This window comes from Flavicella marina (assembly GCF_009193215.1).
Classification (GTDB): Bacteria; Bacteroidota; Bacteroidia; order Flavobacteriales; family Flavobacteriaceae; genus Flavicella; species Flavicella marina.
In genome coordinates this window covers 115,343-230,685 of the sequence record NZ_VYVA01000002.1, presented here as the reverse complement: position 1 = coordinate 230,685, position 115,343 = coordinate 115,343, and the positions used below count along the sequence as shown (strand labels likewise).

Sequence of the window (115,343 nt, the reverse complement as noted above, 5' to 3'; positions counted from 1 at the left end):
CTATTATGCCCTGTATATAGTTTGGTTTCCATTGGTAGCGCTAACTTAATCACGTCACCTCTTCTCCATTTTCTTTGAATCGTAACATAAGAACCCCTTTTTGAACTTACTGGAATTTCTTCATTATTTACAAATAACTTGGTGTTTGTTGCCCAATCAGGAATTCTTACCAAAATATCGAATGGAGCTTTTTTACAGGATTCGATTTTGATATTTACACTACCTTCCCATGGATAAGCTGTAGTTTGTGATAATTTTAATTTTGAACCATCTAGTAAACGTGTATTTAAGGTGTTACCTCCATATAAATTAATGGCAACTCCGTTTGGAGATAAATTATAAGCCCAGTTAGATAATTTTGCAATAGTTCTTACCAAGTTTGGTGGACAACAAAAACAAGGGATATATGGTACCCTGGTTTTATAATCTGTACCTCCTAAATGTTGCCCTTCACTTCTTCTAAGCGGATTAGTATAAAAATAATTTTTCCCCTGAATATCAATTCCAGACAAGGCACTGTTAAACATTACTGTTTCAATAATGTCAGCATATTTAGATTCTCCTTTGATACTGAGCATTCTATAATTGAACATGGCATTACACAAATTAGCACATGTCTCATTATATGAATAAGAATTGTGCATTTGATAATCTAATGTAAATGCTTCATGCACAAAATCTCTATGGGACGAACCACCATCATGTGCCTGACCACAAGCTCCTGTAATAAACATTTTTTTTTCAACTATGTTTTCCCAAATATGATCTAATGAATTTATCAAAGCTTTTTCTCCAGTTTCTGCATAAATATCAGCAGCTCCAGTGTACATATACAAACCAAGTACAGCATGTCCCACTGCCTCAGTTTCTTTTCTAAATGGAGTGCGTTCTTGCGTCATGTCCCCAATCATATTAAAACGAACTGTCGGATGTGGTTTTACTTTAGATCTACCTCTCATATCGATAAACAATTGAGCTAATTCAAGGTAATTCTTATTACCAGTAGTTCTATACAATTCTACCAATCCTGTAATTTGTACTTGATTGAAACCAAAACGTGCCAACTGTTCTGGTTCAGGACTAAAAACTTTGTATAAGTTATCAGCATTTTTTACCGCAATGTCTAAAAACTTAGTCTTTCCTGTAATTCTATAATAGATACTTGCTGCAATGTATAAATGTCCACTATTATACATTTCATGAAATCTTCTTTCTGTATAAGGTTTCAAATCTTTTTTGATAGAAATTTCACTATGTAAATAACCCGATTCTTCTTGTGCTTTCCCAATAATCTCTATATAGGAATCTAACCGTTTCAAGATGTCCTTATCACGATTGTTTGCATAAATATACATGGCGGCTTCCATCCATTTATAAAAATCACCATCATGCCAATGCATACCTTGAAATTTTCCTTCTTTTAAACCTGCAGCTATTTTAAAGTTATTTAAAGCATGACCGATATCACCTGTTAAAATACTTTCCATATGAGGTACCATAACTTCTTCTGCAGATTTATATTTATCTGCCCAAAAACCATCAGTCCATTGACAATCACCGATTTCAATGCTCTTAAAAGTTACACTAGGACTGTTGCTGTTATTAACAATTCCTTTATTCGAATCCAACTTTTGCGCTGTTGCACAAATAACACCTAAGACAAATGTTGTTATTGTTAAAAAATACGTTTGTGATTTCATGTAATACCTTGATTTAGTTTAAAATAAAAATAACTCAAATCAAATAAACTCCAACATATCTAGGTATTACAATTACTTAACCAAACAACTAACGTTCATAATCAAACCTCCTAATTAGCTTTAAATAAACTCATTAGATATCTCATCAGAAAAAAAACAACATCTAGACTAGACTACAATTAAGCGTCTAAAAATTTACCAAAAGATACAAACACCGTACGGAAGGTAACTTTTTAATAAGGTTAGAAGTGTATTTTATAGTTGAGAAAAACTATTTTGTAATATCAGACTTCACATGCAAATCAAGTTGTGGAAAAGGAATTGACACCTTATTTTCATTAAATAATTTTTCAATAGAAATTCTGATATCACTTTTTATCCTTTCTATTTCAAAGATATTTACACTGGCGAAAAGTAAGGTAAAATCTAAAGATGAATTACCAAAATTAGACAAACGAACATCTACAGTACCATCATCAACAACTTCTTTATGATTACGTGCAGCTTGTTTCATCAAATCCATCACTAGAGCGACATTACTACCATAGGCAACTCCAACATGAATCTTAAAAGTAGTTTTTCTAGATTGATTACTCCAATTGATTACTTTACTTGTTGTTATGGTAGAATTTGGAATTAAAATAACAATGTCCATACGTGTTTTTGCTACAGAAGTTCTCAAGCCTATTTCTTGAATGACAACTACTTCACCATCTATATCTAAAATATCACCTACTTTTACCGATTTTTCAAAAAGAAGAATTACACCCGACAAAATATCGTTGAAGGTTTGTTGCAATCCGAGTCCGATACCCACTAGCAACGCAGCAGAACCAGCCAACAGTACACTAATTTTGATTCCAATAATTTCAAGCATAAAAATGATTGAAACTACCCACAAAAAATATTTAATTATTTGAAAAAGTGCGAACGAATTTCCTTTATCTAAATGATGTACTCTTGCTTCACGCTCTAGTGCTTTCTTTATCAACCATAGCAATACTTTCGTGGCCACAAACAATAGTACTACACTCACCACTTCAAATACGGTAAGTGTATGATCTTGATATGAAAACAATTTTATATTTAATATTTCATCAATCCTTTCCATTGTAAACAATATATATTCTTACTTCAAATATAAACTCTTATTTACAAACAGAAAGCACTTCTAAAAAGAATTGTTTCAACGAAAACTAGCAACCAGGCACCAAAATTTCAACCATTTATTGAACAACAAAGCGCCAAACTTGACCCGTTGACTGTGCTCCAGTGGCATCTTTCACATCAATTCTCCAGTAATAGGTACCTGCGGTTAAGCTAGTGTCAAAATAGTCATTGGTAATATTCATTGCCTCATTTAGAAGCATATTTTCAGAAGAACCTATGTAAACATCATAAGTTAAAAGATCGTTTTCATCCAAATCCTCTCCTTGCCATTGCAATCTTATAACCCCTGACGAAACATACTCATTCTGTGATGGTTCTAACATATTTGCAGCAAAAGGAACATGATTCTCAATTCCTTCTGTTTCTGAGTAAAAACTATGAACATTGCTAAAGTCACTTGAAGCACCTGAAGCATCCGTAGCTCGAACTCTCCAATAATATATTGCGTTACTAGTTACTGTTATCATTTTTTCAGATTCCTCAACCACCGCTTCCATTTCTACCTGCGAGAAAGATGCTGAATTAGAAACCTGAACTACATAGTTAAGATTATCACCATCAGCATCTACCGATGGATTCCAATCCAATGTTAAATTCAAATCTGTACAAGCTTGATTATTCACGGGAAACACTAGTTCAGGAACTGTAGGTGCGTCGTTTGAATCTTCTGTAGCACAACTATAAAACAACATAGTTAAGCCGATAATATATATATAATTTTTCATGATTTATTCTTTAATAATTTTTAACTGAACAGACTCCTCTAACTGCAACTGTACATAATAAACTCCTTTTGCTAAACCGTCGATATGTAAAGCTATACGTTCGTTATCTACAGAAACTTTCTCCGAAACAACAAGAGCACCATAGGCTGTATAAATATGTACCTGTACTTGATCTTTAAAATTTGGAATGTGAATAAACAACTCATCCTTCACAGGATTTGGATAGGTCTTAATATCAGCGTATAAATCAATTTTTTCTTCATATACCCCTTCACAATCAGCATCGGTTTTCACTGATACAATATCCCCTTGATTAGCAGGTATGGTGAACGTATCTAAATCTGTTTTCAAAATCATAGCATCGTTCACAAATACTTCGTATGGTGCTGTTCCTTTTTGCATCGTAATGGTCGTATAATTCTTTGAAGTGACACTTTTTGCTGCTACAGAAACACCAGCTTCAATGGCTACATTAAAACACTGAGTATGATTCATTCCAATAGTTTCAATACAGATTTCATAATCACCAGGCGCCAAATCTTCAAGCATTAATTTATTATCTTCAAAATCGTATTGAACTGAATTCAAACTAGCCTTATAATTAAAGTTTTCATTTGCAGATATTTCAATCACTCCATTTCCTTTTCCTACACAACCTTCTCCAATAGTTTTAATCGTAAAATTATTTGATGGAATCTCATAATCAGTAGGACAACCATTGGCATCTACTGTTGTGTTTTCCGGTGTACCAGGACATAAATCGCTGATATCAACCACACCATCACCGTCACTATCTAAACCACCTCCTGTATCTTCACAATCTTGACCAACTTCATATGTTAAATAATCCGTCACCGCTAAACCTCCTGCAAAAGCAAACTTACATGCATAATTCAAAACTGTTCCATTGCTAACATTGCTAATCGTTTTGGAGAATTTTTTCCCAGAAACCAAATCCATTTGAGTTTCAACAAAAGGACTTTTTTGCCATAAAAAGGCTATCACACCATCTTTATCATCTAACAATTCAAATGTAATCTTAACATCGTTTCCAATGGTCTCAAATGTATAATTATACCCAACACCAAAACTTCCTTCAATTGCACCTGATTTCTGTCCTTCACAATCCGTATTTGTATCTACAGATGTGGTCGCTGAAATAACAATGGGAGCATTGGACGCTATATTCCCAGCCAAATCAGCGGCAGAAACATTAAAAGTATAAGCTGTATTAGGATTCAACGCCGTGATCGTAATCGCTTCTGTTTTACCAGACTCAGCAGATACAACAACTTCTTTATTTCCGTAGTTTACTGTATACACAACTACTCCCGAATCATCATTTGCAAATGCATCTAAAACTACTGAACTACCAGTAACACTTGCTGAGCTAGCGGTAAAGTTAGTTGGAGCCGTTGTATCGTTGCCACCATTTCCGCTGCAATCAGTACCCACAACATAGCTTAGATATTTTGTTACTGCCTGTCCTCCATTAAAAGCAAACTTACATGCATAACTAATGGTTTCACCATTGCTTACTCCTGCTATTGTTTTAGAATAAACTCCATCCCCTAAATAATCCATTTCCGATTCTTCAAACGGACTTTCTTTCCATAGATAAGCAGCAGCTCCTAGCTTATCTGAATCTAACAACTCGAAGAAAATTGTTACGGTTTCCCCAACTGATTCGAATGTTGCCTTATAACCTACTGAAAAACTACCTTGTTGACTTTCAGAGGAAGTTTCTTCACAAAATTTAACAGCTTCAACCGCTATAACCACTGCTTCTGAAACACCTTCCAAACCATCTTGATCAAACGCTTTTGCCGTAATCGTATGACTCCCAACACTAGCCTCTTGAAAAACGAACTCGAATGGAGCTGTTAAATCCTCACCTAATTTTAATTCGCCATCATAAAATTCAACTTTAACAACCTCACCTTCTAGATCACTAGCCAATGTATTAATTTCTATGTTTTGTCCTTGTTTAAAGGTAGCTCCCGCTTCTGGAGATGTAATTGTTACAGTTGGGTTGGTATTCCCGGTTGCAGATACAATCACCAACACTTCACTAGTTGCTGCATTCACTCCTTTATTTACCTTTAACCTGAATTTATATACTCCATCAACTAAATTGTTAATGGTAGGAGACATATTAGTTTGATCTGAGAAACTTACTACAGTTGGTCCATATATTTGTTCCCACAAATAACTTGCTCCCTCTGAAACTGGACTACTAGCAGATCCATCTAAAGTAGCAGAATTTGCTGGTAATACAACCACTACATTTTCACCTGCATTTGCATAAGGAGCAGCATAATTTAAATCGCCCGTTCTTGAAAATGTCAACTTTCCAAGATTAAATTCTCCTTGATCAAAGTTCAACCTCAGTACTTGTTTACCTTTATATAACGGAATAGCATTTACCGTTTTACTAGTAAAAGTAGACCAATTGCTATTGCTTGTCGAATTCAAATTAATATCAGAACTGATTTTTGTTCCGTTCACCTCTAAATGGAATGGACCACCACCGTTGGCATTACCTGATGCATATCTCAAACTTAAATCGTAAAATCCTGAACTTTCAACATCTATTGTATACTCAACCCACTCTCCTGATGAAATCCAACCTATCGTAGCTCCTTCTCCATTCACAGATGCCACGTCAACCGATTCATCCAATCTAAAATCCCCTTCATTTACAGTAGAAACATCAACATAAGAGATGCCACTTGCATTTCCACCTTCAAAACTATCATAATGTCCTGCTTCAAAACTACCTGGAATCGAAAATGGGGTACCGCTATATGGTTGCTGCTCTCCTACAATTACTTCAACAGTATTCGATACATTAAAATTGGCTCCATCATAAATTTTAGAGTACATTCCATGTTTCCCTAAACTCAAATTCGTAGCCTCTATTTCATAAGGAGCGCTGATATCTTCTCCTATCAATTTACCATTATCGTAAAACTCAACTTTAGAAACATTTCCTGCTCCTACTTCAACCGTTAATGCAACACTTCCATTTGCATAAGCACTATCAAAGCTTGAAGCAAGGGTACCTGTAATTTGGACATCTTTGTTCGTTCCCATAGAATTTGGAGCCACCGTCAACTGAAATCCATCAGAAAACGAAACCACTAACTCTTGATTGGAATAATTGTGAGCTACATAGGTTTTGGTACCATTTTTTTCAAAAACAGCTGCGATTGGATAATTTGCTTTTATTTCATTTTTCAACTGCCCCATAGCATTCATGCTATGAATCCAATGATAAGTTTGTGCATCTGAAACACCGAACTTCATCACTCTATCTGGGTAAGAGTCATACAGTTCAATTGCTCTCTCTGGATCTAAAAACGATAGATATTTCCATATGGTATCGTGCCATAAATTTGGATTTGTATCATTGGTACTCAAAATACCTGTATTCGCTTGAAGTTCATCCCAAATTTTCTGTAAATAATCTTGATTTTGACCCAAATACAAAGATCCTCCATGCATTGGATATAACTCTATTCCATAGGATGCAGTAATATCTGAAGTCCAAAAAGTTCCATTGTCATATGAATTACCCCATACCCTAGAAACCAATCCGTACAATTGATCGTCCTTAAAATTACGTTCGTCCATATCAAACCAATACTCTTCAATAGCAGTTTGTTCTGTGGTATACAAATAAACCCCCAAATCTCTAATCTCATCATTCCCAGTGATAGTCCCCCAGTGAATTAATGAAGAATTGAATTGCATGCTCTCTGAGGTTGATTCTTGATCGTTTCCTTGTGGAAAAGAGGCAAAACCATTGGCCCAACAATGGCCTGCATAAGGACTGAAATTTCTTAAAAAAGGAAATTTATCATCATTTCTATCTGAACTTGCGGCATCTCTCACCAAAATATTTATGAACTCACCCCATTCATCAGCCCAACCAGGTTCAAATTGCTCCATAAATGCCGCAGCATGAATAAAATAACCCCAATGGAAATGATGATCATTAATATTTGAATCTTGACCATGCCCAGCAGGATATCCCAGCATTGCAGACCACGTTTCGTTATAATAAAATAGAAACGCTACTTCTCCAGATTGATAGGTCAACCAATCTTCTAACCTTTCTTTTATGGTTGCAATCATTTTGTCACGTGCTTCTATATCACCCGTTTGATCTGCAATCCTTGCGGTTTGAATCAATCGATTCATCACCTGTCCCTCATTGTAAGAGTCTGTCCAAGTGGCCAATGCATCGTTTTCAATTTGACTGATTTTCTCAGACAATTCAGAAGGACTAAAACTTTCACTATAATTTGATAAATACGGTAATGTAGGTAGAATTCCACTGTAGTCGTTTGATACTGTAAAATTGTTACCACTCATAGACTTGATTTCTCCTCTTACCGATTCATAACTATATTCTTCTGGTGTGTTTGACCCAACTGCCAAATTATTCCATTGATGTGGTAACAAACCTAACAACATGTTTGTATCCGTTCCTTCTTTCACATCTGTAGTTACACTAAAATCGGTCATCACCGTACCCTCTGAAGGATTATAATCCCAATTGACTTCGGTTTTAACAGGAAATACATAGGCATATTTTTTATATTCATTCGCTATAGTCGAAAGATTTGTTGCGTTTTGAGGTAGCATTGCGGCCGACCAGTAATTTTTTCCATTTAGTGTAGAAGTATATACGTTTCCTGAAACAGTCCATTGACTTCCTACAGGTGCATATATAGCAAAGTCAGCCCCATGACTAGCATTTTCAACTAAGAGCATTTCATTTGAAACCGTTGTCGTACCTGAAACCACTTGAATTCTAACTTCAGAGCTAGCATCCTTTTCAAAATACAAAAAAGGCATTGCGATACCTGCAGTGGTTTTCATGTTTCTTGAACCATCCGTCCAATCTAAGGTTACTGTCCAATCAGAATAATCTGAAACTGTTGTCTTAGAAGTATTTAAATTAGTAAGACCAATAGTTATTGGAGCAGAATCACCAATAACCCCCCAAGGAATATAAGTCACCACGAGTCCAGCATCAATAGTTTTCAAGGTCATTGGATAGGTAAATAAATTTGAAGCGTGATTCTCCTTAATAACACTAGACCACCAATCATTTGTTGGAACTGGTTTTCCTACGACAGAACCGCTTAATTGTGGAGCACCACTAGGATAACCATTTCTCCCCGCCTCATCAACGCCTGGAAAATTTTTAGTGTAACTCGCGCTTCCTACTCCAACAGTTTGAGCTGATGAAAAATTATAAGTACAACTTATAAATAATAGAAATATGAAACACGTATACTTTAATTTAGAATACTTCATAATCATGTTTAAGTTTAGTTTAATTGGTTGTAACCAAAATTACTAAAACCTCAAACCAGCAACTATTATTATGCCACTACACAATACATACAGAACGTGGACAATTTCCGTTTAATAAAAAAACAAACCTCTTAACACCTACAAAATAAGGGATAACAATGATTACACTCAATAAAAAAAACTTAAAATAAACTTTACAATTACCACCATGTAGAGGTTATGTATAGTTTTAACCTCATAATTTTACGAATTAAAAATTAATTAATATAAATCATGTCGAACAGAGTAAACAAATGTTAATCTTAATAGTAATTATTCGTACCTAATTTAAATTATTTGGTCAATCCATTCCGTTCATGAATAAATGTCCAGATGATAGTTTTTTTTCTACAAAATTGAATTTCCATTCTCTATTCTACTTCAAAAAGTATAGACTTCTGAATTCCGTTTTTTCGATAAGTTTGTGGTTCATTTGCAGAAAGAGGATACGCATCGTCCCATGAATAAATCGTAATTGTAGTTTTTCCTTTTGTGGTTGCAGTGAGTTCACCAAACTTATTTATTGATGCTATTTCAGGGTTACTTGATTCCCAAACAATATTTTTACGCGTTGCAGTACCTGGATAAATAATAGAACTCAATTGCACCTTTGCTCCTACTTTGCACTTTTTTACACCAGTAATATCTAGTTTTGTAACTGGATTAAATTTGTATGAATTTATTACTTTTCCCAATTGATCGAATGCTTCGCTTTGTTCTTTATCGAGTAGATTCAAATCAAGTCCACTGTGTAGTTCTAAACCAAACCTTCGATACACCACATAATCCCCTTCTTTTTCTAAAGGATCTTTTCTTAAATCAAAGAAACGTCCGTTCGGAAATTCATCTGTAGCATCGTATCTTTTAAAGTTTTTATCAAAAGCATAAATCAACAATTCTTTTTTGTTGGTATACGGTTGATTGTTATTGTACCATGTGTATATAGTTTCTCTGGCATCGGCTTTCTTCCCTAAAACTTGTGGCCAAAAACTGATTCCATCCAAACTATTGCTATTTGGAATTTGAACATCAGCAGCTTGTGCTATGGTTGGAAAAATATCGGTTACATCAACCAATCCTTCATAAGTTCTAATCGAATTTTTGTTTGCAGGAATTTTACCTGGTTGGTTTAAAATTAATGGTACATGCAAACCATTATCTGTTGTTCCTCCCTTTCTACCTGGATACACCGTACCGTCAGGGAGCACATGAGAGAAACTTTCTTTCGTACCATTATCGCCCATTACAATAATCAAGGTATTTTCTCGAAGTCCTAATGCATCTAATTTTGCTACAACATTACCGATGAGTTTATCCATATAGGCATGCATGTCAGGAAAAAATTTATGGTCGTCACCTGTATGTCCATTTCTGTTGTGATTTGCCTCATCAAAATTATCAAAAATAGCATTCGGTTTGGTGTCAGGTGTAGGCTTGTGATCGTCATGTACCAACAACATCGGGTAATATAAAAAGAAAGGTTTGTCTTGATTCTTTTCTAGAAAACGCAATGCATTTCTGTTACAAATATCAGGTCCATACCAGCGCCTTCCGGTAATAGGATCTAAATCTTTTCTTCCTTGATAATTTTTTATGACACCGTTTTCGACCAAAAATGGATTTATAAAACGTTGTCCTTCTGTAACAACATCGTAACACGTATAGTCATCCCATCCAAACTCAGAAATATAGTCTTTCCCATGAATTTCTTTTGTTCCTCTGGTTTGTTTCCATTTCCCAAACATTCCGGTCACATAACCTTCTTTCTGAAAGACATCACCAAAAGTAACATCAGAAGCATGCTGCGATTTACAGCGTAAAAAATTTCTATTATTATATTTACCTGACATCAATGCAATACGAGTAGCTTCACACAATGGATACGCAAAGGCATTGGTACACATCAATCCTTCGGATGCCAATTTATCTATCTCAGGTGTTGCTATTTTTTGATTTTCAAATGCTCCTTTGTAAGAACTCATTCTATCAGCACCATAGGCAGTAACACCATACATACTAAGATCGTCTATCAATATAAGAACTACATTTTGTTTCGGTTTTTCATGAGTTGTGTTTTTCTGACAAAAACCCAAAAACACGAACAAAATCAAACACACATACACTCCTTTTTTTACTGACATAATGATTATTTAAGTTTCAAAAGGTAAAATTAACCACCCAAGTTACGAATCATAAAAACACATGTCTTTTTTTCTATCACATTTTCATCTATTTTTTGTGATTATCCCTAAAGTACCGCATCCCTAATGAAATACTAGTATTATATTTGTACTCTATCAATTTTATATTTATGCAGCGAAAAGAATTATTGCACAGTACCCTAAAAGAATACTTCGGATATGAAAAATTCAGACCGCTACAAGAAAAAATTATTTCATCTATTTTAGATGGAAATGACAATCTGGTAATCATGCCTACCGGTGGGGGTAAATCAGTTTGCTTTCAATTACCAGCACTAATCTTTGAAGGGGTAACTCTAGTTATATCACCGCTAATCGCTTTGATGAAAGACCAAGTTGATGGTATGAATGCCAACGGAATTCCGGCTGCCTACCTCAACAGCAGTCAATCCGACGAAGAAAATCAACAAATCATTGAAAATCTTAAATCTGGAAGTATAAAATTATTGTACCTCGCTCCAGAGAGCTTGGCACTATTTGAAATGATTCATCAAGTTGCAAAAATTGATTTGATAGCTATCGATGAAGCACATTGCATTTCATCTTGGGGACATGATTTTCGACCAGCTTATACCCAACTTAACTTTTTAAAAAAACGGCTCCCAAATACACCGGTTGTTGCCTTAACAGCGACTGCAGATAAAGCGACAAGAGAGGATATTATTCAACAACTTGGCTTGATAAATGCTGATAGGCATATTGCTTCATTCGATAGACCCAATATTTCTTTAGAGGTAAGAAGTGCACAAGACAGAATTACACAAATTGTAAAATTTATAAAAGAGCGACCTACAAGTTCGGGAATCATATATTGTTTGAGCAGAAAAGCTACTGAGCAGGTTGCTGCACGTTTGAGTAAAAACGGTTTCAAAGCCGAAGCGTATCATGCTGGTTTAAAACACGAAGAGCGAGCGAGAATACAAGAAGACTTTATCTACGACAAAAGTCAAATTATATGTGCTACCATTGCATTTGGAATGGGTATTGATAAATCAAATGTTCGTTGGGTAATACATTACAACCTACCGAAAAATATGGAAGGATATTACCAAGAAATCGGACGTGCAGGAAGAGATGGTGTTACTTCAGAAACCCTTTTGTTTTATAGCTATGCTGATGTAATTCAATTGCAAAAATTCGCTCAAAACTCAGGAAACAAAGAGGTACAGCTTTCGAAGTTAGAACGTATGCAACAATATACAGAAGCGCTTAGTTGTAGGCGAAAAATATTATTGAGCTATTTTGGTGAGTTTGTTGAGAAAGATTGTGGAAATTGTGATGTTTGCAACAATCCACCTGAATTTTTTGATGGCACCGTCATTGCTCAAAAAATTCTATCCGGAATTTTTAGACTTAAAGAAATTGAACCTATTGGTACCTTGGTTGATTTTTTAAGAGGCTCTCAAAATGCCGCTATTTACGAGAAAGGATACCAAACATTAAAAACCTATGGAGTAGCCAAAGAAATAGCATGGAGAGACCTGCAACAATACATCATTCAATTAATTAATTTGGGCTATTGTGAAATTGCCTTTCACGAAAACAACGCCTTAAAATTTAGTGAACTTGCCAAAAAAGTACTTTTTGAAAACGAAAAAGTGCGACTCACTAAAGTTGCACCAATTGCAAGTTCTAAAAAAGAAAAAGTAACGAAAGCTAAAAAATCAACTACGGATTTATTTGAAAGACTTCGTTCTCTTAGATTAAAAATTGCACAAGAACAAAATATACCTGCGTACCTCGTATTCAATGATGCGTCTTTAAAAGAAATGGAAAGGGTTCGACCTATGACTGATGAGGATTTTCTAGCAATTGATGGTGTTGGACGCAAAAAATTTGAAGATTTTGGTTATGACTTTATCAAAGAAATCATCGCTTTTCAAAAAGAGAAAACATTGACCAAAACTAAAAAAGTAAAAAAAACAAAAGGAGATAGTATTCTAGAAACTCTAAAGCTTTACCAGCAAGGACTTTCTACGGAAGAAATTTCGATACAAAGACGTTTGAATATCACAACCATACAGTCTCATATTCTCAAATTATACAAAGAAAAACACCCAATATCTTTAAGGGATTTTGTAAACGATAAAGAACTAACACTCATACAACAAGCAAAAGATGAGCTGAATGCACCTAAAAGTTTGCGTCCTTATTTTGATTACTTTGAAGAAGAGCTCTCGTATGACACTATCAAATTCGGACTAGCCATTTTAGAGGATGCATAAATTATTTGTCTCTAAGAGCATCTAAGTCAGCATAAATTTTTTCGTAAAACGGTAGAATTTCTTCAATTGAAAATTTTCTCGAATGCTCCCATGCATTTGTCTTGAATAATTTCAGGCGCTCACTATCTTCTAATATATAAACCGCATTTTTCGCCATATCTTCAACATCACCTACATCACTCAAAAACCCAGTATACCCATTTACATTTACTTCGGGCAAACCACCTGAATTACTAGAAATAACAGGACTTTTAGCTGCCATTGCCTCTAATGCAGCCAATCCAAAACTTTCCGTTTCTGAAGGAAGCAAAAACAAATCTGTATAACATAGAATTTTTTCCAACTCAACACTGTTTCCTAAAAAGAGTACGTTTTCATAAATACCCAATTCTTTCGCTTTTAATCTTGCAGCATGTAAATCAGGACCATCACCTACTAAAAGTAATTTTGAAGGTATTTTCTTCTGAACTCTATAAAATATCTCAATCACATCAGAAGTACGCTTCACTGGTCTAAAATTACTAATGTGCGTCAAAATTCTTTCGTTCTCAGCAGCGATAGAAATTCGCTGACATTCTTCGTGCAAAATATCTGGATATTTTTCTAATTCAATGAAATTATAGATCACTTGAATTTCTTTTTTGATATCAAATAATTCCAATGTTTGATCTTTCAAACTATTTGAAACTGTCGTTACAGCATCAGAACTATTGATACTAAACTCAACCGATTTTTTATAACTTGGGTGACTACCTACCAAGGTAATATCCGTACCATGCAAAGTAGTTACTACTTTGATATCGATCCCTTGCTCTTTCAACATTTGCTTTGCCATAAATGCAGCATAGGCATGTGGTATCGCATAGTGAACATGTAAGATGTCTAATTTAAATTTAGAAACAACCTCCACCATTTTAGCCGACAAAGCCAACTCATAGGGTTGGTATTCAAAGAGAGGGTATTCTTTTATTTGTACCTGATGAAAATGCAAACCACTAGAAATAAAATCCAATCTAACAGGTTGGTTGTATGTAATAAAATGTACTTCGTGATTTTTATGAGCTAAGGCCATCCCTAATTCAGTAGCTACTACTCCACTCCCACCAAAAGTAGGATAACAAACAATTCCGATTTTCATGAACGCTGATTCTGTATTTGTTCTATTGGTACGTAATCTGCAGGATTACTTACATATTTAAACTAAAATATTATTGATTCTTTTCGTTGAGAATCTTTCTTATTCCAGCTATTTCTTTTAATTTTTCTCGTGCCTCAGATACGGGAGATCCAAAATAAGTTTTACCCCCTTCTAATCCTTTAGATACTCCTGTTTGTGCTAATACAACTGCTTTTTCACCTATAGTAATTCCAGAAGTAACTCCTACTTGCCCCCATAATGTAACCTCATCTTCTACAATCACGCAACCAGCAATTCCTGTTTGAGAAGCGATCAAACACTTTTTACCAATAACTGTATCGTGTCCAATATGTACTTGGTTGTCAATTTTTGTTCCTTCTTTTACCAAAGTATCTCCTGTAACACCTCTATCCAAAGTACACAGTGCTCCTAAATCTACATTATCCTCTAAGACTACACGCCCACCTGAAATCAATTTATCAAAACCTGTATGTCTATTTTTATAATAAAACGCATCTCCACCTAACACAGTACCACTATGAATCGTAACATTATCTCCAACAATACAATTGTCATAAATAGCGACATTAGGATGAATCAAACAGTTTTTACCAATAGAAACATTGTTCCCAACAAATACATTTGGTTGAATGACTGTTCCTTCTCCTATGGATGCATTCGGACTTATACTTGCCGTACTAGCTATAAATGGATTGAAATGCACTGTCAGCTTGTTAAAATCTCTAAACGGATCATTAGAAATCAGTAAAGCTTTTCCTTCAGGACAAGCTACTTCTTTATTGATCAAAACTATCGTTGCTGCAGATGCTAGTGCCTTATCGTAATACTTTGGATGATCTACAAAAACGATATCTCCGGGTGTCACTACATGAATTTCATTCATACCCAATACAGGAAAATCTTCAGCACCAACATAATTACAGTTAATAATTGTCGCAATATCTTTTAACTTTTGTTCTTGTTTAAACTTCATCAGATTCTTGATTTAATAAAAAAGGAACCTTACACAACACTTTTGGTTATTTGTAAGATTCCTTATATGGAATGGTTGTAAGTTACAAATTACTGTAATTACTCTTTGATACGCTCTTGGTACGTACCTTTAGCCGTTTCAATTTTCACTTTATCTCCTTCATTGATAAACAAAGGTACATTGATCGTAGCTCCTGTTTCTACAGTTGCAGGCTTTGTAGCATTTGTTGCCGTATTTCCTTTTACACCTGGTTCTGTGTAAGTAACTTCTAAAATTACACTAGCTGGCATTTCTACTGCTAAAGGCATTTCATCTTCAGCTCTAACAACCACAGTAACAACTTCACCTTCTTTCATCAAATCTGGCGCATCTAAAATTGCCTTTTCTAAAGTAATTTGGTTGTAATCCAATGTATTCATGAAATTGTACATTTCACCTTCTGCATACAAATATTGATATTTTCTTGTTTCAACACGAACTTCATCAATTTTATGCCCTGCCGAAAAAGTATTATCAATTACCTTTCCAGTAGTTAAACTCTTTAACTTTGTTCTTACAAATGCAGGTCCTTTACCTGGTTTTACATGTTGAAATTCAACAATTTTAAAAGTATCACTGTTGTAATTGATACACAATCCGTTTCTAATATCTGATGTAGATGCCATTATATTTTTTTTAATCTAGTTAGTAAAATATCCTTTCATAATTCCTCTCTGAGAAGATTGGATAAATTTAATTATATCGTCTCTTTCACTTGAAGCTTCCATTTCTGCTTCAATAATTCTTATTGCCTGACTGTTGTTGTATTTGCTTTGGAATAAGATTCTGTAAATATTTTGAATTTCTCTAATTTTTTCAGTTGAAAAACCTCTTCTTCTCAACCCAACAGAGTTAATTCCAACATATGATAATGGCTCTCTAGCTGCCTTTACATATGGAGGAACATCTTTACGCACCAACGATCCACCTGTAACAAATGCATGATCTCCAATCGAACAAAATTGATGAATTGCAGTCATACCGGCTAAAATTACATTGCTACCAATATTCGCATGCCCTGCTAAGGTACTTCCATTTGAAAAAATACAATTATCACCAACGATACAATCATGAGCAACATGACAATAAGCCATAATCAAACAATTGTCACCAATTACAGTTTTCATCCTGTCTGCTGTTCCACGGTTTATAGTAACACATTCTCTAATCGTTACATTATTACCAATTATAGTCGCTGTTTCTTCACCATCGTATTTCAAATCTTGAGGTATTGCTGAAATAACAGCCCCAGGAAAAATTCTACAGTTTTCACCAATCACTGCTCCTTCCATAATAGTAACATTTGAACCGATCCAAGTTCCTGATCCAATGGTTACATTATTATGAATGGTTGTAAATGGTTCAATCACTACATTTCTAGCAATTTTAGCTTGTGGATGAACGTATGCTAACGGTTGATTCATATTATTTCTTTTTTGCGATTTGTGCCATTAATTCAGCTTCTACTACCAATTTATTATTGGCATATCCGAAAGCTTGCATATGACAAATTCCTCTACGAATTGGAGACATCAATTCTGCTTTAAAAATCAAGGTGTCTCCTGGCAATACTTTTTGTTTGAATTTTACGTTATCCATCTTCATGAAATACGTTAAATAGTTTTCTGGATCTGGTACGGTGCTCAACACCAAAATACCACCACATTGCGCCATTGCTTCAATCTGTAATACTCCTGGCATTACCGGTGCATCAGGGAAATGACCGACAAAAAACGGCTCATTCATTGATACATTTTTAGATCCTACTACATGTGTATCTGTTAACTCAAGAATTTTATCAATCAACAAAAACGGAGGTCTATGTGGTAAAATTTCCATAATTCTATTGATATCCATCAACGGTGGTTGATTCAAATCGAATTGTGGAACTTTATTTCTTTTTTCTTTCTTTATGATTCCAGCTAATTTTTTCGCAAACTTTGTATTGATTGAATGTCCTGGTTTGTTTGCAATAACCTTCCCTCTAATTGGAGTTCCTACAAGCGCTAAATCACCAATTACATCTAATAATTTGTGTTTCGCTGCTTCATTTGCCCAGTGCAACGTTAAATTATCTAAAATACCATTTGGAGTTACAGAGATAGAATCTTTTCCGAATGCCTTTTTCAATTTAGACATTGTATCTCCTGATATCTCTTTATCTACATATACAATCGCATTGTTTAAATCACCTCCTTTGATAAGGTTGTTGTCTAACAACATCTCTAATTCATGTAGAAAACTAAATGTTCTTGCTGCAGAAATTTCATCTTTAAAATTTTTGATACTCTCTAAAGAAGCATTTTGAGTTCCTAAAATTTGCGTACCAAAATCAACCATAGTAGTTACCTGGTATTCGTTTGAAGGAATTACCATAATCTCACTACCCGTTTCTTCATCACGGTAACTGATAATTTCTTTAACGATATACTCTTCTACTTCTTCAGTTTGTTCTTTGATACCTGCTTTTTCAATAGCTTCAACAAAGTGCTTTGATGATCCATCCATAATAGGAGGTTCAGCCGCATCTAACTCAATAATCAAATTCGTTACACCCAATCCTACTGCAGCTGCTAAAACATGCTCAGAAGTATTGATGCTCACACCATTTTTCTCTAAATTGGTTCCTCTTTGTGTATCTGTTACATATTCTGCTTTAGGTTCGATTACCGGTTGTCCCTCTAAATCAACTCTTACAAAAGCATACCCATGATTCTCTGGTGCTGGCTTAAATGTTAGCGTAACTTCTTTTCCTGTATGTAAACCTATTCCTTTTAGGGTTACTTCCTTTTCAATTGTTTTTTGATTACGTTGCATTTTATTCTCCTTTTAATGCTTTAATTTCTTTTTCTAATTCGCTTATTTTGGCTACGTATGAAGGTAAATTCCTAACGATTGCCGAAGACTTATTCCATTTATTAATATTATAGGCCGGAAAACCAATAACAATATCTTTATCTTTTACATTTTTTCTAACTCCAGAAAAACCTGAAACCACCACATCATCTCCAATTTTGATATGCCCGGCAAAACCAGCTTGTCCACCAATCATATTCCTTTTCCCTATTTTGGTAGAGCCTGAAATTCCTGTTTGGGCAGCAATCACAGTATTTTCATCAATTTTACAATTATGTGCCACTTGAATCAAATTATCTAACTTTACTCCTTTTCGAATAATGGTAGATCCTAAGGTTGCTCTATCAATTGTTGTATTGGCTCCAATATCAACATTGTCTTCAATAATTACATTTCCTATTTGTGGAATTGCTGTATAAACTTTATTCTCATCTGGTGCAAAACCAAATCCATCAGCACCAATAATAGCACCTGCGTGAATTTTAACATTGCTTCCGATAATACAATCAGAATAAACTTTTACCCCTGAAAACAAGGTTGTTCCATCAGCAATCGTAACATTATCACCAATATAACAATGCGGATAAATTTTTACATCGTCACCAATTTTCACATTGTTTCCGATATATGCAAACGCTCCAAGGTATAAATTAATTCCGGTTTCAGCAGATTCACTTATAAAATGAGGTGTTTCTTTACCTGTTTTGTTTTGTTTCACTTCGTTGTAAAACGTTAAGAGTTTGGTAAAAGCAGCATACGCATCATCAACTTTAATTAACGTTGCACTTATATCTTGAGTAGGTTCAAAGCTTTTATTTACGATAGCAATAGAAGCTTGTGTTGTGTATATATATGAGGTGTATTTCTCGTTTGATAAGAAAGTTAACGAACCTTCAGTACCTTCTTCGATCTTGGCTAGTTTAGATACTTCAGTGTTTGGGTCTCCCACAATATCACCTTCTAATATCTCGGCTATTTGATTTGCTGTAAATTTCATTATCTGCAAAAGTATAAAATTAATATGGTTCTTGCTAGTGCTATTTTTTCGGGTAACAAATAAAATATTTGATAACCGGCTTAGTAAGAGCCTGAATATTTAACTGGTCAGAAGCCTTTGTTAAATCTTGTATTTCACCATTTTTAAAATATATATTTATTTTACTTTTCGAAGAATCATATGCTTGGTTTTGAACACAATCCGTAAAAACAAAATAACTCAACTCCTCGTCTGAAAAATTGAAATCTCTCTTTTTAATCGAAAAAATTTCTTTGAAATATTCTTCTGTGATAGGTTCATTACTCAATTCAATTTTCAACAAATTTCTATTGATAATCATCTTTGACAACATAGATAACACCCGATCGTCATGACTAATCCAATCTTTAATTGCAGAAAGAATATCATAATCATCTAACTTGGCAAAAGTTTTTAATGTCTCAACGGTAAAATTATTTTCTGAAATTTCGTTTTCTAAAAAGTATCTAAACGCTTTACTTCCATGAAGTTTTACACCCTTTTTTGAAAGTTCATTTGCACGACGTAATAAGTTCACCAACATTTTCTCTGCAACAACCCCCGTTTTATGTAAATATACTTGCCAATACATCAACCTACGACCTACGATAAATTTTTCTGCAGAATAAATACCTTTTTCTTCCAAAACCAACTCGTCGTTTACAACATATAGCATGGCTATCAGTCGTTCTGAGTTGATATTTCCCTCTGCAACCCCGCTGTAAAAACTATCTCTTTTTAAATAATCCAATCGATCCATATCTAGTTGGCTTGAAATCAATTGGTGCATAAATTTTCGTGGATACTTTCCTTCAAAAATTTCGATAGCCAAAGAAAGCTTCCCTTTAAATTCTTTGTTCAATTCTTTCATATAAAACAAAGAAATTTCTTCATGACTAATACCGGTTACGATACTGTGTTCTAACGCATGAGAAAAAGGTCCATGACCAATATCGTGTAATAGAATAGCGATATACAAGGCTGTAGCTTCATCGTCAGAAATTTCAACACCTTTTGTACGCAAAGTTTGTACTGCATTTTGCATTAAAAACATACATCCTATGGCATGATGAAACCTAGTATGATGGGCTCCAGGATAAACCAAATAAGACAAACCCACTTGTGATATTCGTCTTAACCTCTGAAAATAAGAGTGTTCTATTAAATCAAAAATTAATGCATTTGGAATAGCAATAAATCCGTAAATTGGGTCGTTTAAAATTTTAAGTTTGTTCGTAAGTTTTGGGCTCAAATGATCAATTTTTATTTAGAATTCAACAAAGATAATTAAATTATGATTTTATTAAGGTTAAGAGAGTTCAAACAAATTATTTTTACACTTTACGTTTAAAAGACATTATGAAAAACATACATATTCTTTGGGTTGATGATGAAATTGAATTATTAAAGCCACATATTTTATTTCTTGAAGGAAAAAATTACACAGTATCAAAATGTACTAATGGTGTCGATGCCATTGAATTGATTTCTGAAAACAATTACGATATTGTTTTTTTAGATGAAAACATGCCAGGATTAACTGGATTAGAGACCTTGACAGAAATAAAAAATTCTAAACCCAATTTACCGGTAATTATGATTACCAAAAGTGAAGAGGAATATATTATGGAAGATGCCATTGGCTCAAAAATTGCAGATTATTTGATCAAACCTGTAAATCCGAACCAAATTTTATTGAGTTTAAAAAAGAATTTAGACCATTCTAGATTAGTCTCACAAAAAACAACTTCTAATTACCAGCAAGAATTTAGAAAAATTGCAATGGACTTGGCTATGGTAAATTCTTACGAAGAATGGGTAGACTTGTATCAAAAATTATTACACTGGGAGTTAGAACTTGAAAACATTGACGATTCAGGTATGTTAGGCATACTTGAAAGTCAAAAACAAGAGGCCAACAGTTTGTTTTTTAAATTCATCAAAAAAAATTACGAAGATCTATTGACAGGCAGTGATCGCCCATCTTTTTCACATACCTTATTTAAAGAGGTAGTTTTCCCTGAACTAAGTAAAGAACAGAGCACATTACTTATCGTAATAGACAATCTAAGATACGACCAATGGAAAGCTATCGAACCGCACATCAATCCTTTCTATAAAAAAACCAAAGAAACACCTTATTTCAGTATTCTGCCGACAGCAACTCAGTATGCTAGAAATGCTTTTTTCTCTGGCTTGACTCCTCTCGACATGGAAAAACAGTTTCCTGATTATTGGAAAAATGATGAAGATGAAGGCGGAAAGAATCTTCATGAGAAAGATTTTTTAGCGGCACAAATGAGACGTTTGAATCCTGATTTGAGTTTCGATTATACAAAAATCACCACCTTAAAGGGGGCTAAAGAATTGGACACAAACTTCAACAGTCTTAAGAACTTTGATGTTGCAGCTGTAGTATACAATTTTGTAGACATGCTTTCGCATTCAAAAACAGAAATGGAAGTAATTAAAGAACTTACAGGTGATGAAAAGGCATATCGTTCTCTTACCTTGAGTTGGTTTAAAAACTCTCCAATCTTTTCTACCATACAAAAAGCTCAAAAAGCAGGAATGAAATTGATCATCACTACTGATCACGGAACCATCAATAGCAAAACACCTACGAAAGTAATTGGTACTAAAAACATCAGTTCAAACCTTCGTTACAAAACAGGTAAAAGTTTGACCTACGAAGAAAAAGATGTGTATGCTGTTAAAAACCCCAAAGCTATATTTCTCCCTGAACAACATATGAATAGTTCTTTCGTATTTGCCAAAGAAGACTTGTTTTTTGCTTACCCAAATAATTACAATCACTTTGTAAAATACTATAAAAACACGTATCAACATGGAGGCGTCTCATTGGAAGAAATGATCATTCCATGTGCTATATTTGAACCAAAATAATAATTCTTTTTATTGCACTTATGGAAATTCAATATTCTTTAGAGAACTTAGATAAAACAGCGCAAGCAATCCTAAAAAATGCACAACATAAAACATTTCTCTTTTATGGTGAAATGGGTATGGGTAAAACAACGTTGATCAAAGAACTAGCAAAACAACTGGGTGTTGAAGATGATGTAAGCTCGCCTACTTTTTCCATTGTTAATGAATACAAAGCGAAAAACAACTTTGTTTATCATTTCGATTTTTACAGAATAAATGACGAAGAAGAAGCTTATGATATGGGATTAGAAGAATACTTTTATCGCGATGCTTGGGTTTTTATAGAATGGCCATCAATCTTAGAAAATTTAGTACCTTTAGAAAGTGTAAAACTTACACTTACGAAAAACGATGATAATTCAAGAACAATTAAACTCGAAAATTAGCCTTTAATCATCTTAGCCTAACACTACTATCCCGAAAGAAATGAGTCAACATTTTTCCCCTTTTAGCAAAGAACAATTGATTCCTCAAGAAGAAAAATTAGAAACAAAAAAACAAAAAGGAGATTTGTTTATTGGCTTACCCAAAGAAACTTATTATGAAGAGAAAAGAATCTGTTTGACACCAGATGCTGTGGCAGCAATGACCCAAAGTGGCCATAGGATTGTAGTAGAAACCGGTGCAGGTGAAGGTGCTAATTTCACCGATCAAAATTACTCTGAAGCCGGTGCCAAAATCGCCTACAACCCTGAAGAAGTATTTGGATGTAATATTATTTTAAAAATTGAACCTCCTACCCTACAAGAAATAAAATTGATCAAACCTCAAAGTGTTTTAGTCTCTGCTTTGCAGTTAAAAACTCAGTCTAAAAAATACTTTGAAGCCTTAGCATCGAAACGAATTACTGCCATTGCTTTTGATTTTATCAAAGACAACGAAGGAATGTACCCAGTTGTACAATCCCTAAGTGAGATTGCAGGTACTGCATCGGTATTAATTGCTGCTGAACTTATGAGTACTCAAAACAAAGGAAATGGTTTGCTACTTGGAAATATAGGAGGTGTTCCACCTGCCGAAGTAGTTGTATTAGGAGCGGGAACTGTGGGTGAATTTGCAGCGAAAGCAGCAATAGGACTCGGGGCTTCTGTAAAAGCTTTCGATAATTCGATTTCAAAATTACGATGTCTTCAAAAAAGTCTACAAAAACCTATATATACTTCTACCTTACAACCTAGAACTTTGCAAAAAGCTTTGATGCGTTGTGATGTATTAATTGGTGCTATAAGAGGTAAATCAAGAGCACCTGTTGTTATAACCGACGAAATGGTACAATTAATGAAACCTGGAGCCGTTATAGTTGATGTGAGTATTGATCGTGGAGGCTGTATTGAAACATCAGAAGTAACCACCCATAGCAAGCCTACTTTTGAAAAACATGGAATTATTCATTATTGTGTACCAAATATCCCATCTCGATACGCTAGAACTGCTACTGTATCGATAAGTAATATATTTACACCCTTTTTGTTACATATTGCGGAAGAAGGTGGTTTTGAAAATGCTTTTCGAAGAGAAAGAGTATTGCGATCTGGGATGTATTATTACCATGGTATTTTAACAAATAAAGCGGTGGCTGATTGGTTTGGATTGCCATTTAGTGACATCAACTTATTGATCTTATAAAAATCACTTTTCGAGTTTTAAATTTCATTAATAATAGTACTTTTGCCGATATAATATATAGGTATGAATATTTTAAGTCGTTTTAGTTATTTTTTCTTTGGTTTGACACTCGGAATCATCGCAGTAATTTTTTTAGCAAAAAAGAAAAACATACAATTTCCCTATGGTCCTGATGCAAGGACTTTAAAAAGTATTCGTGTAAAAAAAGAATATATTTTTTCCGACCAAGCGCAAGAAATGATTCAAAAATTTGATATCGATTCTATCAAACTTGCATACTTACTTACTGAAAGTGATGTGAATTTTTCTGAAAGTGATACCGATACCAAAAAACCTTGCCAGACCTATAAAATATATGGAGAACTTAAAGATTATGAGGTTGCGTTAACCATCAAAAGATGTGATTCATCTGCAATCTTTCAAGAAATATTAATCAACAACTAAAACAAAACATGAACTTAGCCGACCCTTTAAAATTTGAAACGACAATCAACGGAAAAGAAACCAAACTTTTTACATTGAAAAACAATCATGGATTGGTTGCTCAAATTACAAATTATGGTGGTCGTGTAGTTACACTGTTCACTCCAGATAAAAATGGTGAGTTTTCAGATGTTGTTTTAGGTTATGATTCAGTTGAAAATTATATCAACCCTGCTAGTGAAGTCTATTTTGGTGCTTTAATAGGTCGTTATGGAAATCGTATCGCCAAAGGGACTTTCGAGATTGATAATTTTTCTTTCAATGGAACTATCAATAACGGACCGAATCATTTGCACGGGGGACTCACTAGTTTTTCTCACGTTGTTTGGGAGGCAAACTTATTAAACGAACACACATTAAAACTTAGTTACTTATCACCGGATGGTGAAGAAGGATATCCTGGTAACCTAAAGGTAGATGTGATTTACACTTTAACAAACGACAATGCGTTGCAAATAGAATATTTTGCTGTTACCGATGCTCCAACCCACGTGAATTTAACAAATCACTCTTACTTCAACTTAAAAGGAGCTGGCAACGGAAAAATCAATGAGCACAAAATACAAATTGATGCAGACGCTTATATTCCTACTGACGAAACATCAATTCCTACAGGAGAAATAGCTGCTGTTGAAAAAACTCCTTTTGATTTTAGAATTGCGAAAACTATAGGTTTGCAATTGAATGACGACAATGCTCAACTAAAAATGGCTCGTGGATACGACCACACCATGGTGTTTAATAATGCTAACGCAAATTCGATTGCAGCAAAAGCTACAGAAGAAACCTCAGGAAGAACCTTAGAATTATACACTAATGAACCTGGAGCACAGTTTTATACAGGTAACTGGGTCGAAGGTTGTGGAACTGGTAAAGAAGGAAAAACCTATGGAAATCAGTCTGGGTTCTGCTTAGAAACCCAACATTTCCCGAACAGTCCTAATCAAGCAAATTTTCCATCTACAATATTAAATCCAGGAGATGAATATTATTCTTTTTGTGCTTACAAATTCGGAGTAAACAAATAAGATAGATATCATACATTCTAAGATAATTTAGGAGAATTTTTTACTTTATGACTTGGTTAATTTTGTGTTTACAAAACACAAACCTCAACCAATAATGCATAATTTATTAAAGAAAAATACAATTTTAAGTTTGTTCCTATCTTTCTATATAGGTACAACTATAGCTCAAAACTATCCTTTATCTGACCCAAGTAACACGGACGGCTGGATCTTAAATCAGTTATTATCAGATGAGTTCAACGGAGCAAGTCTAGACAAATCTAAATGGTGGATTTTAGGAGAAAATAATGACTATAGAAACAAATGGAAAGGTCGTTCACCGGCCCAATTTGCACCTCACAATGTAAAACTTGAAAATGGTGATTTGGTATTGTCATCGAAATGGGATCCTGATTTTGATTTTGCAAATGAATCTTCAGGAGGTATTCCATATGGTGGAGTCAACAAAAGTCAACCCATTACTCAAGCCTGTATTCTAAGTGAGCGATATTTTAAATATGGCTATATGGAAATTCGCTGTAAAGCAGCAGATGCACCGGTAACTTCTTCTTTTTGGACAACAGGTTACCATTCTGAAATAGACATGACAGAGAATTATGGTAAACGTCCGATCGGAAACCCAGAAAACAGACCAGAGAGCTTAGAAAGAAAGTACAGAACGAATATGATCAGTTGGGACCCAGATGCCGACCCAAATCATCAAAACTGGAAAGTAGAATCTACTCTAGATGTTCGAGTTGCAAGTGATTATTATGTCTACGGATTCGAATGGGACCCTGATTATATCAAAATATACTTTGAAGGAGAATTGTTGAGAACTGCTACTCGCGCAGAGTTAGAAGCAAACGATCAATGGAGACATCAATACCCGCAAGAAATATGGATTGATTCAGAAGTATTTTCTTGGTATGGAATGCCAACACTTGCCGATCTAACACCAGAAGGAGAATATAAAATTGACTATGTTCGAATTTGGCAAAAAGAATTGATTGGACCTGACTTTAACGCACTTGGTTTCGAGGGGCCTTTTTACTATCAAGGTAGAAGTAGAAACTGGAACACAAATCCGAATTATGGTTTTAGAATGAAAGATGAAAAACCTGCTTCAGGTAATTTTTCATTGCGATTTCAACAAGATGCTCCTTACAATACCAATGCCTATGCAGAAGCACCTTTTGGTTCATTAGATCTTCCATCAGGAAGTAATGAAATGAAAATAAAAGTTTGGATTGATCCTCAAACAACGATAAACAGGCTGTATTTTCAACTGAGAAATCCATCCACAACAATATTTTTTGACTTATCTGGAGTCGCAAAAGGTACTTGGGTAGAATTGACAAAAAGTTTTAGTCGTTCTCAGCCTTCTGATCAAAGTTTAGTTGACGGAGATCGGGTTGCTGTTCGAATGCGTGGCCAAGACATTACAAGTAATAGCGCATTAATTTATATTGATGATATTTCTTTTGCAAATGACAATTCTGCATCTGTAAAACGAAACGAAACCAAAGTAAAATTTGATGTTTATCCAAACCCTGCACAAAATACGGTTACAGTATCGTCTCAAAATGATGGGATAATCAATTTTTACAATTCGTTAGGAGTATTGGTTAAATCAATTCAAAAAAACACACGGGTTATCCAAATAGACACTTCGAGTTTACAAAAAGGGATTTATTTTGTTTCTGTATTTGAAAAAGATTCGTTTGCCACCAAAAAATTAATTATCAATTAGTTTTTTTACCTTTTGAAACCAACGTAATCCCTAAAATAATAACAACAGTTCCTACGATTTGGAAAAATGACAACTTTTCTCCCAAGAATATATAGGCTAATAAAATTGTAGATACAGGTCCAATACTTGCTACAATAGAGAAATTAGAACTACCTATTATTTTTATAGATTGAGATACTAAAAAAGAAGGAATGATGGTCGACAACACAGCCATCATTCCTCCTAAATAATATACTTCTTTTGGGTATGACAATAAATCTATGTCTTGAGTTGCTACATAATGAATACTTACACAAACAGTACTTACAATCATAGCATAGGCAGTAAAACAAACCACTCCAAATTTAGGTATCAACCATCCACTTCCTACCAAATACATTGCATAGGTTAAGGCGCTTAAAAAAATCAGTCCGACACCTTTATACAAATGACTACCGGACAAATCTAGTTCACCCGAAAAAGCTAACAAAACACCCAAATAAGTAACGATAATCGCTAAAATTTGAATTTTAGTAATCTTTGTTTTTAAAAATATTCTAGATATCAATAGTACCAATGTCGGATAGATGAATAATACAATTCGTTCTAAACTAGCCTTGATATAATTCAACCCTTGAAAATCAAAATAACTCGCTAGATAATAACCGACGAAACCAAAAAACAGCAACCATAGATAATCCATGCTTTTCAATTCGCTTTTATTTTTAGGCTTTACTATAAATGCGATAATTAAATAAACCGGTAAAGAAAAGAGCATTCGTAGAAGCAATAAACTAACAGAATCTATATCGTATACATATGCTAATTTTACCATAACGGCCTTAGCTGAAAACAACACAACGCCTAAAACGGCCAATATTACTCCTAAAAGTTTCGATTCTTTTGATATCATGCAACAAATATCTTACAAACATCGTAAGATAACGACAAGGTTTCTTCTCGATTACGATACTCAACATAATTGCATTTTTTATCAATTACTTCTTCGGTTACATATTTTATATGATGTATCTTTGAATCAGAACTGATTTCCTATGCGATTTAAGCTTAAAAACACCTTTATACAAGAACTTCCGGCTGACTCAATTGAAGAAAATTCAAGAAGACAGGTTTACAAAGCTTGTTATTCTTTTGTTTCTCCAAAAACGACAGAGAACCCTGAACTTATTCATACGAGCAAAGAAGTTTTAGACCTTCTCGGCATCTCAGAAAAAGAAGCTAAGAGTAAAGATTTTTTAAATATTTTCACAGGCAACCAACTCATTGAAAATGCCAAACCATATGCTATGTGTTATGGCGGACATCAGTTCGGAAATTGGGCCGGTCAATTAGGTGATGGTAGAGCTATCAATTTAGCCGAAATCGAAAACAAGGGAGATATTTGGGCCTTGCAGTTGAAAGGAGCCGGACCTACACCCTACTCTAGAACCGCAGATGGATTAGCTGTTTTACGATCTTCAATACGTGAATATCTATGCAGTGAAGCAATGCACCATTTAGGCGTACCAACGACTAGAGCATTGTCACTAGCACTCACTGGAGATAACGTCTTAAGAGATGTATTGTACAATGGAAATCCTGCATACGAAAAAGGTGCAATTGTTTGTAGAATATCCCCTTCATTTTTACGTTTTGGAAACTATGAAATTTTTGCGGCAAGAGAAGAAATTGCAACCCTGCAACAACTAGTAGATTATACGATATCTAACTTCTTTCCGGAACTAGGCAAACCATCAAAAAAAACCTACCTTAAGTTTTTTGAAATAGTTGCCGATAGAACACTTGACATGATCATACATTGGCAACGAGTTGGATTCGTTCATGGTGTGATGAATACAGATAATTTATCAATCTTAGGACTTACCATAGATTATGGCCCATATGGATGGTTGGAAGGTTATGATTACAATTGGACACCCAATACTACCGATAGACAACACAAGAGATATCGCTATGGGAACCAAGCAAATATTGGTCTTTGGAATTTGTTGAAATTAGCCAATGCATTGTACCCCCTTATTGAAGAAACAGCATCGTTGGAAGCAATATTGGAAAACTACAAAGTAACTTTTGAAAAGAAATATCATTTGATGATGAAATCAAAATTAGGATTGTTTATCGATTCTGAAAATGATAAAACACTTATTTCTGATTTAGAAAACAACCTGCATCTATCAGAAACTGACATGACACTATTTTTTAGAAGCTTAAGTGAAATTTCAAAAAATGACAGTCCAAAAGAAGCTATAAAGAAAATAAGCCATGCTTTTTACAAACCACAAGATATAACTGCCAGCATAGAAGAAAAATGGCTACGTTGGTTTCAAGCATATTCGTTAAGACTAAAAGAAGAACCACTTCAAGATACTGATAGATTGAAAAAAATGAACCTTTTCAACCCAAAATATGTGTTGAGAAATTACATGGCACAATTAGCTATTGATGCTGCAGACAAGGGAGATTACACTGTGCTAGAAGAATTGTTCGAATTATTAAAGCATCCATATTCTGAACAAAAACAATCGGAAAAATGGTTTGCAAAAAGACCAGAATGGGCAAGAAACAAGGTTGGTTGTTCTATGCTATCATGTAGTTCATAAAATTAAAACATAATAAATGCAAAAAGGAACTTTAAAAGAAGGAAATAAACATTGTGTGTTTATTGAATTGAAATCAATTACTAGCAATCCGATTGCTACATTTACTCAATTGGTAAAAAATACACAGGAAATTCACAATGTAGAGATTGTAATTGCTTTTAGCAAAGCAGCTTGGAATACAATCAATCCGGATTGGACCCCCGAAAAACTAAAAGATTTTGAAACCTTAACCGGTAAAAAAGGATACTCCATGCCTAGCACTCAAGCTGATATCATGCTTTGGGCCCACACCAATTCAAAAAGCGATTTATTTGACTTTACAGAATCCATCAAAAGTCTTTCTGAAGGTACCATGGAAGTTCTCATGAATCAAGAAGGTTTCATCTATAAAGACTCTAGAGATTTGACTGGTTTTGTCGATGGTACAGGAAATCCAAAAGAAGAAAAAATCATCGATGCTGCATGCATACCACAAGGAGAAAAAGGTAGTGGCGGTAGTTATGTTTTTACTCAAAAATGGAATCATAACTTAAAAAAATTCAATCAAGAAAGTATTCATACGCAAGAAAAAATTATTGGAAGAACAAAAGTTGACAGTATTGAATTAGAAGGTGATGCCATGCCTAAAGATTCACATGTTAGCAAAACAGATTTGAAAATTTCTGGAGAAGCCATGAAAATTTACAGAAGAAGCTACCCATTTGCAAATCAGCATGAAAATGGTTTGTACTTTTTAGCATTTGCCTGTGACCCTATTCGTATCGATGTTCAATTAGAAAGCATGTTGGGTAATTTAGAAAATGAAACGCCAGATAGATTAATGGAATTCTCTACACCTGTTTCAGGAGCCTATTATTTCGCACCTTCTTTTGAAGACTTAAACAAACTATTGTAATGAATCAAATTGTAGTATCACTAGCTGTACTGCTAGGAATGTTAGCCGTAATTTTTGGAGCTTTTGGAGCACATGCTTTGAAAAAAATCCTTAACACAGACCAACAAAAAAGTTTTGAAACTGGAGTAAAATATCAAATGTACCACGCAATTGTTCTTTTGTTATTAGGCAATTATTTTACATTCCAATCAAAAATAGAAAATGGCATTGTTCTTTGTTTTATAATAGGAACATTTTTGTTTTCATTTAGTATATATGGATTAGTCATATCTTCAGCGATAAACAAAAAATTAAAATTCTTGGGGCCCATAACTCCTCTTGGAGGATTGTTATTTGTAATTGGTTGGGGACTTTTATTTTATTACAACTTAGCAAACTAACATTCGTTAATCTATTGTGTATTAGTCTGTTTTACAACATATGATCAAAACATTTGTTGTAATGTCTATTATAGTCAATTAAAAACATATGTACTAATGAAATTGTAGGATGTTTTTTTTCTTGTGGGTAACTAAACACCAAATACCTCATGAAAAAACAAAACACCCTTTTCGCATTTATCCTCATGTTTGCAGGATTGTGCTATTTTAAAACTCAAGCTCAGCTAGACACAGCTTTTTTTCAAAAATTGCAAACCGAAAAAGTCACTTCTGACACTTCCGTTTCTTGGACACAATTTGGACCTGGAATGGCAGGTTATTGTGAAGAATTTTGGATTCATCCCACGGATGATAATTTCATGTACCAAAGTCCAGATATGTCAGACTCCTATTACACAGAAAACGGAGGAGATTCTTGGCTAACATTAAAAGATGAAGATGGAACAGGTCATGAAATGAAAAAAGTCAGAGATATCACTTTTTCTAGACAAAACCCGAACTTTGGATTTGCCCTTGATACAAGGGGTAATTTAATGAAAACAACCAACAAAGGTAGAGATTGGGTAAAAACGAATGCGAACATTAAAAGAAGACATTCCCAAATTGCAGTAGACCCAACTAACGATAACATTTGGTACATCGGTGCTGGTAGTTTTTGGGATGTAAAATCTTATCATAGGTCAAAAGCCAATCCACAAGGACACACTTACGAATTTGCCGAATATGGATATATATATAAGAGCACAGACAAAGGAGTTACTTGGACAAAAAAAACAAATGGTTTGCCTAGTACTCTCGACGTAGCTCGAATTATCATTGATCCAAGAAACACAAATAATATAATTATCGCCAGTAAATCTGGTATCTATCGAAGTACAAATAAAGGTGAATCTTGGGTGTCTAGTGCTAAAGGACTCCCAAACAACTTACCAAAAGACTTGACATCTTATTACAATGCCAACACCAATGAATTTATCTTATACACAATTGAACAACCCGATTACCAACCCAATGGAAACACAATCATTTCAAATGGAGGAATCTACAAAAGTACAGATGGAGGGGTAAATTGGACAAATATCAATGGTAATTTAGCACTCGATTTAACTGCAATTACGAACTACACAACTCGAGACAAATATCAAAAAACCGTAGCTTTCTGGTTAGGAAAAACCAAAACACAAATTGCAACACAATACCCTCAATACCCAGCAAGCATTATTCCTAACTACAATAGAATTGTTGTTAGTCCCCTTAACAAAAATGAAATTTACATCAGCAACAATGTAAAACACGACAAGTCTTTTGGTCCTGGAGATGTTTGGAAAACAGAAAACGGTGGAACTACTTGGTTCGCATGTACTCGAACTGGAACCTATTGGAAAGAAAAGAAAAATAGCAGTTATTGGAATACGAGAAACAATCCAAGTGGCATCAATACAAAATTTGCTCACTTACAGCCATACATGGATTCTCATGACGAAACTTGGGGGAATCGTTTCTTGGCAATTAATTCTAAAGGAGAAGTTTTTATCTGTTTGGAGCAACAAATTTTAAAATCTTCGGACAACGGAAGTACTTGGGAACAAATTGACGATATTGAAACTGCTCCAAACAGCAAAAATTGGATTGGTAGAGGAGCAAGCAATCTACCTGGTCGATTTATGCTTTTAGAAACGGGTATACCAGGTCGCAAATTTTTCTGTAGTGGAGAACATGGATTATGGGAATCTGCTCCTTTAGGCGACTATGCCGATATCAAACCAATGGCTGTAAAACAGATCGAAGGACAAGTAAATGAAAACGGAGCACGATCAATTGCTTCAGTTGCTGTTCACCCAACAAACCCAAACATTATTTACACGCTTCAATTCAGACAAGACCATAGAGGCTATTTCAGAAAATCCATAGATGGCGGTAAAACTTGGGTAAATGTTTCTGAAGCCTTGGTCTACAACAAATCTAATATCCATTTAGATCATCTATTTCAATATTCACTAACGATTGATTACAATAATGCCGACAATATCTATTTTACTGCAATCGCGAATCCGATTGCTGAAGTTGAAGCCTATAGGTTACCTGGTGATTTTACTGACACTGGGGTTTACAAAAGTTCTGATGGCGGTGTAACATGGAACATGCATAACAATGGTCTTCCTAATGATGCGAGTGTAAGAAGGATAAAAATGCATCCGAGTAATTCGAACACGCTATATGCTGCTCTAAATATAGGTAGAAATGGCGGTAACGGAGGTCTATACAAATCTACCAACAAAGCACAATCATGGTCTAAGATGGCTATACCCAATACCATAAAGGCCGTGAACAACGTTTTTATTGACCGAAATACCAATTATATATTTATTTCTTGTGGTGCTGAAAACAGCAAAATAAACGAAGGTGGTGTTTGGAGAAGTAAGGACAATGGAGATAATTGGGAGAAAATTTTCGATATGCCTTACATTTGGCAAACTGAAACTTCTCCAATTAATTCAAACATCATAGTGGTCAATGCAGCAATGCAAAACGAATACCAAGGCGCCGCCCCAATAAACCCGGGTGCATATTTGTCTAAAGATGGTGGTTCTACTTGGGTCAAGATTAATAATAATCTTGGTAGGCCGAACCATTTAACAGATATCAAACCTGATCCAGTTGATGAAAATGTATTGTGGTGTGCATCATTTGGTCAATCTTGGTACAAGGGAATAATAAGTCCGAAAAATGACATAGAAGAAACTGTAAGTTTTGATAATTTCAATCCGAAAATTATTCAAAAACAATCATTAGAGTTCAATGTAAATTATTCAGCAAATCAAGAAAGAGATGTTGTTGTGATTCTTACCTCACCTACTGGTCAATGGTTGGCAAATTCAAAAGTAACTGTTTCAAAAGGACAAGGAACTCAAAATGTAATTTTAAACTTGAGTGAACTTCCCGAAATTGCAGATAATTATAAAATAACTGCTGCCATAAGGACGGTAGGTGGGAATTTTGATTCAAACATCGCCATAGATCAAAGATTTGCAGACATCGTGCTTGAAGAATTACAAGAAGAAGATATTTCTTTCAACAACTTACCTGAAGGTATAACTCCAACAAGCTCTATACCTGTTGAAATTACATATTCTGTGCTTGAAGAAAGAGATCTTGTCGCAATTTTAACCTCTCCAACAGGACAATGGTTAGGAAATGGTAAATTAAGAGTACAGATAGGAAGCGACACAAAAACGGTAACAATCAACACTACTCAACCTACTTCAGTCGGTGCAAATTATAAGATTTCTATTGCAATTAGGCCCGTCGGAGCTACAACACCTGCAGAAGATATTAAAAACACAGAAAGCCTAATAAACATAGCTTTGGAAACCGTTAATTTTGGCAATCTAAATAATGAAATAGAACAATCAAAGAGTATCAACGTTCCCGTTGAATACGATGTATCTGAAGATAGAAATATTGTTGCTATTTTGAATTCTCCTACAGGTAAATGGCTAACCAATAAAAAAATATTTGTTGCAGCTGGTTCGAGAACAACTTCTATAGAGCTTTCTTTACTTGAATTACCACAAATAGATACAAATTATAAAGTAACTGTGGTAATAAGACCAATTGGAGGTAGTAACACTGAAAATCTCTACACAATTGATCGTTTCATAGACATTATAACTTCAACTTCTAATAAAACTCTAAGTTATTCAGCAACAGAAAACTCTAATGAAATCATCTTTTACCCCAATCCAACAAAAGATATCATTAAGATAAAAACTACCGAAAAAAATGCATCTTGGAAAATTTTCAACAGCCAGGGAATCTTAGTTCATTCTGGAAACAAAAACACGTTAGACCTGAGTCATCTAGCTAGTGGAAATTATATTATCAAGTATAATAATACTACGTATCGAATAAATAAATTATAAACTATTCTATATAAACAAAAAGGGTTCAAACACTTTCGTTTGAACCCTTCTTATCATTTCATGAATCAGATTAAACGTTAAATCTAAAATTCATAATATCACCATCTTGAACGATGTATTCTTTTCCTTCAACACTTAATTTACCAGCTTCTCTGATTTTAGCTTCCGTTCCATATGCTACATAATCGTCATATTTAATTACCTCTGCACGAATGAATCCTTTTTCGAAATCTGTATGAATTACACCTGCTGCTTGAGGTGCAGAATCACCGATATTAATTGTCCAAGCTCTTACCTCCTTTACCCCTACCGTAAAATAAGTTTGTAAGTTTAACAACTTATAAGCCGAGCGAATTAGTTTTGCCGATCCTGGTTCGTCTAAACCTATATCTTCTAAAAACACTTGACGCTCTTCGAAATCATCTAATTCATTAATATCTGCTTCAGTCCCTACAGCCAAAACAACAATTTCTGCAGCTTCATCTTTAACCGCTTCTTTCACTTTCTCAACATAATCATTACCAGAGACAGCCGAATTTTCATCAACGTTACATACATACATTACTGGCTTAGAAGTAATAAACTGCATCGGTTTAACAAACTCCAATTCTTTCTCTGTAAACTCTAAAGTTCTAACGGATTTACCTTCTAATAAGGTCTCTTGAATTTTCGACAAAACATCAAATTCTGCTTGTGCTTCTTTGTTCCCTGTCTTTGCATTACGTTTTACTCGCTCCAAACGCTTCTCAACCGTTTCTAAATCTTTCAACTGCAACTCAATGTCAATTGTTTCTTTATCCCTAACCGGATCTACAGAGGCATCTACATGTACGATATTGTCATTATCAAAACAACGCAACACATGGATAATCGCATCGGTTTCACGAATATTTCCTAAAAACTGATTTCCCAATCCTTCTCCTTTACTAGCTCCTTTTACCAATCCTGCAATGTCAACGATTTCAACTGTCGCAGGCACTACACGCTCAGGGTTTACCATCCCCTCTAACTTTGCTATTCTTGAATCAGGTACGTTTACAACACCAACGTTTGGCTCTATAGTACAAAATGGAAAATTTGCACTCTGTGCTTTCGCATTTGACAGACAATTAAACAATGTTGATTTCCCTACGTTTGGTAATCCTACAATTCCAGCTTTCATGCTTTATATCTTTTGAAAATTCGACTGCAAATATAGTATTTATTTAAAACAACATTCGGTAAAATGTTCGAATTTAAATCTCATATTTTATTTGATTCACCAATACAATCATTGTTATAACAACTAAAAACCTTTACTAAAATTAACAAATGTTAATTAGGTGCGATATTTTTGTAAAATGCTGTGCTGTTTAAAATATATAAAACGTCTTCTAAAAATATTCTTTGTCTTTTTAGGTACTCAAACCATAATTGGACAAAACAGGATTAATCTTGAATCAAAAAACCAAAATATAAATCAAACTGTAGCGTTTAATTCCTTTAATGATGAAAAACCTAATTTATCGAGAAACACTTATGTAAATCAACGTTTTGAAAAATCTCATTTATTTTCTAATCCTCAAGAATTAAAATTTACCTTAGAAAAAATAGGACATGAAATTCGATTCAAAAAAAGAGAGGGTCACATCCTACACTCGAAAACAAAAAAGGTGTTGAATCAGGTCGCTAGGTTACTCAGAGCTAACAACGACAAACAAATAACAATTCAAATTCACTCATACAACAAACCCAATCTAGAATTCAGCAAATTCTTAAGCCAAAGAAGAGCTGCAGGTATTTACGCCTATTTGATCCATTCGAAAGGTTTATCAAAAGATCAGATTCAGGTTATTGGTGTCGGTGCTTCTGCTACAAAATACAGCACGACAAATGCCATCGAAAACCGAAAAAATAATAGAATAGAATTTATTGTAAAATAAAAAAACTCTCTTAAAAAAGAGAGTTTTCAATATTTTATAAAGAAGTATAACTTATTCTTCTCCGTGCATAAAAGCTTTCTTCGCTAATAATTCCTCTTCTGTTTCAACGATATCTTCGTTAGGCACACAACAATCTACTGGACAAACAGCAGCACATTGAGGCTCGTCATGGAAACCTTTACATTCTGTACATTTGTCTGGTACGATAAAGTAAACTTCGTCATCTACCGCTTCTTGATCGTCATCTGCATTTGCTTTGTTACCATTAGGTAAAACGATGTCTCCAGATAGTTCTGTACCATCTGAATAACGCCAATCTTCAGCACCTTCATAAATTGCGTTGTTAGGACATTCTGGCTCACAAGCCCCGCAGTTAATACATTCGTCAGTTATTATAATTGCCATTGTAGTATAGTCTTAAAATTGTGAAATGCAAAAATAAAAAAAAGTTTCCTAAAACAACTCTGCTTTTATGATAAATGACAGCTTTTTTATTTTTGATTTTCTATTTAAAATTAATCTAAAAAGGACAGTAAAAACCGTCCTTTATAAATTATTATGAATTAGTTGTTTTCAAAAACACCTTTGTTTAAATCCTGTAAAGCTTGAATTTTATGTTCGGTATTTACTACCAAAGAAACATTGTAATTACTACCTCCATACGATATCATACGAATAGGTATATTTGTCAAACTACTAAAGATAGCTGCGCTGGCTCCTTTTTGCTGCTGAGAAAAATCACCTGCTAAACAAATGATGCTCAAATCAGTATCCACCTTTACACTTCCAATGTTTTCTAATTCTTTTGTAATTTCTTCTAAATAAGTATCATCATCGATAGTCAAAGAAACTGCAACCTCTGATGTAGTAATCATATCAATAGAGGTTTTATATTTTTCAAAGACTTCAAAAATATTTTTCAAGAAACCATACGCCATTAACATTCGGTATGATTTGATTCGAATCGCTGTAATTCCATCTTTTGCTGCAATTGCGCGTACTTTGTTAGGTACTGTACAGTTACGAATAATGGTACCTGCTGAATCTGGATTGAAAGTATCCTTCAATAGTACTGGTACATTTTTTTCTTTTGCAGGAATCACACTTTGAGGGTGTAAAATTTTTGCTCCAAAATACGCCAACTCAGCTGCTTCATCAAAAGAAATCTCTTTTAATGAAAAAGTATTGTCAACATAACGTGGGTCGTTATTATGCATCCCGTCAATATCTGTCCAGATTTGAATCTCTTCAGCTTCAATAGCTGCACCGATTAATGAAGCAGAATAATCACTTCCTCCCCTTTTTAAATTATCTATATCACCAACATGGCTCAAACAAATATACCCTTGCGTGATAAAAATATCTGTTGCTGCATTTGCTGCAATAATCTCACCTAAACTTTCTGTAATAAATTCTGAATCTGGTTCACCGGCAGCGTCAATTCTCATAAAATCAAAAGCAGACAATAAACTTGCAGCAGTATTTACCTCATTCAGATACATAGAAAACAAGTTTGTTGAAAGAATCTCTCCTTGAGCTACAATTATTTTTTCTATCGCAGCTATTACTTCTACTGAACCTTCATGCGCATACGACTTGATAAAATCGAAACGCTCTTCGATAAAAGCACTTGCAGTATTCTTAACAGTATCAGTTTCAAACAAACCTTCGATTACTGTTTTGTAACGATCAATCATCATATCAATGATGCTATTTGCCTCTTCAAAATTTGATGCACCGATAGCATCTGTAATTTGATGTAACACATTTGTAGTTTGAGACATAGCAGACAATACTACTATCTTTTGTCCTTCTATATTCGATACAATTTTTGCTACTTCTTTTATGCTTTCAGGACTTCCTACTGAAGTACCACCAAATTTTAAAACTTTCATCTTGCTTTTATTTTAATTTCTTTTAGAAACCACACCTATTCAGGTTCTAAAATATTGCGCAAAAATCCTGTAATTGTTAATTTACAGCAAAAATTTGTAATATATTTACACTTTATTACAAATTGTTTAAAATTAAACACGGTATGAAAACCATTCAAGAATCTGTCGAAAGCATTATCAGAAAAACTCCTTTTTATGAAGAAGCTTTAAATGATAAATTGATCAACGTATCTTCTTTAGCAAGAGCTATCCAAGAAGATGTAGAAAACGACCTTGGAAAAGAAGTGAAATCTGGCGCCATCATGATGGCTATCAATAGATTATCTCCTTCTAACTTGTTACGAATAAGGAAAAACATTAGAAAATTCACTTTTTCTTTGGGAGATTTTATTGTACGATCTAACCTCTGTAATTTCACTTATAAAAACACTCCTACTTTATTGAGATCTATCACCTCTCTTTTGACAAAAATTGGAGACGACAAAGATTATTTCTTCACAATATCACAAGGGATTTTCGAAACAAATATTGTTACGAGTAAAAACCTAGAAGAGCAGGTAAAAGAATTGTTCGCGAAAGAGATCATGATTTATGCTCATACTGAATTGGCCTCTATTACCATAAAACTACCTAAGACCAATGTTGAACAATCTGGTGTCTATTATTTTATTTTAAAGCAACTTGCTTGGGCAGGAATCTCGGTACAAGAAATTATTTCTACTACACACGAAATGACAATTGTTGTTAAAGAAGAAGATGTAAATAATACTTTTTCTATATTGATCGACATGAAAAAAAAATAAATTGATATGAAAAACATTTTCGATAAAGAGGTCACAGAAGAAATCATTGGTCGAATAGAAAAATTAAATAAAAATTCTCAACCGGTTTGGGGAAAAATGGATGTTTCTCAAATGTTTGCACATTGTTGTGTAACCTATGAGTTGATCTTTGAAAACACACAACCAAAACCGAATAAATTCAAAAAAATGATTCTAGGTTTGTTGATAAAAAATATCGTTGTCGGCACCAAACCATATAAGACAAACAGCAGAACCGCTCCGGAATTTCTAATTACAGAACAAAAAGATTTTGAGACAGAAAAAACAAGACTTATTTCATTCATAAGAAAAACTCAAGAACTAGGAGTTGATTATTTTGAACAAAAAGAATCTCATTCTTTCGGTAAGCTAACCTCAAAAGAATGGAATAATATGTTCTACAAACATCTCGATCACCACCTCCATCAGTTTTCTGTATAAACTAACTTGATTAAAAAGCATTCAAAATAATTTGAATGCTTTTTTTAACCATTTGTATTACAAAAAACGATTTATCTTATAGTTTCAGGTACAAATGAGATTTTTTCTTCCTACAATCTAGTTTTCGTCTAGTTGTAAAACTTTGTATTGGCATATTTTTTTAGAAAATTTGATTTTTAAATTATACACAATCAATAAAACTAATTCATGAAACTATTGAAAAACATTTTTATGTACTTATCGGTGCTATTTGTCATTTCTTGTGCTCAAAAAATCCCTAACGCTACAATTTCAAAAATAGCCCCGAAAGAGGATAAAGGATTCCCATTTGAAATTCAACATGAAAAACCAAATATCAAATTAAGTCATGCCTTAGAAAGAAATTACGATGCTTACCTAGGAATCCAACCCAAATACAACGAACTATATACCCAATTCAAATACACAGAAATAAAAGGTCTTGATTATAGCAATCACGATGGAACAATAACGCGTAGAGATCCATCAAAAGTAATTTTTGAAAACGGTAAATACTATGTTTGGTATACCCACCGTCAAACTCCAACTTCACCCAAAGGAGCAGCTAAAAGCAATGACACGATTCCTTCAAGTGATTGGGATTTATGTGATATTTGGTATGCTACTAGTAAAGATGGGTTTACCTGGGAAGAACAAGGTGTGGCTGTACCCAGACCACCAAAACCTAATGTAGGTTGGCGTTCAGTCGCTACTACAGATATTTTAAAATGGAAAGGAAAATATTACTTGTACTACCAAGGATTTATGGAAGCTAGTGGAAAACGCGGTGATGATTGTCCTGTAGCGGTTTCATATGCCGATTCTCCTGATGGTCCTTGGACTCCTTATAATAAAATTGTAATTCCAAACGGTGCACCAGGCCAATGGGATCAATTTTCCATTCATGATCCGTACCCCTTGGTATACAAAGGGAAAATATATTTATACTATAAATCTGATTACGGAGTAAAAGGTAATTTGATAAGAATGCAAGGTTTGGCAACTGCCGATAATCCCCTTGGACCTTTCACCAAATATGCACAAAACCCTGTGATCAACTCTGGACATGAGACTACGCTATTTCCATTCAAAGGGGGTATCGCAGCCTTGGTAATTAGAGATGGTAATGAGCACAATACAATTCAATACGCCGAAGACGGTATCAATTTCGATATTGCATCTATCACTGAATTGATGCCTACTGCAGGAGGACCTTTTATTCCTGATGCATTTACTGACACGAAAGACGGAAGAGGTATCACATGGGGAATTTCACATTTTACCGCTGTAAATGGTTGGAGTACCAACCATTCAATTCTAACAAGATTTGATTGTGACCTCAGTCAAGATCTCAACGACCCTGATATGAAGAAAAGTTATATGACTTATAAACCTGAACACTATTACAAACACGGTTTGAACGGGAAACAGAAAAAACGAATTGCAGTACAAAACGAAAAAACCGCTTCAAGCAATTAGTTCCCTAAAATAAGCTTAGCTTATTGCTTCGATGAAAAAAATAATTTTCAACATAGTATTACTGTTTGCTGTATCAAACACCTATTCATTTCATGCTTTTACAGAGAAAAAAGTATCTATACAAGTTGATAAATGGGAAGTTGTCGACATAAGGTTTTCGACTAATAAAACAGATGCTCCATTCGAAACCCATTTTTACGCACGTTTTACCAATCCTTCAGGAGAACAAATTAAAATTCCTGGGTTTTACAACGGAGGCGATCAATATATTATTCGCTTTTCTGGTAACATTTCAGGAAATTGGACTTACTCTACTTATTCAGATTCAGAAGAAATAAACAATCTGAAAGGAAGTGTTCTCGTTTCTAATACCCCTTATAAAAAAAGTCGAGGAGCCATTACAATTGATAAAATCAATCCTCAAAAATTCTCGTATGAGGATGGGACTCCCTATTTTTTAGTCGCTTATGAATTTGATTGGCTGTTTGCATTAGATTATGGTGAAAAAAATCAAAAAAACACGAATCAAATTTTAGACAAACTAGAAGAGAACAACTACAACCAAGTGGTGTTCAATGCATATGCATATGATATTCGTTGGGAAAAAGACAAGACGACCAAACCCGAACATGATTTTAGTAAACCTAAATTCTTTCCATTTCATGGAACCAATAAAATTCCGGATTATTCGTCTTTAAATGTTGATTTTTTTAAACACTTAGACAACGTTATTGCAAACCTGAATAACAGAAATATTGCGGCACATTTAATGATCTATGTTTGGAACAAAGAAGTCAATTGGCCAAAAATGTATTCTCTTGAAGACAATCGTTACTTTGACTATATCATAAAAAGATATCAAGCTTATCCGAATATCATATGGGATATTTCTAAAGAAGCACTCGCATATGGTCGATGTGACGAAAAATATGTAAAAGAAAGAATCAGCAGGTTAAAAAATCTCGATGTATACAATCGTTTGTTAACGGTACATGACTATGGTTTTTGTAAAAAAAATAGTGATTTAGTAGATTTTATCTCAATTCAAAATTGGAGTACAGAGTTGTATAATGTGATGCTACGATGTAAAAACAACTTTCCGAACAAACCTATTTTTAATATCGAGCATGGAGGCTATGAAAAAAGTCCATACAAAGTTTTCATCGGAAATTTTGACAATCCTAAAACATGCTTGAGAAGAAATTACATCTGTGCTTTTGCTGGTACTTATTCAACTCATTATTGGCAGGCAAACTCTTGGAGCACTGTCATTACTGATATAGATACTCTAGATGAAGAGGACAAACCAAAACTACATTACTACAAATATTTTAATGAATTCTTTTCTGCACATAATTTTAATGAATTGTCAGTATCAAATGCTGCTATGAGTTGGAACGTTTCTAACAAAAAAGGAAAATATATTGTTTTTCATCCTTCAGAAAACAACAGCATAACCATCCATATAAAAAAGCCAAGTTCTGGAAAAGTTTCTATTACTTGGTTTAATATCTACACCGGTACTTACAACAAAACTATACAACTTGAATGGAAACAGTGGCTATGGGCAACCGCCCCAACACCAAACCAAGACTGGATAGCCATCATCGAATAAAACTATACTATGAAATTACAAAAGATATCCTTACTAAAAATCTTAATGTTAACATTATTCTTCTCAAAAATAACAAGTGCACAAAAAATAGATTTCTCTTTTCAAGACTCGAATCTTTCGATTGAACAAAGAGCAAAAATTTTAGTCTCTCAAATGACTCTTGAAGAAAAACTAAGTCAATTATTAAATACTGCACCAGCCATTGAAAGATTAGAAGTCTCTAGTTATGATTGGTGGAATGAAGCTTCACATGGTGTTGCAAGAAACGGAAAGGCTACAATTTTCCCACAAGGAATTGCTATTGGAGCATCTTTTGACCCATCGCTGGCAAACCGAGTTGGAACCGCGATCTCTACTGAAGCAAGAGCAAAATATATAATTTCTCAAAAAATGGGAAATCATAGTAGGTATGCTGGTTTGACATTTTGGAGTCCGAACATCAATATTTTTAGAGATCCGCGTTGGGGTCGCGGTCAAGAAACCTATGGAGAAGATCCTTATTTAATGGCTAAAATGGGTATTTCATTCGTAAAAGGCCTTCAAGGTGAAGACCCTACTTATTTAAAAACAGCAGCCTGCGCTAAACATTTTGCAGTACACTCTGGACCCGAAGAATTACGGCACCATTTCAATGCAAACCCAAGTCAACAGGATCTTTATGAGACTTACCTACCTGTATTCCAAGCACTGGTAGAAGAAGTCAAAGTAGAAGGTGTTATGAGTGCTTACAACGCTGTTTATGGAGATGCTGCTTCAGGAAGTAAATTTTTACTGCAAAAAACGCTTAGAGAAGCATGGAATTTTGATGGGTACGTGGTTTCTGATTGTGGAGCCATCAATGACATCTACAAAGGGCACAAAACTGCCTCTACTAGAGAAGAAGCAGCTGCAATTGCTTTGATGGCGGGAGTGAATCTAAATTGCGGTGGTACATACAACTACCTTAAAAAAGCACTTGAAGAAGGATTAATAAAAGAAAAATTAGTCGATCAAAGATTGATACAACTTTTTAAGACGCGATTTAGACTTGGAATGTTTGATAAAAACGCAACGAACAACCCATATACAGCAATTGGGCCAGAGCACATACACTCAGAAAAGCACATACAATTGGCAAGAGAAGCTGCACAAAAATCAATCGTTCTGCTAAAAAACAAAAATAATATTTTACCACTCCCAAAGGACATTAAAGTTCCCTATGTAACCGGACCTTTTGCAAATTCTTCAGATGTATTAATGGGTAATTACTACGGTGTTAGTCCGAATTTAGTAACTGTCCTAGAAGGAATCGCTGATGCCGTGTCATTGGGTACTTCGTTAAATTACAGAAGCGGGGCATTGCCTTTTCAAAAAAATCTAAATCCTTTGAATTATGCACCTGTTGTTGTTGGAATGTCTGATGCAACCATCTGTGTGGCAGGTATATCTGCTGATATGGAAGGTGAAGAAGTCGACGCCATTGCTTCAAATAGCAAAGGAGACCGGGTAAATTTGAAATTACCACAAAACCAAATTGACTACATAAAAACGATGATCGAAAAGAAAAAGGACAAACCTTTGATATTAGTTATCGCAAGTGGTAGTGCAGTTTCGTTAGAAGGCATTGAAGAAGGGTGTGATGCCATACTACAAATGTGGTATCCAGGTGAACAAGGTGGTAATGCGGTGGCTGATATATTATTCGGAGACGTATCTCCCTCTGGACATTTACCGATAACCTTTCCAAAAAATGTAGCTCAACTACCTGCTTTTGATGACTATTCTATGAAAGAACGTACGTATAAATACATGACCCAAGAACCTATGTTTCCGTTTGGCTTCGGACTTACCTATTCTAAGATTGAATTTTCAGAACTAAAGCTCACATCAGATGTTTTAAGAAAAAAAGACAACCTGGAAGTTTCCGTTCTCATAAAAAACACTGGAAATTACGATATCGAAGAAGTAGTTCAATTGTACATCAGCCCAAATAAAAATGAAGAAAACCTACCCTTGACAAGTCTTAAAAGCTTTGAAAGAATTTCAATCAACAAAGGAGAATCAAAAAATATTTCTTTTACTTTAAAACCTGATGATTTAAAAGTAGTGAATGAAAAAGGTAAAAAAGTATGGAGAAAGGGGCTTTATACAATTACTGTTGGAAATTCTTCCCCTTCCGAATTAAGTATCAAATTAGGTGCATCGAAGCCCATCTCAAAAGAGATTCAACTTAAATAATAGCAAAAAAATAAAAAGCCAATGACTGACATTGGCTTTTTATATTTCATTCTTCTATTGAATATACTATTTTAAAAATAGGTTTACTCGCAATATTTTCGGGATCATCAGGTTTCGCTTTTCTAACCTTGATATGATTTTTCGTCTCACTCTCTAATAACTGTTTTCGTATTCCCTCAATTCTTTTTGTTTCATAAACATGAGCCAATGAATCGATTAATACTGGGCTCGTTAGTGATACACAAGCTCCTTCAACAAATGAAGAGTCTAACATTTTTTCTATAGTGGCATCAGATGCATCCTTTTGAGTTTTTTCAAGTAAGTACAATTTAAATTCTTTCTCGTCATCTAAATAATTTTTCTTTTTGTACTTTTTATTAAAATCATTTCCAATTTGCTGCACAGCGATATGTCTTTTTTCAATTTCAATATCATTCAAATACAACATATCTATCAACAATCCTTCTTTCTTTTTTTCAAGCTCTTGTAACTTATCCAATTGTTTTAAATGAGCATCACTCAAAGCGGTATCTAGATAAGAAAATTCAAAAGTTTCTAAATCTTTAGGATCACCTCCTACCAAACCTCCTAGAAATTTCACAGGCGATGCTACCGTTTTTACCAATAAATTTTTAAATGAATACCAAACAATCTTATTGATACTTACATTCGGATCATTTAAATCTCCATCAACCGGAACATCTAAGTTTACAACTCCATCTTTATCTTTTAATAAAAACAATGCAAATTTTAGCGGTAAATTATAGAGTCCTCCCCTTTTATCACCTAAGGTTGCATTATGTACAATCAACTTATTTTGACTATCTAATTCTCCATTATGGATCTTGGTATTTGTTTTGTAATACATATCTCCTTCTAAAACAGGAACCCCCATATAATCCATCGAATAAATATTCAAGTCGTTTAATTTAAAGCCAGAAATCACATATTTCAACTCTAATTCCATTGGATCCAACGGATTGAAGCTCACATCAACTTTCATAACCCCTCTCTTATTAAGCAACATTTGTGCTTGCATATCCACCCATTCCGTTTTGCTATCCATAGAATCTAAATCTACTTCAATACTCGTTAAATTGTACTGAAATGGTTGTGAGGTCGTGATATCATTGAACTGCAATTTACCATCAACAATCCTAAATGAATTTAATTTATAATACAACTCAGGTACGCTATCATTTGCAACACCTTCTGAACTATCAAGCTCAACTTCAGCTACTGCTACAGAATCTACCGGTTCATTAAGTCTAAAAAATGCATCAAAATTTGTAGTAGTTTGATACATATCGAAACGAACATATGGCTTAGTTAACTGCACAGAATCAATTAGGTAAGAATTCTTTAAAGGTTCTAGTTTCCCAAAGACACAACTAATCTCTTCTGCCTTTAAAATTGGTTTCTTCAACGTATCGTTCATCTGAAACTCGTTAAGCTTTACAAAACCATCAATCGCTAAAGTATCTAAATAGTTAGAATTCCCATTAAAATTAAGATTGGTTGTAAGCAAGCCATTTGCAGAATCTAACAATAAAAAATCTTGCAGGTATTTAGTATAAGCCGATAAATCTAAATCTACCAAACCTATATTTGCGTTGAAATCACCTTTTATAGGATCAAAGTTAGTGGAAGAATAAAAACGTCCTCCGTCTCTAAAATTGAACTCTAAATCAGCATTACTTGCATCTTTTTGATTCCATTCAATATTCGGAATCAGAAGATCTAATTCATCAAAAACAAATTCTTCTTCAATCACTTTGTCATTAAAAGATATTTGCGCATTCACAAATTCAATATTAGACAGGCTAAATTTCAAAACCTCCGTTGTGTCTATTTCTACTTCTTCTACCTCCGAAGAATCAACTGGAGTATTATAAAAAGCAATCAGGCTATCAAAATTAAATGACGAATCATTTTCTTTGATAACCTTCGTTTCTAAATTTTTAACGTAAAATTGTTGTAACGTTATTTTTGAAGTAAAATAATGAAAAGGTCTTGTGTTTAAAACAAGGGTATCAAAAGACACAAAACTGGTACTATCGTCTGATTCGTATAAATCAAAATTAAAAGCCTTCACTGTACCGGTAAAAAGATTGATGTCGATATCTTCAACCGAAACTTTTCGTCCAATCCATTCTTTACCATTTTTCTCTAGTAAGCTTTTCGAAACTACAGGTAACAACCACAAAATTAGCGTTATAAAAACTACAACAACGCCTAAAACAATTTTTAATTTTTTTTTCTTCAAGTTAGGTAGATTGAATTATCGAGAATCTTTTATTTTTTCCTAAAGTTTAGGAAGGTAAATATACAAAATTACTCTTCATTCTTCAACAACTCAATGTGCTTCATTAAACGTTTCGTTGCTAATTTTATCGTACCGTTATAAACCCCTCTTATTCTTCCTTTTTTATCTACCAATAAAAGGTTTTCTGTATGAATAAATTCACTTGGCTTTTCGGTTTTCACAAAGTCTTCATCTGAGAAATAAGCCGTTCGTGCCAATTCATAAATGACCTCTTTATCTCCAGTAACCAAATTCCATTGTTCTGAATTAATTTTATAATCAGTTGCGTACTTTTTTAACACAGGAACAGAGTCGATTTCTGGTGTTACAGAATGTGATAATAATTTTACTTCATCATCTCCTTTAAATTTCTCTTGAATTAAACGCATGTTTAAACTCAAATCTCTGCAGATACCTGTACAACTCGTAAAGAAAAAATTTGCCACATAAATTTTACCCAAATAATCATTCTTTGTAACCAATTCTCCATTCTGATTAAAAAATGAAAAGTCAGGTATTTGATGTATTTCTTTATATGCTTTTGTTCCTTTTTGAATCCATTCAGGTGTAAACTCAGCCGAATTGAAAAAAGGCAACGTTACGACCTTAGTAGTTTGTTCTGCTATTTTACGTTTTTTGTTGTCATTAGCGCACCCAACAATCAAAAGCAACAGAAATATGTTTATAATTTGTTTCATCATTTATTACATTGTTGATACTGCATCACATCTTTTTAATCCAATAAGCCCAAATCTCTCTCCATTAACGACAACATAATTGGCTCTTAAATTACCATTTGGCTTGTACATTTTCTGGCTACCTTCTTCTCTACCAAATTGATAATTAAATTGTTTAAAAACTTGACCGTTTTCAAACCATTCATTTGCGATTCCATGATGCTCACCATTATCATTAAACTCAAATTCATACTTTTTGTTGCTATTTGCCCACCAACCAACGTGCACTCCTACTTTTATTCCATTTTGGAAATTCCTTTCAGAGAACAATTGTCGGTTTGCATACCATTTTTTTTGAACACCATGTAATTTTCCATAGCGGTAATGAGTTTGACTCTTTAGGTGATGGTCAGAAAATCGAGCTTCTATAGTTCCTGAAAACGGACTACCTTCAAAGAACAAAATTCCTTGCTCCTGAGATAAACCAACATCATTTTCATCAATTACTACATTATTCTTGGTACACGACACTGCGAGTAAACATAAAAATAATATGTAATGGAAATGTTTCATTATCGAGAGATATTTCCTGGAGTTCCATAAAAACCATCTCCATTAATATAAGGAGCCGTTGCAGTAACATGATAGTGATAAATTCCGTTTGGAAATTCCTTTGTAGCACCATAATGTCCATGATAATCATCTAAATCATCTGTAGAGATAATTGCATCATTTTCTAGTGGTCCGTATACAGGAAATCCATCCGCTAATAACCCTAACAGCGCATCTTCACCAAAAGTTTCTGTAAGATACACAGGCTCTATATGATAATGGTATGCACCCGTTCCAGCTGGGTGACCTAAATATTGGTCGAACGAATCTATTTCATTATCTAAGGCTGAAAAACCGGCTGCATATTGATTGAAAAACACCACTCCATTTCTAGAAATCCCCATAGGTCCCATTGGAGTCGCTTCTTTGTTATCAGCCTCTTCAGGGTACAACGGAATCGTAATCGATATTTGTTGCTCTCCAATTCTATTTGGGTTCAATCGAAAATTAGAATTTGTACCTGAATAATCTGTATACATTTCTGTTTCCCAATCTGTACCTTCGTAATAAGGTGATTTATGGTTCGGTAAATTCGTAGTATTTATAATCACTGAAGTACTCGTTACCGTATAACTAATGGCTTCAACATTATCAAATATTGATAATATAGAAGAAATATCATAATTGGTATTTTCTGGTTCTTCAGAAGTTTCTTCTTCAGTTTCTTCAACTGTATCTTCTAACTCTTCTGTTGGAGTTTCATCTTCAATTTCTACTTGCGAAGTTGCATTGCAACTCAACAATATTAAAAACAAAAATAACATAGATACAATACTCGATGGTTTAGAAATAGCTTTCATTTGGTAATATTTTTAGGGTTCTTATTTTTAAAACAAGTTTGTTTTGAATTACCCTACCCGATTAACAAATTTTATTTGATTGACCATATTCTCGCAAATCAAAAGTATATTTGTTTCAAATTTAGAAATATCTTGTATGAAAATTGTTTTTGCCACACATAACATAAATAAAGCTAAAGAAGTAGCTGCATTACTACCTAATATTGAGTTGGTCACTTTAGAGGAAATCGCTTGTTTTGAAGAAATCGCTGAAACAGCAACAACACTTGAAGGTAATGCTGCAATCAAAGCAAATTATGTAACCGAAAAATACAAACTTAATTGTTTTGCAGATGATACAGGTTTAGAAGTGGATGCGTTAAATGGGTCACCTGGCGTTTATTCAGCAAGATATGCTGGTGAAGATGGTGATGCGGAAAAGAATATGGACAAGTTGCTCAATGCTTTGCGAGGTCAAGAAAATAGAAGTGCGCGTTTTAGAACGGTAATAGCATTAAATTTAGATGGTAAGCAATTTCAATTTGAAGGTGTTTGTGAAGGAGAAATACTCAAAGAGAAATCGGGTTCAAAAGGCTTTGGTTACGACCCTATTTTTAAACCTAAGGGTTATACTACATCTTTTGCAGAAATGAGTATGCATGAAAAAGGTAAAATTAGTCATCGAGGCTTGGCTGTTGCGAAACTTATCGCCTTTTTAAATACGCTCTAACTCTCTTGGCTACAAAAAAAACATACAAGTATTCAGCTGCGGTCTTACTATTTTTACTGCTTGCAACTTGGTTGATAAATATCAACTTGGGGTCTGTAAGCATTCCTTTCAAAGAAATTATTAATATAATAACAGGGACCACAGCAGAAAACGAAAACTGGAAATATATCATTCTCAACTATAGAATTCCTAAATCGATTACCGCAATATTAGTCGGATCAGGACTTGGAATTAGTGGATTGCTCATGCAAACGTTATTTAGAAACCCATTAGCAGGTCCGTTTGTTTTAGGAATAAGTTCTGGTGCAAGCTTAGGTGTGGCTATCTTAATTTTAGGATCTGGTTTTTTAGGAACCTATTTAGGGGGCTTTTTACTTTCTAATTGGAGTGTTACTGTCGCAGCTAGTTTGGGATCATTTATGGTTTTATCAGTAGTATTAATTGCCATAAAAAAGATTAGAAACACTATGTCAATACTCATAATCGGACTCATGTTTGGTAGTATCAGTGCTGCAATTATTAACGTTTTAAGTTACTTCAGTAGTGCAGAACTCCTACAGCAATTTATATTTTGGAGTTTTGGAAGCTTAGGAAATCTTACTTGGAACGAACTCATAATTTTTGCTTCGATAATTTCTATTAGCATCCTATTACTTCTAGGCAGTATCAAACCTCTAAACGGTTTATTACTTGGTGAAAACTATGCCATAAGTATGGGCATCAATTTAAAAAAAACAAGAAATTTAGTACTAATCGTAACGAGTTTAATGACAGGTGTTATCACAGCGTTTTCTGGACCTATTGCTTTTATTGGTTTGGCTGTACCGCATTTGACAAAATTATTATTCGACACATCGGATCACAAAATATTGATTCCGACTGTCGCACTTACTGGAGCAATCTTAATGCTTATTTGTGATACGATTGCACAGGTACCCAATAGTGAATACACACTGCCGATTAATGCAATTACTTCATTATTTGGTGCTCCAATTGTAATTTGGTTGCTGATTCGAAAACAAAAATTGACAATGTAATTTGAAAAATGAACATCGACATATCATACTAAAAACCGAAGATTTGGCTATTGGTTATTGCAATAAAAAAGGTACTCATTTTGTTGCAAAAAATTTAAATATCGCTCTAGAAAAAGGAAAACTAGTAACGCTATTGGGTAAAAATGGTATTGGTAAATCAACCCTGTTAAGAACCTTATCTAAAACCCAATACAAACTTGAGGGAGAAATCCGGATCAATAACAAAAAACTATATGACATAGACAACGTTTCGCTCTCAAGATCTATGAGTCTCGTATTGACTGAAAAAATACCTGAAAGTCAATTATCGGTCTACGAACTCGTTGCCTTAGGTCGACAGCCCTATACCAATTGGTTAGGAAGATTGTCCAAAGAAGATTTGATAAAGATAGAACAAGCCTTAAAATTGGTTAACATTTCTGATTTAGGAGACAGAAAAAACTACGAATTGAGTGACGGCCAGCTTCAAAAAGTAATGATTGCAAGAGCATTGGCTCAAGATACGGATATCATTATTTTAGACGAACCCACTGCCCACCTTGATTTACATCATAAAATTGAAGTTTTTAAAATACTACAGCGTTTAGTTCTTGAAACGCAAAAAACAATCATTATTTCAACACACGAAGTAAATTTAGCGCTGCAACTTGCAGATGAATTGTGGTTGATGACTCCAAATAAATTTGTGACTGGCACCATAGACACATTGATAGAAAATCAAGATTTACAAAATTTATTTCCTGAAGATCAAGTACGTTTCAATACTGATTCGAAACAATTTATTCTCAAAAAATAATTTTATTATATTTCAATATGAAAAATATAATTATTCCAATACTTATAGCTACATCGTTATTTACAGCCTGTACGAGTACCAAAAAAATAAAAGTTGAAGATACAGACACTGTTTTTGCAAACACTATAACTGTTGAAGAACTAAAAAAAGATTTGTATTATTTTGCTTCAGATGCTTTTGAAGGTCGCGAAACTGGTGAGCCTGGACAAAAAAAAGCTGCTGAATTTTTAAAAAGTGAATATCAAAAATTAGGTATTCAAAGTCCTTTAGCCGATGATAACTATTTTCAAAAAATTCCGAAATCATTTTTACCAGGAGGTGTAAAAGAAACCGAAAATGTTGTTGCATATATTGAAGGTTCTGAATACCCAAACGAAATAGTAGTACTTTCTGCGCATTACGATCATATAGGAACAAATGGTGTAGATATCTTTAACGGAGCAGACGATGACGCATCAGGAACGGTTGCTTTATTAGAAATCGCAGAGGCGTTTCAACAAGCGAAAAAAAATGGAACTCCACTAAAAAGAAGTATTTTGTTCTTACACCTTACTGCTGAAGAAAAAGGTTTATATGGATCTAAATGGTATGTTGAAAATCCTATTTTCCCAATAGAAAATCATATCGCAGATTTAAATATAGACATGATTGGTCGTATTGATTCAGCACATGAAAACAATGAAAATTACATTTATTTAATTGGCTCTGACAAATTGAGTAAAGAACTGCATTTCTTATCTGAAGAAGTCAATACCAAATACACGAATTTACAACTAGATTATACTTACAACGACGAAAACGACCCGAATCGATTTTATTATCGATCAGACCATTATAACTTTGCAAAAAACAACATTCCTATTATATTTTATTTCAACGGCGTGCATGAAGATTATCACAAAGCAACCGACACACCTGAAAAAATTAATTACGAATTATTACACAAACGAACACAATTGGTATTTTATACAGCCTGGGAGTTAGTCAATAGAGAAGAACGAATTAAAGTAGACTAAAAACCTTCATCTTAATAAAAAAAGCAAAAAATTGACCAATATTTTTTAGATATTAAGAAATATGTAAAAAAAACAAAAAAATATTTTTTTCTTTACAAAAGTTTTAAAATCAAACTTATTTATTATATTGCCCAAATAAAGAAATAATATCTATAAATAACTATGGAAATAATTGACAGAGCTTTAGAGTTTGAAGCCAATGAATCAACGTTCAAATCTAGAGACGAACGTATCAAAGCTTCGCATACTGCCAAAGAATTGGTATTAGGATTGAATGAGATCTATAAAGAAAATAAAGATCCTAAAATCATGGATATCATGAAAAGAATTACTGTAATCAAACAAAAATTTGAAAAAAGACTGAAAGGAAGATTAACCCCTTAATTCTTCTTTAACAACTCTTCTTTTAATACTTCTACAAAATAGGCAATCTCTTCTTTCGTATTAAATTTACTAAATGAGATTCGCATAGAAGTTTTCATGGCTTCATCAACAGTTAGCAATTTCTCTAATACATGTGAGCCGGTACTACTACCACTTTGACAAGCACTACCACCAGATATAGCAACACCTTTTAAATCTAAGGTAAACATAACAAAAGGCAAATCGTATGGCAGTCTCATATTCAATACCGTAACGGTATTATTTTCAATATTCTGAGAGTTTGCATTAAAAACTACATTTGGCAATTCTTTTTGAATCAATGCTACGCAATACTTTTTCAGAATGGCAATATTTCTAATATCTGAGCTTAAGTTTGAAAGGCTCATCTCAAGTGCTTTGTCCATACCTAATATAGAGTGAACAGGTTCAGTACCTGCTCTAGCTCCTTTTTCTTGCTCACCTCCAATTAACATCGGTTGTACACCAAAACCTTTTTTAAAATAGGCTAATCCTACTCCTTTTGGACCATGAAACTTATGTGCTCCTGCAGATATAAAATCAACTCCTAACTCTTGTAAATCAATATCAAAATGTCCAACGGCTTGAACCGCATCAGAATGAAATAGCGCTTTGTATTCTGAACAGATACCCGCCACTTTTTTCACATCTAATATTGTTCCTATTTCATTGTTTACAAACATCAAGCTTACAAGTGTTTTTTGATCTCCTTCAAGTTTCTTTCTAAGGTCAACAATATCAATAGTTCCATTAGTATCAAAATCTACATACACAACTTCAATAGAGAATTCTTGTTGTAATAATTTGACGGTTTTTAAGACTGCATGATGCTCTAAATACGAAGTAACAATCTTAGTTACACCTAAATTCAAAATCGCATTCCGCAAAATTAAATTGTTCGCTTCTGTACCTCCAGATGTAAAAATCAATTCGCTTGAACTCACATTGAGGTGTTTGGCAATATTTTTTCTCGAGTTCTCTATCAGAGATTTAGCGCTTCTACCGAATTGATGTGTAGAAGACGGGTTTCCAAAATTTTCTTTCATAGATTCCATCATAACATCTACCACCTCATCAAAAACTGGAGTTGTAGCTGCATTGTCTAAATAAACCTTTTTCATACGTCGAATCTTGAAAATAATTAATGATAAATCTACTCTGTATCACACAAAAATATACTAATTAAAATTAACAAAAAACACTTTTTTCATTCTCTTTAAAACCACTACATTTGTTACATATTTTATAGACAATGAAAAAACTTAGTTTTCTATTATTCCTTACATTTTTCTTAGCCTGTGATGATGGTGAGTTTAACGTTCCTTCATTTGATTTTGATGGTTTAACGATTAACAATTGTGGGAATTTAGTATTCTATAAAACTACAAGTAGCGCGACAGAATCTTTGATGATTCAATTGGATGTAGACAATACCGACGACATTTTCTTCAAGGTTCCTTTTGATGAGCAGCCTTTTCAAATTTCTGAATCAGGTGTCAATTCCATGTCGTATCGAATTTTCAATGATGCTTTGGGCAATGACTATTTTTGCCAAGACATCCCACCTACTACACCGGTAGTATCTGAAAGTTGGACTGGAGAAGGTACATTACTTATTACCAATACGATTGCCTTAGATGATAACGATGGTGTACCCTCAGAAATCGAAAAAGTAATTGACCCAGATACTGGTACATGGCTTGATACCGACAAAGATGGATACCCAGATTATATTGATATTGATGACGATGGAGACAACAAATTGACCATCAATGAAGATATTGATATTACCACCTTACCTATTTCGAATACAGGTGACCCTACTTTAATTGATACAGATGGTGATGGTACTCTAAATTATTTAGATACCGATGATGATAATGATAATGTATTATCTATCAATGAATCTGAGACTGGAGGGGATGCAAATAATAATGGAATCCCTGCTTATTTAGATGTAAACGATACAGATAGTATAGAAGCAGCTTCTCCGGTTACTAACAATTACACGCAAAGCTATTCAATGTTTTTCTTCTTTGAATCACTTATTTTATCTAGTGAATCTGGAAATACTATTACCTATCCCGATGGATATACCTATGGTACGAAAACAGGTTCATTTACTACAAGTGAACTCCCTACAGAATAAACACAAACTACCTGTTTTGTAAAAAATAAACTTCGGTAGCTCCCATTCCATATTTTTGATAAGATGCATCTGATATTTTTACAGGATATCTTTTCAACAAACGATACAGTTCGTCTTTCAAAACCCCTTCTCCAACTCCATGAATAAAAATAATTCGAGGTATTCTTTTGCGTTGGGCAAACTCAATTTTCATTTTTGCTGTGTCTAACTGAACAGTCAACATATCAAAGTTCTGCATACCTGCTGTTGATTTTACCAGGTGCTGTATATGCAGATCTACTTCCATAGGAGGAATCGTACCTTCTTTTTTACTTTTAATTACAGTTTTTTTCTTTCTTGAAGTGTCTTGAATCTTTGCTTTTAACAAGGGATTGTTGATATCAGAAAACTTACTCAACTCATTCTGATCTCTTAAAATTTTAACCAATTGATCCGGACGAAAACTTAACTCAAAGCCATCTTCGTCTTCAATTACAATTTGTTTGGTTGAAGCATTTATGACAACGCCTTTTATAGCAGCATCCAATACGGCTACTTTATCTCCTTTCTTAAAACTCATGAAAATCTCTTATACCTCTCGTGATTTATCGTAGGGAATTTGCGATAATAAATATTCTATAGAGGCTATTCTTGCCGAAGTTTTTCTATTCGCTTTGATAATTTTCCATGGTACAGCACCTTCAGAAGTATTCTCAAACATTTTCGCTTTGTAAACGGTATATTCATCCCATAATTCTTGAGCAGACTCGTCGACCGAAGTCATCTTCCATTGCTTAAGAGGATTCTTTTTGATATCTTCAAACCTCTTCGCTTGCTCTTTTTTATTAATAGACATATATATTTTAACCAAACGAATACCTGATTGGGTAATCATTTTTTCAAAATCATTTACTTGATTCATAAAAATATCATACTCTTCTTTCGTGCAAAATCCATTAACAGGTTCAACCACTGCACGGTTGTACCAACTTCGATCAAAAAACACGATTTCACCTGCCTTCGGAAACTTTTTGATATAGCGTTGGAAATACCATTGAGAACGTTCTTCTTCAGATGGTTTACGCAAAGCAACAATTCTAAAATGACGTGGATTAATTCTTTCGGTGATACGACGAATCGCCCCTCCTTTTCCTGCAGCATCTCTACCTTCAAAAATAACGATAACACGCTCATTTTTTTCAATTACCGAAGCTTGCATTTTGATCAATTGAACTTGAAGTTTTTTTAACTTTTTTTCATAATCATGAATACGCAAAGCACGTTCTATGCTAATTGCATCTTTCGCAAACAATCCTTTAATACCGATTTTGGTATTTAATTTATCTATAACAGATTTTCCTTCTGAATTTTGATTCATTCTAACAATTTATTTTTGAGACTATACCTGTTAATCTATTTGATGTGATGATCTAAAATAATGCATAATCACATTGGGGTCAGGAAACAAACTTGTCTGTGAAAAATCTTTCCCCTCATATTCGAATTTAGACAACACATAACGAATACACTCTAATCGAGCAACTTCTTTATTATTTGTCTTTACAATCACCCAAGGGCTATAACTAGTGTGGGTTTTACTATACATCTGTTCTTTAAAATGCGTATACCTGTCCCATAATTGTTGCCCCTTCTGGTCTACCGGACTGAATTTCCATCGTTTCAATGGATTTTTCATTCTTGAATTGAAACGTTTCTCTTGTTCATCTTTAGAAATTGACAACCAAAACTTAATGATAATCAAACCATCTTCATACAACATATGCTCAAATTCTGGAACTTGAGACATAAATTCATTGTATTGATCGTCATTACAGAACCCCATTACAGGTTCTACCACCGCTCTATTATACCAACTTCTATCGAAAAATACAATCTCTCCAGGGTTTGGTAGCTCACGAATATATCGCATAAAATACCACTGTCCTCTTTCTTTATCTGTAGGTTTGTTCAAAGCTACCAAACGCGAAGTTCTTGGACTTAAATGTTCCATAAATCTTCTAATAGCTCCTCCTTTACCTGCAGCATCTCTTCCTTCAAAAATTACAGCAACACGTTTGTTGTTTTTCGCAACCCATTGTTGAAATTTCACCAATTCTATTTGAAGTTTTTTTAACTCCTCTTCATATTGAATCGTATTCAGAATCACTTTATATTTTCCTTCTTTTGAAGCCAATAATTCCTTTAATTCATCTTTTGAATTTAGTTTTTCTATTTCTTCTAAGGTTAATCCTTCTTTTTTTTGCATATTTTTTTCTCTTAAGAGCAATTTAATTTGCTACCTCGCTTAAAAACTTAATTCGCATCAAGCGTAAATCTTCTTCTTCATAATCACCATCAAATTCATCCATGGCCTCTTGAATATCATCAGATTCTGCTTCCATAAAATATTCCATGATTTCTTCTTGCTGATCTTCATCCAAAATATCATCGATACAATAACTGATATCTAATTTTGTACCCGAATAAACAATGGTTTCTATCTCTTTGATCAACTCATCCATTTCTAGCCCTTTAGCCGTTGCGATGTCATCTAAAGACAATTTTCTATCTGTATTTTGAATGATGTAAAGTTTAAGGCCCGATTTTACCCCCGTACCTTTCACGATCAAATCATCAGGTCTGGTAATATCATTTTCTTTTACATAAGCTTCAATAAGTTCGACAAATGCTTTCCCGAATTTCTTTGCTTTACCATCACCAATACCATGTACATTCGACAATTCGTCTAAAGATATTGGATAGCGCAGTGCCATAGCTTCTAACGACGGATCTTGAAAAATCGCAAAAGGTGGAATTCCCATCTTTTTAGCGACCTTCTTTCGCAAATCTTTTAGTATCGCCATCAATTTTTGATCACTTACACCGGTAGCTTTTGAATTGATAACACCTTGCCCAACATTTTCAGTATGCCCGTATGTATGATCAGCTGTCATCATAAAGGACTTTGGATTGGCAATAAACTCATGTCCACTATCCGTCATTTTTAAAACACCATACTGCTCTATTTCTTTTCGCAATAAATTCACTACCAATGTTTGACGAATTAACGCCATCCAGTAGTCTGACTTGTGTTTTTTACCAATTCCGAAAAAAGGCCTTTCAGGAGTCTTATGCGAATTGAGCATCGCATTTTCCTTTCCTCTCAAGGTGGCAACGATATCTTTTGCTTTATATTTTTCTTTTGAATCTCTTACAACTGAAAGTAATATTTTCACCTCTTCGCCTGCCTCAACTTTTGGCTTAGGAGTTCTTGTATTATCATCCATATCAGCTCCAAGTCCATTGATTTCATCAAACTCTTCACCAAAATAGTGCAGTAAATATTTTCTTCGACTCATCGAAGTCTCAGCATACCCAACTACTTCTTGCAACAAAGCATGACCAATTTCTTGTTCTGCAATTGGCTTGCTCGACATAAATTTTTCTAACTTTTCAATGTCTTTGTAAGAATAATAAGCCAAACAATACCCTTCACCATCATCTCTTCCGGCACGACCTGTTTCTTGGTAATAACTCTCTAAACTTTTCGGGATATCATGGTGAATTACAAAACGCACATCAGGCTTGTCTATACCCATTCCAAACGCAATGGTTGCAACAATCACATCGACATCTTCCATCAAAAACATATCTTGATGTTTTGCACGAGTTTTAGCATCTAAACCAGCGTGGTATGGCATTGCTTTGATACCATTCACCTGTAATATTTGCGCTACCTCTTCAACCTTTTTCCTGCTCAAACAATAAATAACTCCCGACTTGCCCTCATAACCACGCACAAAACGAATCATATCACTATAGATATCCTTTGTTTTCGGTCGTACATCATAAAACAAATTCGGTCTATTAAAAGATGCTTTAAATCTGTTTGCATTGGTGATGCCCAAAGTTTTCAAAATATCCTCCTGAACTTTTTCAGTTGCCGTAGCAGTCAAACCAATCACTGGTACATTATCAATGTTTTTGATAATGTTACGTAAGTTTCTGTATTCTGGTCTAAAATCGTGTCCCCATTCTGAGATACAATGTGCTTCATCAATGGCTACAAAAGATATTTTTTGTGATTGTAAAAATGCTACATACTCTTCTTTTATCAAAGATTCAGGAGCAACATATAATAGCTTTGTAACACCTGAACTTATATCTTTTTTCACATTCGCGATTTCAGATTTGTTCAATGAAGAATTTAAGACATGAGCAATTCCATCATTCTCAGATATTCCTCTGATGGCATCCACTTGATTTTTCATTAATGCAATAAGTGGCGAAACCACAATTGCCGTTCCTTCTTTCATCAATGCCGGTAACTGGTAACATAACGACTTTCCTCCTCCAGTTGGCATAATTGCAAAGGTATTTTCACCTGCAACAATACTTCGAATAACATCTTCCTGTAAGCCTTTAAATTTCGAAAAACCAAAAAACTTTTTTAACGGTCCATGTAAATCAATTTCCTCTCTATTCATTACCTATCTTAATCTATTTTTAGATACATTTGCAAATAAAGGTATCACTTTTTTTTATTCTACAAAATTAAAACTTTTGAAAAACTCGAATACAATTATTGACAATGCTTTGCGCACAATTGACATTGAAAGTAAAGCGATAGCGAATTTAAAAAATTTAATCAATTCTGATTTTGAAAAAGCTGTAAATTTCATTTTTAACGCTAAAGGAAGAGTGATTATTACAGGGATTGGTAAAAGTGCAATTATCGCAAATAAAATTGTTGCTACCATGAATTCTACTGGTACTCCTGCTATATTTATGCATGCAGCAGATGCCATCCATGGAGACCTAGGAAACATACAAGAAGACGATGCTGTTATTTGTATTTCTAAGAGTGGTAACACACCTGAAATTAAGGTATTAGTTCCTCTGATTAAAAATTATGGCAATAAAATAATTGCCCTTACAGGAAACCCTGAATCTTTTTTAGGAACAAATGCTGATTTTGTTTTGAATTGTGAGGTTGAAAAAGAAGCATGTCCAAACAACTTAGCTCCTACCACTAGCACAACAGCGCAATTGGTTTTAGGTGATGCTGTAGCTATTTGTCTGCTTGAAATGAAAGATTTTTCAAGTAAAGATTTTGCGAAATACCACCCAGGAGGAGCACTTGGGAAAAAATTATATTTACGTGTCAATGATTTAATTTCTAATAACGAATTACCAAAGGTAACTTCTGATACGAGTGTGAAAGACGTTATCATTGAGATTTCTAAAAAACGTTTGGGAGCTACTGCTGTAATTGATGACAATGAATTGGTAGGTATGATAACTGATGGAGATATTCGTAGAATGCTTGAAAAAAATGCAGATATTTCAAAATTTACAGCTAAAGAAATCATGACTGCTAACCCTAAAACTATGGCAGCAGACGCCATGGCGATAGATGCTCTAAACACACTTGAAAGCTACGGAATTACACAAATACTTGTGCTTAATGAACAAAATGAATATGTAGGTATCATACATTTACATGATTTAATCAAAGAGGGTATTTTTTAAACCGTAACATCTCTTTTACATTATGAGTGAAGAAAAAAATCAAATGTCTTTTTTATCCCATCTTGAAGAATTAAGATGGCATTTAGTTCGATCAACAGCTTCTATTTTTATTTTCGGAATCGTACTTTTCGTTTTTAAAACTGAAGTTTACGATCATTTTTTGTTAGCACACTTAGACTCAAACTTTGTTACCTACCAATGGTTCTGTAACGCTTTCCAAACTATCGGTATAGACAGCGATTTTTGCGGTGTATCATTTCCTCAAAAGTTGCAAAGTTTATCCATGACCAACCAATTGATGAATGCTATATGGTCTTCATTGATTTTAGGTTTAATTATTTCATTTCCATATGTTTTATGGGAAATGTGGAAGTTTATTGCACCTGGGCTTCATGAAAGCGAGAGAAAAAAATCAAAAGGATTCTTATTCATTACTTCGGTTTTATTTTTTGCAGGAGTCTTGTTCAGTTTTTATGTAATTGTTCCGATGTCAGTTTATTTCTTTTACCATTTCGAAATCACAGATGCCATTCAAAATAACTTTACTTTGTCTTCATACATTTCGATGGTAACCAATACGATTTTAGGAGTCTCTGTTGTTTTTGAATTACCTGTTTTGATATTCTTTTTGACTAAATTAGGATTGATTACACCAGAATTTTTAAAAACCTATCGCAAACACGCTTTGGTTGTTGTACTTTTACTCTCAGCGATTATTACTCCGCCCGATATTGCGAGTCAGATAATTGTATCAATTCCTGTATTGATTTTATACGAAGTGAGTATTTTTGTATCACGATTTGTCGTAAAAAAACAGGAACAACAAGCATAATTAAACGCATGCATTTTCTATGAAACTAAGAGCTGAAAACATCCAAAAAATATACGGAAGCAGAAAGGTTGTAAAAGGAATTTCTTTAGAGGTAAATCAAGGAGAAATTATTGGTTTGTTGGGTCCTAATGGAGCTGGTAAAACCACTTCTTTTTACATGGTGGTTGGAATGATTCAACCGAATTCTGGAAAAGTATTTTTAGACGACTTAGAAGTCACCGAATTTCCTATGCACAAACGTGCACAACATGGTGTTGGTTACTTAGCACAAGAAGCTTCTGTTTTTAGAAAACTGTCTGTTGAAGACAACATTCGCTCTGTACTACAATTTACAGGGAGAACCAAAAAAGAAGAAAAAGAAAAACTAGAATCACTTATTGAAGAGTTTAGTTTGGGACATGTGAGAAAAAATCGGGGTGATTTACTTTCTGGAGGTGAAAGAAGACGTACCGAAATTGCTCGTTGTTTGGCCTCTGATCCTAAATTTATTCTTTTAGATGAGCCTTTTGCAGGAGTTGACCCTATAGCCGTAGAAGATATTCAAAGTATCGTTGCTCAGCTAAAAAACAGAAATATTGGTATTTTAATTACCGATCATGATGTACAAGCTACCTTGGCCATTACTGATAAAACCTATTTGATGTACGAAGGTGGTATTTTAAAAGAAGGTACCCCTCAAGAACTAGCAGATGACCCAACAGTTCGAAAAGTATATCTAGGAGAAAGTTTTATTTTAAAAGAAAATAAGTTCAAGTAATTCCACTGTACTCTTCGACTTTACCAATCCACTGTACCCTTCGACTAGCTCAGGGTACATTTTTTTTTAATAATTTGAATTTGATAATAGTTTAGACAAAGTTTGTCAAATTCTCTTGATGCTACCAACGAATAAAGACAGACCCCCAAGTAAATCCACTTCCAAAAGCAGCCAAAACAACCAAGTCTCCGTCTTTTATTCTACCCTTTTCCCATGCTTCACTCAACGCAATAACTACCGATGCGGCAGTTGTGTTTCCGTAATGCATGATATTGTTATATACTTGATCGTCTGTTAGTCTAAATTTCTTTTGGATGAATTGTGCAATCCTTAAGTTCGCTTGATGAGGAACTAACAAGTCAATATCACTAGCTGATAAATTATTTTTTTCTAAACCTTCAAGAATTGCTTCAGAGAATCGTGTAACTGCGTGTTTAAAAACAAACTGCCCATTCATATACGGATAATATGAAGTATCATTAGGGTCATTATTTTCTAGTATTTCTGGTACCCAACGAGCTGTGCTTGGTCCTTCTAAAACCAATTCTTTAGCATGTTTTCCTTCAGAATGCAAGTGAGAAGATAAAATACCTTTGCCTTTTTCTTCTGTTCTACTTAAAACGACAGCCCCTGCCCCATCTCCAAAAATCACAGATACATTTCTTCCTCTTGTGGTTTTGTCTAATCCACCAGAATGATTTTCAGATCCAATCACCAAAATATTCTTGTACATTCCTGTTTTTATAAATTGGTCGGCGACAGACATAGCATAAACAAAACCAGAACACTGGTTTCTTACATCTAATGCTCCAATCGTAGGCATTTCTAACATATCTTGAATTTCTACTCCACCTCCAGGGAAATACATATCAGGACTCAATGTAGCAAATACAATAAAATCTATATCATCTTTCGTTAAACCAGATCTCTCGATAGCTTTTCTAGCAGCCTTTGCCCCCATAACAGAGGTGGAATCATCTGTTCCTTCTTTGATCCATCTACGTTCTTTAATACCCGTTCTTTCTTGAATCCATTCATCATTGGTATCCATTAGTTTTGAAAGATCGTGATTGGTTACAATATTATCTGGGACATAAAATCCCAAACCCGTAATTTTAGAACTGTACATGATTTAACGTTTATTTGGTTAACACTATTAAATGTAAGAAATAAAACTTAGGGAATCAATGCAAGTTTACAAGAAATATTTACGACATAAAAAAAGTTTTAATCCCACTCAAGATACTTTGAGCAGCATATGCAGCTAAGATCAACCCCATTACCTTACTAATAACAATTATCCCTCCTTCTCCAATTCTTTTTTGAATCTTATTAGAAACCAACAGAACGAGACAAGTAAGTCCGACCACAAAAGCCAATTCGACAATAGTGATCAACTGCTGGGTAATTGAATAAATTTTATTATCAGTCATTAATACGACTGCCAAAATTGCACCAGGAGAGGCTATCGAAGGCAGCGCTACAGGAAATATTGTTACTTTTTTATAATCTGTAATCAAACTCATTTCTGATTCTGGTTTACTTTCTCCTAACACCATAGATATGGCGAATAAAAAAAGAATTACTCCACCAGAAATTTGAAAAGCCTCTAAGCTTATTTCCATTCCATCCAAAATTATTTGACCTACTACAATAAAGAAGAACAGCACAAAAAAAGCGATCAAAGAAGAATTTATCGCGATTTTCTTTCTTTGATTTGTGTCAAAATTCTTCGTTGCTTCCAAATAAACAGGTACTGAACCCATTGGGTCAATTACAGCAATCAACAACAATATAGCACTAAATATTTCTGCCAAAATTATTTAAAAATTTGTACCCCTTTTGTGGTAAATGAAACTCCTTGCTGCCCATATGTAGATATCATAACTGCTTCAAACAACGGCAAGTTTTTGGTATCTTTAACAGCCCAATCAAAAATAAAATTTGCACCAGAACCTCCTTCTTTATCGATTTGTTCTATAATTATTTCAACCGTTTCTAAAGGCTTGATTTCTATAGGTTTTTTAATATATCTTCTTATTTTTTTTCCTGAAGTATCATAGTAATCTGCATTTAAAATATAGATCGATTCGGATGGTGAAGTATTTCGTAAACTCGTAGTAATTGTCAAATACAAATTGTTATTACCGTGCATCTGATACACATGTGAATAGACAGGTAAATAGGTTGCTCCTTCTTCTAATTTCGACACATCTAAGTCTGAAACATATTTATTCTCAAAATTTGTTTTCTTTATTTCTATTGCTTCTTCTTTGTTTTCGCATGCACTGAATAACACAAAAAGCAACAAAAGTAGTCCTGAATTTTTCATATTAATTTTTCTTACCCATTTAAAATTACTTACTTATAAAACTACGATTTATTTAATCTGAAACCATAAAGTTTTTAGAATTAATTTCTTCTTTTTTCTGCTAAATACTTAAATTTAAAAAATGAAAACAAAATTTATAATTTTTACTGTCGTTTTGGTTGCGTTATTTTCTTGTGAAAAGAAATCTAAAAAAGACAAAATTAAAAACCAGCCAACAACTAAAACAGAGATTGCTACATACACTTACAATGAATTAAAGCCATTGTTAGAAAAAAACGACAACAAAACTTATGTGATAAATTTTTGGGCCACTTGGTGTGCACCGTGTGTAAAGGAGCTACCTGCATTTGAAAAATTAAACGAGAATTTCTCTTCTAAAAATGTTGAAGTTCTGTTGGTTAGTTTAGACTTTCCAAATCATATAGAAAGTAAACTAATTCCTTTTTTAAAGAAAAAAAAATTAAATTCAAATGTAATTGTATTAAATGATATCGATGAAGACACATGGATTAAAGCTATAGATGCGAATTGGACCGGTGCCATACCTGCAACGCTTATTTACAATAAAACCAAAAGAAAATTTTACGAACAATCTTTTGACTATCAAACACTAGAAAACGAACTCAAAACCTTTTTAAAACCATAAATTATGAAAAAAATTCATTCTGTAGCGCTCATTATTATTTTCGCATTAGTAACTGCATTTACTGTTAACTCTGCAAAGGGGTACTCTATAGGTGACAGTGTTGAAGACTTTTCTTTGGTCAATATTGATGATAAAATGGTTTCATTATCAGATTTTCACAATGCTAAAGGTTTTATTATTGTTTTTACATGTAACCATTGTCCATATTCTATTGCAAATGAAGATAGAATTATTGCCCTAGACAAAAAGTACAAACCGCTTGGCTACCCAGTAATAGCTATCAACCCAAACGATCCAGTCGCTTCACCTGAAGATAGCTTTGAAAAAATGAAAATTAGAGCACATGACAAAGGCTTTACTTTTCCCTATCTTTTTGATAAAAAACAGACGGCATACCCAAAATTCGGTGCTACCAAAACTCCTCATGTATTTATTGTATCAGCCAACGAAATGAAGGTTGAATATATCGGTGCGATAGATAATAGCTCTAGAGATGCAAGCAAGGTTACAGAAAAATATGTTGAAAACGCTGTGGATGCATTATTGACAAACAATGCAATAACTAAAAAAGAAACCAGAGCTATTGGTTGTTCTATAAAAAAACAATAAAGCAAATGAACATAGAACATATTGCTATTTGGACATTAGATTTGGAAAAAATGAAGAATTTTTACATCAAATTCTTTAAGCTCAAGTCAAATAAAAAGTACTATAATCCGAGGAAAAATTTCAGTTCCTACTTTTTGTCATTTGAAACAGGTGCTCGTTTAGAATTAATGCACCGTCCCGACATCTCTGAACTGATAGAAAAAACAGGTGCCACATTGGGACTGACTCATTTTGCGGTTTCAGTTGGTTCAAAAAAAAATGTTGATATGCTTACTGAATTAGCAAGAAAAGAAGGTGTTAAAATTATCGGAAACCCTAGAACAACTGGGGATGGATACTACGAAAGTATCATTTCTGACCCAGAAGGAAACTTAATTGAAATCACAGAATAAAACACAACAAGCATAAAACAACTTATCAAATAGCTTCATTATTTTTTAATACATCTAATCAAATAGGTCACTTTTTTCCATTTGATGTACTACACTTTTACAGTTTGCTAGTGTAAATTACACAGGATGCCATCATTGTTTCAATGAAAGACAAGAATGTCTTGAAAAATTATTCAATCACATTCAATTTAGCAAATTTCAAAATCAATTTTTTCAGTCCTTCTTTTTCGAATTTGATTTCGGCTTTTGCGTCTCCACCAGCCCCTTCTAATTTTACAACTTCTCCTTTCCCAAATCGTACATGTTCGACAATACTTCCTTGTTGAATTTTAGCATTTTGAGCAACCCCTCCTTTAGCAACTACTTTAGAAACTGGTTTCATGTTTTTCGGAACCACTAACGGTTTCTTTAAAGTATTGGGCTTTGCGGTACGAACACTTGTAGCTTTTCGTGGTACTGGTTTTCTAAAACGTATTCTATCTTTCGGAATATCATCTTCGAACAATGAACTATCCACAAAGTTATTTGTTCTAGGAGCTAACTTTTTCGGAGTTAAATATTCTAAATATTTTGAATCAATCTCTTCTAAAAAACGACTCGGTTCACTATCAATTAATTTTCCCCAACGATATCTTGTATTCGCAAAACTCAAATAGGCCTGATGCTCTGCTCTAGTAAGTGCCACATAAAACAATCTTCGCTCCTCTTCCAATTCACTTCTAGTGTTCATACTCATTGCTGATGGAAATAAATCTTCTTCCATACCAACCACATACACGTACGGATATTCTAGTCCTTTTGCCAAGTGAATTGTCATCAGAGAAACCATTGGTTCATCGTCTTCTTTGTCGCTGTCTAAATCCGTTTTAAGAGCAACATCTTCTAAGAAAACAGCCAAAGAATCTTCTTGTTCTTTTTCTTTCGCATCATCTATAAAATATTTAATTCCATTTAATAGCTCTTGCACGTTTTCAACCTTGCTAATTCCTTCAGGCGTACCATCTGCTTCTAAGTCTTTTACAATCTGAACTTGCTTCACCACTTGATCTGCAATTTCGAAAGCATTCACCTTTTGAGCATTGATAGTAAACGCTTGAATCATATTGGCAAAATTTTTCAATTTTGTCTTCGTACATGCATTTATTTTTAAATCTACTTTGTCGATGTGTTTTACAATTTCAAACAACGGCTTGTTGTAATGATTCGCAGCGATGGTTAACTTATCAATTGTAGTTGCCCCAATACCTCTAGCAGGGTAATTGATAATTCTTTTCAAAGCCTCTTCATCATTTGGATTGATCAGAATTCTTAAATACGACAGCACGTCTTTGATTTCTTTACGCTGGTAAAAAGAAGTACCTCCGTAAATTTTATAAGCTATTCTCTTTTTTCGCAAAGCGTCTTCCATCGCACGAGATTGTGCATTGGTTCTATACAAAATACAAAACTTGTCATTCGTCAATTGATGATTCATCTTATTTTCGAAAATAGAATTCGCAACCCATCGACCTTCTTCTCCATCAGAAATAGTGCGCATTACTTTCACCTTAGGTCCTTCTGGATTTGCGGTAAAGATTTCTTTATCGAGCTTTGTTTTATTTTTTTCAATCAAGCTATTCGCTGCTTCTACTATATTTCCCGAAGAACGATAGTTTTGCTCTAACTTAAAGGTTTTTACATCTTCGTAATGTTTCTGGAAATTCAATATATTATTGATGTTTGCACCACGGAAAGCATAGATACTTTGAGAATCATCACCTACCACACAAATATTTTGAAAACGATCTGCCAACGCTCGAACAATTAAGTATTGTGAATGGTTGGTATCTTGGTACTCATCAACCATCACGTAACGAAAACGATCTTGATATTTCGCCAACACATCAGGAAACCTAGATAATAATTCATTCGTACGTAACAATAAATCATCGAAATCCATAGCCCCAGATTTAAAACAACGCTCTACATAGGCTTTGTACAAATCTCCCATTTTCGGTCGACTTGCCATAATATCTGCTTCTTTTAGATCAGGGTTGTTGTGATAAGCCTTTACCGTAATCAAGCTGTTTTTAAATTGTGAAATACGTCCTAATACTTGTTTCGCTTTGTAACGATCTTTATCGAGTTGCATTTCTTTTATAATGGCCCCTAGTAGTTTTACAGAATCTTGAGTATCATATATCGTAAAATTTGAAGGATACCCTAGTTTATCAGCTTCAGAACGAAGAATTCTAGCAAAAACTGAGTGAAACGTACCCATCCACAAATTTTTCGCCTCACTTTGACCAACAACCGATGCGATACGTTCCTTCATTTCACGTGCAGCTTTGTTGGTAAATGTTAAATTCAAAATATTAAAAGCATCAACACCACTTTTCATCAAGTGTGCAATTCTATACGTAAGAACCCTAGTTTTACCCGAACCTGCACCTGCAATAATAATCATAGGTCCTTTGGTTTGTAAAACTGCTGCTTTTTGTGATGGATTCAATCCTTCTAAATAATCTGCCAAACTAATATCTTTAAAATGTTGTAAAAATATATTCTTCTACGAGTTTCAAAAATAAGGCTTCAATATTCTATAAGCAATAAAAGTTATCTACAAGTTTCTATCTATATTATCTGAATTTTTTGAAAATAATATACTAAACCCTTTACTTTTTTATGAAGTATCGTTAGTTTTGGAATTCTATAGAAAAATTTCATACATGAATTTGACAAATCTTCTTAGCAATCTTTTACCTTCAATAATTATTGCAGTATTGGCATACTATTTTTTCAAAACTCAAATGCAGAACGAACATTCTAAAAGGAAGCACAATACAATTTATAAAAATAAAAAATTGACTTTACCCATTAGATTGCAAGCGTACGAAAGAATTACATTATTTTTAGAACGTATCAATCCAAGTCAATTATTAATTAGAGTGAAACCAATAGGAAATCTTAAGGAAGATTACGCTTCATTACTTGTTAGCACAATCGAACAAGAATACGAACACAATTTAAGTCAGCAAATATATGTCTCAGAAGAAAGCTGGAGCATTGTAGTATCCGCTAAAAACACGATTTCAAAAATTATTTCTGACACAACAAAACAGACAGATATAACAAATGCACAAGAATTGCGTGAAGGTATTTTAACTGCTATCTTAAAAACCTCTCCACCAACAACAGTGGCTTTGTCTAATTTAAAAAATGAAGTTGCACTACTATTTTAAACTCAAATATCAATTAAACATCTACAATATGAAATTAATAATTTATTCAATTCTGAGCTTATTTAGCATCTCAATGGTACACGCCCAAGCAAAAAAACCAAACATAGTTCTTATCATATGCGATGATGCTGGTTTTGCTGATTTTGGATTCCAAGGTAGCACAGTAATGAAGACTCCACACCTAGACAAAGCTTGTAAAGATGGGGTACGGTTCTTAGAAGGTTATGTTACTTCATCTGTATGTGCACCATCACGTGCGGGGATTCTAACGGGCAGATACCAACAACGATATGGTTACGAGCATATTAATGTAACAGGATTTATGTCTGAAAACTCTGCTCTTAAAGGAGAAGATATGGGGTTGCCGCTAGAAGAAAACACATTGGGTGACCATATGAAAAAAGCAGGTTATACCACTGGTTATTTTGGAAAATGGCATTTAGGCGAAGCTGATAGGTTTCACCCTACGAAACGTGGATTTGATGAGTTTGTCGGATTTAGATCTGGTGGAAGAAGTTATTTTGCTTATCCTAAAAAAACCTTAAAAAAGACCCCACAATTAAATCATAACAGATTAGAATGGGGATATAAAAAATATAAAGAGCCTGAATACTATTTAACAGATTTACTAGGAGACCAAGCTGCTAAGTTTATCGAAAAGCATCAAGACAAACCTTTCTTTCAGATTGTAGCTTTTAATGCGGTACATACTCCTCTCGAATTTTTAGAAAAAGACACAGCACAATTTCCAAATTTAAAAGGAAAAAGAAAAATTTTAGCAGGGATGACATTGTCGTTAGATAGGGCCTGCGGAACTATTTTTGAGAAATTGAAAGAATTAAACCTAGATGAAAACACTATTGTAGCCTTTGTAAGTGATAATGGGGGACCAACCGACAAAAATGCATCTTCCAATTTACCATTAAGCGGAACGAAATCAAATCATTTAGAAGGCGGTATTAGAATTCCATTTTTCATGAAATGGCCAAATGGTATCCCTGCAAATACTGAATACGATTTGCCGGTTTCAACAATGGATTTCGCTCCTACTTTTATGAAAGCAGCTGGTATAGATATTAAGAAATATCCACTGATTGAAGGAGTAGATTTAATCCCATACTTAAACACGGCTATTGCGCATAATCCGCATGACGATTTGTATTGGAAAAAATCTTGTCGAGCTTCAGTGAGAGAAGGTGATTGGAAATTAATACGTTTCCCTGATCGTCCTGCTCAGTTATACAATATTGCTGAAGACATCTCTGAGACAAATGATTTGGCCGCAAAATACCCTGAAAAAGTACGTAGGATGTATAAAAAAATATGGAATTGGGAAAAGCAAATGCCACAACCTAAATGGTTGCTTAAGCGTAAATATGAAATTTACGATATAGAACGAATGGACAAATACCATTTGAATTAAGATAAACAAAAACACCTCCAAATTTGGAGGTGTTTTTATTTAAGGGGTAGGATGTGTTTTTTATTCGTTGAAATACACTTTTGAAGCACCCAAACCAACAGCTGTCGAGTACAAAGTACTTGATGTATTGACATCGGTAATAAACAACTTACTTAAAGCCTCGAAAGAATACTGTACACCATAAATTTTATCATTATCTACAGACATTCCATACAAATTTTCTGTTGTAATTGCAGCATTTTGAGATAACTCAACTGCAGCTTCATCGATAGCATAAACACCTGAATAACCAATGTGGTAATAAATTTTTCCATTATCAGTGTCTAACAAGTTTGGATGAACACCATCAGCAAATTCTATTGAAATTGACACGGTATTTGTTGACAAATCAATTGTCTGAATAGCACCGATACTTTCCCTAGCCACATACCAATTTTCTTCATTATCTTGCGCCCATGTTTCTTCTCCCTGAGATAAAACCACTAAATTTCCAGCTGAGTTAAATGCCAAATCATCTGGAGCATCCTTTACTTCTATTGTCGAAGTAATATTATTTGTACTCGCATCAATCACAGAAATAAGATTGTTAAAAGCCGTACCATAGCCAGTCCCTCCTCTATTAGAAACATATATCTTATTATTTTTACTTACAATTTGCTCTGGTCCGTTTGATACAGAAATTGAAGAAGTTACTTTGTTTAATTCTAAATCTACAACAGCAACAAATTCATCTGTTATAACATTTGAATCTCCCCAATTTGTTACATATCCTTTTCCATTAGCAAATGCCATATATCTTGGATTTTCTAATCCTTCTGTGATAATCGCTTTTTTCTTAAAAGTATAACGATCCATTACGACAATCGTATTCACATCATTCAAAACCACATAGGCATTTTCCCCATTGAAAGCTATTGATTGGATCAATCCTCCCAATTTTGCTCCATTTACTCCATCGTACACAAAGTTAGATGCAACACTATAATCACTAGAAACAAATGATATTGACCCATCTTTTGCTTGCCAAGCCCCTTCAGCACTCACAATAATTCCGTTTTCAAATCGATCTAAAATCTCTTTCAATTCATCCGAATCGTTTTCATTACATGAGATTAAAACTAAACTCATTAAGCATAGTTTAAAAATTACTTTAATTGTTTTCATTTTTATTTAATTAAAATTTATAGTTGATATTTATTGTATTATTTCTTCCAGGCATGGGTCTAAGATTTGTGAAATAATAGACTTCATTCATAATATTATTTACTTTCCCTCCTAAGATTAATTCATGATCTTTGTTTTGTAGCAATGCATAATCAACTCCTAGATTCATCACTCTCACAGGGGCTAATGAATAAAATTCTAAAGCCAATTCATTCGTAAAAACTTCGCTTTGATACAAGTCTTGGAAATATAGTTTTACACGATCGTACCCATATTCTATATTGTAATTTACAAGATGCTTCGGTGCAAAGGGTAATGCTTTTCCATTGTCCAAATTTTCTGATAATGTGAATGTGTAATTACCTGAAAAATGAATTGAATGTTTGCCTAAAATTTTATCATACCCCAGAAAAAACTCCGCGCCTTTGTTGACAACAGTTTTTAAATTCAATGGCGTCCATAAATTAGTATTCCCCGCAGGTTTCCAAATTATTTTATCTTCAATATGAATGTAAAAAGCAGTAGCATTCAAACGGATGTCAAATTTATCAAACTCTAAACCTAACTCACCTTGCTTTGCTTTTTCTGGAATCAACGCATCATTCCCAACTACAGGCCAATACATTTCGTTATACGTAGGTACTCTATAATTAGATGAAAGATTTCCTTTCAACCAAATAGACCTAAAAATTTTTTGTTCTACTGATAAAGATGCTGCAAGCGGCACTTCAAAGTCAGAGTTATTTTCGTTACGAATGCTAATATTTGCTATAAAACTATCTGTAGGTTTGCAGGTAACCATCCCTCCAAAAGAAAGGGCTTCTCTAATTTTCGGATTGATCTGATTTGTATCTCCATTCGTGTTTTCATAGAGCATTAGGTATTTCAAATTCCAAACATTCGAAATTCTATAATCTAAAGAATAATCTATCAAAAAACGTTTTGACCTACCAAAATCATACATTTCAGCATCTTTATTGTTATAATATCTATATTCTTGTGTTAGATATCCGAAGTTTATTTGTTGTGAAAAACCACCGAATTTTGCCGTCCATTTCAATAAATTTCGTTGACTTAAATCTTCATTTCTTTCACTACCGGCAGATGGATTGGGCAATCCGTCAGAAAACAATCGATCTCCGTAATAACCTGTTGTAAAAAAATAGATTTTGTTTACATCAGAAAACTCATATCCAACACTAAAGTCTATCCCATAGTTTTTATATGCCCCATTTTCATTGAACAAAGGGTTTCCGTCTTCGTCTGTATATCTCGTATCGATGTACTCATAGTCATTATCTGAACTGTTATAGGTTCCAGACAGTTTTACCGCCCATTTACCTGTTCCTAAATTTGCTTTGAAAAAATTAGACGAAGTATTAAAACTACCATAAGATGTAAACAACTGGAAGTCTTGATGTTGTTTAAAATCTAGCAGATCGTTTAAATGAACCGTTCCGCCAATAGCTCCTGAACCATAAGTCACACTCCCCCCACCGCTTTTGATAATAATTTGATCTGATGTGTTTGCAGATAAGGCATTAAAGTCTGTTTGTCCACTCCCAACAGAATTGATATTGATTCCGTTCCACAATACAACCGTATTGGTTGCTGAAGTTCCTCTAAATCTTGCAGAGCTCGTACCACCATTACCATAATCTTTAAATGCAATTGGGCTATTGTAACGTAATAACTCTGTAAAATTTGAAGTATTTCTAACTATTTCTGCTTCAGAAATCTCAACAGTTTTTTGCCCTAGAACGGTTTCTGAATGAAATTTTGTAGCAACTATTTCTACTGTTTTTATTTTTTGAATAGAATCAAGAGAGTTTTCTACCACTAATTTTTGCTGTGCAAAAACAGGGTGTACAGATACTACAACCAGAATTAAAATAGTCTTACATATATTCACAATAATTTCCTTTACTCCCGAAAGAATTTATACTATGAATAAGGCAGGTCTCCTGGCTTGCGTCTTGTTGTTACCTTCCCATAAATTTCTTTACAGTGGTATAAGTTTACAACAAGCATCAAAAAAAATGACTAAGCTTACAGTTGCGGGTACAGCCTTCGAATTTAACGAAGTTCCCTTTTAATCTCATTTCTTACCAATTGAAATGAAAACCAAATTCGCTGCAAAAATAGATACAATGTTTGGATAAACAAGTATTTTATCAAGTTTATTCTTGTACTAACAAATCGAAATAATTCGAGAATTTTGATTGAAGATTTGATTCAACAGTGAAATATGCTGGATGAATTATTTTTGCCAAAACCTCAATACCATTCACTAATGTACTTGCCGAAGGTTGGGTGAACATATCAAAATCAGCGATATAGACAGCTTTATTCTTTACTGCTCTCAATTGTTGCCATTCCACCCTGTTTGTTAAAAAAGGCATGTCTTTCAAAGTTGTTTCTGTAGTATACCCGCAAGGTGCAATTATCAACACTTCAGGATCGTACTTTACAATTTTCTCCCATTCAATCACAATACTATCACCTGAAGGATGCGCAAGCAAATCAACACCACCTGCACAACCAATTTGATGAGGAATCCAATGGCCACAATTAAATAAAGGATCAATCCATTCAAGAAGCATAACTGATTTTTGTAACAGTCTATTTTTTCGTTGAACATCAAGAACTTTGGCAACACGTTCTTCAAGATTTTCAAGATGTTTTTTTCCAACTTCTTCTTGCCTCAAAGCCTTAGCAATAGTCAAAACAGAATCAAATACATCTTGCAAAGAGGCTGGATTGATAGGAATCAGTTCAGGTTGTTTTTCCAAATTTGCAACAGCAGCTGCCGTGCACTTTGTATCTATTTGACAAACTTCGCAAACATCTTGGGTAAAAATAATATCTGGTGCAATGCTCGATAGCACAGGTTCATCAACATAATACAAACTTTCACCTGTCTTTTTACTATTTGAAAACAACGTATTTATCTCGTCACTTGTATAATTTTTCCCTTCCATTACACAACGAACCACACGTTGTTTTTCATTCAATGCAACCTTTGGACATTCAAACGTGATTCCATCCAGCATATGCTGCAACCCCATATCATATATCATCTGGGTAATGGCTGGTAAAAAAGAAGCTACTTTCATTATTTATTTTTTATTAATTCCATTGCAATATGCGGAATCTGATCTTCCAAATACTCTTCACCCACAGCAACAAAACCATGAGACTCGTAAAACTGTTGTAAATACAACTGTGCAGATATGTGTATATTTTGTTCGTTAAAATGTTCATCAATACCGGCAATTGAAAAATCAATCAATTGATGCCCGTAACCATAAGAACGAAATTCTTTTGCCACTACTACTCTTCCAATACTTGCCAAATCATAGCAATCTTTACTCTTAAATATTCTAGCGTAAGCTACTAGTTTATCAGAAGAATAGCCCAAAACATGTAACGCTCTTTGATCCTTAAAATCCAAATCTAAATAAATAGATTGTTGCTCAACAACAAAAACCTGAGACCGTAAATTCAATACGGAATACAGTTCTTGAATTGAAAAATCTTCAAACTTTTTTATTTCAAAACGAAGCATCCATTACGATTTTAACTTGTTGCGAAATTAATCGAATTAAATATATTTTTATTGAATTCTACCATTATTCTTAAAATTCTAATAATCTTTGCAACCAAAATTCGTTTCAATGATTTATTATATAACAGGAGGTGAACGCTCTGGAAAGAGCTCATTTGCTCAAAAACTCGCAGAAAAACTATCTGATACTCCCTATTATTTAGCAACTGCAAGAATCTGGGACAATGACTTTCAAAAAAGAGTAGATCGACATGTTTCTGATCGAGATGAACGTTGGACTACTATAGAAGAAGAAAAACAACTCAGTTCTGTGATTCCTAAAAACGGAGTTGTTGTAATTGATTGTGTAACCCTATGGCTCACAAACTATTATGTAGACACCCAATACGATGTTCAAAAATCACTAGAATTAGCAAAAGTTGAAATAGAGAAACTTAAAAAACTTGAAGCTACACTCATTATTATTTCAAACGAAATTGGTATGGGAATTCATGCTGACACCGAAATAGGAAGAAAATTTACTGAATTGCAAGGCTGGACAAACCAACACTTGGCAAAAATTGCCGACAAAGCAACTTTTATGGTATCTGGATTGCCCTTAGAATTAAAAAAATAACCCATGTTTTCGATAGACAAACTAAATAGAAATCTCGAACAAGAGATTCAACATAAAATAAACTTCAAAACAAAACCTATAGGGTCTTTAGGGGTTTTAGAAAAAATTGCGACTCAAATTAGCTTGATTCAAAATACATTAAGTCCTAATATCTCTAAACCTACAATCGTTGTTTTTGCTGGTGATCATGGTATTGTAAAAAATCATCCCGTAAGTCCCTTTCCGCAAGAAGTTACTTCGCAAATGGTAGTAAACTTTTTGAGTGGTGGAGCTGCCATAAATGTGTTCTCTAAGTTGAATGAGATTGATTTAAAAATTGTGGATAGTGGTGTAAATTTCAATTTTCCAAAGAGCAATAATCTCATCGATGCTAAAATTAATTTTGGTACAAAAGATTACACGCAAACATCAGCAATGACTGAAGAAGAATGTGAATTAGCGATCGCTAAAGGTGCTGAAATTGTCACCAAAATTTATTCCACGGGTTGCAATACAATTGGGTTTGGTGAAATGGGTATAGGTAATACTTCAGCAGCATCTTTATTGATGAGTGCATTTACAAAATTACCACTTGAATCATGCACAGGGAAAGGAACAGGTCATTCAGAAGAAGGGCTCCAAAATAAAATTGAAATCTTAAAAAATGTACAATCAAAACACACCGCAACAGATGCAAAGAATATTTTAGCAAATTTTGGTGGTTTTGAAATTGTAATGATTTCTGGTGCAATCTTGCAAGCTGCACAATTAAAAATGACTCTCGTAATTGACGGATTTATTGTTAGCTCTGCTTTATTGGCTGCTCATGCAATCGACAAAAACGTTCTTGATTATTGTATATTCTCACATACATCTGGAGAATTTGGACATAAAAACATGTTGAACTATTTGAAAGCAGAACCACTTTTAAACTTAGGTTTGCGCTTAGGTGAAGGTACCGGTGCAGCCCTTGCAATACCGACAATAAAAGCTGCCGTATCATTTTTAAACGAAATGGCTTCTTTTGCAAGTGCTGGTGTTTCAAAAAAAAACTAATCTATGAAAAAGCAAATTCACATATTCTTAACGGCTTTGATGTTTTTTACAAGAATTCCATGTCCAAAATGGGTAGATCACTCTCCTGAAATCTTAAATAAAAGCACTCGCTATTTTTCTTTAATTGGCATATTGGTTGGATGTATTGCTGCATTTTTTTATTCGATTGCCACTTTATTTTTCAGCAATGAAATCGCAATTTTACTTAGCATGGTTGCTTCTGTTTGGACTACCGGTGCTTTTCATGAAGATGGTTTTGCAGATGTTTGTGATGGCTTTGGAGGTGGTTGGACCAAAGAAAAAATTCTACTCATCATGAAAGATTCACGTTTGGGAACCTATGGTACTGTAGGAATTTTATTTCTATTGTCAACGAAGTTTCTAGCATTGAAAGAATTACCACAAGAATTTATAGTATTGATCTTGATATCAGGCCATAGCATCAGTAGATTTACAGCTACCGCTTTAATTTTCACATTACCTTATGTTAGAGATACCGATGATAGTAAAGCGAAACCAGCTGCAGATAGAATGACTTTAAATTCATTTATGACTAGCGCATTTTTTGGGGTATTACCTCTTGTCTTTTTTAAAAACCCAAAAATTTTCTTTGTTCTGATTCCATTAGTCATCACCAAATGGTGGCTCGCTCGATTTTTTAAAAAATGGATCGGTGGTCAAACCGGAGACTGTGCTGGTGCATTGCAACAACTCTCAGAAGTAGTATTTTATTTAAGCCTTGTTGGATTATGGAAATATATTTGGTAAGACATACCACCCCGGATATTGAAAAAGGAATTTGCTACGGTCAAAGTGACTTAGATCTTGCCGATACTTTTGAAGAAGAATCGAAGGAAATTTTGGAAAAAATACCTTTTGACCAAAACACAAAAATAATTTCTAGTCCGTTGAAGCGTTGTACCGAATTGGCGAAAAAATTCAATAGCAACTACACGACCGACGAAAGATTGCTTGAACTCGATTTTGGAGATTGGGAACTAAAAAACTGGAATGCGATTCCAAAAGATGAAATCACTCCATGGATGGAAGACTTCGTCAATGTTAAAGTACCCAATGGAGAATCGTATATTGATCTAGCAAATCGGGTTGATACGTTTTACAAAGAAATTATAAAACTAAAAACATCATGTATCGTTGTTGTGTGTCATGGTGGTGTTATCAGAAGTCTTCTTGCGAAGTTAACCAACATTGAACTAAAGGATTCCTTTGGTATAAAAATCAATTATTGCCAAGTGAGTCATTTAAATATATCAACGAATACATCCATTAAAATTGCACTATAGTCATGAAAAAAACACTTCTAGTCTTAAGCATCTCATTCGTATTATTTTCTTGCGATACTCCAAATAAAAAAGAAATCACTCCTCAAAAAAATAAGGAATTAAAATATGCAAAAGGTTTCACTATTGGCACTATAGATGGGTTAAAAAAAATTAGCATTAGTAATGCCTACAAAAATGCTGATAAAAGCTTTGAGTATTTACTAGTTCCAAAAAACAGACAAATTCCCAAACACAACAAAGACGTCCAAATAATAAGAACACCCATAGAAAAGATCGTAGTTACTTCTACTTCGCATATCCCCCTGTTAGAACTACTCAATAAAGAAAATACTTTGGTAGGTTTTCCAAACACCAACTTTGTTTCTTCTTTAAAAACGAGAAAACTTATTGACTCAAAACAAGTGAAAGAAATCGGAAAAGAAGAACATATCAACACCGAAATGTTATTAGCCATTGAGCCAGAATTGGTTATGAGTTTTGCTGTCGACAAACCAAATAAATCATTTGCCACCGTTCAGAAAATGGGAATTCCGGTACTATTAAATGGCGATTGGCTCGAAGAATCTCCATTGGGTCGAGCAGAATGGATACATGTTTTTGGCGCTCTTTTTAACGAAGAAAAAAAAGCGGACAGTATTTTTAAACATATTGAAACCGAATACAACAACGCCAAGCAAATAGCATTAAAAGTGAATAAAAAGCCTACAGTACTTTCAGGCTCTATTTTTCAAGATGTATGGTATTTACCTGCTGGTGAAAGTTTTATTGCCCAATACTTTGAAGATGCTCAAACAGAATATTTATGGAGAGACACCAAAGGAACAGGTAGTTTGTCTTTGAATTTTGAAAGTGTCTATAGCAAAGGACAACGAGCTGATATTTGGATTGGTTGTAGCATGAATGAAACAAAATATCAATTGTTAAATGCCAACCAACACTACGCTCAGTTCGAAGCCTTCAAAAACAACGAAGTATATACTTTTTCAAAATATAAAGGAGCTACAGGTGGTATGTTTTATTTTGAATTGGGTCCTATTCGACCGGATATTATTTTAAAAGACATCATTAAAATAGCGCATCCAGAATTGCTACCAAATTACACCCCTCTATTCTTTTCAAAATTAGATTAAGGATAGCTCTAATTTAACAAAACTTCAACGTTAGGCTTATAAGTAGTACCTTGTAGATCAATCGAGAATAGTTATATTTGCAGCTCTAAAAAAAACATAATACAATGAACAACGGATTATACGCTAAATTCAACACAAGCAAAGGAGCTATTTTGGTGAATTTAACACACGACAAAACTCCTGGAACGGTTGGTAACTTTGTTGCTTTGGCTGAAGGAAATTTAGAAAACAACGCTAAACCACAAGGAACCCCTTACTACGATGGATTAAAATTCCATAGAGTTATTGCTGATTTCATGATTCAAGGTGGATGTCCTCTTGGAACAGGAACAGGTAGTCCTGGATATAGCTTTGAAGACGAATTTCACCCAGAATTAAAACACGACAAACCTGGAGTATTGTCTATGGCTAACTCAGGTCCGGCTTCTAACGGAAGTCAATTTTTCATCACTCATGTAGAAACACCTTGGTTAGATAACAAACATACTGTTTTCGGACATGTAATTGAAGGACAAGATATTGTTGACGTAATTGCTCAAGACGACTTAATCGATACTTTAGAAATTATACGTGTAGGAGAAGAAGCAGAAAACTTTAATGCAGTTGAAGCTTTTAGAAAGTTTGAAGGAGCTAGAGAAGAAAGAATTGCCAAAGCAAAAGCAGAACAAAAAGCAAAATTAGACGAGGTTTCTGCAGGGTACGACGAAACAGCATCTGGTTTACGCTACAAAATATTAGAGAATGGTAACGGAAAACAGGCTACTAAAGGAGCTGGAGTATCTGTACATTACAAGGGACAATTGTTAGATGGAACAGTTTTCGATTCTTCTTATAAGCGCAAACAACCTATCGATTTTAACGTCGGTGTAGGGCAAGTAATCAAAGGATGGGATGAAGGAATTCAATTATTAAAAGTTGGAGATAAAGCAAGGTTGGTAATCCCTTCTGACTTAGCATATGGAGCTGCTGGTGCTGGTGGAGTAATTCCTCCAAACGCAATTCTAATTTTTGATGTTGAATTGGTTGCAGTAAAATAAACGTAACAAAAAACAATAAAAATCCCTTCTAAATTGTAGAAGGGATTTTATGATTATACGAGTTTTATCATAGCAGAAAAAATAATTTTCAGACAGTTTCCTCTGCCACAATCAGTTATAAAACTGAATTCGAAAAACCACAAAAAACAGTGTTTTTTTCTTGCAAAAATGTAGAAACGTAGTATATTTGCAGAGCAATACCAAACGCGAAAGTAGCTCAGTTGGTAGAGCGTCAGCCTTCCAAGCTGAATGTCGCCGGTTCGAACCCGGTCTTTCGCTCAAAAGCCTCCTTAAAAAGGAGGCTTTTATATTTTATTACGGATATAATTTCAAAAGACACTGTCTTTTATCTCTATTTAATTACTATGTTTTTGTAAGTTTTTTTAGCAATAATCTGTTTCCAATCTCCGTCTACCTCATTGATGTTTAATTTCATGATATAGTCGTCTCCAGGCTTGAAATTCTTTTTACATTTTACCGTAATTTTAATTTTTTTATGTCCTTTCTTCACCACCATTTTTTTATTTCCGATCCATTCTTTCCCTTTTTTAAGTTCAATATAAATCTGTCTTTCTTGGTTGGCTGTATATTCAACTTCAAAAGTTACTAATTTTCCTTCTGACTTGTAAGAATCTTCTTCAATTAGTGCTACAGCTTCAACCTTGTCTTTTGACTCAATTGGAGCGTTATCCCAAGAGCTCAATCCAACAGTAAGGGTTAATAATAAAAATGACAGTTTTAATTTGTTTTGAATTGCTTTCATAAATAAATAATTAATTGTTATTAGTTGTTTCAAAAGTAACGAGTCAAAAAAAGAACAATGAATACATATGTATAGAAAACTATCACATTTGTTCATAGTTATTAAGAATTGCACTATATAACTCTAAAAGAAAACAAAAGACCCTAAAACAAAAAAAAGTCTGCAATAAATTGCAGACTTTTTTGTGACCGGGCTGGGGCTCGAACCCAGGACCCTCTCCTTAAAAGGGAGATGCTCTACCAACTGAGCTACCAGGTCATTGCTAAAACAAGAAAATATTGTGGTGAGAGTAGGATTCGAACCTACGAAGCTTGCGCAGCAGATTTACAGTCTGCCCTCGTTGGCCACTTGAGTATCTCACCAATATTTCAATAAAAAGGACATTTAGTTTGCACTAAATTTAGTGACCGGGCTGGGGCTCGAACCCAGGACCCTCTCCTTAAAAGGGAGATGCTCTACCAACTGAGCTACCAGGTCATATTTCCTTTGTTTTAGCGGGTGCAAATATAGAACCTTATTCCAATAAAACAAACATTTTTTTTATTTTATTTCGTCTAAATATGCCTGTCTAACTTTCTTAAATAAGTTAGAACTATAGACAAAATCTACAACCGATTCATTATCAGTTTTAAAGATATCTTTACTCGTCCCTTCCCATGCTTTTAAACCATTTTTTAAAAAAATAATTTTTTCTCCAATTTCCATAACTGAGTTCATATCATGGGTATTTATAACTGTTGTAATTTGAAATTCGGCAGTGATTTCTTGTATCAAATTATCAATTACAATTGCTGTTTTTGGATCTAACCCTGAATTTGGTTCATCACAAAACAAATATTTTGGATTCATCACAATTGCACGTGCAATGGCAACACGTTTTTGCATCCCTCCAGATAGCTCTGCCGGGAATTTTTTATTTGCATCCACAAGGTTTACTCTTTTTAACACAGTATTTACCCTATCTAGCATATCAGACTTCACACTATTGGTAAACATCTTCATTGGGAACATTACATTTTCTTCAACAGTAAGAGAATCAAACAATGCACTCCCTTGAAAAACCATACCTATATCTTGACGTAATTGTCGTTTCTCTTCGACATTCAAATCTTTATTGATCTTACCATCGAAAATGATACTTCCATCATCTGGCACATGAAGGCCCAATAAACTCTTTAAAAATACAGTTTTACCCGAGCCACTTTGCCCAATTATCAAACTTGTCTTACCACGTTCAAACTTGGCATCAATCCCTTTTAAAATTTGTGTCCCTCCAAATCCTTTTTGCAATCCCTTTACTTCTATCATCTATCCTAAAAGCATTTGAGTTAAAAAATAATTCATCAAAATAATAACTACACTTGTCCAAACTACAGCTTGAGTACTTGCTCTACCAACTTCTAATGCTCCACCTTTCACATAGTATCCATGATACGATGGTATAGTTGCTATCAAAAAAGCAAAAACCACAGACTTAACCAACGCATATTGTATCAAGTAAGGATCAAACTCTAATTGAATTCCTTCAATATAATCATGAGAATGAAATAATCCTGTCAAAACTCCGGCAACCCATCCTCCAAAAATTCCGAGAAACATAGCAATAATGACAATCAATGGATAAAAAAACACCGCAGCGATTACTTTTGGAAGCACTAAATAATTCAAAGAATTTATCCCCATCACTTCTAGGGCATCTATTTGTTCCGTCACTCGCATCGTTCCAATACTAGAAGTAATGAATGACCCTACTTTTCCTGCCAATATAATAGAAGCAAAAGTTGGAGCGAACTCTAATATCATCGATCTTTTTGTCGCAAAACCAATGAGGTATTTCGGAATCAAAGGGCTATCGACATTTAATGCGGTTTGAATTGCTACCACACCACCTACGAAAAATGCTATAAAGGCTACTATTCCAAGTGATTTAAGTCCTAAATCTTCTATTTCTCGAAAAATAGCTTCCCAAAAAACATTTCTTTTTTGAGGTTTTTTAAAAACTTGCTTCAGCATTAAAAAATACTTTCCGACATGTTCTATATAATTCATCTATCTGTTTTTTGCTAAAGTATTAAATTATCAGAAAATATTGAGCTCTACAATCTTTTTTATCAGCGAATGACAAACAGATATCGATATTCGTGTCAAAAAAAATACTAAGTTTGGTATCATAAATTTTACCACATGAAAAAAGCCGTCTCATTCATCATTTTCCTATTCTTTCTACCGAACTTAAATCTACTTTATTCTCAAGAAAAACCAAAACTGGTCGTAGGTATCGTCGTTGATCAGATGCGCTATGATTACCTCTATAGATTTTCTGAAAAGTATGGAGAAAATGGGTTTAAACGATTGTTAAATGACGGATTTCATGCAGAAAACACACATTATAATTACATTCCTACTTATACAGCAGTTGGGCATAGTTCAATATACACCGGTACCACACCTCAAAACCATGGAATCATCGGTAATAATTGGTACGACAAATTTTTAAAGAAGAATATCTATTGTGTCGATGATGCAAACTATACTACTGTTGGAAGTAATTCAAATGCAGGTAACAAATCTCCATATAGATTGCAGACTACAACCATTACAGATCAACTGAGACTTGCTCAAAACTTACATTCAAAAACAATTAGTGTTGCCATAAAAGATCGATCTGCAATTCTACCTGGTGGGCATACGGCAAATGCAGCTTATTGGTTTGAAGGTGGAAAAGATGGAAAATGGATCACTAGTAATTTTTACAGAGATACGTTACCGAATTGGGTACTAGCATTTAACAACTTAAAAAAAGCAGATGCTTATTTAAAGGAAGAATGGAATACCTATGCGCCAATAGAAACTTACACAGAAAGCATAGACGATAACAATCCATATGAAGGAGTTTTCAGAGGTGAAAAAACTCCGACATTTCCTCACAACATTCCAGTTTTAAAAGAAAAAAACGGACATACGAACCTAATAAAAAGTATCCCCGCTGGAAATTCTTTAACTACAGATTTCTCTTTAGCTGCAATTCAAGGTGAAAATTTAGGTCAAACCAAAAATCAAACAGACTTTTTAGCTATCAGCTATTCAAGTACAGATTATGTAGGACATCGATATGGTGTAGATTCTAAAGAAATCGAAGACACCTATATTCGAATGGACTTAGAAATTGAGCGTTTGTTAAACTATTTAGACAAACATATAGGTAAAAATAATTACACTTTGTTTTTAACGGCAGATCATGCTGTAGCACAAACACCTAATTATTTAAATTCTCTGAAAATTCCAGGAGGTTATTTTGATCTTGCCGAATTCAAAAACTTCGTTCAAACTTTATCAAAAGAAAAATACAACTCAGAAAACATCGTAGAAAACATTTCTAACTTCCAATTGTTTTTTAATAAAGAAACTTTAAAAAAACTCAATTTAGATCAGACTGCTGTGGAAGATTTTTTTGCCGAAGAATTATTATTCTTCGAAAATGTAAACAAAACAATAACATCACATACTTTAAACACTTCTGAATTTTCAAATGGTATATACAGCTTAGTGCAACAAGGTCACAATCAAAAACTTTCAGGAAATGTATATATTATACCCAACCATTCTGTGATTGGTAGCGGTCATAAAAAAACCGGTACTACACACGGAAGTGGATATAGCTACGACACTCATGTACCTCTATTGTTCTTTGGAAAAGGAATCAAAAAAGGGACTTCAAAAAAATATTATCCAATCATAGACATTGCGCCTACGCTTGCCAATCTGTTACAAATTGAATTTCCGAACGGAACAACAGGAAAAGTTATTGAAGAAGCATTAAACTAAGACACTAAGAACCAGCATCTACATCCCAAGCTTCTAAATAATCTTTGATAAACTTAATAAACAATCCTCCCAACGCACCGTTTATTACGCGATGGTCGTAAGAATGCGATAAGAACATTTTATGTCGTATGGCAATTACATCTCCTTCAGGTGTTTCTAACACAGCAGGTACCTTACGAATCGCTCCAATAGCCAATATTGCTGCTTCAGGTTGATTGATTATCGGAGTACCAAACAAACTACCAAAACCACCAACATTCGTAACTGTATACGTTCCCCCTTGTATTTCGTCAGGTTTTAGTTTGTTATTTTTGGCACGAAGCGCTAAATCATTGACCACTTTTGCCATGCCTATTAAATTCAACTCGTCTGCATTATGAATTACAGGAACGATTAAGTTCCCATCTCCTAATGCAGCTGCCATTCCTAAATTGATATTTTTACGAATTGCAACTTTTTTATCTCCGTCAAATGACAAGTTCACCAATGGATATTCTTTTATAGCTGCGGCAACAGCCATCATAAACACCGGTGTATACGTTAATTTTTCACCCTCTCTTTTGAAAAAAGCATCTTTATTTTGCCCTCTCCATGTCACTAAATTTGTAACATCTACTTCAATAAAAGATTGTACGTGAGCAGATTTCTGTACAGAATGAATCATATGATCTGAAATCATTTTTCCCATTCTACTTAACTCAATCAACTCGTCTTCTCCATTTACAGACAAAGGCACCACAGTAGGTTTAGCAGTCTCCTTACTTTTTTCCACTTTGGTTTCTACAACCCTTGTTTCTAAATATTCTAAAATATCGATTTTCGTAACACGGCCCTCTAAACCAGAACCAGGAATTGTATCTAATTCTTTTTGAGAGATTCCTTCTTTTTCTGCAATATTTCTAACCAGAGGTGAGTAAAAACGATCGGAAGTAACAATTTTTGGAGTTGCTGATTTTGTTGCAACTACTTTTTCAATTTCTTGTTCAACACTAGCAGCAGCTTTTGCAACTGTTTCGTCAACTTCGATAGCTATTGGTTGACTTATACTTTCTTCAATTTCACCTTCAACTTCAATAATTGCTAGAGTTTCTCCAACTTTAACAACAGCATCTTTATCATGTAAAATCTCAATCAAGGTACCTGAAACTTCGCAGGGAACATCTGAATCTACTTTATCCGTAGCTATTTCAACAACCGAATCATCTGCTTCAATAGTATCCCCTACCTCTTTTAACCAAGATGTTATAGTTGCCTCTGCAACACTCTCTCCCATTTTGGGTAGTTTCAATTCAAATTTAGCCATAGTTACAATTTATTTAGAACGATATCGTTCTACAAATTTATTACAGAAAGTCACAAAATATAGGGTCATTTCTGTAGTTAGTTCCGCTGCAAATTTAGTAAAAATAAAGACATCAAAAATATCATATTATGTAATAATCTTCTTCTTAAAAACAAGTATATCGATAACAAAAATATTTGAAAAATCATTCAAAAAAACAGCCTTCCTTCTTAAATCAATGTGTTATAATGCATAAAATCATTACATTACAGAGATAATTCAGTTTTTCCCAAAAAAAACAACTACCTTTAAGTAAACCCAAACTACTTAAATTATGAAAAACCTCTTATTTCTTTTGATTGTAATCCCTACATTTTCTTTGATCTCTTGTAGCGGAAATGATGACGATACCTCGAACTACTCTATCGTGGGTACATGGATCACCACCTTAGATGAAAACGAAAATACCTACAACGAAATTGTTGTTTTTACCGAAAAAAACACATTCAGTGCTACTGGTCAAAATGTGGAAGATGCCAACGATAATTATTTTATCCAAGGTAGTTTCACATTGGATGGAAATTCACTTCATTTGGATTTTATTGAAAATGGAGAACCTGAAACCGAAACAGCAACCTACAAATTAAGTAAAAACACACTCTCAATTTGGTATCAAGGAGATACAGAAGAACAAGCCGATGTATATTCCAGACAATAAATTTAAACCTTAATTATAAATCATCGTGTATAAATTCAACGAATTTGCCACCAATAACCATAAAAAATAAGGTAAAACAAAGAAATTAGCTAGCTTTGTTTTACCACGGTAATTGATCATAAAATAACCAACCAATAATGTTAGTGCAACGAGTACAATTTGCCCCAGCAACAATTGATGTTGATTAAAAAAGATCCAGTTCCAAGAAACATTCAACAACCATTGACAACCAAATAACCACCAAATATTCTTGTTTTTTGATGTAAACGACAGCACTGTCATGTAAATAGAAAAAAAGACCATAATACTAGTCCAGGCTGCACCAAACACCCAACCTGGTGGAGTCCATGGCGCCTTATTTAAATTGGCATACCATTCTGATGTAGGACCTGAATTCATTAAAAGAGTTCCAACACCTAATGCAGCAAAATTTAAGAACAAGAAAAACAGGAAAACATATATTTTTTTCATACAATTATAATTTCTCCCAAATTTTATCGGAGTTCAACCTAAAACTATCAATAAACTCAAAGTTACATTCATTTGGTGCTAAAATCGATAAAAATTCTGTACCATTCGAATTTATATAAAGATGATACACATTCCCCACGATAGGCTCAAAACTAAACTTGGCATTATACACACGTTGATTGTTTTCGTAAAGCGATTTAAATATTGTTAATTGATGTTTCAAATCATTAAACTTCGCATCAAGTTGTGCATTTACCGATTGTAAATTTTTATTTTTCCATGCAACTGTATTAAGAACTTCAATTACAGGAGCGCCAACATTTGTTGGGTATTCTTTTAAGGAAGCATCGTATTTTCCAATTAAAGAATTAAAAACTACTGCGTCTGGTTTGTCTGATTTCATGCAGAAATTTTTTCCAATTCAGCCATCACGCCTTGTGCTTCCGCAAACTTCTTATCACTTTCTGTTCGATTGATTTTTGAAAGCTTGTAAGACTCCTCTAACAATAAATCAAATTTTTGTTTTAATTTTTCTGCTTTTGATTTTCTTTTAAATAAACTAAACATAACTAAACTTTTAAATTTGTAATTCCACAATCCATTTCAACAATTTGACCAGACATTGATCTGCCTCTATCAGAAATTAAAAAACTAGCCATTTCTGCCACCTCATCAGGCACTAAATACCGTTTTAACGGATGTCTTTCGGCACTCATTTCTTTAGATTTTTCATTCCTTAAAATTTTCGATGCTAGCGCTGTATCCGTCAATGTTGGAGCAATAGCATTCACCCTAATTTTTGGCGCATATTCCGCTGCTAATGACTTTACCATACCTTCAACAGCCCCTTTGGAAGCAGCTACACTCGTATGAAAAGGCATCCCAACCTTCACAGCAACTGTGCTAAATAACAAAACACTTGGTGCTTCACTTTTTTTCAGAACTGTAAGATATTTTTTCAACACACGAATTGCTCCCAAAACATTAATTTCAAAATCATCTCTAAAATCCTCTTCTGAAAGTCTACTAAATGGTTTTAGATTGATACTACCTGGACAATACACTATGGCATCTAAGGATTCTAGATCTGGCAACTCATCTTGTAAAACATCTAATTTGTATTCAGCAATATTGTTTTCATTGAATGAAGCCTCGCTTCTATGAAATAAAATCAAATTATTTTGAACTTTTTCTAATGCTACAAGTGATTTTCCGACACCGCTATTTCCACCGACTATCAATATCTGTTTCATCTTTTTCCTGTTTTATCTTTAAACTTAAGTTTATGATTGCTGTAAAATTACACAATTTCGTTTAACAAACAATATTATTTATTAAACATTTTGTATTTTTGAAAAAAAGAAAGTCCGATACACATGAAAAAAACAACCGAAACAACAAGCGATAAAATTATATCCGAATACATGGATACGGTTTTAGTTAATGGAAAAAACCCTGAATCTATTTATCAATTTTCAAAAAAAATGAATATTGAAGAATCAGAATTTTACAAACATTTTAGCTCATTCGAACAAATTGAAAATGAGATATTCTCTTTATTTTCAGAAAACTCTATTAAACTGTTAGAAAAAAACAAAGACTTTAACAAGTTTACTTCAAAAGACAAACTTCTAAGTTTTTATTACACCTTTTTTGAAAACCTTACTGCGAATAGATCTTACGTATTTTTCGCATTAAACGGTTTTGACTCGAAATTGCAAAGTTTTAAAAAATTGAGCAAAATGAAAGAAACCTTCATCGAATTTGTGAATACTCTAGAGGTTGAGCGCATCAACCTAACCCAAGAAAAATTGCAAAAAATTCAAAACAAGGGAATCGAGGAAGGCTTTTGGATTCAACTCCTTTTGACTTTAAAGTTTTGGATGAAAGACACCTCTCCTTCTTTTGAGAAAACCGACATTTTCATCGAAAAAAGTATCCATGCAAGTTTCGAAGCAATGAATACAAAACCTGTAAAAAGCATCATAGATTTTGGAAAATTCATCTTGAAAGAAAACATGAATTTCAAACTTTAAGTTTTACTATATGAAAACCATAGACAGCATTCCCACATCAAAAATTCAAAGAGCTACCAAACTTGTACAAACGGGAGCAAAAGTTGGCATCAATTACGTTAAGTATTATGGTGAAAAACTGATCAATTCTGAAGAAGAAGCTAAAGAAAACTTAAACAACTCAAATGCCTCCGACATCTATGATGGCCTAAAAACAATGAAAGGAAGTGCCTTAAAAGTAGCGCAGATGTTGAGTATGGAAAAAAATATTTTACCAAGGGCCTATGTCGAAAAATTTTCATTAGCCCAATTTTCTGTACCACCTTTATCTCCTCCATTAGTTGTAAAGACTTTCAAAAAATATTTTGGAAAACAACCTTCGGAACTATTCGATACTTTTGATTCGAGTTCTGTAAATGCTGCCAGTATTGGTCAAGTACACAAGGCTGAAATTGGTAAAAAGAAATTGGCGGTAAAAATTCAGTACCCCGGTGTTGCAGAAAGTATTTCTTCTGATTTGGCTTTGGTGAAACCAATTGCCATGAAAATGTTCAATATAAAAGGAAAAGACTCAGATAGGTACTTTAAAGAAGTAGAGGACAAACTTACAGAAGAAACAAATTACAACTTAGAATTTGAACAAAGCGAGGAAATAGCAGCAGCATGCAAACATATTCTCAATTTGAAATTCCCTACCTATTTTAAAGAATTTTCTTCTGAAAGAATTTTAACCATGAGCTGGATGGAAGGACTGCACTTATCTGAATACATTTCTGAAAATTGGGATCAGAAAACAGCAAACAAACTTGGTCAGGCATTATGGGATTTTTATATGTACCAAATTCATCATCTGAAAAAAGTACATGCAGATCCACATCCGGGAAATTTTTTAGTTAGTAAGGATGGTGAATTGATTGTTATTGACTTTGGTTGTATGAAAACAATCCCTGATGATTTCTACATCCCTTATTTCGAATTGGCAAAAAAAGAAAATATCGATAACCCAGAATTCTTTGAAAAAACCTTGTATAAATTAGAAATCTTGCGAGAAGACGATTCTTTGAAAGAAAAAACGTTTTTTAAAGAATTATTCCACGAGATGTTAAGTTTATTCACACAGCCATTTCACGCAGAAACATTTGATTTTTCTGACGCGGCGTTCTTTGGGAAAATTGCAGAGTTAGGAGCAAAATATAGCAAGAGTACAGAATTAAAAGACATGAACGGGAATAGAGGATCGAAACATTTCATTTATATCAACCGTACCTTTTTTGGATTGTACAATTTGATGTTCGATTTAAAATCACAAAACATAAAAATCAATAATTATTACAAACTTTAATGATGCGTTTTACAAAATCTCAAATAGAAGCTTTACCTCACCTTCAAAAAATTAATTTGATCAACAGTGTCGGTGGGTACAAGTCAGCAAATCTTATTGGTAGCAAGTCTAAAAATGGGATTACCAACTTGGCTGTGTTTAGCTCTGTAACCCATTACGGATCTAGTCCTGCTATATTAGGTTTTGTCGTAAGACCGACAACGGTTCTTAGAAACACCTATGAGAACTTAAAAGAAACAGGTTTTTACACCATTAATTCAATTTTTGGAAGTACCTTAGAAGATGCACACCATACCTCTGCTAAATACCCAAAAGAAATCTCTGAGTTTGACGTTACCTCATTTAGTGAATTGTATTTAGAAGATTTTTACGCACCATATGTTAAAAATGCACCGATTCAACTAGGCATGAAATTTTTAGAAGAATATCATATCAAAGCTAACAACACCATTCTCGTTTTAGGAGAAATACAAAACATTAACATACAAGAAGCACTAGTAGAAAAAGATTTATTTGTTAACTTAAGTCACGGAAATATCGCTGCCATTAACGGACTGGATGGATATACCGTTCCCGAGTCGACTGAAAGATTTACATACCAAAGACCTAAATAACCCGTCATGAAAATTCTAATCACTGGTACTACAGGCTACATTGCCAAAAGATTGATTCCTGTTTTATTAGAGCAGGGTCATGAGTTGGTCTGTTGTATCCGAGATTTGATGAGAATTCCGGAAAACTTAAAAAACAATCCTCAAATATCTTTTGTAGAAATCGATTTTTTAGCAAAAGTTAAAACAGATAGCATCCCTAAAGACATTGATGCAGCTTATTATTTGATCCATTCAATGTCTACTTCTTCTACCTCGTTTAAATCATTAGAAGAATCGTGCGCAACAAACTTCAACAGCTATCTAAACGAAACACAAGCACAGCAAGTTATTTACTTAAGCGGAATAACGAATGATGAAGACCTGTCAGAACACTTGCAGTCAAGACAAAATGTAGCGAATATATTAGCCAAAGGAAAATTTAATCTAACCACCTTGAAAGCGGGTATTATCGTTGGTAGCGGAAGTGCTTCATTCGAAATCATCAGAGATTTAGTGGAAAAACTACCTGTAATGATTGCTCCTAAATGGCTACAAACGAAAACACAGCCAATAGGAATATCAGATGTTATTCTTTTTTTACATGGTGTACTATTAAAAAAAGAAACATTCGGAAATTCTTATGACATTTATGGTCCTGAAATTCTTACATATAAAAAAATGTTGTTGCAATTTGCTGAAGTGAGAGGTTTCAAACGAACCATCATTACGGTACCAGTAATGACTCCTAAACTTTCATCATATTGGTTGTATTTTGTTACCTCAACCTCTTATCAACTTGCTTCATCTTTGGTAGATAGTATGAAAGTTGAAATTATTGCAAAAGAAAACAACCTTGCACATCAATTAAACATCCACCCGATAAGCTATAAAACCGCCGTAGAAAAAGCTTTTGATACCATAGAACAAAATGTTTTGATTTCGAGTTGGAAGGACGCTATGGTAAATGGAGCTTTTCAAGACAAGTTATCACAACATATCAACATCCCTCATTTTGGTTGCTTCAAAGACATCCGTAAGAAAAAAATTACAGACAAAGAAAAAGCGTTAAATAAAATTTGGTCAATTGGAGGAACAAACGGCTGGTATGTCGCAAATTTTTTATGGAAAATACGAGGCTATATGGACAAATTGGTTGGCGGAATTGGTTTGAGACGAGGAAGAACACATCCTACAAAACTACAAACTGGTGATGCTCTTGATTTTTGGAGAGTCTTATATGCAAATAAAGAAGAAGGAAGACTTTTGCTATATGCCGAAATGAAACTTCCTGGAGAGGCATGGTTGGAATTTATCGTTGTAAAAGATCAATTGTACCAAAGAGCAGTCTTTAGACCTAAGGGAATCATGGGAAGACTGTATTGGTATGCTGTACTCCCTTTTCACGATATTATATTCGAAGGAATGTTAAAAAAAATTGTAGAATAAAGAATTCTTTAGGCTAATTTTTTTAATTTTAAAATCTAATTATTTTTGTTTTGAAAATCACATTAAGAGCAATCGCATTTTGCGTTACTATCTTGTTAATCTCTTGTAATGCTTCTACTGTTACACCAGGAGTATACCCTATAGTTGGTACTTGGAAATATACTTCTGATGGAGGCAGTATAACTATTACTCGTAGTTTTAGTGAAGACCTGTCTTACACCTATCATGGGGTAAACAATAATGACCCTCTCTTAAATGTTACCATCATCGGAACTTATAAATCAGACGGAACAAATTTATCATTTACCTATTCCAATGGTGAAACCGACTCAGGAAAATACTCTTCAACCGATCGTGAATTGTACCTTACCATGGCAAATGAAAACGGACCTACCGTTTACATAAAACAATAGATAACTGTTTTATTTTAGAGTTTTATTCAAAACTTATAGATGAATCAATTGAGTAGCTTGTTCTACTAACAATTTGTATTTGTATCCATAGCCCAAATCTATATTTGTAGCAACTACCCCTTCTATTGTTACAATAGCACCAACTGTAAATTTCTCTTGAGATGTAAGTATCAAATCGTACTCACCATTAAAATCAGTTCCATCTTCAATATGAATCCAGTTTTTATTCATGATCATCTCATTGAATTTTGTCACCTTTCCTTTTATCACAACTTTTTTACCCTTATACGCTTCAAGTTCTTCGTATAGTTCAGCGATTGTAGTAACCCCTGCTTCTTTATCAATCTTTATCTTTTCCTGCTTCTCTTTTGACTTTGAAGGAACAACTGGCTTCTCCACTGCAGCTGTATCCGTATTCGAATAAATATTCTGTAAAAAAAGAATAGTCTCAAACGTTTTATTGAGCTCTTTACTCTTAAAATTCACCATTTCTAATCCATCATTAAAAAAATATGTCTCACCGACTTTAGCCTGAGTAGAAGGAGCTGCCAACCAATAACTTCGATTGTTCTCTTTTGCATTTATATAAGTATACCCTGTAACCTGAATCACTTCTTGAACAACAATTTCATGCGCAAAAGAATGTTTCTTCACTACATTTTTTTTCTCTGACTTACACGAAACAACCAAAACGATCGTCATTAAAACTCTAACTATATGCTTCATTAACCTTTTATTTAAATCCATTTATATTTTATAAAATTAACTTTTACACGTTGCTCTTCAAAAGTAATATCTAATTACAATCGTAAAATTGTATACAACACAGCTGTCCGCAACAAAAAAAAGGATACTAAAAAGCATCCCTTTTAATTTATATCCAATTTTTAGGTTGTTGCAACACAGAAACCAAATAAGCTTCGTCACTTCCTTCTTTTGGAATATGATTGTAGTGCCATTGTACCTTTGGTGGTAAACTCATTAATATCGATTCAATACGTCCATTTGTTTTCAAACCAAACAACGTTCCTTTATCATGAACTAAATTAAATTCTACATACCTACCTCTTCTCACCTCCTGCCAGTCACGTTGTGACGCTGTATATTTTAATTCTTTTCGCTTTTCAACAATTGGAATGTAACTTTCTAAAAAGCTATTTCCTACCTCTGTCACAAAGTTATAACGATCCTGTAAACTAAATTCATCAGTCTCTTTCAAATAATCAAAGAAAAGCCCTCCAATTCCTCTAGCTTCATCTCTATGTGCATTCCAAAAATATTCATCACAACGTTTTTTATACATCGGATAAAAATCTTGATTGTGTTTATCGCAGGCATTTTTGCAAACCGAATGAAAATGTTTAGCATCTTCATCTAACAAATAGTACGGAGTTAAATCCTGTCCTCCTCCAAACCATTGCGTAACAACATTTCCTTGGTCGTCATACATTTCAAAATAACGCCAATTTGCATGAACTGTTGGTACCATTGGATTTTTTGGATGCAACACCAAAGACAAACCACAAGCAAAGAAATTACCTTCTTTGACACCAAAATTATCACGTAAAGCTTGTGGCAACTCACCTTCAACAGCTGAAATATTGACACCGCCCTTTTCGAAAACAGCTCCGTTTTCAATAACACGAGTTCTACCTCCACCACCTTCTGGTCGGTTCCATAAATCTTCAACAAACTTTGCTTTTCCATCAACCGCCTCTAACTTTGAAGTAATGGTATCTTGAAGGTTTTGTATATACTGATAAAATTGTTCTTTCATTTTTTTTCGATTCTAGATATAGCATTCAAGTTTCATGACTTTCAAACTTAGCACTTGACTCCTGATTCTCGATTCTAACTGCGATATTCTTTCACAGCCTCTATAAAAGCACCTGCGTTTTCAAGTCCAATATTTGGTAATATTCCATGACCTAAATTCACAATATATTTATCTTTTCCAAAAGCATCAATCATCGTTTTAACTTGTTTCTTGATTTCTGCTGGAGGAGAAAACAAACGAGTTGGATCAAAATTCCCTTGTAAAGTGATATTTCCACCTGTTAATTTTCTAGCCCATTCTGGAGTAATTGTCCAATCAACCCCCAAAGCAGAGGCATTAGATTTTGACATTTCTTCCAATGCAAACCAACAGCCTTTTCCAAAAGCAATAACTGGAGCATCATCTTTCAATGCCTCAATTATTTGATTGATGTATTTCCAAGAAAACTCTTGATAATCTGCCGGAGACAACATACCTCCCCAAGAATCAAAAACCTGAACTGCATTTACACCTGCTTCTACTTTTTTCTTTAAGTAGGCAATTGTAGTATCTGTAATTTTCTGCAATAAAGTATGTGCAGCAACCGGCTGTGTAAAACAGAACTCTTTAGCCTTATCAAAGTTTTTAGAACCTTGCCCTTGTATACAATAACACAGAATAGTCCAAGGAGAACCAGCGAAACCAATCAAAGGAATTTCATCCTCTAACATTTGTTTGGTTAGCTTGATAGCATCCATTACATACCCCAAAGTCTCATCAATATCAGGAACAATCGCTTTGTTAACATCTTCCATAGTACGAATCGGATTAGGCAACCATGGTCCTATTCCATTTTTCATTTCTACTTCAATATTCATCGCTTGAGGAATTACCAAAATATCAGAAAATAAAATCGCAGCATCCATACCATATCTTCTGATCGGTTGTACGGTAATTTCTGCAGCCAATTCTGGTGTCTGACATCTCGTAAAGAAATCATATTTTTTCTTGATTTCTTGAAATTCTGGTAAATACCTTCCTGCTTGACGCATCATCCAAACAGGTGGTCTTTCAACTACCTCTCCTTTTAATGCTCTTAAGTATAAATCGTTTTTTATCATAATATAATAGTATCTCGAATCAAGAAACAAGATTCAAGCTTTATTTTAATTGTCGGTTAAATTTATATAACATCTTTTGTACTTACTGAATTGAATTTTCAACCTTTTTAAAAGTTAACTCAAACTTTTCAGAATCTGGAAAAGTATTAGTCACCAAGTAAATCTCTTTACAAAGATCCTTAGACAACTTCCAAACATGTAATTCTTTAAAATTATGCATCATAGCAACTCCTGATTCTTGAATCCTTATTCACGTATCTTATTTTATTTCTGACACTTTTTTCATTGCTGCATCCACCGCTACTTCAAAATTTTCTAAATCTTTACTTGACAATGCAGAACACAAAAACCATGACTCAAATTGAGATGGTGGCAAAAACACTCCATGTTTGATCATCTCCCAAAAGAAAACTGCGAACTTTTCTGTATCGCACTTTTGAGCCTCTGTAAAATTTGTAATTTCTTCTTTTGCAAAAAATGGATTGATCATCGATCCAAATTTATTCACAGTAATGTCAACCCCATATTTAGAAGCTGCACTCGTTAAAATTGATGCAATTTTTTCTGCAATTTTTTCGAATTTCTCATATGGATTTTGACGCTTCAATTCAGACAATGTAGAAATTCCAGCAGCCATTGCAATTGGGTTTCCTGACAAAGTTCCTGCTTGATACATCCCTCCTAAAGGCGCTACATTTTCCATAATTTCATTCCTAGCACCATAAGCCCCTACCGGAAATCCACCACCGATAACTTTACCCAAACAAGTAATATCTGCTTCGATACCTAACAACTCTTGCGCTCCACCAAATTTAGAACGAAAACCTGTCATTACCTCATCACAAATCAAGAGAACACCGTTCTCCTTTGTTAACTTTCTCAATCCGTGGATAAATTCTTGAGATGGTTGTACAACTCCCATATTACCCGTTACTGGCTCTAAAATAACCGCAGCGATATCTTTGTGTTCGGAGAAATGTTTTTCAACACTCTCCAAATTATTATACTCAGCAATCAATGTATTTTCAACTGCTTGCGAAGGTACTCCTTTAGATCCTGGTAAACTTAAAGTAGCCAAACCAGAACCTGCAGCTACCAACATAGCATCCATATGTCCGTGATAGCAACCAGAAAACTTTACGATTTTATCGTTTCCAGTATGTGCTCTTGCCAAACGAATAGCACTCAATACAGCTTCCGTCCCTGAATTCACAAAACGTACTTTATCCATTCCCGGAAAAGCATCACATACAATTTTCGCTAATTTTATTTCTGCATTCGTTGAAGCTCCGAACGAATAGCCTTTTTTTAGCGCTTTTGAAATAGCTTTCTCAACTCGTTTATGACGATGCCCTAAAATCATTGGACCATAAGATAGTACCATGTCAATATATTTGTTACCATCGACATCTTTGATTTTGCTCCCTTTAGCCTTATCAATAAACAAAGGGTTCCCTCCTACAGAAGCGAATGCCCTCACAGGAGAATTTACAGCTCCAACTAAATTTTCTAAACCTTTAGTGTATAGTTTCTCTGATTGTTTGAATTTCATAATACGTTCTTCTTAGTTTTTTAAAATTTTAGCAACTTCCTTGGCAAAATAGGTAATAATGATATCCGCTCCAGCTCGTTTCATAGACAATAACGACTCCATCATCACGCGTTCGCCATCGATCCATCCTTTTTCAGCAGCTGCTTTTACCATTGCATATTCTCCACTTACATTGTAACATGCTATTGGCCTGTCATATGTGTTTTTCAAATCTCTAATGATATCTAAATACGACAATGCTGGTTTTACCATTAATATATCTGCTCCTTCTTCATCATCAAAAGCAGCTTCTCTTAAACCTTCGTCTCTATTCGAAGGATCCATCTGATACGTTCTTCTGTCTCCGAAAGTTGGCGCAGAATCTGCAGCATCTCTAAACGGACCATAAAATGCTGATGCATATTTTACAGAATAACCCATAATTGGTAAGTTGTAAAAACCTGTATTATCGAGGGCTTCACGAATTGTTGCAATCGTTCCGTCCATCATACCTGAAGGTGCTACCATATCAACACCCGCTTTTGCATGCGAAATAACCTGTTTCGCTAAATTCACTAATGTTGCATCATTATCTACATCATTGTCGTGAATAACACCACAATGACCGTGGCTTGTGTATTCGCAAAAACATACATCTGTTATCACATACAAACTTGGATAGTTTTTTTTAATATAGCGAATTGCTTGCTGCATAATCCCTTGATGATTCCAAGTTTCGGTACCTGTATCGTCTTTTTCGCTAGGAATACCAAACAATAAAACTGCTGGAATATCAAGTTCCACAACCTCGTCTAACTCAGTATGCAAACGATCTAAGGAAAAACGTTTGATGCCTGGCATCGATACTATTTCTTTTTCGATGTTCTCACCTTCCTCTATAAATAAAGGATAAATTAAATCGTCTGTTGTTAGTTTGTTTTCTCTAACCAATCTTCTGATTCCTTCTGTTTTTCTCAGTCGTCTTGTTCTATTCATATCTACTAGACTAATATTTCTTTTACTTTATCGAGTACAGACTCTACTGTTGTTTCTTCTGCCATATATACATTATCAAAAAACTCAATTGCTTGTGAAGCAGTGGTATTGCCTATGCAAACAACTGGATTTGAATTGGCTTGGTTTTTTTTCAAATAACTATTAATTCCAGATGGACTAAAAAACAAAACTGCATCATAGTCAACTTCTAGAGCTTTAGGAATAAATTCTGTTTTATACACTAAATACTCTGTTACCAACACTCCATTTTCTGCCATTATAATTGGCAAATCATTGTTTCTTAAATTGCCACAAAACCAACTTATTTCTTTGATACCTTCATCTTGTTCTGAAAATCGCTGTGCTAACACTTCTGCTAATTCTAAAGCATTGTTTGCAATAACTTCTACAGTAAGGCCATAGCCTTCTAACAGTTGTTTTGTTTTTTTTCCTACACAAAAAACAGTGTGAAACCACTTGCAGTTTTCAGGACGATTTTCGAATACCGCGCGTACACTATTTGCACTCGTAAAAACTGCATTTATAATATTTTCTTCTAAAGCAAAATCATCTCCGTAAGTGATACGAATCATCGGTATCTCATCAATCGTAAATCCTTCGACTTGCGATTTTTGTTTTTCCGATAATTTCTTTGTTGACAATACCCTCACAGCAAATGAATTCCTTATTTTTTTACCACCTTTTTTATTTCATCCATCAGCTCTTTCCCACCATCAGCTAAAACTTCTTTGGCGCAATTTTTCCCTAATTCTGATGCTTCATCTATAGGTGCAATTCTAAAAACTCCTTTTTGCTCTTTTCCATCTATAGCACTTAACAATCCTTTAAATGAAATGTTCTCCCCATCGATTTCGGCATAAGCTCCAATTGGAGCGGTACAACCTCCTTCTAGAGTACTCATAAAGTCACGCTCTATACCTACACACAATGCAGTTTCTTCGTGATGTAGTTTTTTACAAGCTTCTAATATTTCGGGAGAAGAATCTAAGGCAGTAATCATAATCGCTCCTTGTGCAGGAGCAGGAATCATCCAATCAAGAACCATATGTTCTTTTGGCAACAAGTTTATTCTCTCTAAACCTGCTTTGGCAAAAATGGCACCATTCCAATTATTATCCTTCAGTTTTTTCAGACGTGTATTTACATTTCCACGTAAATCTGTTAAATTATGTGTAGGATATTTGTTTAACCACTGTGCTGTTCTTCTTAAACTACCGGTTGCAATTGTTGCTCCTTCAGCAACCAATTCCTCTTCTGTTCCTTTGTAAACAATTACATCATTAACATCGGCTCTTTCCAAAACCGCAGCTTGTACTATTGTTTCTGGTAATTGAGTGGGTACATCTTTCAAAGAATGTACTGCAATATCAATTTGTCCTCTTAACATGGCTACATCCAATGTTTTCGTAAAAACCCCCATACTACCAATTTGATGTAAAGGAATATCTAAAATTTCATCACCAACCGAAGACAGTTCAATGATCTCGGTACTATAGCCTAATTCGTTAAGTGCGTTTTGAACCAAATGAGCTTGCCATAAGGCCAATTCACTATTTCTTGTACCAATTCTAATTTTTTGGATCATAAGATTAATTGTGGAAAATTATTTATTGATTTCCATATCAAACATTTTTGATATCACATCAATACTTTGATCTACTGATGTATCTTCTGCTTTCAAATGTTTGACAAATTGAGTTGTAATTTTTTGAATCATTCTAGAGGCAATTACCTGTGCATGCTCTACATTAAATCCATCTGTTTTTTTACTTTGAAAATCTATCGCATCATTTTGTATAGACATCAACGAAGATTTTAATGCATTCACAGCTGGCGTAAATTTTCGATGGTCTAGCCACTCCATAAACTCCGTTTTATGCTCTTCTATAATAGCCTCAGCTTTTGGAATTTCTTTTTCGCGCTCTGCAATTGTCTTGTTTGTGATTTTTGACAACTCATCAATATTCACAAGTTCTACTTTGTTTAAATCTCCCACCGACAAATCAACATTTTCTGGCATGGATAAATCTAAAATCAACAATTCTTTATCTACTGCTACATTGTCTGTAGTTACAGTAGGTACATTTGCCCCCGTAGAAACTATTAAGATATCTGCAATCTGAATTTCTTGGTTTAAAGCAGATAATGGTTCCACACGAACTTCTTTATGGTTTTTGTAAAATTCTCTAGCCTTACTTTCCGTTCTGTTAATCAACACAACATTATTATTCTCTGTATATTCGATTAGGTTTTTACAAGTATTTTTTCCAATATCACCTAAACCATATACTAAAATGTTTTTCTTCTCGAAGTGCGCTACTTTTTCAATTATATACTGCACCGCAGCATAAGAAACAGAAGTTGTACCAGAACTCAATTTTGTTGAGTTTTTTACTTTTTTACTCGCTTGTAAAACAAGATTGATCAATCGCTCTAAATAAGCATTTAACGTATTTTGGTCCTTTGCTGTTTGAAAAGACTCTTTTAATTGACCTACTATTTCATAATCTCCTAGTATCTGACTATCTAAACCTGTAGCAATTTTAAACAGATGACGAATGGCATCTTTTCCTTTGTAAACATTTGAGACATTTACAAATTCTTCAACTGAACCTTTCGAGTATTTACATAGCAAAGAAATCAATTCGAAGGGATGATTTGCAAACCCCATGATTTCTGTTCTATTGCAGGTAGATAAAATAAAAACACCATCTACCCCAAATTTCTTAGCTTCCTTTAGGAGTAAAACCTGATTCTCTTTTGTTATACTAAAAGCACCACGTGTTTTTACGTCTGCTTTTTTATAACTCAATCCAACATTGTATAATTTTTTCCCCTTAGATTCGACACTCATGAATACTATATTACGTTCTTGACAAGTAAATTTATCTCTATTGACAAATAAACAACGCCAAAAGTACCACCTTACTTTGGATAAAAACAACGCCAAAAGGACTATAAATAACGTTCAAGGGAAAAACCACTTAATTTAGAATGATTACAAACAAAAACAAAGACACTAAAAACCAACCACTTACACAAACAAACTATAATAATCCATAGAATTACATGACAATAAACACCTTTTACACCCTGTGAAAAACATTGGCTTAAATCGGTATTTTTGTTGTATTTTTGCTGTGTTAAATAATAATATCGCATGAATTTCGATAATTCAAAATTTAAAAACATCGACAAAAGTACTATTCGTCTATTTAGAGAAAAAGGTACTTTTACTTTGATACATATAAAGAATGTCTTAGACAAAACTGCGCACCAACAATTTGAACTAGAAGACAATTACATTCAAATTTATTTTAGTCTTCAGAAAAAAATATCTGTTGCATTTAATATGGAACATTGTGCAATTCATCTTTCTCCGGAAGATTCTGGTTTGGTTTACTTCAAAGAAGACGATACTAAAGTTTTAACCACACTACCTGCGAATGGAGAGCTACTTGGGTTACTTATTCCAGTACCCTATTTTCATTCTCTTTTTGCTCATGAGGGTGATTCTTTTTTTAATTTCGACAGCATCAAAGGTGGACGTCCAATTATTGAAGAAAAAGTTATTTCATCTTCTTTAAAATTTGTTTTGAATCAACTTGTAGACAAAAAACTACACGGAGCGTTACAGAGTATTTATATGAAAGGAAAAATATACGAGCTCTTGAGTTTGTATTTTAATATTTCTGAAGAGACAGAATCTGACCATTGCCCCTTTATGGCGAATGAGGAAACCGTAGCTCAAATAAAAAAAGCGAAAGATATTATTATCGAAAACATGGCAAACCCACCAAGTTTAGAAGAACTTTCGAAACAAGTAGGTTTGAATATTAAAAAACTAAAAATGGGGTTTAAAGAATTTTACGGCACCCCTGTTTATACATTTTTATTAAACTATAAATTAGATTTTTCTAAAAAATTGCTTGAAGAAAACAAACTGAATGTTTCTGAAATAGCAACACAAATAGGATACAGTAATTCAAGTCACTTTATTGCTGCATTCAAAAAAAGATTTGACATTACTCCAAAACAATTTACAAAACAAGAATAACTAGAATGAAAGGTGTATTATTAGTAAACTTAGGATCTCCAGACACACCAAATCCTAAGGATGTAAGAAGGTATTTAGATGAATTTTTAATGGATGAGCGTGTTATTGACACCAATATCATTTTAAGAAACATACTTGTTAGAGGTATTATTTTAAACACCCGTCCCAAAAAATCTGCAGAAGCATATCAAAAAATTTGGTGGGAAGAAGGATCTCCTTTGATTGTACTCTCTGAAAGGTTTCATAAAAAAGTCGCTGACAAAACCGATATTCCGGTAGCTTTAGGGATGCGCTATGGATCGATGAGTATTAAAAGTGGCTACGAAACTTTGGCTAAACAAGGCGTAACAGAGGTGTTGCTTGTCCCTCTATACCCACACTATGCCATGTCGTCTTTTGAAACTGTTGAAGTGAAAGCGAAAGAAGTTCAGAAAAAATATTTCCCAGAAATGACCACTGAAGTGCTTCCTGCCTTTTACAATAAGCCAGACTATATTAAAGTAATGGCTGAAAACATACGTGAAAACTTAAAAGGTTTTGAACACGATCACATCTTATTCTCATACCACGGAATACCTGAACGTCATATTTTAAAATCAGACACAACCGGATCTCATTGTAAACTGGATGGTTCTTGTTGTGAAACTGCATCCAAAGCTCATGCTACCTGTTACAGACATCAATGCTTTGAAACCACTAAAGAGATCGTAAAAGAACTAGAACTTAAAGAAGGTACTTATAGCAATTCTTTTCAATCTCGTTTAGGTCGCGATCCGTGGTTAAAACCGTATACAGATTTTGAATTCGAAAGACTTCCTCAAGAAGAAGGGAAAAAGAAATTGGCGGTTATAACACCGGCATTTGTTTCTGATTGCTTAGAAACCTTAGAAGAAATCGCTATGGAAGGTAAAGAACAATTTAAAGAAGGTGGTGGTGAATCCTACAAACATATCCCTTGTTTAAATGACAATGATGATTGGGTTGATGTTATGGTTGACTGGATAAACAACTGGAAAAACTAATTTCTAAATAGTATTTTTAAAAGCGCTTCTTGAAAAAGACAGCGCTTTTATTTTTAACAACCTTTTCTTAACATTGACATAACTTTAAATTCTGATATCGTATCTATTTTTGCAGTGTAAAAATTAAAACAGAAATGAAAGTATTTATTTTTTTATCAGTAATCGCATTATTTGCCTTGACATCTAACTCAAATAAAGAGCAAGAAACTAAAGTTGAAGTAACTAAATCGTTGAAAATATTAAATATTCACGATACTAAAGACGCTAAAATATTATTAGCTTAATATTTAGAAGACATCCTATAAAAAAAGACCAACTAAAATTTTAGTTGGTCTTTTTATTTATAATAACATTACTTTTTTTATTTCTTCACCTCCCAAAGCATCATTCATCATCTCTTTAATTTTATCTTTTCCATAATCAAGCTCTTGTCGTAACACAGAAGAACTCAACTTTACATATAAAGTACCATTTCTGAGTTCTACTTTTTCTGTATAACTCGCGACTCCATTCCCCATCAAAGAATTCCAGTTTTCTTTAATCGTTATCTTTTGCATGCCTTTTGACAAGTTGTTTTCTTTGATAAAACTTCCCATCAAATCTTTTACAGACAAATATTCTTTTTGACGCTTCGACATAGTATTTAGAGCTTTTATAGCTCAAACATTTTATACGATTTATTAATTCTTTTCACCACTGCTTCTGTTCTCTCGGCATGAGTATCCGTAATAAACAACTGACCAAATTCATCGTTATTCACTAGCGATATCAACTGTGTTACGCGATTCTCATCTAATTTGTCAAAAATATCATCTAACAATAAAATCGGTACTTGTTTCGATTGCTCTTTTATAAAATCAAACTGAGCCAACTTCAATGCAATCAAATAAGATTTTTGCTGTCCTTGGGAACCAAATTTTTTAATAGGGTACTCTCCTATTTCAAATACCAAATCATCTTTATGAACACCTGCACTTGTGTATTGCAACACTTTATCTTTCGGTAAAGAATCTTCTAATAAAGCAGGAAATTCTGTATCTAACAATTGAGATTTGTATACCAAATTCACAATTTCTTTTCCTTCTGAAATAGTTTGATAGCGTTCATTAAAGATAGGTATAAATATCTCTAAAAATGCTTTTCTTTCTTTATGAATACTATTTCCGTACTGAATCAATTGCTGATTGTACACCTCTAAATTTACTGCATCGAAAGTTCGGTTGGCAGCAAAAAATTTTAACAATGCATTGCGCTGCACCAATGTTTTGTTATATGCTATCAGTGTTTTTAGATAATGTTGATTTTGTTGAGATATAACACTATCTATAAATTTCCTTCTCGTATCGCTTCCTTCTACAATCAAATCCCTATCCGCAGGCGAAATAATTACCAATGGCAACTTCCCGATGTGATCAGAAAACTTCTCATACGATTTTCCATTGCGCTTGACTACTTTTTTCTGCCCCTTTTTTAAACTGCATAGAATTACTTCTTCTCGATCCTCAAGCTCATAGGTTCCCTCGAGCATAAAAAACTCTTCTCCATGTTTTATATTTTGAACAGCAACAGAATTAAAATAACTTTTTGCGAAAGACAAATAATAAATAGCATCTAAAACATTTGTTTTACCAACACCATTATTCCCTACAAAACAATTTATCTTCTCCTTAAAATCAAACACATGTTGTGTCAAATTTTTAAAATTTACTAAGGATAATTTCTGCAAATACATAGTTCTATTGTCGTAAAAATAAGAAGCCGCAAATTATTAAAAGTTTTGCGAAAAAGAGACTTTTTAAATCCAATTAAAAAAACTATTTTTGCTTGCTTATAAATTGAAAATTGATTTTTACCAATTGACTTTCGATTCAGATAAAACCAATAACTAAGAATAAAATAAACAATGGCAACATACAAGAAAAAAGGTCAGAAAAAAATTAAAAACGCTCCAATAGAACAAGTTGAAGAGCACAGTGCAACAGCGGAAGTTTTTAACAGTTTAGACGAGACAGCTTCGAAATCTGAACAATGGATTGAAAAATATCAAAAACCTTTATTCTCTAGTCTTGTTGGAATCGTAGTTGTAATATTGGGTTACATCGCTTACAACAGCTATGTATTAGAACCTAAAGAACAAGAAGCAGCGAATGAACTTTCTTTCCCAAAAGAAAATTTTGACTTAGCTATTAGTGCTACAACACCTTCTGATTCAATTTTTTCTTTGGCTTTAAATGGTAGCAATGGTAAATATGGTTTTGTTGACATCGCTGACAAGTATAGCGGTACCAATGCAGGAAATTTAGCAAACTACTATGCTGGAATTTCTTATTTAAAAATCAACGATTACAAAAACGCGATTTTTTATTTAGAGAAATTTTCATCAAGTGATGCTTTGTTAGCACCAGCAGCTTTAGGTGCTATAGGTGATGCTTTTGCTGATTTGAATCAAAATGAAGATGCCTTATCTTATTACCTAAAAGCAGCAAATACACAACCAAACGCTTCAACAACTCCATTATATTTATTAAAGGCAGGAAATACAGCATTGGATTTAAACGATGCTGCACAAGCTGAAGAATTGTTTACGCAAATCAAAGAGCAATACAGTGAATCTGCATTAGCTAATAATATTGAAATGCATATCAACAAAGCAAAATACGCTAAATAATACAACTCTCATAGTCGCAAACTTATGGCAACTACTGATTTATCAGCATACGACAAAACAACAGTTCCAAACGCAGAAAAATTTCGATTTGGAATTGTTGTTTCTGAATGGAATGAAACAATTACAGATGCACTTTACAAAGGGGCTGTTGCAGCTTTATTAGAAAATGGTGCACTGGAAGAAAACATTATCAAATGGGATGTTCCTGGTAGTTATGAATTGATCTATGGCGCTAAAAAAATGGTATCCTCTAGAAATTTAGATGCTGTAATTGCCATTGGTAGCGTTATCAAAGGAGAAACAAAACATTTTGATTTTGTTTGTGACGGTGTTACTCAAGGAATCAAAGACTTGAATTTATCACAAGAGACTCCTGTAATATTCTGTGTATTGACCGACGATACCATGCAACAATCTATTGATAGATCTGGAGGTAAACATGGTAATAAAGGAATTGAATGCGCAGTAGCGGCCATCAAAATGGCTTTAGTAAAAAACTATTGAGTAGACACATTGAATCATCTCTTTCTCAGTTGATTTCTTTAACAAACTTTTGAAGCATTAGTCTTTCATCCTTTCATTAATTTCTGTAATTTTGAGATTGGAATCAAAATAATAGAATATGCTAGGATCTCCTTTCAAACAAAGAGCCCATTACGTTTTTAATTACAAACCTCGTTATTATGATGAGCGAAAAGAACGTTTGGACAATCTGAAGGAAAAATATGCTGATGACGGTAAAAAGGATTCCGAGAAAGATTACAAAATCACGCTTCTCAAAAACAACCTAAAAAACGACTGGGCAAAATCAAAAAAAGGTGTAGGTGATGGCGGAACTGTAAAACGTTTGGCTATTATTATTGCTATACTAACGGGTATCTTTGCTTATCTTTTTGAAATACACACACTTATTTAATGACTGACATTATACAATTATTACCTGATCACGTAGCAAATCAAATTGCTGCAGGAGAAGTTGTACAACGTCCAGCTTCTGTAGTGAAAGAATTGCTTGAAAACGCAATTGATGCAGGGGCAACAGACATTAAACTAATTGTAAAAGACGCCGGAAAAACACTTATTCAAGTTATTGACAATGGTTTAGGAATGAGCGTTACCGATGCTCGTTTGTGTTTCGAACGACATGCAACCTCAAAAATAAAAGAAGCTGAAGATTTATTCAATCTCAACACAAAAGGATTTAGAGGAGAAGCAATGGCATCAATTGCAGCTGTGGCGCATGTTGAATTAAAAACGAAACAAGAAAATGAAGAATTGGGTACTTGTCTAAAAATTGAAGGTAGCCAGGTCACTTCACAAGAGCCAGATTGTCCAGCAAAAGGGACTAGTGTTGCTGTCAAAAACTTATTTTACAACATTCCTGCTCGTAGAAATTTTCTAAAGTCAGATACGATTGAAACACGTCATATCGTGACAGAATTTCAGAGAGTAGCATTGGCGCATAACGATATCAGTTTTTCTTTGAATCACAACAACTCTGAAGTGTATAGTTTAAAATCTGGTAACTTAAAACAGCGCATTGTAGGAGTATTTGGGGGAAAAACCAATGAAAAACTGGTACCTATTTCTGAAGACACAGACATTATTAATATCAATGGTTTTGTTGCAAAACCTGAATTCGCAAAGAAAAAAAGAGGAGAACAGTTCTTTTTTGTAAATGATCGTTTTATAAAAAGCTCTTATTTGCATCATGCGGTTTCAAGTGCTTTTGATGGTTTGCTAGGAAGCGGATACCACCCTTCTTACTTTTTGTATCTACAAGTACCACCAGAGAGTATTGACATCAATATACACCCTACAAAGACAGAAATAAAATTTGATAATGAAAAGCATCTATATGCGATTATCAGAGCAACAGTAAAACATAGCTTAGGACAATATAATGTTGCTCCTGTATTAGATTTTAATAGAGATGCTTCTATGGATACTCCTTATGCCCTAGAAGGAAAAGAGTATTCATCAGAACCAAAAATTACGATTGATCCAAATTTTAATCCGTTTGATTCTGGAACAAATCAGCAAACATATACACAAAGTACTCCCACAAAAAAAACGTTTGCAACCAATGGTTTTCAATCTCAACAATTACCAGAATGGGAGTCACTGTATACGGGTATCGAAAATGATGTTTTTGAAACTGAAAAAGAACCCCAACAAGTAACTCTTAATTTAGAAACTACTGAAGAAGAGAAGAAAACGGGTAAAACATTTCAAATACACCAAAAATACTTGTTGAGTTCTATAAAATCTGGTGTTGTGCTGATTCATCAAAATCTTGCACATCAACGAATTTTATACGAAGAATTTCTTGAAAATATTACCGTAAAAGAAGCGGCGAGTCAACAATTATTATTTCCGGTTGAAATATCATATACGAAAGAAGAAATTAGTTTATTAAAAGAACTACAAGAAGATTTAGAAAACGCAGGTTTCTTGTTCGATAAAATTCATACAGATAGTATTGTTGTAAAAGGAATTCCAAGTTCTATTACAGAAAGTCAGATTACAATCATTCTAGAACAATTGTTAGATGATATAAAAGAAGAAGTACCTGATAGCAGTTTCAGCCAATTAGATGTTATTTCTAAATCATTGGCAAAGTCGTTGGCTATAAAAACAGGAAGTAAACTCAACGAAAAAGAGCAAGAATCACTTGTAAACAATCTGTTTAGTTGTAAAGAACCAACAGTTTCTCCTTATGGCAAAAAAGTATTTGAAACTTTAACAATAGGAGAACTCGATAAAATATTCAACGCCAAATAAAACAAATCATGGGTAGAATAACTGAAAGTATAAAGCATTTAATCATCATCAATGTGATTTTATTCATTGCACCTCAATTTTTTAAAGGAATTGATTTGCAATCTTTATTTGCACTCTATTTTCCTAAAAATGAAAACTTTGGGTTTTGGCAATACCTAACGCACATGTTCATGCATGGTAGCTTTTCTCATATATTGTTCAACATGTATGGTTTATGGGCCTTTGGTACACCCTTAGAACAAAGGTGGGGCAGAAATAAATTTTTGTTTTTCTATTTTTCTGCAGGAATCGGAGCGGGACTTATCTATACAGGTGTCAATTATATTGAGTTTAATGGAATTTACAATGAGTTATTGATGCAGGGTGTTTCACCAGGAGCCATACAAAGTATGCTAAGCTCGGGTAGCTATGATACTGGACTAATTACCTTACCAAAAGAAACATTAACACAGTTCTACAGCTTATATCATACACCAGCAGTAGGAGCTTCAGGTGCCATATATGGAGTATTAGTCGCTTTTGGTTTATCATTTCCAAATGCCAAATTAGCCTTGATATTTTTCCCTGTTCCAATCTCAGCAAAATATTTCATCCCATTGATGATTTTGGGTGATTTATTCTTCGGAGTCACAAAATATTCTATTGGAAATGTTGCACATTTTGCACATATTGGTGGAGCAATTATTGGATTTTTGATTGCTTGGTATTGGAAAAAAAATCAATTCAAACGCTGGAATTAATTTATGAATGAAATCTTAAATAAATACAAACAAGGTACCATCGTAGAAAAGCTCATTTATTTAAATGTAGTGGCATACCTATTTACTTTTTTATTTAATTCTTTAGGATTTTTATTCCAAAGTCAATCCAATATTATAATGGATTGGTTTGCGATGCCTTCAAATATTGATGCATTTATTTTAAAACCTTGGACAATTTTAACCTATGGTTTTTTACATGGAGGATTTTTTCACATTCTTACCAACCTTATCGTTTTGTATTATATCGGTAATTTGTTTATCGATTATTTTACGCAAAAACAATTGTTGAGTTTTTACTTGTTCGGTACCGTATTCGGTGGACTCCTCTATTTGGTGAGTTATGAATTCTTACCTGCTTTTCAAAACACCAACGCAACATTAGTTGGTGCTTCATCCGCAGTGATGGCTATCTTTATGGGAATCGCCACTTATATTCCCAGTTACGAATTAAATTTTCGATTTATAGGTTTCGTAAAACTATGGAAAGTAGCAGCTTTTTTTATTGGATTAGACCTAATACAAATACCTAGCGGTAACGCAGGAGGGCACTTAGCTCATTTAGGTGGTGCTTTATTTGGATTTATATATATGAGTCAGCTACGAAAAGGCAGTATGGATTTCACGATAAAAAACCCTTTTGCAGATTTCTTCTCTAATAAAAGGACCTTAAAGACAGTTTATAAATCCAGAAAAAAAACGCAAAAAAAATCTAAAAACTATCAAAGCAATCAGCAAAAAATAGATGCGATTTTAGATAAAATCAGTAAGTCTGGGTACGATTCTTTAAGCAAAGAAGAAAAAAACTTATTATTCAAACAAGGAAAAAATTAAAATGAAAAAACTTTCCTTTTTAGATAAAATTTTCTTTTTTCTCAATTCAGTTGCGGCAGCATTATTACTTACTTCGTACCTCATTCCCTACATCTCACCAAAGATCACTTCAACGGTTTCTGTGTTAAGTTTGGGTTTGCCATTATTACTTATTTGCAATACATTGTTTATGCTGTATTGGATGCTTAAGTTGAAAAAGCAATTCTTAGTATCATTAATTATTTTACTTATAGGATACCAGCATGTAAATGCCTTTATTCAAATTAACGAGAAGAAAACACTTGGTGATGATGATCTGAAAATCATGTCGTACAATGTAAGAATGTTCAATATGTATAATTGGACTAAAGAAAAAAACATTGAAACTAAAATCAAGAATTTAATATACAAAGAAGATCCAGATGTGGTTGCAATTCAAGAATACCATAAGAACGCTAAAAAATTTAGGAATTACCCTTATCAGTACATAAAAAACAACCATGCAAGCATTGAACTCTGTATCTTGTCAAAATATAAAATCATCAATCACGGTTCATTAGACTTTAAACCCACAGGAAACAACGCCATTTTCGCTGATATCGTAATTAAATCTGACACGATACGTTTCTATAACTTGCACCTACAATCTCTGAAAATAGACAAAAACAAAGATAATTTTGGAGCAAAAGATTCTAAAAACTTGTTACAAACACTAAAAAAACATTTTAGAATTCAAGCTACTCAAATCGAACAACTGAAAGCTCATGAAAAAAAATGCAACTATCGCACCATTTTTATGGGTGATTTTAACAACACAGCATTCTCATGGGTATACAAAACACTGAAAGAAAAGAAAACCGACACTTTTATAGCATCGGGTTCAGGTTTTGGAAAAACTTTTGATTATATTTTCCCTTTCAGAATAGATTTTATTTTAGTGGATGAATCTATGGAGGTTACAAGTTTTAAAAATTTTAAAGAAAATTATTCAGACCATTTTCCAATCATGTCTCGAATAAATTTTTCAAAAAACCATAAAAAATAAATTGATGAAAACATTTGATGTCGCAGTAATTGGTAGTGGTCCCTCGGGAGCTTCGGCTGCATTAAAACTGGCTGAAAACAACTTATCTGTTGTGCTAATTGAAAAAGAAACCTTACCAAGATACAAAACATGTGGAGGAGGATTTGTATATAGAGGAAGACGTAGATTGCCTTTTGATATTAGTTCTGTTGTAAAAAGAGAATTCAACAAAATTGACATCTATTTTGATAAGGCAGATATCCACCTTTCATCTGAAAGGGAAGAACCTATTATCAGTATGATCATGAGAGATGATTTTGACAATTTAATTGTCGAAAAAGCAAAACAAGCTGGCATTACTTTATTGGAAGGTCATAAGTTAAAAAAAATGTCCTTTGATGAAACAATTACGCTACACACTTCACAAGGAGATGTGAGTTCAAAATTTGTGATTGCAGCAGATGGGGCTTTGAGTCCAACTGCCAAATTAGCAGGCTGGAACGACACAAGATATTTAATTCCTGCTTTAGAATATGAGGTAGAAGTTTCTCCAAAAGACTTTGAAAGATTGTCGAAAGAAGTTCGTTTTGATTTTGATGCAGTGCCCTTAGGGTACGGATGGAGTTTTCCAAAAGAAAACCACCTTTCAATTGGAGTTGCCTCTGCGAGGAGAACAAAAATTGACTTAAAAAAGTATTACAAAGAGTATTTAACAACACTTGGTATTACCGATATAATAAGTGAAGAATTTCACGGATTTCAGATTCCTGTATCACCAAGAACGGATGGTTTTTTTAAAAACAATGTTTTGCTAACAGGAGATGCTGCAGGGTTCGCAGATCCTATCACAGCCGAAGGAATATCAAATGCAATATTAACTGGTGAAATGGCAGCCGAAGCTATTATTGAAGGGAAACTCGATAGTGAAAAAACAGAGAAGCTTTACTTTGATAAACTAAACGAAACTGTATTACCTGAGATAAAAACAGGGTTGTATCTTTCAAAAGTTTTTTATGAAAAAGAAAAAGTAAGACACTTTTTAATGAAACAATACGGACAGCGTTTTTGTGAAGCCATGACCGATGTTTTTATGGGAGAAAGATCTTATCCAACAGATATCAAAAAACGAATTGGTGAAAAGATAAAAGGCGCAATCTTTGACAAGTTTAAAATATAAACTCGAAGCATGGAAACCAAAAGACTTAACAAGGCAATATCTGAGACTGGTTACTGCTCTAGAAGAGCGGCAGATAAGCTTATTGAAGACGGAAAAGTTGCCGTAAATGGTAAAACGGCAGGACTTGGAGTCAAGGTTTCTGTAAAAGACACCATCACTGTTTTAGGACAAGTAATTACCAAAGAGGTTGAAAACATTTATTTGGCTTTTAACAAACCTGTAGGAATTACATGTACTACTGACACCAAAATTCGTGGTAATATTATTAGTTACTTGAATTATCCTGAACGAATATTTCCGATTGGTAGATTAGACAAACCTAGTGAAGGGCTCATTTTTATGACCAACGATGGAGATATTGTGAACAAGATACTTCGCTCGAAAAACAATCACGAAAAAGAATACATTGTTACCGTTGACAAAAAAATCACAGATTCTTTTGTTGCAAAAATGAGTAATGGAATTCCAATTTTGGATACAATAACAGATAAGTGTAAAGTTGAAAAAATCAATGATTATACTTTCAAAATCATCTTAACACAAGGTTTAAATCGTCAAATTCGAAGGATGTGTGAGTATTTAAACTACGAGGTGAAAAAATTAAAACGAGTTCGAATCATGAACATTCGACTCAACAATTTAAAACCTGGTAAGTATCGAGAATTTACCAAACAAGAATTGCAAACCATCAATCAGTTGGTTGGAAACTCTAGCAAAACAGAAGAAGCTTCTTAAAAAAGTACCCTGAGCTTATCGATGGGTACTTTTTAAATTTTATTTACTGGCAAACAGTGCTACATCTTCTTTAGAAACTTTTTGATCCCCTAAAATAATCAACCTCTCAACTACATTTCTCAATTCACGGATGTTCCCCGTCCAATCGTAACCTTGTAACAACTCCAAGGCTTCATTCGAAAACACCTTGTTTGGAATACCTTGCTCTGCAGAAACCTGCTTAGAAAAATGTTCTACGAGTAAAGGAATATCTTCTCTTCTATCATTAAGCGCCGGTACTTGAATCAATATAACTGCCAAACGATGGTATAAATCCTCTCGAAATCTTCCTTCGCTAATTTCCTTTTTTAAGTCTTTATTTGTTGCAGCTACTACACGAACATTTACTTTTATATCTTTCTCACTTCCTACTCTACTTACTTTATTTTCTTGAAGCGCACGCAATACTTTTGCTTGAGCAGAAAGACTCATATCT

Annotated in this window: 108 protein-coding genes, 4 tRNA genes and 1 riboswitch (2 of these 113 running past the window's edge); of the genes, 57 read left to right on the top strand and 55 right to left on the bottom strand. The window is 33.9% G+C overall.

From position 1 onward, the window contains the following. The 5 genes from F6P99_RS05820 to F6P99_RS05800 all read right to left on the bottom strand — a co-directional run. Nucleotides 1-1,700, bottom strand: partial view of a glycoside hydrolase family 127 protein gene (locus tag F6P99_RS05820; RefSeq protein WP_152286520.1) — the 5' portion only. Its footprint begins 334 nt before the window's first position; the window shows 1,700 of its 2,034 coding nt (coding positions 1-1,700); the start codon lies at nucleotides 1,698-1,700; the stop codon falls past the left edge of the window. A gap of 271 nt (nucleotides 1,701-1,971) precedes the next feature. Then, nucleotides 1,972-2,811: a mechanosensitive ion channel family protein gene (locus tag F6P99_RS05815; RefSeq protein ID WP_152286519.1), complete on the bottom strand. Its 840-nt coding sequence runs from the start codon at nucleotides 2,809-2,811 to the stop codon at nucleotides 1,972-1,974. Between the two features lie 115 nt (nucleotides 2,812-2,926). Continuing rightward, nucleotides 2,927-3,595 carry a fibronectin type III domain-containing protein gene (locus F6P99_RS05810; RefSeq protein ID WP_152286518.1) on the bottom strand — a complete coding sequence of 223 codons (669 nt, stop codon included), beginning with the start codon at nucleotides 3,593-3,595 and terminating at the stop codon, nucleotides 2,927-2,929. Between the two features lie 3 nt (nucleotides 3,596-3,598). Then, entirely contained in the window at nucleotides 3,599-8,926 is a 5,328-nt protein-coding gene (locus tag F6P99_RS13515; RefSeq protein ID WP_152286517.1) for a glycosyl hydrolase, read from the bottom strand. A gap of 410 nt (nucleotides 8,927-9,336) precedes the next feature. After that, entirely contained in the window at nucleotides 9,337-11,106 is a 1,770-nt protein-coding gene (locus F6P99_RS05800; RefSeq protein WP_152286516.1) for a sulfatase-like hydrolase/transferase, read from the bottom strand. 170 nt (nucleotides 11,107-11,276) lie between these two features. Here F6P99_RS05800 and recQ point away from each other — a divergent pair, with 170 nt between their 5' ends. After that, nucleotides 11,277-13,391: a DNA helicase RecQ gene (recQ, locus tag F6P99_RS05795; protein ID WP_152286515.1), complete on the top strand. Its 2,115-nt coding sequence runs from the start codon at nucleotides 11,277-11,279 to the stop codon at nucleotides 13,389-13,391. Between the two features lies 1 nt (nucleotide 13,392). Here recQ and bshA read toward each other — a convergent pair whose 3' ends face one another. The 7 genes from bshA to F6P99_RS05760 all read right to left on the bottom strand — a co-directional run bounded on the left by bshA (nucleotide 13,393) and on the right by F6P99_RS05760 (nucleotide 20,685). Next, on the bottom strand, nucleotides 13,393-14,529 hold the full coding sequence (gene bshA / locus F6P99_RS05790; protein ID WP_152286514.1) for an N-acetyl-alpha-D-glucosaminyl L-malate synthase BshA: 1,137 nt from the start codon (nucleotides 14,527-14,529) through the stop codon (nucleotides 13,393-13,395). 70 nt (nucleotides 14,530-14,599) lie between these two features. Beyond that, nucleotides 14,600-15,523, bottom strand: coding sequence for a UDP-3-O-(3-hydroxymyristoyl)glucosamine N-acyltransferase (locus F6P99_RS05785; protein ID WP_152286513.1), 924 nt, complete (start codon nucleotides 15,521-15,523; stop codon nucleotides 14,600-14,602). A 98-nt stretch (nucleotides 15,524-15,621) separates the two neighbouring features. Then, on the bottom strand, nucleotides 15,622-16,188 hold the full coding sequence (gene efp / locus F6P99_RS05780; RefSeq protein WP_152286512.1) for an elongation factor P: 567 nt from the start codon (nucleotides 16,186-16,188) through the stop codon (nucleotides 15,622-15,624). 15 nt (nucleotides 16,189-16,203) lie between these two features. Next, nucleotides 16,204-16,986, bottom strand: coding sequence for an acyl-ACP--UDP-N-acetylglucosamine O-acyltransferase (gene lpxA, locus F6P99_RS05775; RefSeq protein ID WP_152286511.1), 783 nt, complete (start codon nucleotides 16,984-16,986; stop codon nucleotides 16,204-16,206). A 1-nt stretch (nucleotide 16,987) separates the two neighbouring features. After that, nucleotides 16,988-18,379 (bottom strand): bifunctional UDP-3-O-[3-hydroxymyristoyl] N-acetylglucosamine deacetylase/3-hydroxyacyl-ACP dehydratase, encoded by a 1,392-nt coding sequence (locus F6P99_RS05770; protein WP_152286510.1) that lies wholly within the window; start codon nucleotides 18,377-18,379, stop codon nucleotides 16,988-16,990. Nucleotide 18,380: 1 nt separating this feature from the next. Further along, the gene (gene lpxD / locus F6P99_RS05765) at nucleotides 18,381-19,415 is read right to left on the bottom strand and encodes a UDP-3-O-(3-hydroxymyristoyl)glucosamine N-acyltransferase (RefSeq protein ID WP_152286509.1); all 1,035 of its coding nucleotides are present in this window, start codon (nucleotides 19,413-19,415) and stop codon (nucleotides 18,381-18,383) included. 40 nt (nucleotides 19,416-19,455) lie between these two features. Then, a complete protein-coding gene (locus F6P99_RS05760; RefSeq protein ID WP_152286508.1) occupies nucleotides 19,456-20,685 on the bottom strand; it encodes an HD domain-containing protein in 1,230 nt (409 codons plus the stop codon). Between the two features lie 107 nt (nucleotides 20,686-20,792). On the opposite strand from F6P99_RS05760, the gene porX reads away from it, so the two are divergent. The 6 genes from porX to F6P99_RS05730 all read left to right on the top strand — a co-directional run bounded on the left by porX (nucleotide 20,793) and on the right by F6P99_RS05730 (nucleotide 27,251). Then, nucleotides 20,793-22,340 (top strand): T9SS response regulator signal transducer PorX, encoded by a 1,548-nt coding sequence (porX, locus tag F6P99_RS05755; protein ID WP_152286507.1) that lies wholly within the window; start codon nucleotides 20,793-20,795, stop codon nucleotides 22,338-22,340. Nucleotides 22,341-22,360: 20 nt separating this feature from the next. Beyond that, entirely contained in the window at nucleotides 22,361-22,768 is a 408-nt protein-coding gene (gene tsaE, locus F6P99_RS05750) for a tRNA (adenosine(37)-N6)-threonylcarbamoyltransferase complex ATPase subunit type 1 TsaE (RefSeq protein ID WP_152286506.1), read from the top strand. Between the two features lie 40 nt (nucleotides 22,769-22,808). Next, on the top strand, nucleotides 22,809-24,008 hold the full coding sequence (locus tag F6P99_RS05745; RefSeq protein WP_152286505.1) for an alanine dehydrogenase: 1,200 nt from the start codon (nucleotides 22,809-22,811) through the stop codon (nucleotides 24,006-24,008). Between the two features lie 63 nt (nucleotides 24,009-24,071). Then, on the top strand, nucleotides 24,072-24,452 hold the full coding sequence (locus F6P99_RS05740; RefSeq protein ID WP_152286504.1) for a DUF4258 domain-containing protein: 381 nt from the start codon (nucleotides 24,072-24,074) through the stop codon (nucleotides 24,450-24,452). Nucleotides 24,453-24,460: 8 nt separating this feature from the next. Further along, the gene (locus tag F6P99_RS05735; RefSeq protein WP_152286503.1) at nucleotides 24,461-25,519 is read left to right on the top strand and encodes an aldose epimerase family protein; all 1,059 of its coding nucleotides are present in this window, start codon (nucleotides 24,461-24,463) and stop codon (nucleotides 25,517-25,519) included. Nucleotides 25,520-25,613: 94 nt separating this feature from the next. Then, complete coding sequence (locus F6P99_RS05730) at nucleotides 25,614-27,251, top strand: T9SS type A sorting domain-containing protein (RefSeq protein WP_152286502.1); 1,638 nt, start codon at nucleotides 25,614-25,616, stop codon at nucleotides 27,249-27,251. Here F6P99_RS05730 and F6P99_RS05725 read toward each other — a convergent pair. Then, nucleotides 27,244-28,143, bottom strand: coding sequence for a DMT family transporter (locus F6P99_RS05725; RefSeq protein WP_152286501.1), 900 nt, complete (start codon nucleotides 28,141-28,143; stop codon nucleotides 27,244-27,246). The genes F6P99_RS05730 and F6P99_RS05725 overlap by 8 nt on opposite strands. A gap of 142 nt (nucleotides 28,144-28,285) precedes the next feature. On the opposite strand from F6P99_RS05725, the gene F6P99_RS05720 reads away from it, so the two are divergent. The 4 genes from F6P99_RS05720 (at nucleotide 28,286) to F6P99_RS05705 (ending at nucleotide 35,049) form a co-directional block, all read left to right on the top strand. Then, on the top strand, nucleotides 28,286-29,851 hold the full coding sequence (locus F6P99_RS05720; protein ID WP_152286500.1) for a protein adenylyltransferase SelO: 1,566 nt from the start codon (nucleotides 28,286-28,288) through the stop codon (nucleotides 29,849-29,851). A 16-nt stretch (nucleotides 29,852-29,867) separates the two neighbouring features. Then, nucleotides 29,868-30,746, top strand: coding sequence for a Dyp-type peroxidase (locus tag F6P99_RS05715; protein ID WP_152286499.1), 879 nt, complete (start codon nucleotides 29,868-29,870; stop codon nucleotides 30,744-30,746). Continuing rightward, a complete protein-coding gene (locus F6P99_RS05710; RefSeq protein ID WP_152286498.1) occupies nucleotides 30,746-31,126 on the top strand; it encodes a DUF423 domain-containing protein in 381 nt (126 codons plus the stop codon). The genes F6P99_RS05715 and F6P99_RS05710 overlap by 1 nt, the downstream gene beginning before the upstream one ends. Before the next feature lie 149 nt (nucleotides 31,127-31,275). Continuing rightward, nucleotides 31,276-35,049: a VPS10 domain-containing protein gene (locus F6P99_RS05705; RefSeq protein WP_152286497.1), complete on the top strand. Its 3,774-nt coding sequence runs from the start codon at nucleotides 31,276-31,278 to the stop codon at nucleotides 35,047-35,049. Between the two features lie 70 nt (nucleotides 35,050-35,119). Here F6P99_RS05705 and ychF read toward each other — a convergent pair whose 3' ends face one another. Beyond that, complete coding sequence (ychF, locus tag F6P99_RS05700) at nucleotides 35,120-36,211, bottom strand: redox-regulated ATPase YchF (RefSeq protein WP_152286496.1); 1,092 nt, start codon at nucleotides 36,209-36,211, stop codon at nucleotides 35,120-35,122. 178 nt (nucleotides 36,212-36,389) lie between these two features. Here ychF and F6P99_RS05695 point away from each other — a divergent pair, with 178 nt between their 5' ends. After that, nucleotides 36,390-36,971, top strand: coding sequence for an OmpA family protein (locus F6P99_RS05695; protein WP_152286495.1), 582 nt, complete (start codon nucleotides 36,390-36,392; stop codon nucleotides 36,969-36,971). A 51-nt stretch (nucleotides 36,972-37,022) separates the two neighbouring features. On the opposite strand, the gene F6P99_RS05690 is transcribed toward F6P99_RS05695, so the two are convergent. Continuing rightward, nucleotides 37,023-37,376 carry a 4Fe-4S dicluster domain-containing protein gene (locus tag F6P99_RS05690; RefSeq protein WP_152286494.1) on the bottom strand — a complete coding sequence of 118 codons (354 nt, stop codon included), beginning with the start codon at nucleotides 37,374-37,376 and terminating at the stop codon, nucleotides 37,023-37,025. Nucleotides 37,377-37,534: 158 nt separating this feature from the next. Continuing rightward, a complete protein-coding gene (locus F6P99_RS05685) occupies nucleotides 37,535-38,866 on the bottom strand; it encodes an aspartate kinase (protein WP_152286493.1) in 1,332 nt (443 codons plus the stop codon). Nucleotides 38,867-39,009: 143 nt separating this feature from the next. On the opposite strand from F6P99_RS05685, the gene F6P99_RS05680 reads away from it, so the two are divergent. From F6P99_RS05680 to F6P99_RS05660, 5 genes are all read left to right on the top strand, one after another. Beyond that, nucleotides 39,010-39,669, top strand: coding sequence for a hypothetical protein (locus F6P99_RS05680; RefSeq protein ID WP_152286492.1), 660 nt, complete (start codon nucleotides 39,010-39,012; stop codon nucleotides 39,667-39,669). Nucleotides 39,670-39,675: 6 nt separating this feature from the next. After that, on the top strand, nucleotides 39,676-40,128 hold the full coding sequence (locus tag F6P99_RS05675; RefSeq protein ID WP_152286491.1) for a DUF1569 domain-containing protein: 453 nt from the start codon (nucleotides 39,676-39,678) through the stop codon (nucleotides 40,126-40,128). 207 nt (nucleotides 40,129-40,335) lie between these two features. Further along, nucleotides 40,336-41,625, top strand: a complete 1,290-nt coding sequence (locus F6P99_RS05670) for a glycoside hydrolase family 117 protein (protein ID WP_152286490.1) — start codon at nucleotides 40,336-40,338, stop codon at nucleotides 41,623-41,625. A gap of 31 nt (nucleotides 41,626-41,656) precedes the next feature. After that, nucleotides 41,657-43,240, top strand: coding sequence for a DUF5060 domain-containing protein (locus F6P99_RS05665; protein WP_152286489.1), 1,584 nt, complete (start codon nucleotides 41,657-41,659; stop codon nucleotides 43,238-43,240). A 9-nt stretch (nucleotides 43,241-43,249) separates the two neighbouring features. Next, nucleotides 43,250-45,457 (top strand): glycoside hydrolase family 3 C-terminal domain-containing protein, encoded by a 2,208-nt coding sequence (locus F6P99_RS05660; protein ID WP_152286488.1) that lies wholly within the window; start codon nucleotides 43,250-43,252, stop codon nucleotides 45,455-45,457. A 46-nt stretch (nucleotides 45,458-45,503) separates the two neighbouring features. On the opposite strand, the gene F6P99_RS05655 is transcribed toward F6P99_RS05660, so the two are convergent. The 4 genes from F6P99_RS05655 to F6P99_RS05640 all read right to left on the bottom strand — a co-directional run bounded on the left by F6P99_RS05655 (nucleotide 45,504) and on the right by F6P99_RS05640 (nucleotide 49,851). Further along, a complete protein-coding gene (locus F6P99_RS05655) occupies nucleotides 45,504-47,723 on the bottom strand; it encodes a DUF748 domain-containing protein (RefSeq protein ID WP_152286487.1) in 2,220 nt (739 codons plus the stop codon). A gap of 68 nt (nucleotides 47,724-47,791) precedes the next feature. Further along, nucleotides 47,792-48,463 carry an SCO family protein gene (locus F6P99_RS05650; protein WP_226913027.1) on the bottom strand — a complete coding sequence of 224 codons (672 nt, stop codon included), beginning with the start codon at nucleotides 48,461-48,463 and terminating at the stop codon, nucleotides 47,792-47,794. Between the two features lie 3 nt (nucleotides 48,464-48,466). Then, nucleotides 48,467-49,012 (bottom strand): toxin-antitoxin system YwqK family antitoxin, encoded by a 546-nt coding sequence (locus F6P99_RS05645; protein ID WP_152286486.1) that lies wholly within the window; start codon nucleotides 49,010-49,012, stop codon nucleotides 48,467-48,469. After that, entirely contained in the window at nucleotides 49,012-49,851 is an 840-nt protein-coding gene (locus F6P99_RS05640; RefSeq protein WP_226913026.1) for a YHYH protein, read from the bottom strand. The genes F6P99_RS05645 and F6P99_RS05640 overlap by 1 nt, the downstream gene beginning before the upstream one ends. Before the next feature lie 136 nt (nucleotides 49,852-49,987). Between F6P99_RS05640 and F6P99_RS05635 the strand changes: the two genes are divergently transcribed. The 5 genes from F6P99_RS05635 (at nucleotide 49,988) to F6P99_RS05615 (ending at nucleotide 53,793) form a co-directional block, all read left to right on the top strand. Further along, nucleotides 49,988-50,560 carry a non-canonical purine NTP diphosphatase gene (locus F6P99_RS05635; protein WP_152286485.1) on the top strand — a complete coding sequence of 191 codons (573 nt, stop codon included), beginning with the start codon at nucleotides 49,988-49,990 and terminating at the stop codon, nucleotides 50,558-50,560. Nucleotides 50,561-50,565: 5 nt separating this feature from the next. Beyond that, nucleotides 50,566-51,597, top strand: a complete 1,032-nt coding sequence (locus F6P99_RS05630) for a FecCD family ABC transporter permease (protein WP_152286484.1) — start codon at nucleotides 50,566-50,568, stop codon at nucleotides 51,595-51,597. A 1-nt stretch (nucleotide 51,598) separates the two neighbouring features. Continuing rightward, the gene (locus tag F6P99_RS05625; RefSeq protein ID WP_152286483.1) at nucleotides 51,599-52,393 is read left to right on the top strand and encodes an ABC transporter ATP-binding protein; all 795 of its coding nucleotides are present in this window, start codon (nucleotides 51,599-51,601) and stop codon (nucleotides 52,391-52,393) included. Between the two features lie 17 nt (nucleotides 52,394-52,410). Next, nucleotides 52,411-53,409: a M28 family metallopeptidase gene (locus tag F6P99_RS05620; protein ID WP_152286482.1), complete on the top strand. Its 999-nt coding sequence runs from the start codon at nucleotides 52,411-52,413 to the stop codon at nucleotides 53,407-53,409. Between the two features lie 162 nt (nucleotides 53,410-53,571). Beyond that, nucleotides 53,572-53,793 (top strand): hypothetical protein, encoded by a 222-nt coding sequence (locus F6P99_RS05615; RefSeq protein ID WP_152286481.1) that lies wholly within the window; start codon nucleotides 53,572-53,574, stop codon nucleotides 53,791-53,793. Here F6P99_RS05615 and F6P99_RS05610 read toward each other — a convergent pair. After that, nucleotides 53,790-54,932, bottom strand: coding sequence for a cysteine desulfurase family protein (locus F6P99_RS05610; protein WP_152286480.1), 1,143 nt, complete (start codon nucleotides 54,930-54,932; stop codon nucleotides 53,790-53,792). The two genes, F6P99_RS05615 and F6P99_RS05610, sit on opposite strands and share 4 nt — an antisense overlap. 131 nt (nucleotides 54,933-55,063) lie before the next feature. On the opposite strand from F6P99_RS05610, the gene F6P99_RS05605 reads away from it, so the two are divergent. After that, a complete protein-coding gene (locus tag F6P99_RS05605) occupies nucleotides 55,064-55,960 on the top strand; it encodes a hypothetical protein (protein WP_152286479.1) in 897 nt (298 codons plus the stop codon). Nucleotides 55,961-55,967: 7 nt separating this feature from the next. Here the strand turns inward: F6P99_RS05605 and F6P99_RS05600 are convergent, their stop codons facing one another. From F6P99_RS05600 to F6P99_RS05585, 4 genes are read right to left on the bottom strand one after another with little or no spacing between them, the layout of a single operon-like run. Next, nucleotides 55,968-56,519: a Smr/MutS family protein gene (locus F6P99_RS05600; protein ID WP_152286478.1), complete on the bottom strand. Its 552-nt coding sequence runs from the start codon at nucleotides 56,517-56,519 to the stop codon at nucleotides 55,968-55,970. A 9-nt stretch (nucleotides 56,520-56,528) separates the two neighbouring features. Then, a complete protein-coding gene (ppk2, locus tag F6P99_RS05595) occupies nucleotides 56,529-57,317 on the bottom strand; it encodes a polyphosphate kinase 2 (RefSeq protein ID WP_152286477.1) in 789 nt (262 codons plus the stop codon). Between the two features lie 30 nt (nucleotides 57,318-57,347). Next, nucleotides 57,348-58,205, bottom strand: a complete 858-nt coding sequence (gene ppk2, locus F6P99_RS05590; RefSeq protein ID WP_152286476.1) for a polyphosphate kinase 2 — start codon at nucleotides 58,203-58,205, stop codon at nucleotides 57,348-57,350. A 22-nt stretch (nucleotides 58,206-58,227) separates the two neighbouring features. Next, nucleotides 58,228-60,426, bottom strand: a complete 2,199-nt coding sequence (locus F6P99_RS05585) for an ATP-dependent DNA helicase RecQ (protein WP_193316008.1) — start codon at nucleotides 60,424-60,426, stop codon at nucleotides 58,228-58,230. Between the two features lie 76 nt (nucleotides 60,427-60,502). On the opposite strand from F6P99_RS05585, the gene F6P99_RS05580 reads away from it, so the two are divergent. From F6P99_RS05580 to lptB, 3 genes are read left to right on the top strand one after another with little or no spacing between them, the layout of a single operon-like run. Then, on the top strand, nucleotides 60,503-61,471 hold the full coding sequence (locus F6P99_RS05580; protein ID WP_152286475.1) for a KpsF/GutQ family sugar-phosphate isomerase: 969 nt from the start codon (nucleotides 60,503-60,505) through the stop codon (nucleotides 61,469-61,471). Nucleotides 61,472-61,493: 22 nt separating this feature from the next. Beyond that, nucleotides 61,494-62,303 carry a twin-arginine translocase subunit TatC gene (gene tatC, locus F6P99_RS05575; RefSeq protein WP_152286474.1) on the top strand — a complete coding sequence of 270 codons (810 nt, stop codon included), beginning with the start codon at nucleotides 61,494-61,496 and terminating at the stop codon, nucleotides 62,301-62,303. 19 nt (nucleotides 62,304-62,322) lie between these two features. Further along, a complete protein-coding gene (gene lptB / locus F6P99_RS05570; RefSeq protein WP_152286473.1) occupies nucleotides 62,323-63,060 on the top strand; it encodes an LPS export ABC transporter ATP-binding protein in 738 nt (245 codons plus the stop codon). A 121-nt stretch (nucleotides 63,061-63,181) separates the two neighbouring features. On the opposite strand, the gene F6P99_RS05565 is transcribed toward lptB, so the two are convergent. The 3 genes from F6P99_RS05565 to F6P99_RS05555 all read right to left on the bottom strand — a co-directional run bounded on the left by F6P99_RS05565 (nucleotide 63,182) and on the right by F6P99_RS05555 (nucleotide 65,392). Then, a complete protein-coding gene (locus F6P99_RS05565) occupies nucleotides 63,182-64,189 on the bottom strand; it encodes a 3-oxoacyl-ACP synthase III family protein (protein WP_152286472.1) in 1,008 nt (335 codons plus the stop codon). A 79-nt stretch (nucleotides 64,190-64,268) separates the two neighbouring features. Continuing rightward, on the bottom strand, nucleotides 64,269-64,877 hold the full coding sequence (locus tag F6P99_RS05560; protein ID WP_152286471.1) for a MarC family protein: 609 nt from the start codon (nucleotides 64,875-64,877) through the stop codon (nucleotides 64,269-64,271). Between the two features lie 2 nt (nucleotides 64,878-64,879). Then, the gene (locus tag F6P99_RS05555) at nucleotides 64,880-65,392 is read right to left on the bottom strand and encodes a DUF3124 domain-containing protein (RefSeq protein ID WP_152286470.1); all 513 of its coding nucleotides are present in this window, start codon (nucleotides 65,390-65,392) and stop codon (nucleotides 64,880-64,882) included. Between the two features lie 121 nt (nucleotides 65,393-65,513). On the opposite strand from F6P99_RS05555, the gene F6P99_RS05550 reads away from it, so the two are divergent. The 3 genes from F6P99_RS05550 to F6P99_RS05540 are packed head-to-tail and all read left to right on the top strand — an operon-like array spanning nucleotide 65,514 to nucleotide 67,039. Beyond that, nucleotides 65,514-66,038, top strand: a complete 525-nt coding sequence (locus F6P99_RS05550) for a TlpA disulfide reductase family protein (RefSeq protein WP_152286469.1) — start codon at nucleotides 65,514-65,516, stop codon at nucleotides 66,036-66,038. 3 nt (nucleotides 66,039-66,041) lie between these two features. After that, nucleotides 66,042-66,647: a thioredoxin family protein gene (locus tag F6P99_RS05545; RefSeq protein ID WP_152286468.1), complete on the top strand. Its 606-nt coding sequence runs from the start codon at nucleotides 66,042-66,044 to the stop codon at nucleotides 66,645-66,647. 5 nt (nucleotides 66,648-66,652) lie between these two features. Then, entirely contained in the window at nucleotides 66,653-67,039 is a 387-nt protein-coding gene (locus F6P99_RS05540) for a VOC family protein (protein ID WP_152286467.1), read from the top strand. A 169-nt stretch (nucleotides 67,040-67,208) separates the two neighbouring features. Here F6P99_RS05540 and F6P99_RS05535 read toward each other — a convergent pair whose 3' ends face one another. Continuing rightward, on the bottom strand, nucleotides 67,209-69,551 hold the full coding sequence (locus F6P99_RS05535) for an ATP-dependent helicase (RefSeq protein ID WP_152286466.1): 2,343 nt from the start codon (nucleotides 69,549-69,551) through the stop codon (nucleotides 67,209-67,211). Nucleotides 69,552-69,747: 196 nt separating this feature from the next. Between F6P99_RS05535 and F6P99_RS05530 the strand changes: the two genes are divergently transcribed. After that, a complete protein-coding gene (locus tag F6P99_RS05530) occupies nucleotides 69,748-70,260 on the top strand; it encodes a DUF7935 family protein (protein WP_152286465.1) in 513 nt (170 codons plus the stop codon). A gap of 28 nt (nucleotides 70,261-70,288) precedes the next feature. Then, nucleotides 70,289-71,683, top strand: coding sequence for a sulfatase-like hydrolase/transferase (locus F6P99_RS05525; RefSeq protein ID WP_152286464.1), 1,395 nt, complete (start codon nucleotides 70,289-70,291; stop codon nucleotides 71,681-71,683). 60 nt (nucleotides 71,684-71,743) lie between these two features. On the opposite strand, the gene F6P99_RS05520 is transcribed toward F6P99_RS05525, so the two are convergent. From F6P99_RS05520 to F6P99_RS05505, 4 genes are all read right to left on the bottom strand, one after another. Next, nucleotides 71,744-72,811, bottom strand: a complete 1,068-nt coding sequence (locus tag F6P99_RS05520; RefSeq protein WP_152286463.1) for a YncE family protein — start codon at nucleotides 72,809-72,811, stop codon at nucleotides 71,744-71,746. A gap of 46 nt (nucleotides 72,812-72,857) precedes the next feature. Further along, nucleotides 72,858-74,759: a TonB-dependent receptor plug domain-containing protein gene (locus F6P99_RS05515; protein WP_152286462.1), complete on the bottom strand. Its 1,902-nt coding sequence runs from the start codon at nucleotides 74,757-74,759 to the stop codon at nucleotides 72,858-72,860. 25 nt (nucleotides 74,760-74,784) lie between these two features. After that, nucleotides 74,785-74,991, bottom strand: a riboswitch (cobalamin riboswitch). A gap of 36 nt (nucleotides 74,992-75,027) precedes the next feature. Further along, nucleotides 75,028-75,963: an ABC transporter substrate-binding protein gene (locus F6P99_RS05510; protein ID WP_152286461.1), complete on the bottom strand. Its 936-nt coding sequence runs from the start codon at nucleotides 75,961-75,963 to the stop codon at nucleotides 75,028-75,030. Beyond that, on the bottom strand, nucleotides 75,963-76,415 hold the full coding sequence (locus tag F6P99_RS05505) for a GNAT family N-acetyltransferase (protein WP_152286460.1): 453 nt from the start codon (nucleotides 76,413-76,415) through the stop codon (nucleotides 75,963-75,965). Before F6P99_RS05505 ends, F6P99_RS05510 begins: the two co-directional genes overlap by 1 nt. A gap of 109 nt (nucleotides 76,416-76,524) precedes the next feature. Between F6P99_RS05505 and F6P99_RS05500 the strand changes: the two genes are divergently transcribed. The 7 genes from F6P99_RS05500 (at nucleotide 76,525) to F6P99_RS05470 (ending at nucleotide 81,816) form a co-directional block, all read left to right on the top strand. Then, nucleotides 76,525-77,031: a bifunctional adenosylcobinamide kinase/adenosylcobinamide-phosphate guanylyltransferase gene (locus F6P99_RS05500; RefSeq protein ID WP_152286459.1), complete on the top strand. Its 507-nt coding sequence runs from the start codon at nucleotides 76,525-76,527 to the stop codon at nucleotides 77,029-77,031. 3 nt (nucleotides 77,032-77,034) lie between these two features. Beyond that, entirely contained in the window at nucleotides 77,035-78,066 is a 1,032-nt protein-coding gene (gene cobT, locus F6P99_RS05495) for a nicotinate-nucleotide--dimethylbenzimidazole phosphoribosyltransferase (RefSeq protein WP_152286458.1), read from the top strand. Nucleotides 78,067-78,069: 3 nt separating this feature from the next. After that, nucleotides 78,070-78,834 carry an adenosylcobinamide-GDP ribazoletransferase gene (locus F6P99_RS05490; protein WP_152286457.1) on the top strand — a complete coding sequence of 255 codons (765 nt, stop codon included), beginning with the start codon at nucleotides 78,070-78,072 and terminating at the stop codon, nucleotides 78,832-78,834. After that, nucleotides 78,816-79,370, top strand: a complete 555-nt coding sequence (cobC, locus tag F6P99_RS05485; RefSeq protein ID WP_152286456.1) for an alpha-ribazole phosphatase — start codon at nucleotides 78,816-78,818, stop codon at nucleotides 79,368-79,370. The genes F6P99_RS05490 and cobC overlap by 19 nt, the downstream gene beginning before the upstream one ends. A gap of 2 nt (nucleotides 79,371-79,372) precedes the next feature. Then, the gene (locus tag F6P99_RS05480) at nucleotides 79,373-80,500 is read left to right on the top strand and encodes an ABC transporter substrate-binding protein (RefSeq protein WP_152286455.1); all 1,128 of its coding nucleotides are present in this window, start codon (nucleotides 79,373-79,375) and stop codon (nucleotides 80,498-80,500) included. 104 nt (nucleotides 80,501-80,604) lie between these two features. Beyond that, entirely contained in the window at nucleotides 80,605-81,537 is a 933-nt protein-coding gene (locus F6P99_RS05475; protein ID WP_152286454.1) for a peptidylprolyl isomerase, read from the top strand. A gap of 206 nt (nucleotides 81,538-81,743) precedes the next feature. Further along, nucleotides 81,744-81,816: transfer RNA gene (locus F6P99_RS05470), tRNA-Gly, on the top strand. Nucleotides 81,817-81,889: 73 nt separating this feature from the next. Here F6P99_RS05470 and F6P99_RS05465 read toward each other — a convergent pair. The 6 genes from F6P99_RS05465 to F6P99_RS05440 form a co-directional block, all read right to left on the bottom strand. Beyond that, nucleotides 81,890-82,300, bottom strand: coding sequence for a hypothetical protein (locus tag F6P99_RS05465; protein ID WP_152286453.1), 411 nt, complete (start codon nucleotides 82,298-82,300; stop codon nucleotides 81,890-81,892). Nucleotides 82,301-82,485: 185 nt separating this feature from the next. Next, nucleotides 82,486-82,558: transfer RNA gene (locus tag F6P99_RS05460), tRNA-Lys, on the bottom strand. A gap of 23 nt (nucleotides 82,559-82,581) precedes the next feature. After that, nucleotides 82,582-82,662, bottom strand: a tRNA-Tyr gene (locus tag F6P99_RS05455). A gap of 42 nt (nucleotides 82,663-82,704) precedes the next feature. Then, nucleotides 82,705-82,777, bottom strand: a tRNA-Lys gene (locus F6P99_RS05450). Between the two features lie 63 nt (nucleotides 82,778-82,840). Then, the gene (locus tag F6P99_RS05445; protein WP_152286452.1) at nucleotides 82,841-83,608 is read right to left on the bottom strand and encodes an ABC transporter ATP-binding protein; all 768 of its coding nucleotides are present in this window, start codon (nucleotides 83,606-83,608) and stop codon (nucleotides 82,841-82,843) included. Continuing rightward, nucleotides 83,609-84,349, bottom strand: coding sequence for an MlaE family ABC transporter permease (locus tag F6P99_RS05440; RefSeq protein WP_152286451.1), 741 nt, complete (start codon nucleotides 84,347-84,349; stop codon nucleotides 83,609-83,611). It abuts the gene before it with no gap. 135 nt (nucleotides 84,350-84,484) lie between these two features. Between F6P99_RS05440 and pafA the strand changes: the two genes are divergently transcribed. Further along, a complete protein-coding gene (pafA, locus tag F6P99_RS05435; protein WP_152286450.1) occupies nucleotides 84,485-86,125 on the top strand; it encodes an alkaline phosphatase PafA in 1,641 nt (546 codons plus the stop codon). A 4-nt stretch (nucleotides 86,126-86,129) separates the two neighbouring features. Here the strand turns inward: pafA and F6P99_RS05430 are convergent, their stop codons facing one another. Then, entirely contained in the window at nucleotides 86,130-87,428 is a 1,299-nt protein-coding gene (locus F6P99_RS05430) for a dihydrolipoamide acetyltransferase family protein (RefSeq protein ID WP_152286449.1), read from the bottom strand. A gap of 313 nt (nucleotides 87,429-87,741) precedes the next feature. On the opposite strand from F6P99_RS05430, the gene F6P99_RS05425 reads away from it, so the two are divergent. Then, nucleotides 87,742-88,125, top strand: a complete 384-nt coding sequence (locus tag F6P99_RS05425) for a hypothetical protein (RefSeq protein ID WP_152286448.1) — start codon at nucleotides 87,742-87,744, stop codon at nucleotides 88,123-88,125. A gap of 9 nt (nucleotides 88,126-88,134) precedes the next feature. Here F6P99_RS05425 and F6P99_RS05420 read toward each other — a convergent pair whose 3' ends face one another. The 4 genes from F6P99_RS05420 to F6P99_RS05405 are packed head-to-tail and all read right to left on the bottom strand — an operon-like array spanning nucleotide 88,135 to nucleotide 89,849. Further along, nucleotides 88,135-88,596: a TspO/MBR family protein gene (locus F6P99_RS05420; RefSeq protein WP_152286447.1), complete on the bottom strand. Its 462-nt coding sequence runs from the start codon at nucleotides 88,594-88,596 to the stop codon at nucleotides 88,135-88,137. 4 nt (nucleotides 88,597-88,600) lie between these two features. Continuing rightward, nucleotides 88,601-88,999, bottom strand: coding sequence for a DUF2452 domain-containing protein (locus F6P99_RS05415; RefSeq protein WP_152286446.1), 399 nt, complete (start codon nucleotides 88,997-88,999; stop codon nucleotides 88,601-88,603). Then, entirely contained in the window at nucleotides 88,996-89,163 is a 168-nt protein-coding gene (locus F6P99_RS05410) for a Lacal_2735 family protein (RefSeq protein ID WP_152286445.1), read from the bottom strand. Before F6P99_RS05410 ends, F6P99_RS05415 begins: the two co-directional genes overlap by 4 nt. Nucleotides 89,164-89,165: 2 nt before the next feature. Continuing rightward, on the bottom strand, nucleotides 89,166-89,849 hold the full coding sequence (locus tag F6P99_RS05405) for an SDR family NAD(P)-dependent oxidoreductase (protein WP_152286444.1): 684 nt from the start codon (nucleotides 89,847-89,849) through the stop codon (nucleotides 89,166-89,168). A 123-nt stretch (nucleotides 89,850-89,972) separates the two neighbouring features. Here F6P99_RS05405 and F6P99_RS05400 point away from each other — a divergent pair, with 123 nt between their 5' ends. Genes F6P99_RS05400 through F6P99_RS05380 form a run of 5 tightly spaced genes read left to right on the top strand, consistent with a single transcriptional unit; the run spans nucleotide 89,973 to nucleotide 94,405 of the window. Continuing rightward, nucleotides 89,973-90,632: a TetR family transcriptional regulator C-terminal domain-containing protein gene (locus tag F6P99_RS05400; protein ID WP_152286443.1), complete on the top strand. Its 660-nt coding sequence runs from the start codon at nucleotides 89,973-89,975 to the stop codon at nucleotides 90,630-90,632. A gap of 10 nt (nucleotides 90,633-90,642) precedes the next feature. Further along, nucleotides 90,643-91,953 carry an ABC1 kinase family protein gene (locus F6P99_RS05395; protein ID WP_152286442.1) on the top strand — a complete coding sequence of 437 codons (1,311 nt, stop codon included), beginning with the start codon at nucleotides 90,643-90,645 and terminating at the stop codon, nucleotides 91,951-91,953. Continuing rightward, nucleotides 91,953-92,567 (top strand): flavin reductase family protein, encoded by a 615-nt coding sequence (locus F6P99_RS05390; RefSeq protein ID WP_152286441.1) that lies wholly within the window; start codon nucleotides 91,953-91,955, stop codon nucleotides 92,565-92,567. Before F6P99_RS05395 ends, F6P99_RS05390 begins: the two co-directional genes overlap by 1 nt. Nucleotides 92,568-92,573: 6 nt before the next feature. Further along, nucleotides 92,574-93,992, top strand: coding sequence for an SDR family oxidoreductase (locus tag F6P99_RS05385; RefSeq protein WP_152286440.1), 1,419 nt, complete (start codon nucleotides 92,574-92,576; stop codon nucleotides 93,990-93,992). A gap of 50 nt (nucleotides 93,993-94,042) precedes the next feature. Next, nucleotides 94,043-94,405, top strand: coding sequence for a DUF2147 domain-containing protein (locus F6P99_RS05380; RefSeq protein WP_152286439.1), 363 nt, complete (start codon nucleotides 94,043-94,045; stop codon nucleotides 94,403-94,405). A gap of 33 nt (nucleotides 94,406-94,438) precedes the next feature. Here F6P99_RS05380 and F6P99_RS05375 read toward each other — a convergent pair whose 3' ends face one another. From F6P99_RS05375 to hemA, 8 genes are all read right to left on the bottom strand, one after another. Next, nucleotides 94,439-95,131, bottom strand: coding sequence for a hypothetical protein (locus F6P99_RS05375; protein ID WP_152286438.1), 693 nt, complete (start codon nucleotides 95,129-95,131; stop codon nucleotides 94,439-94,441). A 148-nt stretch (nucleotides 95,132-95,279) separates the two neighbouring features. Then, entirely contained in the window at nucleotides 95,280-96,182 is a 903-nt protein-coding gene (gene hemF / locus F6P99_RS05370; protein WP_152286437.1) for an oxygen-dependent coproporphyrinogen oxidase, read from the bottom strand. Nucleotides 96,183-96,256: 74 nt separating this feature from the next. Continuing rightward, nucleotides 96,257-97,282 (bottom strand): uroporphyrinogen decarboxylase, encoded by a 1,026-nt coding sequence (hemE, locus tag F6P99_RS05365; protein ID WP_152286436.1) that lies wholly within the window; start codon nucleotides 97,280-97,282, stop codon nucleotides 96,257-96,259. Nucleotides 97,283-97,541: 259 nt separating this feature from the next. After that, entirely contained in the window at nucleotides 97,542-98,834 is a 1,293-nt protein-coding gene (hemL, locus tag F6P99_RS05355; RefSeq protein WP_152286434.1) for a glutamate-1-semialdehyde 2,1-aminomutase, read from the bottom strand. 12 nt (nucleotides 98,835-98,846) lie between these two features. After that, entirely contained in the window at nucleotides 98,847-99,809 is a 963-nt protein-coding gene (gene hemB / locus F6P99_RS05350; protein WP_152286433.1) for a porphobilinogen synthase, read from the bottom strand. Between the two features lie 5 nt (nucleotides 99,810-99,814). Continuing rightward, nucleotides 99,815-100,480, bottom strand: a complete 666-nt coding sequence (locus tag F6P99_RS05345; protein ID WP_193316007.1) for a uroporphyrinogen-III synthase — start codon at nucleotides 100,478-100,480, stop codon at nucleotides 99,815-99,817. A 14-nt stretch (nucleotides 100,481-100,494) separates the two neighbouring features. Next, complete coding sequence (gene hemC / locus F6P99_RS05340; RefSeq protein ID WP_152286431.1) at nucleotides 100,495-101,415, bottom strand: hydroxymethylbilane synthase; 921 nt, start codon at nucleotides 101,413-101,415, stop codon at nucleotides 100,495-100,497. An 18-nt stretch (nucleotides 101,416-101,433) separates the two neighbouring features. Beyond that, the gene (gene hemA / locus F6P99_RS05335; protein ID WP_152286430.1) at nucleotides 101,434-102,684 is read right to left on the bottom strand and encodes a glutamyl-tRNA reductase; all 1,251 of its coding nucleotides are present in this window, start codon (nucleotides 102,682-102,684) and stop codon (nucleotides 101,434-101,436) included. A gap of 306 nt (nucleotides 102,685-102,990) precedes the next feature. On the opposite strand from hemA, the gene F6P99_RS05330 reads away from it, so the two are divergent. The 3 genes from F6P99_RS05330 to F6P99_RS13385 all read left to right on the top strand — a co-directional run bounded on the left by F6P99_RS05330 (nucleotide 102,991) and on the right by F6P99_RS13385 (nucleotide 105,193). After that, the gene (locus F6P99_RS05330) at nucleotides 102,991-103,887 is read left to right on the top strand and encodes a helix-turn-helix domain-containing protein (RefSeq protein ID WP_152286429.1); all 897 of its coding nucleotides are present in this window, start codon (nucleotides 102,991-102,993) and stop codon (nucleotides 103,885-103,887) included. A gap of 5 nt (nucleotides 103,888-103,892) precedes the next feature. After that, nucleotides 103,893-104,909 (top strand): ferrochelatase, encoded by a 1,017-nt coding sequence (hemH, locus tag F6P99_RS05325; protein WP_152286428.1) that lies wholly within the window; start codon nucleotides 103,893-103,895, stop codon nucleotides 104,907-104,909. Between the two features lie 134 nt (nucleotides 104,910-105,043). After that, the gene (locus tag F6P99_RS13385; protein WP_193316006.1) at nucleotides 105,044-105,193 is read left to right on the top strand and encodes a hypothetical protein; all 150 of its coding nucleotides are present in this window, start codon (nucleotides 105,044-105,046) and stop codon (nucleotides 105,191-105,193) included. A 57-nt stretch (nucleotides 105,194-105,250) separates the two neighbouring features. Here the strand turns inward: F6P99_RS13385 and F6P99_RS05320 are convergent, their stop codons facing one another. Both F6P99_RS05320 and recF read right to left on the bottom strand, forming a co-directional pair. Beyond that, nucleotides 105,251-105,547, bottom strand: coding sequence for a DUF721 domain-containing protein (locus F6P99_RS05320; RefSeq protein WP_152286427.1), 297 nt, complete (start codon nucleotides 105,545-105,547; stop codon nucleotides 105,251-105,253). 14 nt (nucleotides 105,548-105,561) lie between these two features. Next, the gene (recF, locus tag F6P99_RS05315) at nucleotides 105,562-106,641 is read right to left on the bottom strand and encodes a DNA replication/repair protein RecF (protein WP_152286426.1); all 1,080 of its coding nucleotides are present in this window, start codon (nucleotides 106,639-106,641) and stop codon (nucleotides 105,562-105,564) included. A 171-nt stretch (nucleotides 106,642-106,812) separates the two neighbouring features. On the opposite strand from recF, the gene F6P99_RS05310 reads away from it, so the two are divergent. The 9 genes from F6P99_RS05310 (at nucleotide 106,813) to rluF (ending at nucleotide 114,868) form a co-directional block, all read left to right on the top strand. After that, a complete protein-coding gene (locus tag F6P99_RS05310; protein WP_152286425.1) occupies nucleotides 106,813-107,577 on the top strand; it encodes a tetratricopeptide repeat protein in 765 nt (254 codons plus the stop codon). A gap of 24 nt (nucleotides 107,578-107,601) precedes the next feature. Continuing rightward, nucleotides 107,602-108,081 (top strand): 6,7-dimethyl-8-ribityllumazine synthase, encoded by a 480-nt coding sequence (gene ribH, locus F6P99_RS05305; protein ID WP_152286424.1) that lies wholly within the window; start codon nucleotides 107,602-107,604, stop codon nucleotides 108,079-108,081. 118 nt (nucleotides 108,082-108,199) lie between these two features. Then, complete coding sequence (locus F6P99_RS05300; RefSeq protein ID WP_152286423.1) at nucleotides 108,200-108,493, top strand: hypothetical protein; 294 nt, start codon at nucleotides 108,200-108,202, stop codon at nucleotides 108,491-108,493. Beyond that, on the top strand, nucleotides 108,493-110,361 hold the full coding sequence (gene mutL, locus F6P99_RS05295) for a DNA mismatch repair endonuclease MutL (RefSeq protein ID WP_152286422.1): 1,869 nt from the start codon (nucleotides 108,493-108,495) through the stop codon (nucleotides 110,359-110,361). Before F6P99_RS05300 ends, mutL begins: the two co-directional genes overlap by 1 nt. A gap of 8 nt (nucleotides 110,362-110,369) precedes the next feature. Beyond that, nucleotides 110,370-111,101: a rhomboid family intramembrane serine protease gene (locus tag F6P99_RS05290; RefSeq protein ID WP_152286421.1), complete on the top strand. Its 732-nt coding sequence runs from the start codon at nucleotides 110,370-110,372 to the stop codon at nucleotides 111,099-111,101. 3 nt (nucleotides 111,102-111,104) lie between these two features. After that, on the top strand, nucleotides 111,105-111,953 hold the full coding sequence (locus tag F6P99_RS05285; protein ID WP_152286420.1) for a rhomboid family intramembrane serine protease: 849 nt from the start codon (nucleotides 111,105-111,107) through the stop codon (nucleotides 111,951-111,953). A gap of 1 nt (nucleotide 111,954) precedes the next feature. Then, on the top strand, nucleotides 111,955-112,977 hold the full coding sequence (locus F6P99_RS05280; RefSeq protein WP_152286419.1) for an endonuclease/exonuclease/phosphatase family protein: 1,023 nt from the start codon (nucleotides 111,955-111,957) through the stop codon (nucleotides 112,975-112,977). 4 nt (nucleotides 112,978-112,981) lie between these two features. Further along, nucleotides 112,982-114,133, top strand: a complete 1,152-nt coding sequence (locus tag F6P99_RS05275) for a geranylgeranyl reductase family protein (RefSeq protein ID WP_152286418.1) — start codon at nucleotides 112,982-112,984, stop codon at nucleotides 114,131-114,133. Nucleotides 114,134-114,142: 9 nt separating this feature from the next. After that, the gene (gene rluF / locus F6P99_RS05270; RefSeq protein WP_152286417.1) at nucleotides 114,143-114,868 is read left to right on the top strand and encodes a 23S rRNA pseudouridine(2604) synthase RluF; all 726 of its coding nucleotides are present in this window, start codon (nucleotides 114,143-114,145) and stop codon (nucleotides 114,866-114,868) included. A 39-nt stretch (nucleotides 114,869-114,907) separates the two neighbouring features. Here rluF and F6P99_RS05265 read toward each other — a convergent pair whose 3' ends face one another. After that, nucleotides 114,908-115,343, bottom strand: the final stretch of a protein-coding gene (locus F6P99_RS05265; protein WP_152286416.1) for a sigma-54-dependent transcriptional regulator. The gene runs 728 nt beyond the window's last position; 436 of the gene's 1,164 nt are visible here — the last part of the coding sequence; its start codon lies off the right edge, out of view; the stop codon is at nucleotides 114,908-114,910.

What these genes read in the sequence shown, in the direction of transcription:
- F6P99_RS05815 (WP_152286519.1), bottom strand. Translation starts at nt 2,811, where the DNA reads ATGGAAAGGATTGATGAAATATTAAATATAAAATTGTTTTCATATCAA.
- F6P99_RS05810 (WP_152286518.1), bottom strand. Translation starts at nt 3,595, where the DNA reads ATGAAAAATTATATATATATTATCGGCTTAACTATGTTGTTTTATAGT.
- F6P99_RS13515 (WP_152286517.1), bottom strand. Translation starts at nt 8,926, where the DNA reads ATGAAGTATTCTAAATTAAAGTATACGTGTTTCATATTTCTATTATTT.
- F6P99_RS05800 (WP_152286516.1), bottom strand. Translation starts at nt 11,106, where the DNA reads ATGTCAGTAAAAAAAGGAGTGTATGTGTGTTTGATTTTGTTCGTGTTT.
- recQ (WP_152286515.1), top strand. Translation starts at nt 11,277, where the DNA reads ATGCAGCGAAAAGAATTATTGCACAGTACCCTAAAAGAATACTTCGGA.
- bshA (WP_152286514.1), bottom strand. Translation starts at nt 14,529, where the DNA reads ATGAAAATCGGAATTGTTTGTTATCCTACTTTTGGTGGGAGTGGAGTA.
- F6P99_RS05785 (WP_152286513.1), bottom strand. Translation starts at nt 15,523, where the DNA reads ATGAAGTTTAAACAAGAACAAAAGTTAAAAGATATTGCGACAATTATT.
- efp (WP_152286512.1), bottom strand. Translation starts at nt 16,188, where the DNA reads ATGGCATCTACATCAGATATTAGAAACGGATTGTGTATCAATTACAAC.
- lpxA (WP_152286511.1), bottom strand. Translation starts at nt 16,986, where the DNA reads ATGAATCAACCGTTAGCATACGTTCATCCACAAGCTAAAATTGCTAGA.
- F6P99_RS05770 (WP_152286510.1), bottom strand. Translation starts at nt 18,379, where the DNA reads ATGCAACGTAATCAAAAAACAATTGAAAAGGAAGTAACCCTAAAAGGA.
- lpxD (WP_152286509.1), bottom strand. Translation starts at nt 19,415, where the DNA reads ATGAAATTTACAGCAAATCAAATAGCCGAGATATTAGAAGGTGATATT.
- porX (WP_152286507.1), top strand. Translation starts at nt 20,793, where the DNA reads ATGAAAAACATACATATTCTTTGGGTTGATGATGAAATTGAATTATTA.
- tsaE (WP_152286506.1), top strand. Translation starts at nt 22,361, where the DNA reads ATGGAAATTCAATATTCTTTAGAGAACTTAGATAAAACAGCGCAAGCA.
- F6P99_RS05745 (WP_152286505.1), top strand. Translation starts at nt 22,809, where the DNA reads ATGAGTCAACATTTTTCCCCTTTTAGCAAAGAACAATTGATTCCTCAA.
- F6P99_RS05740 (WP_152286504.1), top strand. Translation starts at nt 24,072, where the DNA reads ATGAATATTTTAAGTCGTTTTAGTTATTTTTTCTTTGGTTTGACACTC.
- F6P99_RS05735 (WP_152286503.1), top strand. Translation starts at nt 24,461, where the DNA reads ATGAACTTAGCCGACCCTTTAAAATTTGAAACGACAATCAACGGAAAA.
- F6P99_RS05730 (WP_152286502.1), top strand. Translation starts at nt 25,614, where the DNA reads ATGCATAATTTATTAAAGAAAAATACAATTTTAAGTTTGTTCCTATCT.
- F6P99_RS05725 (WP_152286501.1), bottom strand. Translation starts at nt 28,143, where the DNA reads ATGATATCAAAAGAATCGAAACTTTTAGGAGTAATATTGGCCGTTTTA.
- F6P99_RS05720 (WP_152286500.1), top strand. Translation starts at nt 28,286, where the DNA reads ATGCGATTTAAGCTTAAAAACACCTTTATACAAGAACTTCCGGCTGAC.
- F6P99_RS05715 (WP_152286499.1), top strand. Translation starts at nt 29,868, where the DNA reads ATGCAAAAAGGAACTTTAAAAGAAGGAAATAAACATTGTGTGTTTATT.
- F6P99_RS05710 (WP_152286498.1), top strand. Translation starts at nt 30,746, where the DNA reads ATGAATCAAATTGTAGTATCACTAGCTGTACTGCTAGGAATGTTAGCC.
- F6P99_RS05705 (WP_152286497.1), top strand. Translation starts at nt 31,276, where the DNA reads ATGAAAAAACAAAACACCCTTTTCGCATTTATCCTCATGTTTGCAGGA.
- ychF (WP_152286496.1), bottom strand. Translation starts at nt 36,211, where the DNA reads ATGAAAGCTGGAATTGTAGGATTACCAAACGTAGGGAAATCAACATTG.
- F6P99_RS05695 (WP_152286495.1), top strand. Translation starts at nt 36,390, where the DNA reads ATGCTGTGCTGTTTAAAATATATAAAACGTCTTCTAAAAATATTCTTT.
- F6P99_RS05690 (WP_152286494.1), bottom strand. Translation starts at nt 37,376, where the DNA reads ATGGCAATTATAATAACTGACGAATGTATTAACTGCGGGGCTTGTGAG.
- F6P99_RS05685 (WP_152286493.1), bottom strand. Translation starts at nt 38,866, where the DNA reads ATGAAAGTTTTAAAATTTGGTGGTACTTCAGTAGGAAGTCCTGAAAGC.
- F6P99_RS05680 (WP_152286492.1), top strand. Translation starts at nt 39,010, where the DNA reads ATGAAAACCATTCAAGAATCTGTCGAAAGCATTATCAGAAAAACTCCT.
- F6P99_RS05675 (WP_152286491.1), top strand. Translation starts at nt 39,676, where the DNA reads ATGAAAAACATTTTCGATAAAGAGGTCACAGAAGAAATCATTGGTCGA.
- F6P99_RS05670 (WP_152286490.1), top strand. Translation starts at nt 40,336, where the DNA reads ATGAAACTATTGAAAAACATTTTTATGTACTTATCGGTGCTATTTGTC.
- F6P99_RS05665 (WP_152286489.1), top strand. Translation starts at nt 41,657, where the DNA reads ATGAAAAAAATAATTTTCAACATAGTATTACTGTTTGCTGTATCAAAC.
- F6P99_RS05660 (WP_152286488.1), top strand. Translation starts at nt 43,250, where the DNA reads ATGAAATTACAAAAGATATCCTTACTAAAAATCTTAATGTTAACATTA.
- F6P99_RS05650 (WP_226913027.1), bottom strand. Translation starts at nt 48,463, where the DNA reads ATGATGAAACAAATTATAAACATATTTCTGTTGCTTTTGATTGTTGGG.
- F6P99_RS05645 (WP_152286486.1), bottom strand. Translation starts at nt 49,012, where the DNA reads ATGAAACATTTCCATTACATATTATTTTTATGTTTACTCGCAGTGTCG.
- F6P99_RS05640 (WP_226913026.1), bottom strand. Translation starts at nt 49,851, where the DNA reads ATGAAAGCTATTTCTAAACCATCGAGTATTGTATCTATGTTATTTTTG.
- F6P99_RS05635 (WP_152286485.1), top strand. Translation starts at nt 49,988, where the DNA reads ATGAAAATTGTTTTTGCCACACATAACATAAATAAAGCTAAAGAAGTA.
- F6P99_RS05620 (WP_152286482.1), top strand. Translation starts at nt 52,411, where the DNA reads ATGAAAAATATAATTATTCCAATACTTATAGCTACATCGTTATTTACA.
- F6P99_RS05615 (WP_152286481.1), top strand. Translation starts at nt 53,572, where the DNA reads ATGGAAATAATTGACAGAGCTTTAGAGTTTGAAGCCAATGAATCAACG.
- F6P99_RS05610 (WP_152286480.1), bottom strand. Translation starts at nt 54,932, where the DNA reads ATGAAAAAGGTTTATTTAGACAATGCAGCTACAACTCCAGTTTTTGAT.
- F6P99_RS05605 (WP_152286479.1), top strand. Translation starts at nt 55,064, where the DNA reads ATGAAAAAACTTAGTTTTCTATTATTCCTTACATTTTTCTTAGCCTGT.
- F6P99_RS05600 (WP_152286478.1), bottom strand. Translation starts at nt 56,519, where the DNA reads ATGAGTTTTAAGAAAGGAGATAAAGTAGCCGTATTGGATGCTGCTATA.
- ppk2 (WP_152286477.1), bottom strand. Translation starts at nt 57,317, where the DNA reads ATGAATCAAAATTCAGAAGGAAAATCTGTTATAGATAAATTAAATACC.
- ppk2 (WP_152286476.1), bottom strand. Translation starts at nt 58,205, where the DNA reads ATGCAAAAAAAAGAAGGATTAACCTTAGAAGAAATAGAAAAACTAAAT.
- F6P99_RS05585 (WP_193316008.1), bottom strand. Translation starts at nt 60,426, where the DNA reads ATGAATAGAGAGGAAATTGATTTACATGGACCGTTAAAAAAGTTTTTT.
- tatC (WP_152286474.1), top strand. Translation starts at nt 61,494, where the DNA reads ATGAGTGAAGAAAAAAATCAAATGTCTTTTTTATCCCATCTTGAAGAA.
- lptB (WP_152286473.1), top strand. Translation starts at nt 62,323, where the DNA reads ATGAAACTAAGAGCTGAAAACATCCAAAAAATATACGGAAGCAGAAAG.
- F6P99_RS05565 (WP_152286472.1), bottom strand. Translation starts at nt 64,189, where the DNA reads ATGTACAGTTCTAAAATTACGGGTTTGGGATTTTATGTCCCAGATAAT.
- F6P99_RS05555 (WP_152286470.1), bottom strand. Translation starts at nt 65,392, where the DNA reads ATGAAAAATTCAGGACTACTTTTGTTGCTTTTTGTGTTATTCAGTGCA.
- F6P99_RS05550 (WP_152286469.1), top strand. Translation starts at nt 65,514, where the DNA reads ATGAAAACAAAATTTATAATTTTTACTGTCGTTTTGGTTGCGTTATTT.
- F6P99_RS05545 (WP_152286468.1), top strand. Translation starts at nt 66,042, where the DNA reads ATGAAAAAAATTCATTCTGTAGCGCTCATTATTATTTTCGCATTAGTA.
- F6P99_RS05540 (WP_152286467.1), top strand. Translation starts at nt 66,653, where the DNA reads ATGAACATAGAACATATTGCTATTTGGACATTAGATTTGGAAAAAATG.
- F6P99_RS05530 (WP_152286465.1), top strand. Translation starts at nt 69,748, where the DNA reads ATGAATTTGACAAATCTTCTTAGCAATCTTTTACCTTCAATAATTATT.
- F6P99_RS05525 (WP_152286464.1), top strand. Translation starts at nt 70,289, where the DNA reads ATGAAATTAATAATTTATTCAATTCTGAGCTTATTTAGCATCTCAATG.
- F6P99_RS05520 (WP_152286463.1), bottom strand. Translation starts at nt 72,811, where the DNA reads ATGAGTTTAGTTTTAATCTCATGTAATGAAAACGATTCGGATGAATTG.
- F6P99_RS05510 (WP_152286461.1), bottom strand. Translation starts at nt 75,963, where the DNA reads ATGAAAGTAGCTTCTTTTTTACCAGCCATTACCCAGATGATATATGAT.
- F6P99_RS05505 (WP_152286460.1), bottom strand. Translation starts at nt 76,415, where the DNA reads ATGCTTCGTTTTGAAATAAAAAAGTTTGAAGATTTTTCAATTCAAGAA.
- F6P99_RS05500 (WP_152286459.1), top strand. Translation starts at nt 76,525, where the DNA reads ATGATTTATTATATAACAGGAGGTGAACGCTCTGGAAAGAGCTCATTT.
- cobT (WP_152286458.1), top strand. Translation starts at nt 77,035, where the DNA reads ATGTTTTCGATAGACAAACTAAATAGAAATCTCGAACAAGAGATTCAA.
- F6P99_RS05490 (WP_152286457.1), top strand. Translation starts at nt 78,070, where the DNA reads ATGAAAAAGCAAATTCACATATTCTTAACGGCTTTGATGTTTTTTACA.
- cobC (WP_152286456.1), top strand. Translation starts at nt 78,816, where the DNA reads ATGGAAATATATTTGGTAAGACATACCACCCCGGATATTGAAAAAGGA.
- F6P99_RS05480 (WP_152286455.1), top strand. Translation starts at nt 79,373, where the DNA reads ATGAAAAAAACACTTCTAGTCTTAAGCATCTCATTCGTATTATTTTCT.
- F6P99_RS05475 (WP_152286454.1), top strand. Translation starts at nt 80,605, where the DNA reads ATGAACAACGGATTATACGCTAAATTCAACACAAGCAAAGGAGCTATT.
- F6P99_RS05465 (WP_152286453.1), bottom strand. Translation starts at nt 82,300, where the DNA reads ATGAAAGCAATTCAAAACAAATTAAAACTGTCATTTTTATTATTAACC.
- F6P99_RS05445 (WP_152286452.1), bottom strand. Translation starts at nt 83,608, where the DNA reads ATGATAGAAGTAAAGGGATTGCAAAAAGGATTTGGAGGGACACAAATT.
- F6P99_RS05440 (WP_152286451.1), bottom strand. Translation starts at nt 84,349, where the DNA reads ATGAATTATATAGAACATGTCGGAAAGTATTTTTTAATGCTGAAGCAA.
- pafA (WP_152286450.1), top strand. Translation starts at nt 84,485, where the DNA reads ATGAAAAAAGCCGTCTCATTCATCATTTTCCTATTCTTTCTACCGAAC.
- F6P99_RS05430 (WP_152286449.1), bottom strand. Translation starts at nt 87,428, where the DNA reads ATGGCTAAATTTGAATTGAAACTACCCAAAATGGGAGAGAGTGTTGCA.
- F6P99_RS05425 (WP_152286448.1), top strand. Translation starts at nt 87,742, where the DNA reads ATGAAAAACCTCTTATTTCTTTTGATTGTAATCCCTACATTTTCTTTG.
- F6P99_RS05420 (WP_152286447.1), bottom strand. Translation starts at nt 88,596, where the DNA reads ATGAAAAAAATATATGTTTTCCTGTTTTTCTTGTTCTTAAATTTTGCT.
- F6P99_RS05415 (WP_152286446.1), bottom strand. Translation starts at nt 88,999, where the DNA reads ATGAAATCAGACAAACCAGACGCAGTAGTTTTTAATTCTTTAATTGGA.
- F6P99_RS05410 (WP_152286445.1), bottom strand. Translation starts at nt 89,163, where the DNA reads ATGTTTAGTTTATTTAAAAGAAAATCAAAAGCAGAAAAATTAAAACAA.
- F6P99_RS05405 (WP_152286444.1), bottom strand. Translation starts at nt 89,849, where the DNA reads ATGAAACAGATATTGATAGTCGGTGGAAATAGCGGTGTCGGAAAATCA.
- F6P99_RS05400 (WP_152286443.1), top strand. Translation starts at nt 89,973, where the DNA reads ATGAAAAAAACAACCGAAACAACAAGCGATAAAATTATATCCGAATAC.
- F6P99_RS05395 (WP_152286442.1), top strand. Translation starts at nt 90,643, where the DNA reads ATGAAAACCATAGACAGCATTCCCACATCAAAAATTCAAAGAGCTACC.
- F6P99_RS05390 (WP_152286441.1), top strand. Translation starts at nt 91,953, where the DNA reads ATGATGCGTTTTACAAAATCTCAAATAGAAGCTTTACCTCACCTTCAA.
- F6P99_RS05385 (WP_152286440.1), top strand. Translation starts at nt 92,574, where the DNA reads ATGAAAATTCTAATCACTGGTACTACAGGCTACATTGCCAAAAGATTG.
- F6P99_RS05375 (WP_152286438.1), bottom strand. Translation starts at nt 95,131, where the DNA reads ATGAAGCATATAGTTAGAGTTTTAATGACGATCGTTTTGGTTGTTTCG.
- hemF (WP_152286437.1), bottom strand. Translation starts at nt 96,182, where the DNA reads ATGAAAGAACAATTTTATCAGTATATACAAAACCTTCAAGATACCATT.
- hemE (WP_152286436.1), bottom strand. Translation starts at nt 97,282, where the DNA reads ATGATAAAAAACGATTTATACTTAAGAGCATTAAAAGGAGAGGTAGTT.
- hemL (WP_152286434.1), bottom strand. Translation starts at nt 98,834, where the DNA reads ATGAAATTCAAACAATCAGAGAAACTATACACTAAAGGTTTAGAAAAT.
- hemB (WP_152286433.1), bottom strand. Translation starts at nt 99,809, where the DNA reads ATGAATAGAACAAGACGACTGAGAAAAACAGAAGGAATCAGAAGATTG.
- hemC (WP_152286431.1), bottom strand. Translation starts at nt 101,415, where the DNA reads ATGATCCAAAAAATTAGAATTGGTACAAGAAATAGTGAATTGGCCTTA.
- hemA (WP_152286430.1), bottom strand. Translation starts at nt 102,684, where the DNA reads ATGAGTGTCGAATCTAAGGGGAAAAAATTATACAATGTTGGATTGAGT.
- F6P99_RS05330 (WP_152286429.1), top strand. Translation starts at nt 102,991, where the DNA reads ATGAATTTCGATAATTCAAAATTTAAAAACATCGACAAAAGTACTATT.
- hemH (WP_152286428.1), top strand. Translation starts at nt 103,893, where the DNA reads ATGAAAGGTGTATTATTAGTAAACTTAGGATCTCCAGACACACCAAAT.
- F6P99_RS13385 (WP_193316006.1), top strand. Translation starts at nt 105,044, where the DNA reads ATGAAAGTATTTATTTTTTTATCAGTAATCGCATTATTTGCCTTGACA.
- F6P99_RS05320 (WP_152286427.1), bottom strand. Translation starts at nt 105,547, where the DNA reads ATGTCGAAGCGTCAAAAAGAATATTTGTCTGTAAAAGATTTGATGGGA.
- recF (WP_152286426.1), bottom strand. Translation starts at nt 106,641, where the DNA reads ATGTATTTGCAGAAATTATCCTTAGTAAATTTTAAAAATTTGACACAA.
- F6P99_RS05310 (WP_152286425.1), top strand. Translation starts at nt 106,813, where the DNA reads ATGGCAACATACAAGAAAAAAGGTCAGAAAAAAATTAAAAACGCTCCA.
- ribH (WP_152286424.1), top strand. Translation starts at nt 107,602, where the DNA reads ATGGCAACTACTGATTTATCAGCATACGACAAAACAACAGTTCCAAAC.
- F6P99_RS05300 (WP_152286423.1), top strand. Translation starts at nt 108,200, where the DNA reads ATGCTAGGATCTCCTTTCAAACAAAGAGCCCATTACGTTTTTAATTAC.
- mutL (WP_152286422.1), top strand. Translation starts at nt 108,493, where the DNA reads ATGACTGACATTATACAATTATTACCTGATCACGTAGCAAATCAAATT.
- F6P99_RS05290 (WP_152286421.1), top strand. Translation starts at nt 110,370, where the DNA reads ATGGGTAGAATAACTGAAAGTATAAAGCATTTAATCATCATCAATGTG.
- F6P99_RS05285 (WP_152286420.1), top strand. Translation starts at nt 111,105, where the DNA reads ATGAATGAAATCTTAAATAAATACAAACAAGGTACCATCGTAGAAAAG.
- F6P99_RS05280 (WP_152286419.1), top strand. Translation starts at nt 111,955, where the DNA reads ATGAAAAAACTTTCCTTTTTAGATAAAATTTTCTTTTTTCTCAATTCA.
- F6P99_RS05275 (WP_152286418.1), top strand. Translation starts at nt 112,982, where the DNA reads ATGAAAACATTTGATGTCGCAGTAATTGGTAGTGGTCCCTCGGGAGCT.
- rluF (WP_152286417.1), top strand. Translation starts at nt 114,143, where the DNA reads ATGGAAACCAAAAGACTTAACAAGGCAATATCTGAGACTGGTTACTGC.